Genomic DNA, 112375 nt, shown 5'->3' on the forward strand with positions numbered 1-112375 from the left:
TATGACAGAATGGTTATATGAGTTAGAGATATTCACTATCCGTCAATCACCGATTATTTCTAATTCCTCAGTTTCCTTCTGTTTATCTTCTCAGGCATCCATCCCGAATGAGTGACGGGAATTCCTCTTGAGAAGATGAACAACCTAATTTGAAAACATTGAACCGTGTCCCGTAACATTAAGTTGGCTGGATGCGGTTTTGTGCTTTCTGAAATCTAAGTAAACCAGACTAAGAGTAATTACTAATGAAAGATTTAGCCCATGCTGTAAAAATTGAATCACCCGTTGCAAGTATCAGCCACCTGTTACCTTGTGAGCAACGTACTCATATTGAAAAGTTGTATTTCCCGAAAGTACAGCAAGCCACTGACCGAATGAATAAAGCTGAATTTGAATATCAGGATGCTGTAGAATCTCGTTCAGTGTTGATTAATCAGAAGGTCGCTGAATATCTGGCTAATCCTTCAGAGCGTCACGGATTCATTGTTAAGCAGGTTTACCCGACCAACCAACAGCAGGTGATTCAGTCAATGGCTGAACAGGGCTACATGGTTCACCGTGTATCTGTTGGAATGGTTACCTTTATTCGTATGCCTAAGAACGCTAAAGATAACCCTCTTCAGGAAATTACTGATAAGGCTACAGCAGAGGCTGAATCAACCATTGATAAAATGATTGAACGTCTGAAGGTGAAAGCCTCTGAAGCTGTACACCAGCGAAATGTAATTGTTATTCAAGCCCGTAAAGCTCTGGATTCAATTAAATCATTTGAAAGCTATTTAAACGTGATTGTAACTGACTCTGAAGAGGTAACCGAATAATGAGTATTCCAATGAAAGGACTGTCAAAGCGTGGTAGTTATAATCATCTTACTGACTCAATGGAATACAAATATTTCAACGGTCAAGCAGAGATTAGCGAATCAACTTATAAGCTACTTGCTTCAGGTAATAAGCCTAAACCAAATGTGAAGCCAGCTAAAGCGGTCACCACGTATAAGGTGAAGCCTAAGCCATCGTTTAAACAGCGAAGAGATGCAGCCTTGAAAGAGGCTATTAAACAGATGGTAAGCGGGGGCTGATAAATGGAAGATACGATTAACGCCCCGATTAACTATTACGATTCTAACGGCTGTCTAATTGTTGGTCACAATCTGGTTGGGAAAATCCACCCTCAATTATTTGATAAGTTGGTTCGCCGTTCAAACGATGGTTCAACCCGTTCACAGCAAGCACGAATCACCAGCTACTTAGAAGGACTCTTAAATGGCTAATACTTTCACTAACTCTGATAAGCCGTGTATTCATTGCGGCTCACTTATCCGTTATGTCTCATCGGGTAGTTGTGTGGACTGTTCAAAGACACGCAAGCCACCTAAACCAAAGCCACAGATTGTACGGGTAACCGCTTCAGCAGCAAGAGCGCCATTCCACTCAGAAGGTGGGGATAACAGAAATAACATCATTGTGAAGCTGTCTGATAAGGCTCTTAACCGTCTGGATGAGATTGGTTACTCGTTGGTTAAGAAGTACCGTTTAGCAGGTTACACGCAAGAACGAATCCGAATGATTGCTCTGTCCCATCTGCTTGAAGCCGCTTGACATCAGTGTTTCAGGCTTGCATACTTATTGTGAACATTGGTCATGGTCAGGTTGACGATCGCCTGTTCGAGGTTGCTGACCTCGTAGGCGGCGCGCGCCGGATCGACCACCTGGATGAAGCACACCGCGTCGATGGCGACGTTGGCGTTATCGCGGGAAATCACCTCTTGGGAAGGGATATCCAGCACCTGCTCCATCATGTTGATTTTGCGGCCGATGCGGTCCATGAACGGCACCACCAGGTTCAGCCCCGGCATCAGCGTTTTGGTGTAGCGGCCGAAGCGTTCTACCGTCCATTGGAACCCCTGCGGCACAATTTTGACGCCGGCGAACACCACAATCAGCGCGACGACGATCACGATGGGAATAAAAGTAAGCATGCAAACCTCCTGTCAGACATATGTAAACAGATATTACGTCAGCGCCGGAAAAATGCCTACTGATACCGCGACTTAATCCAGGGCGCTGACGCAACCCGCGAGCGGTGGATCCCGCGTCTGGAACAGAGTGTTGTCACGACAAGTGTGGCACAGCTGAAAAATAAGTATGCCTAAATGGCATGATTTCAATAATTTTTATTCATTTCATGCTGTTGCTCGCCTTGGCTAGAGTAAAAACACCCCCTGTATTTACCGTCAAAAAGTTGTCATTTTTATTTGCGACTATGCTTTTTGAAATGACATTTCGGCCAAGGATTGTTATGGATTCGCTCAGTGTTGATGAACTCGCCCAGAAGAAGGATCGTTGGTATCGCATTGTGGAGGAGATGTTGGCGGAAGCCGGCGTCGCCATCAACGGCCCGCGCGCCTGGGATATCCGGGTGCATAACCCGGCGCTGTTCAAACGCATTTTGCAGGAAGGCTCGCTCGGCTTCGGCGAAAGCTATATGGACGGCTGGTGGGAGTGCGAACGGCTGGACATGCTGTTCACCCGCATTCTGCAGGCCGGCGTCGATGAGCGGCTGCCGAAAAGCCTGAGCGACATCGCGCGCATCGCCTATGCCCGGCTGTTCAATCGCCAATCGCGCAAGCGTGCCTGGCAGGTGGGCAAAGAGCACTACGACATCGGCAACGACCTGTTCCGGGCGATGCTCGATCCTTATATGCAATACTCCTGCGGCTACTGGAAAGAGGCGCAGACGCTGGAGCAGGCGCAGCAGGCCAAGCTCAGGATGATCTGCGAAAAACTGCAGTTGAAACCGGGCATGACGCTGCTGGATATCGGTTGCGGCTGGGGCGGATTGGCGCAGTTTGCGGCGCAAAACTACGGCGTCTCGGTGCACGGCGTGACCATTTCGGCCGAGCAGCAGAAGCTGGCGCAGGAACGCTGCGCCGGGCTGGACGTCGAGATCTTGCTGCAGGATTACCGCGATCTGGATCGTCAGTTTGATCGCATCGTGTCGGTCGGCATGTTCGAGCACGTCGGGCCGAAAAACTACGAGACCTACTTCAGCGTCGCGGCGCGCAACCTGAAGCCCGACGGTCTGTTCCTGTTGCACACTATCGGTTCCAATCAAACCGATCTCAACGTCGACACCTGGATAGACAAATACATCTTCCCCAACGGCTGCCTGCCTTCGGTGCGGCATATCGCCGAGGCCAGCGAAGGGCGTTTCGTGATGGAGGATTGGCACAACTTTGGCGCCGATTACGATCGCACGCTGATGGCCTGGCTGGAGAATTTCAAACGGGCGTGGCCGGATCTGATGGGCAGTTATTCCGAGCGCTTCGAACGCATGTTCACCTATTACCTGAACGCCTGCGCCGGCGCGTTCCGTTCGCGCAACATTCAGCTGTGGCAGGTGTTGTTCAGCCCGGCGGGCGTGGAGGGCGGGGTGCGGGTCTATCGCTAATCCCCGTCATATTTCAAGCTGGCTGCATGTTCGAGCCCTGGTCACTTAGTTATCTAAGTTCCCAGGGCTTCTCACGTTTGCCGCCTGGATGCAGCTTCAAGTGTGACGGATATCAGTACAGCAGAGAGTACAGCTGGCGGCGATATTTAGCGGCCAGCGCGTCGCCGGTGCCGAGCGCGGCCAGAATGTCCATCAGGGTTTTGCGCGCGCTGCCGTTGGCGGCGGCCAGATCTTTCTTCAGATGCCCCATCAGCAGTTCCAGCGCTTCTTCGTTACGCCCGACCTGATGCAGCTGCAGCGCCAGCTGCACCGCCAGTTCGACGTTGTCCGGCTGCTGCTGCACCTGTTGTTGCAGCTGCTGGATTTCCGGCGTGTCCGCCGCCTGCTTCAACAGTTCAATCTGCGCCACCAGGCCCTGATAGCGGGTATCGCGATCCTGCAGCGGGATGGTCGCCAGCACCGCTTCAGCGTCTTCGCTGCGGCTGAGGGCGATCTGGGTTTCGGCCAGCGTCAGGCCGATGTCGCTGCGCTGCTGGCTGCTCTGCCAGGCGTCTTTCAGCAGCGGCAGCGCTTCGGCGGCGTTGCCGGCGGCCAGCAATTCTTGCGCCTGCGCCAGTTTCAGATCTTCTTCCTTCGGCAGGAAACGCTGCAGCAAGTCGCGGATCGCTTCTTCCGGCTGCGGGCCCTGGAAGCCATCGACCGGCTGACCGTCTTTAAACAGGTAGACCGTCGGAATCGAACGCAACCCGAATTGGGAGGCGATCATCTGTTCGGCGTCGCAGTCCACCTTGGCCAGAATGAACTGACCGGCGTATTCCGCCGCCAGCTTGTCCAGCACCGGCGTGAGCTGCAGGCAGTGTTGGCTGCGCTCGGACCAGAAGTAGAACAGCACCGGAATGGACATCGACTGTTCCAGCGTCTGGTGCAGGTTAGTTTCGTTAATATCAACAACAGCTTGAGCTAGCATCTTTTTTCTCTCTGATCGTGCGGAGCCATGGGGTGTAGATGGGGGCGCGCCGCCATTCTTCAACCCCGGCGGGCGAATTAAGCGTTGCTGCGCAGCAGCCAATCCAGGCAGCGGCCCGGCAAAATGCGGCGCAGCACGCTCATGGCGTGCGCCAGCAGGGTCACCGGGTAGCGCAATTTGGCGCGCGGGCTTTCCAGCGCGTGGCGCAATTTGGGCAGAATGGCCTCCGGCGGCAGCGTCAGGCGCTTGGCGATGCCGGGATTGTGCACCGGCTTGTCGCTCTGCGCCTGGTTGACGTTCTGGCTAAAGTGGGTGGAGATCGGCCCCGGTTCGATCAGGCTGACCTGAATGCCGCTGCCGTGCAGCTCCATGCGCAGCGCGTCCGACCAGGCTTCCAGCGCGAACTTGCTGGCGGCGTAGGCGCCGCGCCCGGCGCTGGAAACCAGGCCCATCACCGAACTGGTCTGAATAATGCGCCCTTCGCCGTGCGGCAACATCGCGGGCAACAACAGTTGGGTCAGTTGGTGGGTGCCGAACAGATTGGTGGCGAACTGCCGCTCCAGCTGGCTGCGCGAAATGCGGCTGAGCGGGCCGTAAACGCCGAAACCGCCGTTATTGAACAGGCCGTACAGGCGGCCGTCGGTCAGCGCGATCACCTCGGCGGCGGCGCGCTCGACGCTGGCGCTGTCGTCCAGATCCAGCTCGATGCCTTCCAGCCCGAGCTGGCGCATGTTTTCCACGTCCTGCGGTTTGCGGCAGGCAGCCAGCACCCGGTAGCCGCGGTTGCGCAGATCCTGCGCCGCAATCAAGCCAATCCCGCTGGAACAGCCGGTTATCAATACCGCTTTTTGCATAACTTTACCTAGTGTACGACCCTAATTTAGTGAGACTCATGCTTTACTAGAGGCTCCAGGCGCTCCGCCATCCAGGTGGCGATAAACGGCTGGGCATCCCCATTGGGGTGCAATCCGTCATCCTGCATCCATTCCGGCTTCACCACCACCTGTTCCATATAGAACGGCAGCAGCGGAATGTTGAACTGTTTGGCCAGCGCCGGGTAGACGGCGCTGAACGCTTCAGTATAGCGGCGGCCGTAGTTCGGCGGGATGCGGATCTGCATCAGCAGCGGCTGCGCGCCGGCTTGCTGCACCAACGTGATGATTTGGCCGAGATCGCGCTGTACGTTCTGCGCCGGGAAGCCGCGCAGGCCGTCGTTGGCGCCCAGCTCGATCAGCACCCAGCGCGGCTGATGGTGTTTCAGCAGCGCGGGCAGACGCGCCAGCCCCTGTGCGGCGGTGTCGCCGCTGATGCTGGCGTTGACCAGCTGCGGCGCGCCCGACTTTTTCTGCCACTGTTCGGCCAACAGCGTCGGCCAGGCCCGCTCGATCGGCAGGCGGTAGCCGGCGCTTAAACTGTCGCCCAAAATCAACAAGGTATCGGCGGCGGCAGCGCGTAAACTGAATAATCCCAACAGCAAAAGGAAGGGAAGATGCCAGCGGAAAACGTTCTTGAAGTTCATCATCTTAGTAAACACGTTGGTCAGGGTGAGCATCAGCTCACCATCCTTACCGGAGTCGAGCTGCTTGTCAAACCCGCGCAGACGATCGCCCTGATTGGTGAATCCGGATCGGGGAAATCGACCCTGCTGGGCATTTTGGCCGGGCTGGATGACGGCAGCGAGGGCGAGGTGCGCCTGCTCGGCGAGTCGCTGACCGCACTTGACGAAGAAGGCCGCGCCGCGCTGCGCGCCAGGAACGTCGGCTTCGTGTTTCAGTCGTTCATGCTGGTGCCGACGTTGAACGCGCTGGAAAACGTGCAGCTGCCGGCGCTGTTGCGCGGCGAGAGCGACAGACAGAGCCGCGAGCAGGCGGTGCAACTGCTCGATCAGTTGGGGCTGGGGAAACGGCTCGATCACCTGCCGGCGCAGCTGTCCGGCGGCGAGCAGCAGCGCGTGGCGCTGGCGCGCGCCTTCAGCGGCCGACCGCGGGTGCTGTTCGCCGATGAACCGACCGGCAACCTCGATCGTCAGACCGGCGATCGCATCGCCGACCTGCTGTTTTCCCTCAACCGCGATTTTGACACTACCCTGATCCTGGTGACCCATGACGAAACCCTGGCGGCGCGCTGCCAGCGGCGGCTGCGGCTGCGTGAAGGCAAGCTGTGGGAGGAAGCATGATCTGGCGCTGGTTCTGGCGCGAATGGCGCTCGCCGTCGCTGCTGATCGTTTGGTTGGCGTTGACGCTCTCCGTGGCCTGCGTGCTGGCGCTGGGCAGCATCAGCGATCGCATGGACAAAGGGCTCAGCCAGCAGAGCCGTGACTTTATCGCCGGCGATCGGGTGTTGCGCAGCGCGCATCCGGTGCCGGAAGGCTGGCTGCTGGACGCGCAGCAACAGGGGCTGAAGGTGAGTCGTCAGCTGTCGTTCACCACCATGACCTATGCCGGCGATCGGCCGCAGCTGGCGGACGTGAAAGCCACCGATCTGGCCTATCCGCTGTACGGCAAGCTGGAAACGCGTCCGGCCAACATCCAGCCCGAACCGGGCAGCGTGCTGGTGGCGCCGCGTTTGCTGGCGCTGCTGAACGTGAAAGTGGGGGATTCGCTCGAGGTGGGCGACACCACGCTGCGCATCGCCGGTGAAATCATTCAGGAGCCGGACGCCGGCTTCAACCCGTTCCAGACCGCGCCGCGCATCATGATCAACCTGGCGGACGTCGATAAGACCGGCGCAGTGCAGCCGGGTAGCCGGCTGACCTACCGCTACATGTTCGCCGGTGCCGAGCCGGATATTCAGCGTTACGAAGCGCGGTTGACGCCGCAGTTGACGCCGGATCAGCGCTGGTTCGGGCTACAGGAGTCCGGCAGCGCGCTCGGCAAGTCGCTGCAGCGCTCCCAACAGTTCCTGCTGCTGTCGGCTCTGCTGACGCTGCTGTTGTCGATCGCCGCCGTGGCGGTGGCGATGAGCCACTATTGCCGCAGCCGCTACGATCTGATTGCGGTGCTGAAAACTCTTGGTGCCGGGCGCGGCGCGCTGCGTAAATTGATCGTCGGCCAGTGGCTGGCGGTGATGGCGCTGGCGGCGGTGTGCGGCGGGGCGATCGGGCTGGCGTTCGAAGCGCTGCTGATTCGCCTGCTGAAACCGGTGTTGCCGGCTGCATTGCCCGCCGCCGGCGCCTGGCCGTGGCTGTGGGCGCTCGGCGCGCTGGTGCTGATTTCGCTGCTGGTCGGGTTGCGGCCGTATCGCCAGCTGCTGGCTACCCAGCCGCTGCGGGTGCTGCGCCGCGATGTGGTGGCCAACGTCTGGCCGCTGCGCTACTTCCTGCCGGTGACGGTGGCGATCGTGGTGGCGCTGTTGGTGACGCTGATGGGGGCCAGCACGCTGCTGTGGGCGATCCTGGCGGGTATGGCGGTACTGGCGCTGCTGCTGGGCGGCATCGGCTGGGGCAGCCTGCTGCTGCTGCGCCGCATCACGCTCAAGAGCCTGGCGCTGCGGCTGGCGGTCAACCGCCTGCTGCATCAGCCGTGGGTGACCATCAGCCAGCTGGCGGCGTTCTCGCTGTCGTTCATGCTGCTGGCGCTGCTGTTGGTGCTGCGCGGCGATCTGCTCGAACGCTGGCAGCAACAGCTGCCGCCGGACAGCCCGAACTATTTCCTGCTCAACATGACCGAGGCGCAGGTGCCGCAGGTGAAAACCTTCCTGCAGCAGCACCAGATCAAACCGGAAACCTATTACCCGATCGTCCGGGTGCGCCTGACCGAGATAAACCAGCAGGTGGCGACCGAACGGGTGCATGAAGACGATCCGGGCGGCGAGGCGGTGAACCGTGAGCTGAACCTGACCTGGCTGGCCGAACTGCCGGATCACAATCCGTTGGTGGCGGGCAATTGGCCGCCGAAAAGCGGCGAAGTCTCGATGGATGAAGGTATCGCCGGGCGGCTGAAGATCACGCTGGGCGACACGCTGACCTTCAGCGGCGATACCCAGGCGTTCAGCGCCAAAGTCACCAGCCTGCGCCAGGTGGATTGGGAAAGCCTGAAGCCGAACTTTTACTTTATCTTCCCGCCGGGCGCGCTGGACGGCCAGCCGCAGACCTGGCTCACCAGCTTCCGCTACGACGGCGACGGCCAGATGCTGACCCAGCTCAACCGCCAGTTCCCAACGCTCAGCCTGCTGGACATCGGCGCGATCCTGAAACAGGTCGGCGGCGTGCTGCAACAGGTCAGCCGCGCGCTGGAGGTGATGGTGGTGCTGGTGGTGCTGTGCGGCGGCCTACTGCTGCTGGCACAGGTGCAGGTCGGCATGCGTCAGCGCCGCCAGGAGCTGGTGGTGTACCGCACGCTGGGGGCCGGCAAACGGCTGCTGCGCCGCACGCTGTGGTGCGAGTTCGCCCTGCTGGGGCTGGTGGCGGGCATCGCGGCGGCGGTAGGCGCCGAGGCGGCGCTGTGGCTGCTGCAGAGCCGGGTGTTTGACTTCCCGTGGACGCCGACGCCGGTGCTGTGGTGGGCGCTGCCGCTGGCCAGCGCGCTGCTGCTGTCGCTGTGCGGCGGCTGGCTGGGCGTGCGCCTGCTGCGCGGCCGGGCGCTGTTCCGCAGTTATGAGGGCTGATCTTGCTGTCGCAGGTCCGTTGCCGCCAAGCGTGGCCGGGCCTGCCGTTTTTCTTGGGCGCGTTACTGGTGCTATTCCTCTTCATGCCTACCTTGAGTGAAATCGATTACATTTATGTTGTGTCAATACGGCTACCTTTGATAATCGGTGCAACGGATATCAGGTCGGTTTCGCCTATTTTATGCATTAATTTATAGGGTTATGCATAAATTAAGCGACTTTATCCACCTTGAAAAACAGCATATCCATTTTTAATGGAATGTAACCGTTTTCACTAATGTGATCGCACTCACTTATCTTCGACGCATTGCCTCCTATCATGTCGCACACTGATGACCGTTTTCTCCTGGAGGCTGTATGAGCGATACCGTCAAAGTGACACCGGCGGAGAAAAGCCCGACTCATGTCGGTATGACTTTTTTCGTCTGTTTTTTAGCCGCCTTGGCCGGCCTGCTGTTCGGTCTTGATATCGGCGTGATCGCCGGCGCCCTGCCGTTTATTACCGAGACTTTTCAGATCACCAGCTCTCAGCAGGAGTGGGTGGTCAGCTCAATGATGTTTGGCGCCGCCGTCGGCGCTATCGGCAGCGGCTGGATGAACTTCCGGCTGGGGCGCAAATACAGTTTGATGATCGGCGCTATCCTCTTCGTGGCGGGATCGCTGTGTTCTGCGTTCGCCCCCAACGTGGAGGTGTTGATCGTTTCACGTATTCTGCTGGGATTGGCGGTGGGGATCGCTTCTTATACCGCGCCGATTTATCTTTCTGAAATCGCGCCGGAGAAAATCCGCGGCAGCATGATCTCGATGTATCAATTGATGATCACCATCGGTATTCTGGCCGCTTACCTGTCTGATACGGCATTCAGCTATACCGGTGCCTGGCGCTGGATGTTGGGCGTCATCACCATCCCGGCCGGGCTGTTGTTGGTCGGCGTGTTCTTTTTACCTGACAGCCCGCGGTGGTTGGCCTCGCGCAATCGTCATGAGCAGGCGCGTCAGGTGTTGGAGAAGCTGCGCGACAGCAGTGCCCAGGCGCAGTATGAACTGAATGAAATTCGTGAAAGCCTCAAACTGAAGCAAAGCGGTTGGGCGTTGTTCAAAGGCAATAAAAATTTCCGCCGCGCGGTTTTCCTTGGCATTCTTCTTCAGGTGATGCAGCAGTTCACCGGGATGAACGTCACCATGTATTACGCGCCGAAGATTTTCGGTCTGGCGGGCTTCGCCAGTACGGAACAGCAGATGTGGGGCACGGTGATCGTCGGTCTGGTCAACGTGCTGGCCACCTTTATCGCTATTGGGCTGGTAGACCGCTGGGGCCGCAAGCCCACTTTGATCCTTGGGTTTATCGTGATGGCCGTCGGCATGGGGGCGCTGGGAACCATGATGAACATCGGCATGAACTCGGCGGCGGAGCAATATTTCGCCATCGTCATGCTGCTGATGTTCATCGTCGGCTTTGCCATGAGCGCCGGCCCGCTGATTTGGGTGCTGTGCTCAGAGATCCAGCCATTGAAAGGCCGCGATTTCGGCATCACCTGTTCCACCGCCACTAACTGGATCGCCAATATGATCGTGGGGGCGACATTCCTGACCATGCTGAATTCGTTGGGTAGCGCTCACACCTTTTGGGTCTATGCGGGGCTTAACGTGCTGTTTGTTTTCATCACGCTGGCGCTGATCCCGGAAACGAAAAATATTTCTCTGGAACATATTGAACGCAATCTGATGGCCGGCAAACCGTTGCGCAACATCGGCTCGCGTTGATCTTTGCGGCAAAAAAAAGGTTCAGCCTGGGCTGAACCTTCTTCTTTTCGGCGGTATAAACCGTTAAGCCAGCTTCTGCTGTGCCCAGGCCAGCCCGCTTTGGTATTCACCCGGCAGCAGCGGTGCCAGCGCCTGCAGCGCCTGGCGCAGATCGGCGGCGCTCGGGTCGTTCAGATTGAGGTGGCCGATCTTGCGGCCCGGGCGCACCTCTTTCTCATACCAGTGCAGATGCACCAGCGGCAGCGACAGCCACTGTTCGTTGACGGCGGTGCCGATCAGGTTGACCATCACCGACGGCGTGCTCACCACCGGCTGCGGCAGCGGCAGGCCGAGAATCGCGCGCAGGTGCAGTTCGAACTGGCTGATGGACGCGCCGTTTTGCGTCCAGTGGCCGCTGTTGTGCACGCGCGGCGCCAGTTCGTTGATCAGCAGCCGATCGCCGACGATAAAGCACTCCATCGCCATCACGCCGACGTAGTTCAGCTCGTTCAGGATCGCCGCCAGCATCTGCTCGGCCTGTTGCTGCAGTGCCGGGTTGGGCTGCGGCAGCGCCACGCTGGTGCGCAGGATGCCGTCTTCATGCAGGTTGTGGGTCAGCGGGTAGAATACCGAACGGCCGTCGTGGCCGCGCGCGCCCACCAGCGACACTTCGCCGGAGAAATTGATGCCTTGCTCGACGATGCACTCGCCATAGGCGTCGGCCGGCAGTTCGGCTTCCTGGCCCGGGCGCAAGCGCCATTGGCCGCGGCCGTCATAGCCGCCGACCCGGCGTTTGACGATCGCCAGCTCGCCCAGCGCAGCGAACACCTGCGGCCATTCGGCGGCGCTCGCCAGCAGCTGCCACGGCGCGGTCGCCAGGCCGAGCTGGTCGAGCAGCTGTTTTTGCGTCAGGCGATCCGCCAGACGCGGGAAGATGTCACGGTTGACGAAGGCGCTGTGGGTCGCCAGCTCGCGCGTCAGCGCGGTTTCTGGCCAGCGTTCGATCTCGGCGGTAATGACGCTGTTCTGATACGGCACCGCTTCAGGTTCGGCATCGATGCCGACAGGGTAGACGGCGATGCCCAGCGGTTCGCCGGCCTGGCGCAGCATGCGCCCCAGTTGGCCGTTGCCCAGTACGCAAACCGGCTTCATGCGTCCTCCCGCGGATCGGGGTGGTTCAAGACGTCTTCGGTCTGCGCCTGACGCCAGTCCGCCAAACGCTGCGCCAGCGCGGCGTCGTGCAGCGCCAGGATCTGCATCGCCAGCAGCCCGGCGTTGGCGGCGCCGGCTTTGCCGATCGCCAGCGTGCCCACCGGAATGCCGCGCGGCATCTGTACGATGGAGTACAGGCTGTCTACGCCGCTCAGCGCGGCGCTTTGCACCGGCACACCCAGCACCGGCACCAGGGTTTTCGCCGCCAGCATGCCCGGCAGGTGCGCCGCACCGCCGGCGCCGGCGATGATCACGTCAAAGCCGTTGGTGGCAGCCTGCTCGGCGAAGCTGAACAGCTTGTCCGGCGTGCGGTGAGCGGAAACGACTTCGACATGGAAGGGGACATCGAGCTGGGTCAGGACTTCGGCGGCGAACTGCATGGTGGCCCAGTCACTTTTCGATCCCATTACAATTGCGATTTTAGCCCCGGTAGTGGCGGCTGAAGCGGCGTTGGCTCCCATGGGTGTAAGGCTCCTGTGATTTTTCTGGCGTCGGCTGAGGGCCGAATGAGGGCGTAGAGCATACCATGAGCGCACGGCGAGGAAAACGGTTGCGTCGCTGGTTTTCACCGTCGAAAGCGCGAATTTTTACTCGCGCGCCAGTGCGGAATTCAGAATGGGAATGAGATCAGCTCGACGGCGTCGGCGCTGACTTTGATCATCGATCCTTCGACGTGCCAGGCACCCAGCACCGCGCGATGGGCTTCGCCGTTGCTCAATGCCAGCCGGTGCACCGCCGGGCGATGGGTATGGCCGTGGATCATCCAGTGCACGTCGTGGCGCAGCATGGTTTGCTCGACCGCCTGCGGGTTGACGTCCATGATGGCGTCCGACTTGTACTGGTTGGATTGCTGGCTGCGGGCGCGCATCTTGGCGGCGATCTTCAGTCGCCAGCGCAGCGGCATCGCGAGGAACAGTTTTTGAATCAGCGGGTTGTGCACTTTACGGCGGAATTGCTGATAGGCTTGATCGTCAGTGCACAGGGTGTCGCCGTGCAGGATCAGGATCCTGCGGCCGTACAGCTCCAGCACTTTTTCTTCCGGCAGCAGCTGCATGCCGCTGGCGCGGGCGAAGCGTTTGCCGAGCAGAAAATCGCGGTTGCCGTGGATGAAATAGCAGGGCACGCCGGCCTGTTGCAACGTTTTCAGCGCCGCGGCGATCTCCGCATGCAGCGGCTCGGGATCGTCGTCGCCGATCCAGGCTTCAAACAGGTCGCCGAGGATGTACAGCGCGTCGGCGTGCACCGCTTCGCGCCGTAAAAAACGCAGAAAACCGGCAGTGATTGCCGGTTCCTGTGCGCACAAGTGCAGATCTGCGATGAACAGCGTACTCATGCAGCCGCGATTACTCGCTGACGGTCACGCTGTTGATCACGACGTCTTCTACCGGTACGTCCTGGTGCATGCCGCTGCGGCCGGTTTTCACGCCTTTGATCTTGTTGACCACGTCCATGCCTTCAACCACTTCTGCAAACACGCAGTAGCCCCAACCTTGCGCGTTTTCGCCGCGGAAGTTCAGGAAGTCGTTGTCAGCCACGTTGATGAAGAACTGTGCGGTGGCGGAGTGCGGATCGTTGGTACGTGCCATTGCCAGGGTGCCGATGGTGTTTTTCAGACCGTTGTTGGCTTCGTTCTTGATGGTCGCGTTGGTCGCTTTCTGGTTCATGCCCGGCTCGAAACCGCCGCCCTGGATCATGAAGCCGTTGATCACACGGTGGAAGATGGTGTTGTCGTAGAAACCGGCGCGGCAGTAGTTCAGGAAGTTTTCAACGGTAACCGGCGCTTTGTCAGCAAAGGTCTTGATAACGATATCGCCGTGATTGGTGTGGAAAGTAACCATAGTTTTAATCCTAACAAGGTGAAGTGAGACGTCACGTAAAGCGAGTGAACATTCAGACCGCCCTTATAACATATCCGCCCTAGCGAGTCAGCAGCGGCTCAACCGCGCACTGTCTGTGGTAATTGTGTTTATGTTATATTATAACAATTGCGCTGACCGCCGAATTTTGCGCGTTTTCTTCGCGTGAAGCCAGCAAAGCATGGCCTTAACCTTGCAATAGATCAGGCTTCAGGTTTCAATACGCTACCGGGCGGAAAACCTGAAGCCCGGTTATCTTTTTTGTTATCACGCACACCACGGAATCTCCCGATGCTAAAGATTTTTAATACCCTGAGTCGTCAAAAAGAGGAATTCAAACCCATTCATGCCGGGAAAGTGGGCATGTACGTGTGCGGGGTAACCATTTATGACCTGTGTCACATCGGCCACGGTCGTACCTTTGTCGCTTTCGACGTGGTGGCGCGTTACCTGCGCTATCTCGGCTATTCGCTGAACTACGTGCGCAACGTCACCGACGTAGACGACAAAATCATCCGCCGCGCGGCGGAAAATCATGAGACCTGCGACCAGCTGACCGAACGCATGCTGGCGGAAATGCACGCCGACTTCGACGCGCTGCTGATCGATCGTCCGGATCAAGAGCCGCGCGCGACCCAGCATATCGCCGAGATCATCGAGATCACGCAGCGCCTGATCGATCGCGATCACGCCTATGTGGCCAGCAACGGCGACGTGATGTTCTCCATCGACAGCGATCCGCAATACGGGCTGTTGTCGCGCCAGGATCTGGATCAGCTGCAGGCCGGCGCGCGCGTGGAAATCGACGACGTGAAGCGCAACCCGATGGACTTCGTGCTGTGGAAAATGTCCAAGCCGGGCGAGCCGAGCTGGCAGTCGCCGTGGGGGCCGGGCCGTCCGGGCTGGCATATCGAATGCTCCGCCATGAACTGCAAACAGCTGGGCACCCACTTCGACATCCACGGCGGCGGTTCCGATCTGATGTTCCCGCACCACGAGAACGAGATCGCGCAGTCGAGCTGCGCCCACGACGGCCCGTACGTCAATTACTGGATGCACTCCGGCATGGTGATGATCGACAAAGAGAAGATGTCCAAATCGCTGGATAACTTCTTCACCATCCGCGACGTGCTCGGCCATTACGATGCGGAAACGGTGCGTTACTTCCTGATGTCCGGCCACTATCGCAGCCAGCTGAACTACAGCGAAGAGAACCTCAAGCAGGCGCGCACCGCGCTGGAGCGCCTCTATACCGCGCTGCGCGGCACCGATGCCGACGCCGCACCGGCCGGCGGCGAAGCGTTCGAAGCCCGCTTCCGCGAAGCGATGGACGACGACTTCAATACCCCGGAAGCCTACTCGGCGCTGTTCGATCTGGCGCGCGAGGTTAACCGCCTCAAGGGTGAAGACATGGCGGCGGCCAACGGCATGGCGGCGGAACTGCGCAAGCTGGCGAAAGTGCTCGGCCTGCTGCAGCAGGAGCCGGAGCAGTTCCTGCAAGGGGGCGCTCAGGTTGACGACGGCGAAGTGGCGGAGATTGAAGCGCTGATCAAACAGCGTAACGAAGCGCGTGCCGCCAAAGACTGGGCGCTGGCGGATGCCGCTCGCGATCGGTTGAACGAGATGAACATCGTGCTGGAAGACGGCCCGCAGGGCACCACCTGGCGCCGTAAGTAATCCGGCCGCAGGGAAAAACAAAAAAGGCGCTGAATTCAGCGCCTTTTTCTATGGCAGCGGGTTAGGGTTTAACCATGACCTTGCCGCCGTTGAACTCCACCACCTGATCGGCGACGATCTTGCAGCGCTTGCGGGTTTCGACCTTGCCGTCGACTTTCACCTGCCCTTCAGCGATCACTTCTTTGGCGGCGCCGCCGCTTTCACACCAGCCCTGGAACTTCAGCAGATCGCACAGTTCGACGTGGGGATGATTGTCCAGATTGAAAATTTCCATACTGCCTTACTTATTTAGGTTGAACGTCGTGATATTCCTCGCAGGCCTGCAAGGTATTTTGGATCAGTGTAGCAACGGTCATCGGGCCAACGCCACCCGGCACCGGGGTGATGTAGGCGGCGCGCTCGCTGGCGGCGTCGAAATCAACGTCGCCCACCACTTTACCGCTTTCCAAGCGGTTGATGCCGACGTCCACCACGATGGCGCCCGGTTTGATCCAGTCGCCCGGAATGAAGCCCGGTTTGCCGACCGCCACCACCAGCAGATCGGCGTTTTCGACGTGATGACGCAGATTCTTGGTGAAGCGGTGGGTGACGGTGGTGGTGCAGCCGGCCAGCAGCAGCTCCATGCTCATCGGGCGGCCGACGATGTTGGACGCGCCGACCACCACGGCATTCAGGCCGTAGGTATCGATGTTATAACGCTCCAGCAGGGTAACGATGCCGCGCGGCGTGCACGGGCGCAGCTTAGGCGCGCGCTGGCACAGGCGGCCGACGTTGTACGGGTGGAAGCCGTCGACGTCTTTGTCCGGGTGGATGCGTTCCAGCACCTTGACGTTATCGATGCCGGCCGGCAGCGGCAGCTGCACCAGAATGCCGTCGATTTCTGCGTCGGCGTTCAGCTGGTCGATCAACGCCAGCAGCTCGGCTTCACTGGTGGCAGCGGGCAGGTCGTAGGAGCGGGAAAGGAAGCCGACTTCATCGCAGGCGCGGCGCTTGCTGGCGACGTAAATTTGCGAAGCCGGATTCTCGCCGACCAACACAACCGCCAGCCCTGGGGCGCGCTTGCCGGCCGCCAGACGTTGTTTCACTTGCTCAGCCACTTCGTTTCTAACCTGCTGCGCAATCGTTTTACCATCAATAATCTTTGCTGACATCAGTGTGGAAATCCATCAATTAAGAAAAGCGGGGATGCCGCTATTCTGGCAGAAGCTGAGCGCGCTGTCAGGCGCAGAATCACCCTCGCCGCCGTTGCCGACGGCGATTTACGCTTTTTTTATATCGGCCTCAGGATCCTCTACGCCATTTTTACCTGCATTTGCATACGCTGGGGCCATACACAGGGCGAAAGAGGGCAGGATCATGAGAGCGATAACCCGGCTTTATCCGTTGCATCATCAACCTGATCAGCAACCGGCGGAGCCTAAACACGTAGGGGAGACGGTGTTCGATTCTTCACGGCATCCGGCGGGCAGTGCGCAACTCACCGCGCTGCATCAGCTCGGCCAGCACCAGGCAGCGCCGTCGTGGCGGGCGCGCCTGAGCGCGCTGTGGCGGAAGCTGTGCGCATGAACGGCAGCGCATGGGGAGGTTGCGCGCTATTGCTGGCTTGGGCGCCGTGGAGCCAGGCATCCTTAAACAGCGCACGCCCTGACTCCGCATTGGGGGAAAGGGGGGAAGCGACCTGCAATATGCAGGTGGTTGAGCATGCCGATTGGGGGGATATTGCCGCAGTGGTACAGTCTACGCGCCTTTGTCTGCGGCGGGGCGGTGGGCGGCAAGAGGCTGAGCGCACACCAGGCGATACCGCGGTCGGCCTGGCGCACCGTAACATAGCGCGGGCGCTGGCGGAAAAAACGCCATAAAGCGCCGTCGCCGCCGTAACGTCATGAAAAGGCATTGACTCGCTAACCTCTGACCGTATAATCGCAACCCGCAACCACAGGTTGCCGCATCTCAATGCGCCCTTAGCTCAGTTGGATAGAGCAACGGCCTTCTAAGCCGTAGGTCATAGGTTCGAATCCTATAGGGCGTGCCATTACTTCCTTGATTTTCTTCCCCCCGACTTGTTCCCGCAAAAATTCGACTGCGTAATCCATACTCTCGTTGGCTCGCCATTGAGCGCCATGCTATGTTCGTTCGCTAACTTTTAGTCAGTGGCAGAGAGCAACATGCAAAGCTTATTCGTTTACGGCACCCTGGGGCCGGGCAGACCCAACGCGCACATTATGGAAGCCATCGGCGGCAGCTGGGAAGAAGGCAGCGTCGGCGGATCGCTGCTTAACGAAGGCTGGGGCGCCGAGATGGGCTACCCAGGCATCGTGTTGGATAACAGCGGCAATCGGGTGAACGGTTTTCTGTTCCGTTCAGCTAATCTCGTCAACCACTGGCCGACTCTCGATGCGTTCGAAGGTGAGGGGTATGAACGGGTGGCGGTCAGCGTCTCCACCGCCGGCGGCGAAACCGTCGATTCGTTTATCTACATGTTGAAGAAATGAGATGAAGCCGCCTCGCCGAGTGAGTGCGAGGCGCTTGACCCGCCGGCAATTGAACTTTCGTTTATTTTGCCGCGCTACAATAGGCGAAAATTTCCCCATGGAGCCTATCGTGCGCAAATCCAGATTCCTGCTCGTGACCTTGCTGTGCCTGTGCGCCGCCGCCGTGCTGTACGTCATGGCTTACCGGGCGTTGGGGCATTACCTCAGCGACGGGGAGAAAGCCTACCCGGATATCAGCGTTGAAATCCGCTGAGGGCCGTGCGGCGCCGCGGTGATTGCACCGACTTTTTCGCACTGATTTACCCGCCATTTACCCGCCGTCGGCAATGATGACGCTGCGTCTCCACACGGTGTGGTTCTCTTGGGCGGAATGCCGTTATGTCACTGCAGCAGGTATCGAATGTTTCTTTGAGCAACAACGGCTTAAAGGGCATCGGTTACAAACATTACGCGTTGGCGATCGTGGCGTTTTCGGCGATCGTGCGATTTATTTCCTTATCAGATCGGTATTTTTGGTGCGATGAAGCCTCCAGCGTGCTGACCAGCCGTTACGATGTGGGCGCTTTGCTGTACCACGCTTCCTTCGATGTTCACCCGCCGCTTTATTACCTGCTGCTGCATGGCTGGATGGCGCTGTTTGGCGACGGCATTCTGGCGGCCCGCTCGCTGAGCCTGGTGTTCGGCGTGGCGACGGTGGCGCTGGCGATGCGTTTTACCCGTTGGTTGACCAATGAGCGGGCGGCGCTGATAGCGGGGTGGCTGATGGCAATCATGCCGATGGCGGTGCGTTACAGCCAGGAGGCGCGCATGTACGCGCTGATGGGGATGCTGGCGATCGCCGCCGCCATGGCGTTGGCGAAGTGGCTGAAAACGCCGGATAACCACCGTTACCTGGCGCTGTATGCGTTATTGATGACGCTGAGCTTTTATACCCACTACTTCACGATTTTTACGCTGATCGCTCACTGGCTGGTGCTGCTGGCGCTGTCGTGCCGCCGCGAAGGCGTACGTTACATCAAGCAGCCGGCGTGGTGGCTGGCCAATGTGGCGATCGGGGTGGCCTACATTCCCTGGCTGCTGGTGCTGTTCAATCTGCTGGCGCATATCGCCGAGCTGCGGGTCGGCGGCGACGTCGGTTGGATCCCTCAGGTTTCCTGGGGCGATCTGCCGGCGATGTATTGGCGTTTTCTCACTGGGCATGATGGCAGCAATTATCCGACGGTCATTCTCTGGCTGCTGCCGGCGATGTTTATCGCCTTATGTTCATTGCTACTGTGGCGGCGGGAGACGCCGAGAACATTCTCGCTGCTGCTGCTCGGCGGCATTCTGATCCCGGTGACGTTGGTATTCGCCATTTCCTGGCGCTCGCCGCTGTTTGTCGATCGCTACCTCTATTCGGCCGCGCTGGGCATTCCGCTGGTGTTGGGCGTGCTGATCGCCGGCACGAAAAGCCGGGTGCGCGGGATTTCTTTGCTGCTGTTCTTCAGTTTGCTGTTCGGCTGCGGCGTGCGTAACGATTACCCGGTCGAGAAAGATGAGTTCAAAGTGATGGTGCACTACATCAACAGTCTCTATCAGCCTAACGATGCAGTGGTGGTCAGCAACATGTTCAACTACCTGAGCTATGTGTATTACAACAAGCAGGGCTATCGCGCCCTGTTGTATACCCCGGCCAGGCCCAACGGCATTTCGGGCAAGCCCAATGCCTATGGTTTCGGCACCTTTTTCCACGATCGGGCGGCGCAGACTTACGTCGATAATCTCAGCGCGTTAGCGAAAGGCCATCGCCGGGTCTGGCTGGTCAGCGGCGGCGATTTCAATCAGGACTTCGGCCGTTCGCCGCCCGGGTGGGTCAATACCGGCACCTTCAAGAGCGTCGGCTTTGAGTCGCGCCTGTTCGTGGTGCGTTGAGCAAAATGTCATATTTCCCATTCGGCGTTACATCTGGCCGAGCAAACTTACGCGGGGATGACAGTTCTATACATTGGGATTGGTACTGTAGCTCTACCCGATGATGTTGTGTGTTATCCATTCCCTGTAGTGTATTACCCCATCCCTGTTAAGTTTATCCCGCCTTGTGCGGGATTTTTTTTATCTGCGCATACCCGGCGGTGCGTAACGCGATTTTTTTGAATATCACCGTCAGTTTTATTCGGTATTCAGCCGCTGCGCGCTTGATTAGATTGAACGCGAGAGGGGGCGCCGTCGGTGCCTTTGTGCAATGAGTGGAGAATTTCTATGGCGAAGACAGTAGTGGTGTTTCATTCCGGCTACGGCCATACCGAGCGTTTGGCGAAAGTCGTGGCGGAAGGTGCGGGGGCGGAACTGATCGCCATCGATCAGAACGGTGACATCAGCGACGAAGCCTGGCAGACGTTGGATGAGGCGGACTCCATCATCTTTGGCTCGCCGACCTATATGGGCGGCCCATCCTGGCAGTTCAAGAAATTCGCCGACGCGAGCTCCAAAGCCTGGTTCGGCCGCAAGTGGCAGGACAAAGTGTTCGGCGGCTTTACCAACAGCGCCAGCCTGAACGGCGATAAGCAGGTCACGTTGATCGCACTGCAGACGCTGGCTTCGCAACATGGCGGCCTGTGGGTCAGTCTGGGGCTGCTGCCGGCCAACACCAAATCGGCGCAGCGTACCGACGTCAATAACCTGGGCGGTTCGGTGGGGCTGCTGGTGCAGACCCCGGCGGATGCCGGCGTGGATGAGATGTTGTCGGGCGATCTGGCGACCGCCAAGCTCTATGGCCAGCGCGTAGCGGGCTTTGCCGCCAAACTGGCGTAAGGCCTTACCGTGTAGATGGGGTGGCGGTGCGGTTGAACGGATGCCGCGTTCATTTTCTCTGCACAATTGGCGTGTAGGCTGCGAAATGTTATTAGCCTGCTTGGGCTAACACTGCATTTCGTACAAATATTCCCGGTTCCTAGGCCGGGTTTTTTGTTGCTAAGGTCTGCTTAAGCTTTCACCGCTATACTGCGTGGCAACACGGGCATGCAAGGCATGGCCGTGTTGTAACTGTCGATTTGCTGTTGTTCAAGCAAGCCCGCTTCATGCGGGCTTTTTTTGGGTTGTTATTGCACGGGCGGCCCAGTTGCAGGAAAATAATCGCGCAGTTATTCAAACATCATTCAACGACCAATAACCACAAGCTTATTAATGTAATTGACGCCGTCGGCGACCTATTACGCTATGCGCTATGCTGACAGCAGAGTAGCCATTATTTGCTGACGCTACGCGGGTGTGCCCGCCGCAGCCGAACGGGGCTAAGAAAAGTCTGTTAATTAAATGTTAACGTTTTTTATTATTGATTTGTCTGGCTTTTTTGGTTGAAATCCGGGTTGACTATCCCTCACTGGCCGGGCGAGAGAGTATGCACATTATTATTCTGGTTATTAGCAAAATATGGGCAAGGCGATGAACGCCAGAATAAACGCCAGGCATGGCCTGCCGCTAACGGTTCAGCTGATCAATCTTTTCATGCTGGCTTTTTTGCTTTCCCTGGTGGGTATTCTTAGCCGGCCGATTGGCTCGCTTTCCTTATTTTGGCCAGTGAATGCGATTCTGCTCGGTTTGCTGCTGCGCAAACCCATTTACGGCACGCCGCTCGGCTGGCTTACCACCTATCTGGGCATGGTCGCCGCCGATCTCAGCACCGGCGAAGGTTGGTCTCTGGCGCTGTGGCTGAACGCCTGCAACATGTCGCTGATCGCCGTCGGTTACGGCATCATGCTGATGCTGCCACAATCTCAACGGCGCATGGGCAAGCCCCAGGCGATACTCTATATGTTCAGCGCCAGTTTGGCCGGCGCGGCGGTGGCGTCGACGCTGTCGGTGCTGCGTAATGATAGCCTCTATAACAACACGGTGGTGATCGCCTGGCTGGCTTGGTTCAGTGAGCAATTCTCGACGACCTTGCTGCTGTTGCCGGTGCTGATGGCGGCGCCGCGGCTGAAGCAACTGCTGCGCATGCAGGTACGTTGGCGCCTGAAAGGCTGCCTGCCGTTGCTGGCGTTGCTGCTGTCGCTGGCGTTCAGCGTCTATATCGGCGGGCCGGGAGCCATCGCCTTCCCGATCCCGGCGCTGCTGTGGTGCGCGGTACGCTACCCGCTGTTCCCCGTGACGTTGCTGACGCTGTTGACCGGCATGACCGAGATCAGCAGCATTTCTGCCAACCTGGTGCTTTATGAAACGCCGAACAACCACAACGCCTTCCTCGATACCCTGATGTCCGCCCGATTGGGCATCGCCATGCTGGTGATGGGGCCGCTGATCCTCGCCAGCTCCATCGCCGCCAACCGCAAGCTGATGCGACGTCTGGAGCACAGTGCCAACCACGATTTTCTGACCGGGGTGCTGGCGCGCAGCGCGATGACCCGCAAAGCGGGCGAGTTGCTGGAGCATAAACACCGTTCCAAAGAGGCGGTGTCGCTGCTGCTGATCGACATTGATCATTTCAAGCAGATCAACGATACGCACGGTCACAGCGCCGGCGATCAGGTTTTGGCGTCGTTCGCGCACATCGTGCGGCGCGAGCTGCGTCACGATCAGCTGTTCGGCCGCTTGGGCGGGGAAGAGTTTGCTATCATGCTGCCGCGCGCGCTGGCGGCGCAGGGCGTGGCGCTGGGGGAACATTTGCGCCGGCTGGTGGAGCAGACGGAGCTGCAGGCGGAAGGCAAGCAGACGTTGAAAATCACCATCAGCGTCGGCGTCGCCAGCCTGGCGATGAATGAGGTGAAATCGTTGGAACAGCTGATGAATATGGCGGATATCGCGCTGTATCGCGCCAAATCGCAGGGGCGTAATCGGGTGGAGTCGTTCAACGTGATCAACGGCAACAGCGTCGAGCATATCCTGTTCCGTTAACCGTTTTCAGCCTTGCCTGGGCTCGAAGCGGGTTTCGCAATTAGGGCAAATCAGTATCACATCTTGCAGCATTGCTGCGCATTTTTGCCGGGTAACATAGCCGCATTTAGGGCAGACGATTTGGGGGGAGCGGTTGATAAAACCTTTGACGCTGCTGGAATCGGACATATCAATAGCCTGTGTCAGGTGAAAACTCACGCTAACACAGGCAACGACACATTTCGTTGGTTATTTTCCGTACGCAGATATTTACAGGCTTTTCAGCGCCTTGATGGTTTCATCCATATCGATCTCGTGCTCGGAGAAGGTATGGGTGGTGTTCTGGAAGGTGGTAATGGTCAGCATGCGCAGCGTTTGCATGGTCTGCGCCTGATCTTCGGACTGTGGGCGAATGCGGTTCATCAGCAGGCCAACCGACAGCACGGTGTTCTCTTTATCCACGTCGGCTTTGACCGGCACTTCCTTGGTGAAGGTATTAAAAGACTTGATGCTGGTGATCTTGATTCTTTCATTGGCGATGATGATGTATTTGCTGGGCGCCAACACTTTTACCGCATAAGCCGACGGGCCTTTGGTGTTGTTGGTTGGCTCGAAGGTGACCGCCGCGTTTTTCTTAATCAGCTCCGGGTTCTGCACTTTAATCACGTGAAAATAACGATTTTCTCCGTTCTCGTCGGTAATAAAGCCGAAGCCTTTGTCTTCAAAAAAAGTCGTTATCTTGCCGTTCATCGCTATTCTCACAAAAGGGTTCAATACAGCGCTTATGATAGCGCGGAATGCCTTGCAGCGACAGATTGCGCGGGCGGCATTTAGTCATGCGATAACGGCATTTAGCGGCTTCCTGGCCACATGCTATGTTCATGCTGACTTCATTCAATGCGAAAAAGGAATATCGATGGGCATCAAACGTCTCAATCACGCCGTGCTGTATGTCAGCGATGTGCGGCAGAGCGCCGACTTTTATCATCAGGTCTTGGGCTTCAAGCTGAAGCCGTCCGACAGCCCCGATCGCGCGGTATTTACCCAGGCCGCCGATTCGGAAAACGATCACGATTTGGCGCTGTTCAGCAAGAATCTGGGCCAGCAGCGCGCCGGGGTGTTTCGCGCCAACAACGAGCCGCCGGCGGAGCATGAGCCACCGGCCGGGCTGTACCATCTGGCCTGGGAAGTGGACAGTCTGGAAGAGCTGGAGCGCATTCGTCACCAGTTGGCCGAACGCGGTATTCTCGGGCTGGAAGAGGATCATGGCGTGCACAAAAGCATTTATGGTCACGATCCGGACGGGCTGCTGTTCGAGGTGACCTGGTTTATTCCGCCGGCGTTGCTGACCGACGAGGATAAAAACCAGCAGGGGATCCGCCCGCTGGATTTCGCCGCCGAGAAGCGGCGTTTCGCCGGCCTATAAGCGGCTCAGGTGCGGGGCGCCGCGGCGCCCCGACGATCACAGCACTTTGTTGAGGAAGTTAACGGTGCGCGGATGCTGCGGTTGGGACAGCACCTGCCTGGCGTCGCCCTGTTCGACGATCTGCCCGTCGACCATAAACACCACCCGATCCGCCGCTTCGCGCGCAAAGCCGATTTCATGCGTGACCACCACCAGCGTGACGCCCAGATCCGCCAACCCCTTAATCACGTCCAGCACTTCGCCGACCAGCTCGGGATCGAGCGCGGAGGTCGGTTCATCGAACAGGATCACCTTCGGGTTCAGCGCCAGCGCGCGCGCGATGGCGATGCGTTGTTGTTGGCCGCCGGAGAGGTGGCGCGGGTAGGCATCCGCCTTGTGGCGCAGCCCGACGGTATCCAGCAGCTCATAGGCGACCGCCTTCGCCCGCTCGCGGGAGTGAATTTTGTGCACCACCGGCGCTTCGATGATGTTTTCCAGCACCGTCAGGTGCGGGAACAGGTTGAAATTTTGGAACACATAGCCGACGTTGATGCGCTGCCGGAGGATGGCCTTTTCCTTCAGCTCGTACAGCCGGTTGCCCTTGCGGCGGTAGCCGACGTAGTCGCCGTCGATGCGGATAAAGCCCTCGTCGACGCGCTCCAGGTGGTTGATCGCCCGCAGCAGCGTCGATTTGCCGGAGCCGGAAGGGCCGAGGATCACGGTCACGGTGCCCGGCTGCAGCGTCAGGCTGACGTCGTCCAGCGCCTTGTGTTTGCCGAAGAACTTGCTGACGTTGCTGATTTCGATCAGGCCGCGTGCCGGCACCGGGGTGAGATTGCGTACCGGCTGCTCGGGCAAGGCGTAATAATCAATGGCTTCAGACATGTGGGTCTCCTAACGTTTTAGCCAGCCGGCCAGTTTCTGCCAGGGCGTCGGCGGCAATTCGCGCACCGCGCCCCGGGCGAAATAGCGCTCGATATAGTATTGGATCACCGACAGCGCGGTGGTGATGAACAGGTACCAGACGGTGGCGACCATCAGCAGCGGTATCACCTGCTGGGTGCGGTTATAGATAACCTGAATGGTGTAAAACAGCTCCGGCAGCGCCAGCACGTAAACGATAGAGGTGCCTTTCGCCAGGCTGATGATCTCGTTGAAGCCGGTCGGAATAATGGAGCGCAGTGCCTGCGGCAGAATGATACGGAAGGTGCGACGATAGCCCGGCAGGCCCAGCGCCGCCGCCGCCTCGTGCTGGCCGTAATCCACGCCCAGGATGCCGCCGCGGATGATCTCGGCGGTGTAGGCGGACTGCACCAGCGTCAGGCCCAGCACCGCCACGGCGAACTGGCCGAGAATGTCGATGGTGGGAAAGCTGGCGAACACCACGGAGGTGAAGGGAATGCCCAGCGAGATGGCGTCATACAGATAGGAGAAGTTGTACAGAATGATCAGCACCAGGATCAGCGGCAGAGAGCGAAACAGCCAGATATAGCCCCAGGCCAGCGACGCCAGCAGGTAGGAGCGCGACAGGCGCGCCAGCGCCAACAGGGTGCCGAACAGGATGCTGAACAGCGTACCGAGCAGCGTCAGCAGCAGGGTTTGCCCCAGCCCCGCCAGTACCGCCGGCGCGAAGAACCACTCGGCGAACACGCCCCATTCCCAGCGCGCGTTACCCGCCACCGATTGTACGATGGCGGCCAGAATAAACAGCGAAAACAGCGCGCCGATCAGCCGCAGCGGATAGCGGGCGGGCACCACTTTCAAGACTTCTTGTTTGGACATGTCATGTCTCCTGATACAGATAAAGGGGCCTTAGGCGATTTTCCTTTCCGACGCGCAACAACACGCATCCTCTGCAATCAGGCTTTTGCGGAACGGCAGGCGGCCATCGTAGGGCGGGCGGCTGTAAACCTCGCTGTCGACGGTGGGATCGAACTGCGGCTGATACCCGTTGTTCAGATACAGGCCCACCGCTTCGGGCTGGCGAAAGCCGGTGGTCAGATAGAGCCGGCGATATCCCTGCGCCAACGCCAGCGTTTCCAACTGCTGCAACACCCGCTGTGCCAGGCCCTGGCGGCGCAGATCGCCTCGCGTCCAGATGCGCTTCAGCTCGGCGGTCTGTGCGTCATAGCGTTTGAAGGCGCCCATGGCGATCGGCGCGCCGGCGCGCAGCAGCACGATGAAGGCCCCTTGCGGCGGCGCGTACAGGTCCAGCGCTTCCGGTTCCTGGTCACCAAAATAGTCGCCGTAACGCTGGCGATATTCGCCGAACAGCCCCTCGATCACCGGGGCGATCAGCGGGTCGGTCGGCAGCGTCTGAATGAAAGTGTCTTGCGTCATCGCGCGCTCCTAATCGCCCAGGCCGGGCGGGTTGATTTCCGACTGCGCAAGGCGTTCGACGCTCTCGCCCCAGCGGTTGAGCACCCGATCGTACTGCCCGCCGCGGATCGCGCCGTTCAGCGCTTCGTTCACCGCCTGCACCAGGCCGTTGCCTTTACGGGTGGTGACGGCGATGTGTGCCGCCTTGGGCCAACCGCCTTCCACCGTGCCCGCCAGCCGGGTGCGGCCGTTCAGCGCCGCTTTATAGGCGCCCAGCACGTTCGGCCCGAAGTAGGCGTCGGCGCGGCCGGACTGGATCGCCAGCGTGGCGGCCGCATCGTCGGTCACGTAGATCGGCTGGAAGGGTTTGAGCCCCTGCTGCCGGTTCTGTTTGTCCCACGCCAGCAAAATTGCTTCCTGATTGGTGCCGGAGCCAACGATGATCTTTAATCCGGCGATATCGGCAGGCTGTTTGATCGTCGCGATCTTGCCGCCGGTTTTGACGTAAAAGCCGAGCGAATCGATGCGGTAGGTGGCAAAGTCGAAGCGGGTTTTGCGCTCTTTGGTGACGGTGACGTTGGTGATGGCTGCGTCATATTTGCCGGAAACCACCCCCAGCGGCCAGTCTTCCCACGAGGTTTGCACCACGTTTAATTCAAGCCCCAGGCTGTCGGCCACCAGCTGCGCGATATCCACTTCGCTGCCGATCAGCCGCCGGTTATCGGCGGCGAACAGCGCCAGCGGCGGCGTGTTGAGCGCGGCGATTGCAACGGTGAATTGGCCCGGCTTCACGAAGTGGAAATCGGCCGGCAGTTTGGCGATCGCCTGCGGGTTTTTCGGCGCGTGGATCGGGGTTTCATTGGCCTGTAAATCGATGCCGGTGCCCGCCTGCGCGGCACCGGTCAGGCTCAGCAAGGCCGCCACGAGGGCGGCGGTAACGGTTTTCTGCATAGCGGATATCCCTGAAAACGATCTTATTATTGGGTGAATCTGTTCAACGGGCGCTTCAGGCCCAGGTGCTCGCGCAGCGTATCGCCGTGGTACGCCTGACGGAACAGGCCACGCTGTTGCAGGATGGGTACCACCCGATCGACGAAGTGGCCGAAGGCGCTGGGCGTACCGCCGCTGATGATGAAACCGTCGGCGGCTTCACCGTCGAACCAGCGTTGCAGACCGTCCGCCACCGCTTCCGGCGTGCCGCTGAACACCGGGCGCGGCGAGGCGGCTTCCTGCGCCACCTGGCGCAGCGTGAGGTTACGTTCGCGGGCGCTGCGCTTGATGGCGTCGGTAGTGCTGCGGAAGCTGTTTTGCCCCAGATCGCCGATGTCCGGGAAGGGGGCGTCCAGCGGATGGCGGGAAAAGTCGTAATGCTCGAAGTAGCGGCCAAGATAGTTGAGGGCGTTCTCAATGCTGACCAGGCGGGCGGTCTCCTGGTACTGGCGCTCGACGTCCGCGTCGTCGTCGCCGACGATCACGCTGACGCCCTGGAAGATGCGCAGGTCGTCCGGCTCGCGCCCCTGTTCCACCAGCTGCCGCTTCACGTCCTGATAAAAATTCTGCGCTTGTTCCAGCGTGTCGTGATGGGTGAAGATCGCATCGGCGTGTTGAGCCGCCAGCCGTTTGCCGTCTTCGGAGGCGCCGGCCTGGAACAGGATCGGGCGCCCCTGCGGCGTGCGGCCGATGTTCAGCGGCCCCTGCACCGAGAAGAACTCTCCCTGGTGATTGAGGGTGTGTAGCTTGCCGGTGCGGAAGAATTCGCCGCTAGCCTTGTTGCGCACAAAGGCATCGTCTTCCCAGGAATCCCACAGCCCTTTGGCGACGTCGAGAAATTCGCCGGCGATGCGGTAACGCAGGCTGTGTTCCGGGTGTTCGGCGCGCGAGAAGTTTTTGGCCGAGCCTTCCAGCGGCGACGTCACCACGTTCCAGCCGGCGCGGCCGTTGCTCAGGTGGTCGAGGCTGGCGAACTGGCGGGCGACGGTGAACGGATCGCTGTAAGAGGTGGAAAGGGTGCCTACCAGGCCGATTTTATCGGTGGCGGCGGCCAGCGCGGCCAGCAGGGTGAGCGGTTCGAAACGATTAAGAAAATGCGGAATGGATTTTTCGTTGATATATAACCCATCGGCGACAAACACGAAATCGAATTTCCCCTGTTCGGCTTTTTTCGCCGAGGCGATATTAAATTCGAGGTTAATGCTGGCGTCGGCGGTGGCATCCGGGTGGCGCCAGGCGGACATATTTCCCGATGCGCCGTGCAGAATGGCGCCCAGCCGTAGTTGCCGTTGATTATTCGCGTTGTCGCTCATCGTGATTATCCTGTCATGCGCCGCAGAGGCGCGCGGTGTCTGATGGGTTCACTATTGATGAGCGGTGGCGGGATGTAAAACAACAAAACAGCATATTCAAATGTTGAAAATTGCAAATATCACGGCGAGCGAAAATAATAATCCCCGGCGCGGTATCTGCGGCGTCGGGGAAATACTATTTCACGTTATTCAGGCGTTGCTGAGGGCTTTTTCTGGCGCGGTAGTGAGCTGTTGCAGCGTGCGTTCCGCCAGCAGCGTGAAATATTGCGCTGCGGGGAACAGGGCGCGTTCATCGGGATTGAAACGCGGATGATGCAGGCCGAACTCGCTGGCAGATCCGATGCTGACGAAGACGCCCGGCACATGATGCAGATACAGCGCGAAATCTTCGCCCCCCATCTGCAACTCCGCCTCTTCGACCCGGTAGCCGGCCTCGGCGGCGACGGTTTTGCTGAACGCCGCCCAATGCGGGTCATTGATCACCGCCGGCGGCCCCGGTTGCCAGCGCAGTTCGGCCTGCGCGCCCAGCGCGGCGGCAACGCCGTCGATCACTTGGCGAATCTTGTCCGGTACCTGGCGGCGCACCGCGTCGCTGTGGGTGCGCACCGTGCCTTCCAGCTCCACGGTTTGCGGCAGCACGTTCCAGGTATTGCCGCCTTCGATGCGCGTCACGCTGACCACCAGCGATTCCAGCGAGCTGAAGCTGCGGCTGGGCAGCGTCTGCAGTGCACCGACGATCTGACTGGCGGTGACGATGGTGTCGACGCCCTGTTCCGGTTTGGCAGCGTGGGCGCCCTTGCCGGTGATGAGGATCTGGAAACGATCGACGTTGGCGTAGAACGGCCCGGCGCGGGTGGCGAAGGTGCCGGTGGGCAGCTCCGGCGCATTATGCAGGCCAAACACCGCCGCGACGTTATCCAGCGCGCCGGCGTCGATCAGGTGCCGGGCGCCGTTGAAGGTCTCTTCCGCCGGCTGGAAGAAGATGCGCACCGTGCCGGGCAGGTCGGCCTCACGCGCTTTGAGCAGGTGTGCGGTGCCGAGCATCACCGAGGTATGAAAGTCGTGGCCGCAGGCGTGCATCACGCCGCTGTTTTGCGAACTGAAGGGCACGTCGGCGATTTCGTCGATCGGCAGAGCATCAATGTCGCCGCGCAGGGCGATAATCGGCCCCTTGCCGCTGCCGATCTCCGCTACGACGCCGGTTTTCAGCGCCAGCGGCAAAATACGAATGCCCGCCTCTTCCAGCCAGCGGGTCAGCCGGGCGGTGGTGGCGAATTCGTGATTGGAAAGTTCCGGGTTTTGGTGCAGCTCACGCCGATAGGCGATGATTTTGTCTGCCAATTGGCTGGTCATAGGCTTGGCTCACAGTGGGAAATAAACCCTAACCCTAGTGCAGGGACCGCCGAAGCAAAAAGACCATCTGGTTATATTTCATAGCGATTGCGTCTGCATGGGGGCGTCAACGCTGGGGGAAGCGGGCGAGTTTGGGCGTTCGCTCGTTGTTCGCCGGCGCAGGGAGAGGTTTGGCCTGGAACGGTAACGTATCGCAACCGGTGCAATCCATTTACACCGGACAACACGGATTTTTTCACTCTTTATCGGATTTCTGTGATCGCGGTGGTGGACAAAATCCTGCCTGCTTGCTGTACTGTAATCGACACAGGTTTTGTGTCTTTCATTCACGTTAAAGGTAAGTTTGATGTCTAAGATTAAAGGTAGCGTTAAGTGGTTTAATGAATCCAAAGGCTTCGGTTTCATTACTCCGGAAGATGGTAGCAAGGACGTTTTCGTCCACTTCTCTGCCATCGTTAGCAACGGTTTCAAAACGCTTGCTGAAGGCCAGCGTGTAGAATTTGAAATCACGAACGGTGCCAAGGGCCCATCTGCCGCTAACGTTACTGCTATCTAAGCTGCGTAGCTGAATTTCTTAAAACCCGCTCATTGAGCGGGTTTTTTATTGGGCGCGTTATGCGTCGTTGCGGCGGGCCAACAGGCCGAACAGCAGGATGGCGATGGCGTAACAGCCGACGATGGTCAGCGCCATCGACAGGCCCGAGGTACCGCCCAGCCCGGTGAGCGGCACGGCGCAGGCGCCGAGGGCGAACATGCACACGCCGATCAAGGCCGAGGCGCTGCCCGCTTTGTCTCCCTGGCTTTGCATCGCCAGCGAAGAGGCGGTCGGGCCGACGATGCCGATCACCGCTACCGAGAAGAACAGCGGCACCAGCAACACGACCAGCGGCGCATGCAGCGCGGCGGCCAACAGCAGCAACAGCGACGCGACGGCCGCCAGCGTTAACCCGCCCCTCAATACCCGGCGTTCCCCCCAACGCGAACTGAGACGGCTGGCCAGCTGTGCCGCAATGATCAAGCCGACGCCGTTAATGGCGAAGCATAGGCTGAACATCTGCGGGCTGAGGCCGTAGATCTGCTGCAAGACGAAAGGCGAGGCGCCGATATAGGCGAACATGCCGGCCATCACGAAGCCCTGTGTCAGGCACAGGCCCATGAAATAGCGCTGGGTCAGCAACCCGCCGAGCGACATCAGCATCGCCAGGATACCGCCCTGGCTGCGGCGCTCGACCGGCAGGGATTCGCGCAGCTTCAGCGCCGACAGGCTGAACAGCAGCACGGCGATGGCCGCCAGCACGCCGAAGATGCCGCGCCAGTTCATCACCTGCAGCATCACGCCGCCCAGCACCGGCGCGACGATCGGCGCCAGGCCGTTGACCAGCATCAGCAGGGCGAAGAAGCGGGTCAGCTCATGGCCGGCATACAGATCGCGGGCGATGGCGCGGGAGATCACCGCGCCACCGGCGCCGGCGATGCCCTGCAGCAGACGAGCGATCAGCAGTTGGTCGATGCTGGGCGCGAGGGCACACCACAGCGAAGCGCCCAGCAGCAGGATCAGCGACAGCAGCAGTGGGCGCATGCGGCCCAGTTTGTCGCTGTAAGGGCCGAAAATCAGCTGGCCGACGCCCAGGCCGAGCAGCCCGGTGGTCAGGCTGAGCTGCGCGGCGGCGGTAGAGGTATTCAGCTCACCCGCCATTTCCGGCAGGGCGGGCAGGTAGAGATCGGTGCACAGCGGCCCCAGCGCGGCCAGCAGGCCAAGCACGACGGCGTACACCAGACGTTGTCTGGCTAAGTGTTTGGTCATGGGAGATTAGAGTTTCCTGAACAGGTGAGAAATGGCCTGCTGATACAGATCGCGCAGCAGGGACGCATCGGCTTTTTGCGTGGTAAGGATACGGTAACCGGTGCCTTCGCTCATGACGGCGATAAATTCCACCCGCGCGGCGATCTCTTCCGTGCTGAAATGGGGAAACAGCTGCTGCAGGTTGTGGCACACGTGGCGAAACAGCCGCGCTTCCGCGTCGCTGAGCAGTTTGGCCACCACCGGATTGCGCGTGGCCTCGGCGGTCACTTCCAGCATCAGCATATGGTCGGTTTCGCTCTCGCCCGGCTGCTGGAACAGCGTGCGCTCCGCCAGCACGCCGGCGATCAGATTGATGTGATCGCCAAGGTTTTCCAGCCGCTGCATCTTGCTGGCGATGATGCGGTTGACGATCTCCTCGATAATCGCGTCTTTATTGGCGAAATAGCGATAGATTTGGCCGACGCTGAGCTGTGAGCCCTGGGCGATTTCCGCCATGCTGGCGGCGTGGAAGCCGTGGCGGCGGAAGCTGATTTTCGCCGCTTCGACGATCTGATCGCGGCGGGCCTGCACCTTAGCCTGTTTACTGTCGTTGGGGGAGAGCATCTGCCCGATCCTTTGCTACGCGTGAGCCGGGTTCACATTTTGGGTGTGAACGTTCATTCTCAATTGTAGTGTAATCGGCCGGAAAGGCGCAAGATGAATGCGTGCTGCGGGGAAAAAGGCGCTTATGCGAACAGGTAGGATTTGATAAAGGCGGCGACGATCAGCACGCACAGCGCAACGGCAATCGCTTCGGCGGCGGTTTTCGGCAGGCTAAACATAGCGGTTTCTCATCCAGTCAGGAGTACTGGATGAGATTATGCGCATGCAAGATTAAGGAAACATTAAGGGCTTAGCGCCCGTTGACCCACATCACCAGCATAAAGGCCAGCAGCGTCATCGCCAGCGAGCCGGCCAGGTTGAGCAGCATGTTGGCCAGCGCCCAACCGAAGCGGCCATCCTGCATCAGGTACACCACCTCCAGCGAAAAGGTGGAGAAGGTAGTCAGGCCGCCGCAGAATCCGGTGGTAATCAGTAATTTCCAGGTGGGATCCAGATGCGTCATGCGGGTGAAAATCGCCATCGCCAGACCGATGATAAAACCACCGATCAGATTGACCATCAGCGTACCGAGCGGAATGTGGGCATTCAGCGGATTCATTTTCATGCTTACCGCCCAGCGCAAAACGCTGCCGACGCCGCCGCCGATAAATACGGCCAGTAAAGAACTCAACATGGGGCAACTACCTTTCAATCAGAGAAATTCACGGGACTCGGAAAGGGACAGGCGTAACGCTACGCGCCTCTCTCCGAGAGGTTACGTAGACATCATCAGCCTGTGAAGGCGGTTAGGGAGGAATGTCATCTCCAGCGTGCCGCACGGCCTTTTTTGCCGTACCCGGTGGATGTTACACCTAACGCCATCTATTTTGTAGTATCGACACTCTGCGAGGTCACCCTATGCAAATCAGAACGGCGCGCCTGAGCGATCGCCATGCTATCGCCGAATTAATGACGGCGTTGGATTATCCCGGCACCGAGGCGTTTCTGACGCAGCGCATGCAGCAACTGTTGGCGCATCCGGATGAGGCGCTGCTGGTGGCGATGGACGGGGAGCAGGTGTTGGGCGTGTTGTCGCTGCATTTCCTGCCGCAGCTGGCGTTGGCCGGCGACATTGGCCGCATCAGCTATTTTTGCGTCGATGACCGAGCGCGCGGCGCGGGCGTAGGCCGGCGGCTGCTGGCGGAGGGCGAGGCGCTGGCGCACCGTCGCGGCTGCGATCGGTTAGAGGTCCATTGCCACAGTCGCCGCGAGCGGGCGCATGCGTTTTACCGGCGCGAAGGCTTTGTCGAAGCGCCGAAGTATTTTGCCAAGTTATTAAGTCAGTAAGTTACTCCCCTGGCGGCACTGCCGTTTCCAACCGGTTGCGGCCATTATGCTTCGCCCGATAGAGCGCACCGTCGGCCGCTTTCAGCCAGTCAAGATAGCCGCCCAGCGCGGGGTGGTAGTTAGCGATGCCTGCGCTGATCTGCAGCCGCAGCTGCGGCGCCTCCTTGAAACTGACCGCGTCCAGCCGCTGCTGGATGCGGTGCAGGACGATTTCCGCCTGTTCGGCGTTAGTGTTCGGCAGCACCGCGCCAAACTCGTCGCCGCCGTAGCGCCCGACGATATCCACGTTGCGCAAACCGATCAGCAGCTCTTCCGCCAATACCGCCAGGGCTTCATCCCCCAGCGCGTGGCCGAAGGTGTCGTTGATGGTTTTGAAGCGATCGATATCCATCAGGATCAGCGTGGCGTTGTCCTGGTAGCGGCGGCAGCTGTCGAACTGGCGATGCAGCAGGTGCTCCCAGTGGCGGCGATTATACAGGCCGGTTAGTCCATCGCGGGTGCTGATGCGCTGCAGCTCCTGTTTCTTTTCCGCCAGCCGCTTGGCGGTGCGGTAGGTCACCAGCCCGAGCAGCGTCGGATACAGGTAGATCATCGGCAGGCACAGATAGATTTGCAGCGGCGTGCTGTGCGGGTGGAACGGGAAGCCGAGCAGCGCGCCGGTGAGCATCGCCGTGGCCAACTGAATCGCCAAGCCTTTGACAAACAGTGCCTTACCGGCCGAAGCGATGTTGTTCATGCTCATCATCGACAGGATGACGATCGCCGGCAGCGCGTTGAATGCCATCATCGCCGCCCAGAAGCCGCCGAAGGCGGAGTCGATCAAGAGGTTGCGGATCTCGGCTTTGAACGGATCTTTGGCGCGGTAGGCCAGGCGATAGGCCAGATGCGGCCAGAGAAAGCCGTGAAAGGCCAGCAATAGCCAGACCGCCGCGGGCGGAGCCAAGGGATAGAGCGCGGCGCAAACGCAGATAAACCCGAGCCCCAGACCGGCGACGCGGGGCAGATAGGTGCGTTTGGCGAAGCTGAGGCCGGATTTTCGGGCATCGAAAATGGGTGGAGCAATATACATCCGGCATCTCCCTGATAAGTATCACGGCAGCGTATCATGCGGGTGATAAACTAAGAATAGTCTGGGATTCACGCCGTGAGGCCGCGTGGCATTCCTGCGACGGATCTCACTCTGTTACATGTTGCGGTTGTGCGAACTGGGGGAAAGTCGCTAAATATTCGCAGGCAAGGTCAGTTTTTCTCGCTGTTCACACAGCGCTCTATGATAAGAAGGTGAGTATGGAAGGTATCAGCATTACCAAACTTCTGGTGATTGCAGTGTTGGTGATTTTACTGTTCGGCACCAGCAAACTGCGTACGCTCGGCGCCGATCTTGGCGCGGCGCTGAAAGGCTTTAAAAAAGCCGTGGGCGACGACAGCACGCCGCCGGCCGCCGGCAACAGCACCGCCGAGAGCCAGTCCGCTCAGCAGAGCGTCGAAAAGAAAGACGTTTAATTCCGTCTGGTGACGCACAATAAAAAAACGGATGCCTTACGGACATCCGTTTTTTGGCGTTTCCGCCGTCTTTAGCGTAACAAACTATTACGCGTTATTTCACTTCCATCCCTTTGGCCTGCAGATCGGCGTGGTAAGACGAACGCACGAACGGGCCGCAGGCAGCGTGGGTGAAGCCCATCGCCATCGCTTCTTCTTTCATTTCGTCGAACTCGGCCGGGCTGACGTAGCGCTGCACCGGCAGGTGGTGACGGCTTGGCTGCAGGTATTGGCCCAGCGTCAGCATGGTCACGCCGTGGCGGCGCAGATCGCGCATCACTTCGACGATTTCCGCGTTGGTTTCGCCCAGGCCGACCATCAGGCCGGATTTGGTCGGGATATCCGGGTGAGCTTCTTTAAAGCGCTCCAGCAGCTTCAGCGACCACTCATAGTTGGCGCCCGGGCGCACCTGGCGGTAGACGCGCGGCACGTTTTCCAGGTTGTGGTTAAACACGTCCGGCGGCGTGGCGGTGAGGATCTCCAGCGCGCGATCCATACGGCCGCGGAAGTCCGGCACCAGCGTTTCAATTTTGATGTTCGGACTCTTGGCGCGGATGGCCGAGATGCAGTCGGCAAAGTGCTGAGCACCGCCGTCGCGCAGGTCGTCGCGGTCAACCGAGGTGATCACCACATAACGCAGCGCCATGTCGGCGATGGTTTGCGCCAGCTTTTCCGGCTCGTTAGCGTCTGGCGCGATCGGGCGGCCGTGGGCCACGTCGCAGAACGGGCAGCGGCGGGTGCAGATAGCGCCGAGGATCATAAAGGTGGCGGTACCGTGGTTGAAACACTCGGACAGGTTAGGGCACGAGGCTTCCTCACAGACGGAGTGCAGGCCGTTTTTACGCATCGCGGCTTTGATGCCCTGAATGCGCGTTGAGTCGGCAGGCAGTTTGATCTTCATCCACTCGGGTTTACGCAACAGCTCCTGCCGTTCGGTGACCACCGTTTTGACCGGGATCAGCGCCATTTTGTCAGCATCGCGGTATTTGACGCCGCGTTCCATCTGAATTGGTTTACTCATAATCGTGCAGGTTCCAGTTACGAAGCTCGACCGTCTGGTAGCCGAGTAAATGAACAAATTCCTGTACCAGGATTGGGTGTATGTCTTCAATGCCAACGCCGGGCGCCAGCGCGCTGACCTGCGTCATCTGCATGCCGGCGTAACCGCAAGGGTTGATGCGTTGGAAGGGGCTGAGATCCATCGCCACATTCAGGGCCAGGCCGTGGAATGAGCTGCCTTTGCGGATCCGCAAACCCAACGAACAGATTTTCTGCTCCCCCACATACACGCCAGGCGCATCCGGACGGGCGCGCGATGCGAGGCGAAAGTGGGCGAGGGTGTTGATAACCGTATCTTCTATCGCCGTGACCAATTGACGCACGCCGACCTTGTTGCGTTTCAGATCGACCATCACGTACATCACCTGCTGACCCGGGCCGTGGTAGGTCACCTGGCCGCCGCGATCGCTCTGGACCACCGGGATATCACCGGGCATCAGCACATGCTCGGCTTTGCCGGCCTGGCCTTGGGTGAACACCGGGTGATGCTGTACCAGCCACAGTTCGTCCGGCGTAGTCTCGGTACGACTGTCGGTGAAGTTATGCATGGCTTGGGATACAGGCGCGTAGGGCTGCAACCCCAGCTGACGCAAAATGATCTTGTCTGGTTGCAAAAGAGTCATCGTCAGGTTACAGAAGTGGTAAAGCCATTATACCGGGCGCTCCGGCTTGCGGCCAGCCTTTCGCTGACCAAAAATGCGCAACCCGGGAAGACGCTGCGCCATCCCGGGTTGATAAGCAGGGGTTTATGCTGGAATTACAGCACCATGCGAACAATTTCAATGTTGCCTAACTCTTCGTACAGGGTTTCGACCTGCTCGATGTGAGTGGCATTGATGGTGATGGAGACGGAGTGGTAGTTGCCTTTGCTGCTTGGCTTGACCTGCGGGTTGTAATCGCCCGGCGCATGGCGCTGCACCACTTCAACTACCTGGTCAACCAGCTCAGGCTGCGCCAGGCCCATCACCTTGTAGGTAAACGAGCAAGGGAATTCGAGCAGTTCGTTCAGTTTAGTTTTTTGCATGTGCGTGCGCTCCAGAGTGCTAGCTAATCTATAAATTATAACTCCCGCCGGGGCGGGAGTTAATGTTATTCAGTATATGGGGGCAATTTCGCCCGTTTCAACCATTAACCGAACCAGTGGTGGAACATCAGTTTGATGTAGTCCACGATGCGGCTGAAGAAACCGCCTTCTTTCACTTCGTTCATCACCACCAGCGGGCGCTGATCGATGGTTTTGCCGTCCAGCTGGAAGTTGATGCTGCCCACCACCTGGTTTTTCGCCAGCGGCGCGTGAATTTCCGGCGTGTTCAGCACGTAGCTGGCCTTCAGATCTTTCATGCGGCCGCGCGGAATGGTCAGGTAGACGTCTTTGTCCACGCCGAGCTCAACGCGGTCGGCATCGCCGAACCAGACAGGCTCGGAGGCGAACTCTTTACCGACTTTCAGCGGCGCCACGGTTTCGAAGAAGCGGAAGCCCCAGGTCAGCAGTTTCTTGCTTTCGGCTTCACGGCCTTTGTAGGTGCGGCCGCCCATCACGGCGGAGATCAGGCGCATTTGGCCTTCGGTCGCCGAAGCCACCAGGTTGTAACCCGCCGCGTCGGTATGGCCGGTTTTGATGCCGTCGACGTTCAGGCTGTTATCCCACAGCAGACCGTTGCGGTTCATCTGGCGGATATTGTTGAAGGTGAACTCTTTTTCTTTGTAGATCGCGTACTCTTCCGGCACGTCGCGGATCAGCGCCTGGCCGATCAGCGCCATGTCGCGCGCCGAACTGTACTGGCCCTGGGCATCCAGGCCGTGTACCGTCTGGAAGTGAGTGTTCTGCAGGCCCAGCTTGCTGACGTAGGTGTTCATCAGGTTAACGAACGCGTCCTGGCTGCCGGCGACGTAGTCGGCCATCGCCACGCAGGCGTCGTTACCGGACTGCAGGTTGATGCCGCGGGTCAGTTTGGAGACCGGCACGCGATCGCCCGGCTTCAGGAACATCAGCGAGGAGCCTTTGAACACCGGGTTGCCGGTCGCCCAGGCGTCCTGGCCGACGGTCACCAGATCGTCCTGGCCGATTTTACCCGCTTTCAGCGCCTGGCCGATGACGTAGCTGGTCATCATTTTGGTCAGGCTGGCCGGATCGCGACGCGCATCGGCGTTCATCTCGGCCAGCACCTTGCCGGAGTTGTAATCAATCAGGATGTACGCTTCCGCATCGATCTGCGGGACACCTGGGATCATGGTTTTGATGTTAACGTCATCGGCGTGCGCAACGGAGGCTGCGCTCATTGCGATAACGGTGCCGAGGGCGATGCTTTTGATTAAGCGAAAAGAAGTTACTTGTTTCATGATCGGGACTACAACATCCGTGAAAGTAAAGTTAAAAAACGAGCCACACTATAGCAGATGCGATCCCGGCAGGCATTACCCATTCATCTGACTAATTGCGGTTAGTGCCCTTTTAGCTGCAAGAAAATGTTTCAGCTAAATAACCGCTTATCGGCCGTGAATGCCCACCGGGCTTAATGCTCAGGGTGCAGCAGTAACGAAAGACTGTTGTTGCGCTTCGCTCGCCAGGCGTTGCTGCAGCTGGGCCGCCTGCTGACGGCTGCTGAACGGGCCGAGCTGGACGCGATAAACGTTGCCGTTGGCCGCCACTTTGCCCGGGACGCCAAACTGTTGGCTCAGGCTTTGCTGCCAGCTCTGGGCACGCTCGGCGCTGCTCAGCGCACCGACCTGCACCACGTAACCGCCGGAGGACGAAGCGGCAGCCATGCCGGCAGCTGCGGCGCTGGCCGCGACCGGTGCAGCCACCGCGGCGGCTTCAGGCTCCGAACCTTCCAGCACGCCGGCCGGCAATGCGCTTGGCGCGCCGAGGAAACCGCTGCGGCCGCTACCGGCGTTGCCGCCGGTTGCTGGGGTGTTGTCGTCGTCGGTGCGCAGGGTGCTGTTATCGATCGGGCGCACCGCCGCGCCGCTGGCGACCGGCACGTCCTGTTGGATGGGGGTGCCCATGCCGCTGGCGCCGAGATCCGGGCGCGACGGCAGGGCGTAGCTCTGCTTCGCCACGATGGTACCGATGGTGCCTGGGCCGCTCAGCGTGCCGTCCGGCGCCACATTGATGAAATCGACTTTGACCTTGGTGTTGTTGGACAGGTTGAGGCGATCGGCGGCGGCTTTCGACAGATCGATGATGCGGCCCTTGGTGTATGGCCCGCGATCGTTGACGCGCACCACCAGCTGACGGCCGTTGGCCAGGTTGGTGACGCGCACATAGCTTGGGATCGGTAAGGTCGGGTGCGCCGCAGTCAGACCGTTGGGGTCGAACTGCTCGCCCAGCGCCGTGGTGTTGCCGTTGGCTTCTTCGCCATACCAGGCCGCCAGGCCGGTCTGCGAGAAGTTCTGCGGATCTTTTACGATGCGGTAAGTATCGCCATTAACCTTATAATCCTGCATGTTGTTAGGGTTATAGGGTTCATATTGAGGCTCGACGCCACCGATCTCCACCACCGGGCCGTTGTACGGCTGCTGTGGTGCCTGCTGTTCCGTGGTCGGGGCGGTACAGGCGGAGAGCAACACCGCCGCGACGCCGATCCAAAGCCATTCCTTACGCATTACTCACCTCTTATAAACTTTTAGACAGCATTTTCCGATGCGTGTGGATCGACATGATGATGCCGAAACCGGCCATCAACACTATCAGCGCCGAACCCCCGTAACTGACCAGAGGCAAAGGTACGCCAACTACCGGCAAAATGCCACTGACCATACCGATGTTAACAAAGACATAAACGAACAAAATCAGCATCAAGCCGCCGACCATCACGCGGCCGAAGGTAGTTTGTGCCTTGGCCGCGATCATCAGCCCGCGAATGATCACCAGCAGGTAAAGCGCCAGCAGCACCAACACCCCGATCAGCCCCAGCTCTTCGGCCAACACGGCGAAGATAAAGTCGGTATGGCGTTCCGGCAGGAACTCCAGCTGCGACTGGGTGCCGTGCAGCCAGCCCTTGCCGGACAGGCCGCCGGAGCCGATGGCGATCTTGGATTGAATGATATGGTAGCCGGCGCCGAGCGGGTCGCTCTCCGGATCGAGCAGCATCATCACGCGGTCGCGTTGATAGCCATGCATCAGGAAGAACCACAGCACCGGGATAAAGGCCGCCAGCGCAACGGCGGCGACGGCGATCAGTTTCCAGCTCATGCCCGACAGGAACAGCACGAACAGGCCGGAGGCGGCGATCAGGATCGAGGTGCCCAGATCCGGCTGCGCGGCCACCAGCAGCGTTGGCAGGAAGATCAGCACCAGCGCGATGGCGGTGTTTTTCAGCGAAGGCGGGCAGACATCGCGGTTCATAAAGCGCGCCACCATCAGCGGCACGGCGATCTTGGCGATCTCCGACGGCTGGAAGCGCACCACGCCGAGATCCAGCCAGCGCTGCGCGCCTTTACTGATCTGCCCGAAGGCGTCCACCAGGATCAGCAAAATCACGCAGAAGATGTACAGATAGGGTGCCCAGCTTTCGTACACGCGCGGCGGGATTTGCGCCATGACGGCCATCACGATCAGCCCCATGACGATCTGCCCGATCTTGCGTTCCATCATGCCGATGTCCTGGCCGCTGGCGCTCCACATCACGAAGGCGCTGTAGACCAGCAGGGCCAGGATCAGCAGCAGGAACGTCGGGTCGATGTGGATTTTGGTCCAGATCGAGCCTTTTTGTTGGCTTTCAGTCATGTTCTACCTTAGTCACCTTCTACGCCAGGCGGCAGCGGCGCTTCGCTTGGCAATTGCGTATTGTTGTCGCCCAGCAGAATATGGTCGAGGATCTGGCGGGTGATGGTGCCCACCGCCGGACCGGCGCCGCCGTTTTCCAGAATGATGGCGACCGACACCGTCGGATTGTTGAACGGCGCGAAGGCGGTCATCAGTTTATGATCGCGCAGGTGCTCCGCCAGTTTGTGGGCGTTGTAGGTTTCGTAGCCGAATACCTGTGCGGTACCCGATTTCGCCGCGGCTTTATAAGGTGCGTCCGCAAAGTATTTGCGCGCCGTCCCGTTCGGACGGTTGGCCACACCGTACATGCCGTCTTTGGCGATTTCCCAGAAGCCGGAGTGAATATCGCCGATCTGCGTGTCTTCTTCCTGTTTAAACGGCACCAGCGCGCCGTTGACGCGGGTGCTCTGCAGCAGGTGCGGCGTTTTGACGTTGCCGTCGTTGATCAGGGTGTTCAGCGCTTTGGACATCTGGATCGGCGTGGCGGTCCAGTAACCCTGGCCGATGCCCACCGGAATGGTGTCGCCCTGATACCACGGCTTTTTATAGCGCTTCAGCTTCCACTCGCGCGTCGGCATCAGGCCGGAGCGCTCTTCGGACAGATCGATGCCGGTGTACTGGCCGTAACCGAATTTGGTCAGCCAGGTCGACAGCCGATCGATCCCCATGTCATAGGCGACCTGATAGAAATAGGTATCTGCGGACTCTTCCAGCGCCTTGGTGACGTTCAGGCGGCCGTGGCCCCATTTTTTCCAGTCGCGGAAGCGTTTTTCCGAGCCGGGCAGTTGCCACCAACCGGGATCGAATACCACGGTGTTTTTGGTGATCACTCCGGCGCTCAGCGCCGACACCGCGATGTAAGGCTTCACCGTTGATGCAGGCGGATAGACCCCCTGCGTGGCGCGGTTGATCAGCGGGCGATTCGGATCGTTCAGCAGCCCCTGATAGTCCTTGCTGGAAATACCGTCGACGAACAGGTTCGGATCGTAGCTCGGGTTGGACACCATCGCCAGGATGGCGCCGGTACGCGGATCGCTCACTACCACTGCGGCACGGCTGCCGACCAGCAGCTGCTCGATATAGCGCTGCAGGTCAAGATCGAGCGTCAGATAAACGTCCTGACCGGCGGAGGGCGGCTGCTCGTGCAATTGGCGGATCACCCGGCCGCGGTTGTTGACCTCGACCTCTTCATAGCCGGTTTTGCCGTGCAGCGTGTCTTCGTAATAGCGTTCGATGCCCAGCTTGCCGATATCGTGGGTGGCGGCGTAGTTGGCCAGCTTGCCGTCTTTATCCAGGCGTTCGACGTCGCGGTCGTTGATCTTCGACACATAGCCGGTGACGTGGGTGAGGGCGGAACCATAGGGGTAGTAGCGGCGCTGGTAGCCTTTTACTTCCACGCCGGGGAAGCGGAACTGATTGACCGCAAAGCGGGCGACCTGCACCTCGGTTAGCGCGGTTTTCACCGGAATGGAGACGAAACGACGCGAACGCTTGCGCTCTTTTTCGAAATTGGTGATGTCGTCGTCGGTCAGATCGACCACCGTGCGCAGCGCCTGCAGCGTGGCTTTGAGATCGTCAACCTTCTCCGGCATCAGCTCCAGCTGATAAATGGTGCGGTTGAGTGCCAGCGGGGTGCCGTTGCGATCGTAGATAATGCCGCGGCTGGGCGCGATGGGCACCAGCTTGATGCGGTTTTCGTTGGAGCGGGTGCGGTAATCCTCGACGCGGACCACTTGCAGATTATACAGGTTGGCGATCAGGATGCCGGACAGCACCAGGATGACCAGGAACGCCACCAGGGCGCGGCGTACAAACAGGGCGGATTCAGCCGTATAGTCGCGAAAAGGGTTACGTTCTATTTTCATCCCGCTGCTTTATTTCACTCTGTCACGGTCACCACCGGCTATTCCCGGTGGTAAGGATGATTTGTTGTAATACTCCAGGCGCGGTAGAGGCTTTCGGCCACCAGGACGCGCACCAAAGGATGCGGCAGCGTCAACGGAGAAAGCGACCAGCTCTGCTCGGCAGCGGCTTTGCAGGCGGGCGCCAGCCCTTCCGGGCCGCCGATCAGCAAGCTGACGTTGCGGCCATCCTGCTTCCAGCGCTCAAGCTGCTGCGCCAGCTGCGGCGTTTCCCACGGCGTGCCTGGGATATCCAGCGTAACGATGCGGTTGCCTTTGCCCACCGCCGCCAGCATCTGTTCGCCTTCCTTGTCCAGAATGCGTTTGATGTCGGCGTTTTTGCCGCGTTTGCCCGCCGGGATCTCGGTCAGCTCAAACGGCATATCTTTGGGAAAGCGGTGCAGGTAATCCATAAAGCCGGTTTGCACCCAGTCTGGCATTTTGGTGCCGACCGCCACCAATTGCAGTTTCACCGCTTAGCTCCAGAGTTTTTCCAGCTCGTACAGGCGACGGCTCTCTTCCTGCATCACGTGCACGATCACTTCGCCCAGATCGACCACGATCCAGTCGGAGGCTTCCTGGCCTTTCATGCCAAACAGCTCCATGCCCACGGCGCGGGATTCCTGTACCACGTGGTTGGCGATCGACATCACGTGGCGAGTCGACGTGCCGGTGCAGATGATCATGCAATCGGTGATGCTGGATTTGCCCTGTACGTCCAGAGCGATAATGTCTTGGCCTTTCAGGTCATCGATTTTATCGATGACGAAATCTTGGAGCGCTTTACCTTGCAAAGGTTCCCCCTCGGGTGTGTTCTGTTCAGTCGACTGCAGCGGGCAACATGCGCACGCTGCGGCGTAACCGGATAATGGTTTCGGCAGGCTGCCGCTGAAAGCCAGCTAACTGGTGACTGCCCGGCCAGCTAAGGTTTCCGGGGTTTTCAGCGGATACCTGAAAAATAGCGGCGCAGTATATCACGCACCTTTCGCTAGCGATATAAACCCTGCAACTCGATATAGCGCTGCACCGGGCGCGGCAGCAGGTCGTCGCAGTTGAGGCCCTGATGGCGGCGCTGGCGGATCTCGGTGGCGGAAATTTCCAGCTCCGGCGTATCGGCCAGATAGATATGGCCGTGCGGGCGGCGGCTGAGCAGCGCCGGATCGGCGGTGCGATGACGTTCCAGCCACTGCTGCAGTTCCGGTGTGTCCATGCGATCGTTATAGCCCGGGCGCGCCAGCACCAGCAGGTGGCAGACGTCCAACAGCGCCTGCCAGCGATGCCATTTATGCAATGTCAGCAGCGAGTCCTGGCCAATAATAAACGCCAGTGGCTGGGCGGCGCCACGCTCTTTACGAATCGTTTCCAACGTCTCGATGGTGTAGGAGGGGGTGGTGCGGTGCAGTTCGCGATCGTCGACCGCAAACAGCGGGTTGCCGGCGATCGCCAGCTCGACCATCTTCAGGCGTTGCTGCGCATTGGCCTCCGGCTGCGGGCGGTGCGGCGGCACGTGGTTAGGCAGCAGCGTGACGCGATTCAGGCCCACTTCGGCGGCCAACGCCTCCACCGGCCGCAGGTGGCCATAGTGGATCGGATCAAAGGTGCCGCCGAACAGCGCGTGCAAAACGGTGGGGTGTTCCGGATTAGTGGGCATCGGTAAAACTCGTGGCCAGGGGTTTGCCGCACAGCAGCATCGACAGGGTTTCCAGTTCCGGCCAGACCGACTGGCCATAGTCCTGCTTGAGGGTCAGCTCGATTTGCGTCAGCAGCTGTACCGCTTGCTGCAGCTGGGGACCGGACAGGCGTTGCAGCGCCTGGGTCACCAGCGGGCGGCGGTTCTGCCAAACCTTGTGCTGATCGAACAGCGTGCGCAGCGGCGCGGACGCCATGCGGCGCTGCAGCGTCAGCAACAGCAGCAGTTCGCGCTGTAAGGTGCGCAGCAGGATCACCGGCTCCACGTCCTCTTGCTGCAGCTGCTGCAAGATATGCCAGGCGCGCTTGCTTTTGCCGGCCAGCAGGGCATCCAGCCAGTGGAACGGCGTGAAGTGGGCGGCGTCGTTCACCGCCTGTTCGACGCGCGGCAGCGTGAGTTTGCCGTCCGGGTGCAGCAGCGACAGCCGCTCCAGCGCCTGCGACAGCGCCAGCAGGTTGCCTTCGTAGCAGTAGCACAACAGCTGATTGGCGACGTCGTCCAATTCCAGCTTCATCGCCTTGGCGCGCGTGGCGACCCAGCGCGGCAGCTGTGCCTGTTCCGGCGTCTGGCAACTGACGAGGGCGCCGTGCGGGCTGAGCGCCTTGAACCAGGCGCTGTTTTCCTGCGCTTTGGTGAGGCGCGGGCCGCGCAGGATCAGCAGAATATCCTCGTGCAGCAGCGTGGCAAGCTTGGTCAGCTGTTCGCCGATCGGCGCCGTCGGGCCGTTTTCCGGGAAGATCAGCAGCAGCGTCTGGCGGCTGGCGAACAGGCTCATTGCCTGGCAGATGCCGAAGATGGCGTCCCAGTCGGTATGGGCGTCGAGGGAAATGCTGTAGTGCTCGCTGAACTGCTGCTGTTGCGCAGCCTGCCGGAGCAGATCCTGGCTTTCCTGCAGCAGCAGCGGTTCATTGCCGCTCAATAAATAACAAGCGCGCAGCCCCTCTCGGAGCTGCGCGGCAAGTTGTTCCGGATAAATGCGGATCATTGTGCGGTTTGGCTTGCCGCTCGTTCGCCGACGGCAGCGGCTTTCTGCCGGTTTTCTTCTTCCGCCGCGTGCACGGTCAGCAGTTTGCGCACCAGCTGTTGCGCCGCCTGCTCACGCATTTCCTGGCGAATGATCTCCTGCTCGGAGTCTTTGGCCAGCGCGGTCAGCGGGTTGTCGAAGAACGAACGGAACACTTTCACCGACAGCGGATACAGGTCGTGGCCCGGGAGCAGCACCTGCGCCTGCACGGTCAGCACCAGCTGGTACTCGGCGGTTTTACCGTCCTGGAAGATCGAGGCGGTATCCTGGCTTTCTGTCGCGCCGAGGATGCGCAGGGAAGGCACGTCTTTACGCTTCGGATCGCTGACGATGGTCACGGCGTTCAGACGCAACTGCTCACGCACCGCGCGCGTCAACGGACCATAAGGGTCGGCGCTGTCCAGGATCAGCGTTTTCATTTCATTAGGCACCTGCGTGGTGCCACGCAGGTGAAAACCGCAGCCGGCGGTGACCAGCACCGCCAACCCCAGCAACAGCGTCAGAATACGTTGTCGCACAACTCCTCCTTGTGTTAACCCACAACCAGGTTAAGCAGTTTGCCCGGAACGTAGATCACTTTGCGAATCGTGACGCCGTCCAGATATTTAGCCACCAGATGCTCTTCGGCAGCGCGCGCGCGCACTTGCTCTTCGGTCGCATCGGCAGATACGGTGATTTTAGCGCGAACCTTGCCGTTCACCTGCACCACCACCAGCTTGGAGTCCTCGACCATCGCCTGTTCGTCGGCAACCGGCCATGGCGCGGTGTCCACGTCGCCTTCGCCGCCCAGCGACTGCCACAGGGTGAAGCACACGTGCGGGGTGAACGGATACAGCATGCGAACCACGGCCAGCAGCGCTTCCTGCAGCAGCGCGCGATCCTGCTCGCTCTCCTGCGGCGCGCGGGCCAGCTTGTTCATCAGCTCCATCACGGCGGCGATCGCGGTGTTGAAGGTCTGACGGCGGCCGACATCGTCGGTCACTTTGGCGATGGTTTTGTGCAGATCGCGGCGCAGCGCTTTCTGATCTTCGTTCAGCGCCGCCACGTCCAGCGGCTGTACCGCGCCTTTTGCCACGTGATCGTAGGCCAGTTTCCACACGCGTTTCAGGAAGCGGTTAGCCCCTTCCACGCCGGACTCCTGCCACTCCAGCGTCATTTCTGCCGGTGAAGCGAACATCATGAACAGACGCACGGTGTCCGCGCCGTATTTTTCCACCATTTCCTGTGGGTCGATGCCGTTGTTCTTCGACTTCGACATTTTGCTCATGCCAGCATAGACCAGTTCACGACCTTGCGGATCGGTGGCCTTGATGATGCGGCCCTTGTCGTCGCGCTCGACCGTGGCGTCAACCGGAGATACCCAGACGCGCTCGCCGCTGTTGCCGGTGTAGTAGAAGGCGTCGGCCAGCACCATGCCCTGACACAGCAGGCGCTTGGCCGGCTCGTCGGAATCCACCAGGCCCGCATCGCGCATCAGCTTGTGGAAGAAGCGGAAGTACATCAGGTGCATGATGGCGTGTTCGATACCGCCGATATATTGATCGACCGGCAGCCAGTAGTTGGCGGCGGCCGGATCCAGCATGCCCTGGTCGTACTGCGGGCAGGTATAGCGCGCGTAGTACCAGGAAGACTCCATAAAGGTGTCGAAGGTGTCGGTTTCACGCAGCGCCGGCTGGCCGTCAACGGTGGTCTTCGCCCACTCAGGGTCGGCCTTGATCGGGCTGGTGATGCCGTCCATGACCACGTCTTCCGGCAGGATCACCGGCAGCTGGTCTTCCGGCGTCGGCATCACGGTGCCGTCTTCCAGCGTCACCATCGGGATTGGCGCACCCCAGTAACGCTGACGGGAGACGCCCCAGTCGCGCAGACGGTAGTTGACCTTACGCTGGCCTACGCCCTTGGCGACCAGTTTGTCGGCGATGGCGTTGAAGCCCGCTTCATTGTCCAGACCGTCGAACTCGCCGGAGTTGAACAGCGCGCCTTTGTCGGTCATCGCTTCGGCGCTCACGTCAGGTTGGCTGCCGTCGAGGTTCAGGATCACCGGTTTGATCGGTAAATCGTATTTGGTGGCGAATTCCCAGTCGCGCTGGTCGTGCGCCGGTACCGCCATCACGGCGCCGGTGCCGTATTCCATCAACACGAAGTTGGCGACCCACACCGGCAGCTTCTCGCCGCTCAGCGGGTGGACAACGAACAGGCCGGTTGGCATGCCTTTCTTCTCCATCGTCGCCATTTCGGCTTCGGCCACTTTGGTGTTGCGGCATTCGTCGATGAAGTCGGTCAGCGCCGGGTTGTTGCGCGCGCCCTGTTGCGCCAGCGGGTGACCCGCGGCGACCGCCACGTAGGTGGCGCCCATGAAGGTGTCGGGACGGGTGGTATAAACCGTCAGCTTCTCTTCGCTGTCCGCCACGTCGAAGGTGATTTCCACGCCTTCGGAGCGGCCAATCCAGTTGCGCTGCATGGTTTTCACCTGCTCCGGCCAGCTTTCAAGCGTGTCCAGATCGTTCAGCAGCTGATCGGCGTAGGCGGTGATTTTGATGAACCACTGCGGGATCTCTTTACGCTCGACCTTGGTGTCGCAGCGCCAGCAGCAGCCGTCGATAACCTGTTCGTTGGCCAGCACGGTCAGATCGTGCGGGCACCAGTTCACCGCCGAGGTCTTCTTGTAGACCAGGCCTTTTTCATACAGCTTGGTGAAGAACCACTGTTCCCAGCGGTAGTATTCCGGCTGGCAGGTGGCGATTTCGCGATCCCAGTCGTAGCCGAAGCCCAGCAGTTTCAGCTGGTTCTTCATGTATTCGATGTTGTCGTAGGTCCACGGGGCCGGTGCGGTGTTGTTTTTCACCGCCGCACCTTCCGCCGGCAGGCCGAACGCATCCCAGCCGATCGGCTGCAGTACGTTTTTGCCCAGCATGCGCTGATAGCGCGAGATCACGTCGCCGATAGTGTAGTTACGAACGTGGCCCATGTGCAGTCGGCCGGACGGGTAAGGCAGCATGGATAGGCAGTAGTACTTTTCCTTGCTGTCGTCTTCGGTAACTTTGAAAGTCTGCTTCTCTTGCCAGTGAAGCTGTACGTTCGATTCTATGTCTTCTGGACGGTATTGCTCTTGCATGGCGGCCGGTGGTCCTGTAGGTGTAAACCGTTGCCTCGGTCAGAGGCAACGCAATGAACATTTAGTATTCGTAGATCCGCATAGCATAGCTGATAAGACCTCCCGGCAACAACTCCAAGCGCCTGACTCGGCGCATTTAAAAAAAACGCCGCCATGACGCGGCTCACAACCTGCGGATCCCGCGTCTTGCCAAGTGACATCAGTCATTTACGGCTAAAATAAGAACAAGTAGCTTAGGGGTATCCCTACAGCCAAGCCCGGCGCAGCGTTTATCGAGGAGAGTCTATGAACAAGGTTGCTCAGTATTACCGCGAATTGGTGGCATCACTGACCGAACGCCTGAAAAACGGTGAACGCGATATCGACGAACTGGTGGCCAGCGCGGAGCGGCGGTTGAACGAGGCCGAAGATCTGACCCGCGACGAGGTGCGGCAGGTGACGCAGGCGGTGCGGCGCGATCTGGAAGAGTTCGCCCGCAGCTATCAGGAAAGCCGGGACGAGTTTACCGACAGCGTGTTTATGCGGGTGATCAAAGAGAGCCTGTGGCAGGAACTGGCGGATATCACCGACAAAACCCAGCTGGAGTGGCGTGAAGTGTTCAAGGATGTCAGCCATCACGGCGTTTATCACAGCGGTGAAGTGGTGGGGTTGGGCAATCTGGTGTGCGAGCAGTGTCACTACCATCTGGCGTTTTACACGCCGGAGGTGCTGCCGCTTTGCCCGAAATGCGGTCACGACCAGTTCCAGCGTCGGCCGTTTGAGCCTTGATGACGTTCCCCGCCAGGGCGGGGAACACTAAGGCCGGCGTTTAACGGAACAGTTTCTTCAGCAAGTTGCTCAGGAAACCGCCGCTGACGGCTGCTGGGGCGGCTTGCGCCTGCGCCGGTGCGCTGGCCGGTACGGCGACGCCGGCCGGGATTTTCTGCGCGACCGCGACGCGGCTGTCCTGGGCGGCTTTCTCCGCCGCTTCCGGGCCGTAGGCGAAGCCCTCCGCCAGCACGAATTCAACGTCGGTGATGCCGATAAAGCCCAGGAACAGCTTCACGTACGGCGTGATCAGATCCGTCGGCGTGTCGGCGTGGATGCCGCCGCGGCTGGAGATGACGATCGCTTTCTTGCCCGTCACCAGCCCTTCGGCACCGGCGGAGGTGTAGCGGAACGTCTGACCGGCGCGGGCGATCAGATCGAAGTAGATTTTCAGCTGCGTCGGGATGTTGAAGTTGTACATCGGGGCGCTGATGATCAGCGTGTCGTGCGACTTCAGCTCGGCAATCAGCTCATCGGAAAGCGCCAGGGTGCTCTGCTGATGCGGCGTCAGCGGGTTGTCGCCGGCGGTAAAGCCAGCCATCACTTCGCCATCCAGCTCCGGCAGCGTTGGGTTAGCCAAGTCGCGCACGGTGAACGTGTCTTCTGGGTGAGCTTCACGCCATTGTTCAACAAAAAAATCGACTAATTTTCCAGACTGGGAATATTCACCCAGAATACTTGATTTCAGGACCAGTACGCGGCTCATTGGCTTATCTCCAGGCGAAGTTTAATCGGTGACGATGTCAGTCGGTGTAAACGCATGGTAGAGGCAAGCCATCAACAGTGATAGCGCAAAAATTCGCTGAGTTAAATCAAAAAAGTTGAAGGAGGGGCGCGAGCGCGCCCCGATGGGATCAATAACGCGCCAGGCGCTCGGCCAGCAGATCGATAAAACCCTCGCGGTTGATGCCGGTCAGCACTTCCACGTTGGCCGCGTTGCCGGTTTGCTGGAAATAGTCCACCACCGTCATGCCGACGGTGTATTCCCCTTTGGTCTCCACACCGACCCAGCGTTCTACGCCGGTGAACAGCTGCGGCGCCAGCAGCCAGGCGATGGTGCAGGGATCGTGCATCGCAGCGCCGGGCAGGCCGCGCGGATGGCTGAGGTACAGCGGCAGGTAAAAATCGAGCATCTCCGCGACCGCCTGCGCGACCGGATTGTCTATCTGGCGAATGCGCTCGATATCCTGCGGCAACACCAGCGCTTGATGGGTGACGTTCAGCCCGGCCATGGTCAGCGGCACCCCGGATTTCAGCACCATTTCGGCGGCTTCGGGATCGACGAAGATGTTGAACTCCGCGACAGGCGTAGTATTGCCGGCGTTCATACCGCCGCCCATGAATACGATGCGTTCGATATGGCTTTTCAGCTCGGCATGCTGGGCCAGCAGCAGGGCGATATTGGTCATCGGGCCGGTCACCACCAGGGTTATCGGCTGCGGGCTGGCGCGCAGCAAGTCGGCGATCAGCTCGACGGCGCCGCGGGGATCGGGTTTGATTGTCGGCGTCGGCAGGTGGGTGTTGCCCATGCCGGTTTTGCCGTGGACATAGTCGGCGATCACCAGTTCGCGCATCAGCGGGCCGCTGGCGCCGGCGGCGACCGGGATGTCCTCGCGCTGCATCAGGGTCAACAGGCCCAACGCGTTATGCAGGGTTTTTTCCGGCGTCTGGTTGCCGGCGGAGGTGGTGATGGCTTTGATGTCCAGTTCTGACGAACGCAGCGCCATAGCCAGCGCGATGGCGTCGTCGAGGCCAGGATCGCAATCGATGATAATAGGGCGGGGCATGTTCTTTCTCCTCTGTTTGTTATCCAGCGAGCATCGGATCAAAACCGGGGAGAAACAAGCGCTTTTAGTGCCGGGGGAAAAGATGCGCCCCTGGCGGGGCGCATAGGCAGAGCGTTTAGTGCAGGATCTTGGCCAGAAAATCCTTGGCGCGATCGGACTCGGGGTTGTTGAAGAAATCGTCTTTGTTGCGGTCTTCGACGATTTTGCCTTCGTCCATAAAGATCACTCGATTCGCCACCTTGCGGGCGAAGCCCATTTCGTGGGTTACCACCATCATGGTCATGCCTTCGTTCGCCAGTTCGACCATCACGTCCAGCACTTCGTTGATCATTTCCGGATCGAGCGCAGAGGTCGGCTCATCGAACAGCATGGCGATAGGATCCATGCACAGCGCACGGGCGATGGCGACGCGCTGCTGCTGGCCGCCGGACAGCTGACCGGGGAACTTGTTGGCATGGGCGGAGAGGCCGACGCGCTCCAGCAGCTTCAGACCCTTCTCGCGTGAGGCGGATTTGTCGCGCTTGAGCACTTTCACCTGCGCCAGCGTCAGGTTGTCGATGATAGACAGGTGCGGGAACAGCTCAAAGTGTTGGAACACCATGCCTACCTTGGCACGCAGCTGCGCCAGGTTGGTTTTCTTGTCGTTGACCGGCGTGCCGTTCACCAGGATATTGCCCTGCTGGATCGGCTCGAGGCCGTTGACGGTTTTGATCAGGGTGGACTTGCCGGAACCTGAAGGACCGCAGACGACGACCACTTCGCCTTTTTTCACTTCGGTGGTGCAATCGGTCAACACCTGAAAGTGACCGTACCACTTAGAAACATTTTTCAGGGATATCATCAAACAGTCCTTTTCTTCAAATAGCTTACCAGCGCCGAGGCGGCGAGGCTGATAACAAAATAGACAAAGCCGGCGAACAGGATCATTTCAACCTGGGTGCCGTCGCGTTCGCCGATGGTCGACGCGGTGCGGAAGAAGTCGGCCAGGCTCAGTACGTAAACCAGCGAGGTATCCTGGAACAGGACGATGCCCTGGGTCAGCAGCAGCGGCACCATGGCGCGGAACGCCTGCGGCAGGATCACCAGCCGCATGGATTGCCAATGGGTCATGCCCAGCGCCAGCGCGGCGGAGGATTGGCCGCGCGAGATGCTGATGATGCCGGCGCGGATGATTTCCGAGTAATAGGCCGCTTCAAACAGGGAAAAGGCTACCATAGCCGAGATCAGGCGAATATCGGTTTTCGGCGATAAGCCTAGAACCTGTTGTAATAAGCTTGGAACCACCAGGTAGAACCACAGCAGCACCATCACCAGCGGCACCGAGCGGAACAGGTTGACGTACAGGGTGGCGAACCAGCTGATCGGTTTGAACGGCGACAGGCGCATCACCGCCAGCACGGTACCCCACAGAATGCCGACCACGATGGCGGTCACGGTGATCTTCAGCGTGATTACCATGCCCTGCAGCAGAAACGGGAAGCTTGGGACGATCGACGCCCAGTCAAATTCGTACATTATTTACTCCCCAGGTTGCCAGGCAACTGCACTTTCTTTTCGACCAGACGCATAAACAGCATGATAACGGCGTTGATGCCGATATAAGCCAGCGTGATGGCGGTAAAGGATTCATAGGCGTGTGCGGAGTAATCCAACAGCTTGCCGGCCTGCGCGGCCATGTCCACCAGCCCGATGGTAGAGGCGATGGCGGAGTTTTTGACCAGGTTGAGCATCTCCGAGGTCATCGGCGGCACGATCACCCGGTAGGCGTTCGGCAGCAACACGTAGCGGTAGGTTTGCGGCAGCGTCAGGCCCATCGCCAGGCCGGCCGCTTTCTGGCCGCGCGGCAGGGACTGGATGGCGGCGCGCACCTGTTCGCAAACGCGGGCGGCGGTAAACAATCCCAGGCAAAGCATGGAAGAGACGAAGAACTGCACGTTGGGATCCAGCTCGCTTTTAAACCAGGTGCCGATATTGGCCGGCAGCAGCTCGGGGATCACCAGATACCAGGTAAAGAATTGCACGATCAGCGGCACGTTGCGGAACAGTTCGACGTAACAGGTGCCGAGGGCGGAAAGAAAGCGGTTGGGTACGGTACGCAAGATACCGAACAGCGAACCGACGAAGAAAGCGATAATCCATGCACAGACGGAGAGGGCCACCGTGACCTGAAAGCCGGACCAGATCCAGCCGAGGTAAGTGGTGTTCCCAAACGGGGCCTGCTGCAGGAAGATACCCCAGTTCCAATCTATTGACATAACAAACTCCGGTAAACGGGCGCAGAGCGCCGAAGATTGATGACTTGATGAGCGCCGATCGCCGCGCGGCCAGTCTGGCTGGCTTATTGTGTGCGGATGTCGGTGATGCGCGTTGGGGAAAATGAGGGAGGGGAACGGCCCCCCTCATACCTGTCTGTCCCAGTCATCAACTGGGCCGGTTTGGCCTGGCGGCCGCCCCGGCTGTCATTCTATTTAGTTCAATGCCTTGTCGTTAGGTTCTTTGAACAGCTGCTTCATGTCGTCCGACAGTTCGAAGTTCATGTTGAGGTTTTTCGGTGGAATCGGCTGCTTGAACCATTTATCAAACCACTTGGCCGCTTCGCCGGAGGTTTGCGCCTGGGCGATGGTGTCATCGACCAGTTTCTTGAACGCAGGATCGTCTTTACGCAGCATGCAGCCGTAGGCTTCTTTCGACTGCGGTGTGCCGATGATTTCCCACTGATCCGGCTTCTTGGCCTTGGCGCGCTCGCCCGCCAGCAGGGCGTCGTCCATCATAAAGGCCACCGCGCGGCCGCTTTCCAGAGTGCGGAAGGAGTCGCCGTGGTCTTTGGCGCTGATGATGCGCATGTTCATCTTGCCGCTGTCGTTCAGCTTGTTCAGCAGCACTTCAGAGGTGGTGCCGGAGGTGACCACCACCGGTTTGCCGGCCAGGTCTTTAAAGTCTTTGATGTCGGAGCCTTTTTTCACCAGCAAGCGGGTGCCGACCACGAAAATGGTGTCGGAGAAGGCGGCCTGTTTCTGGCGCTCGAGGTTATTGGTGGTGGAGCCGCACTCGAAATCATAGGTGCCGTTTTGCAGCAGCGGGATGCGGTTCTGCGAGGTAATCGGCAGCATTTTCACCTGCAGATTCGGTGCATTCAGCTTTTTCTTAACGGCTTCAACGATTTGGTTGGAGTAGTCCTGAGAGTAGCCCACAACTTTTTGTTGGTTGTCGTAGTAGGAGAACGGCACTGACGATTCGCGGTGGCCGACAACGATCACGCCATTGTCTTTGATTTTTTTCAGCGTACCGGTCAGGTCTTCCGCGTGCGCCACGCTACCTGCCGCACCGAGCAGCAGTAACGATAACGCCAATTTACGCATTTGCATGGTCCAACTCCTTTACTGTTGTTGTGGCTCTGACTAAAGAGCGTCAGGTTAAATCGACTGTTTATTGCTCAAGTTATAAAGATAGTCTTATGAACTGAACGCTGTTAAAAAATAACCGATTGTGAACACCTTGAAACTAAAATGTTTCATTTTTTGAGACGCCGCGCGCACCAAATCAATGCAACAAAACGTCGGCGCACCCGTGCGGTGCGTTCAATGCACCCAAAATGTGCGCAGGTGCGACAAAACGTCAGCAAAAGTAAACCGGCGCGCGATGTCGCCATAGATAAAAGCAAGGAGTGTGCCAGCCGCGTTGATTTAACGGCGTTTTCTGACTGAGGGAAGATTTGACGGGAAAGCGGGGCGCAGCGGGTGCGCCCCGACGAAGAGGGCTATTTGCGGCGCAGGCCCAACATCAGCGCCCAGCCGCCCAGCAACAGGGTCATCACCCACAGCGGCGTGGCGCCGAAGCGCGCATAAGGCGTGAGGCCGGTGGTCGGCGTGACTTTCACTTCGAGTACCTGACGGGTGAACTGCGGGATCTCGGCGATCACCTCGCCATTCGCGTCCACCGCGGCGGTGACGCCGTTATTGGTGCTGCGCAGCAGCGGTCGGCCGAGCTCCAGCGCCCGCATGCGTGCCATCTGGAAGTGCTGCCACGGGCCGATGGAGTGGCCGAACCAGGCATCGTTGGAGATGGTCAGCAGGAAGTTGGTGTCCGGGCGGAAGTTATCGCGCACCTGCTGGCCCAACACGATTTCGTAGCAGATGGCCGCCGTCAGGTTGTAGCCGCGTACGCTGAGCTGCGGTTGTACGTAGTCGCCGCGGCTGAAGGAGGACATCGGCAGGTCGAAGAACGGCGCCAGGGGCCGCAGCAGCGTCTCGAGCGGCACGAACTCGCCGAACGGTACCAGGTGGTGCTTGTTGTAGCGATCGTTGGCCGGGTAACTGTACGGCGTCGGTTCACCGAGCACGATGGCACTGTTGTAGATTTGCTGGCCCTGCGGCGTGGCACGCACGTCGACGATGCCGGTGATCAGGCTGCTGTTCTTCGCCCGCATCAGGTCGTCCATCATCGTCAGGAAGCCGTTCTGATTGGCTTCATAATCCGGAATGGCGGATTCCGGCCAGATGACGATCGGCGCCTTGCCCATGTAGGGACGGGTTTCGTCCAGATAGGTTTGCAGCGTGCTGACCAGCGCTTTCGGATCCCATTTCATCGATTGAGCGATGTTGCCTTGCACCATGGCGACGTTCACCGCTTTCTCCGGCTGCGGGGTAAACCACTGCAGCTGGCGCAGCGGCCACGGCAACAGCAGCAGCGCGGCGGCAATCACGGCTGCCGAGAGACGGCGCTGATTGACGGCGTACACCAGCAGGCCGGCGATGGCCATCAGCACAAAGGTGATGGCGTCGACGCCCAGCAGCGGCGCGATGCCCTTCAGCGGGCCGTTGATCTGGCTATAGCCGAACTGCAGCCACGGGAAGCCGGTCAGCACCCAGCCGCGCAGGAATTCGGTCACCTGCCACAGCACCGGCGCGGCGATGGCCAGCCGCCACCAGCGGGTGGCCGGCCACAGGCGCGTCAGCAGCCCGGCGAACAGCCCGGTATACAGCGACAGGTAAGCGGCGAGCAGCGCCACCAGGAAGATGTTGACGGCGAAGGGCATGCCGCCGAAATCGGCGATGCTGACATACACCCAGTTGATCCCGCTGCCGAACAACCCGAAGCCCCAGACAAAGCCGAGCAGGGCAGACTGTTTGGTGGTGCGATTGAGGGTAACGGCCAGCAGGCCGAACAGGGAGACGATGGCCGCGGGCCAGAAATCGTAGGGCGAGAACGCCAGCGTCCCGCCGGCACCTGACAACAGCGCCAGCAGGGCGCGAATCCACTGGCGTTCAAGTAATGAGGCTTTAGCCATGTTGGATTTAATCTTCCAGTTTCGGTGGTGGAGAGTCGTCCGGAATTTTTACATGAACCTGGATGATACGTCGACTGTCTGCCATGGCAACTTTAAATAGGTAACCTTCGATTTCAATGGTTTCCCCGCGCGCCGGCAGGTGGCCGAAGGCCTGCATCACCAGACCGCCGATGGTATCGACCTCGTCGTCGCTGAAATGGGTGCCGAAGGCGTCGTTGAAGTCTTCGATCGGCGCCAGCGCGCGCACGGTGTACATGTGGCGGCTGAGCTGGCGGATATCCAGATCGTCTTCGTCGTCGTATTCGTCTTCAATCTCGCCGACGATCAGCTCCAGGATATCTTCGATGGTGACCAGGCCGGACACGCCGCCGAATTCGTCAATGACAATCGCCATGTGATAGCGCTGGGAGCGAAACTCTTTCAGCATCCGGTCGACGCGCTTGCTTTCCGGCACCACCACCGCGGTGCGCAGCACTTTGTCGATGCTGAACGGCTCGGAGTCTGCGCGCATGAACGGCAGCAGATCCTTGGCCATCAGGATGCCTTCGATGTGATCTTTGTCTTCGCTGATCACCGGGAAGCGCGAGTGGGCGGAGTCGATAATCACGTCCAGGCACTCTTCCAGCGTCTGGTTGCGCTTGAGCGTCACCATCTGGGAGCGGGGGATCATGATGTCGCGCACGCGCTGTTCGGCGATATCCATCACGCCTTCCAGCATGTCGCGGGTATCGGGATCGATCAGGTCGTTTTGTTCGGAATCACGGATCAGCTCGACCAGATCGCCACGGTTTTTGGGCTCGCCGTGGAACAGCTGGTTAAGGATAAGAGTAAAGAACCCCTTCTTGGGACTGGGGCTGTCATTGCTTTGTGAATGGTCGTCGCTCATGGCGTTTTAGTTACTGTCACTCATGTCAGAGTTAAGGGGCGTCAGCGACAGCCCCGCATGGGGGCTGTGGGGTAAACGGCTGACGTCAGACGGGGTCTTTTTCCGCCAGGTACGGATCAGGATAACCCAGTCCGTGCATGATTTCGGTTTCCAAAGACTCCATTTCTTCGGCTTCATCGTCTTCGATGTGGTCATACCCTAGCAGATGAAGACTGCCGTGGACAACCATATGCGCCCAGTGGGCCTCCAGCGTTTTGCCTTGCTCAATCGCTTCCTGCTCAACCACCTGGCGGCAGATGATCAGATCGCCGAGCAGCGGCAGCTCGATGCCCGGCGGGGCTTCGAACGGGAAAGAGAGCACGTTGGTCGGCTTGTCTTTGCCGCGGTAGGTCAGGTTCAGCTCGTGGCTTTCCGCTTCGTCCACCAGACGCACGGTGACCTCGGCCTCTTCCTGAAATTGCGGCAGCACGCCTTCCAGCCAGCGCTGGAAGGTGGCCTCATCCGGCAGGCCGTCGCTGCTTTCACAGGCAATCTGCAGATCCAAAATCACCTGACTCATGGTGTCTCCTGCTCGGAGGCGGCGAGCGCCTCGCGCTTACGTTGCTCGGCAATCGCGTCTTTGCGTTTCTGTTCGGCGGCTTCCCAGGCCTCATAGGCGATGACCACGCGGGCCACCACCGGGTGGCGCACCACGTCTTCGCTGTGGAAGAAGTTGAAGCTCAGCTCCTCCACGTCCGACAGCACTTCCACCGCATGGCGCAGGCCGGATTTCTGGTTGCGCGGCAGGTCGATCTGGGTGACGTCGCCGGTGATGACCGCCTTCGAGTTGAAGCCGATGCGTGTCAGGAACATCTTCATCTGCTCGATGGTGGTGTTCTGGCTCTCATCCAGGATGATAAAGGCGTCGTTCAGCGTGCGGCCGCGCATATAGGCCAGCGGCGCGACTTCGATCACGTTGCGCTCGATGAGCTTCTCCACGCGCTCGAAGCCCAGCATCTCGAACAGGGCGTCGTACAGCGGGCGCAGATAAGGATCGACCTTCTGGCTCAGATCGCCGGGCAGGAAGCCCAGCTTTTCGCCGGCTTCGACCGCAGGACGGGTCAGCAGAATGCGGCGAATTTCCTGGCGTTCCAGCGCATCCACCGCAGCGGCGACCGCCAGGTAGGTTTTGCCGGTGCCCGCCGGGCCGATGCCGAAGGTGATGTCGTGATCGAGAATGTTGGCGATGTACTGCGCCTGGTTAGGCGTACGCGGTTTCACCATGCCGCGCTTGGTTTTGATGGTGACCGCCTTGCCGTAATCCGGCACGCTGTCGGCCACCTGTTCCAGCACCCGACTCTCTTTGATAGCCAGGTGGATTTGCTCCGGATCGATATCCGGGATCACGCCGCGAATCGGCGCGGTATCCACGTACAGATGGCGCAGGATATCGGCGGCGGCAACCACGCACAGGTTTTTGCCGACCAGCTTGAAACGGTTGTCGCGGCGATTGATTTCGATGCCCAATCGGCGCTCGAGTTGCTTGATGTTGTCATCAAACGGGCCGCACAGGCTGAGCAAACGCTTGTTGTCTGCGGGCTCTAACAAAATTTCTTGTGTTGCGACGTTCAAACTATTCCTCTAGGTCACATCGGGCCTGGTTGATGTCACATAGCGCGTCCGGGACGCGCGCGTTCAGGGCGAGCCTGAATACTCTCTTTCTTGAATTATTCATGGTGCGCCGCAACGGCGCAAGTTTACCGCTGATCTATCTGTGCGCCGTCGGCGGAATTCAAGGGAAGATAAGGAAAAAACGCGGCGGGGCGCAAAGCCCGCCGCGTCATCACAGAACAAGGCCGCTGGGAATCAGTTCTTTTTCACGAACTCGGATTTCAGCTTCATCGGGCCGAAACCGTCGATTTTGCAGTCGATGTTGTGATCGCCTTCCACCAGGCGAATGTTTTTCACCTTGGTGCCGATCTTCAGCATCGAGGAGCTGCCTTTGACCTTCAGATCCTTGATCACGGTGACCGCGTCGCCGTCCGCCAGCAGGTTGCCGTTGGCGTCTTTGACGATCAGCGCGTCCTGATCTTCCGCCGGGGCGCTGTCGCTCCACTCGTGGGCGCACTCAGGGCAGATGAACAGGGCATTGTCCTGGTAGGTGTATTCGGAGTTGCACTTCGGGCAGTGTGGGAGTTGCATGTTATGTCGCCTCTTCAACAATAAAAAAATAAAAAAAGAACATCACCGGGCGCGGACGCCCGGCGGAGAAACGGTAAGGAGTAGCGCGAACGGGCGGCGATAAGGCGGCCGCCGCGGCGTCAGGGCTGGTAAATGCCGACGCCCAGCGCGTTTTCTTTGCGGGTACGGGCGATCACCGACTGCGGGGATTCATGTACGCGCAGATCCATCTGCTGTTCGGTGCGCACCACTGCGCCACGCAGGGTGTTGGTCAGCACCTCGGTAATTTCCACGTCGACAAATTGGCCGATCATGTCGGGCGTGCCTTCGAAGTTTACCACACGGTTGCACTCCGTGCGCCCGGCCAGCTCCATCACGCTTTTACGCGAGGTGCCCTCCACCAGAATGCGCTGGACGGTGCCGAGCATGCGGCGGCTGAACTGCAGCGCCTGCTGGTTGATGCGATCCTGCAGAATGTACAGCCGCTGCTTTTTCTCTTCTTCGCTGACGTCGTCGACCATGTCCGCCGCCGGCGTACCGGGGCGCGACGAATAGATGAAGCTGAAGCTGACGTCGAAGTTGACGTCGGCGATCAGGTTCATGGTCTGTTCGAAGTCGGCCTGGCTTTCGCCCGGGAAACCGACGATGAAATCGGAGCTCAGCTGGATGGCCGGCCGCGCCTTGCGCAGCTTGCGGATAATCGCCTTATACTCCAGCGCGGTATGCGCGCGTTTCATCATGGTCAGGATGCGGTCCGAACCGCTCTGCACCGGCAGATGCAGGAAGCTGACCAGCTCCGGCGTGTCTTCGTACACCGCGATAATGTCGTCGGTGAACTCGATCGGGTGGCTGGTGGTGAAGCGAATGCGATCGATGCCGTCGATGGCCGCCACCAGGCGCAGCAGTTCGGCGAATGAGCAGATATCGCCGTCATGCGTCGCGCCGCGGTAAGCGTTGACGTTTTGGCCGAGCAGGTTGACCTCGCGCACGCCCTGCGCCGCCAGCTGGGCGATTTCGAACAGCACGTCGTCGCTCGGGCGGCTCACTTCCTCGCCGCGGGTGTAAGGCACCACGCAGAAAGTGCAGTATTTGTTGCAGCCTTCCATGATCGACACGAAGGCGGTCGGGCCTTCGGCGCGCGGCTCCGGCAGGCGGTCGAATTTTTCGATCTCCGGGAAGCTGATATCGACCACCGGGCTGCGGGTGCCCTGAACGTGATTGATCATTTCCGGCAGGCGGTGCAGGGTCTGCGGGCCGAATACCACGTCGACGCAAGGCGCGCGGCTGCGGATCAGTTCGCCTTCTTGCGAGGCCACGCAACCGCCGACGCCGATGATGACAGACGGATTCTTCTCTTTCAGCAAGCGCCAGCGCCCCAGCATGGCGAAAACTTTCTCCTGCGCTTTTTCACGGATCGAGCAGGTGTTCAGCAACAGCACGTCCGCTTCCTCGGCGTTGTCGGTCCACTCGAAGCCGTGCGTGCTGTTCAACAGGTCGGCCATTTTTGATGAATCGTACTCATTCATCTGGCAGCCCCAGGTTTTGATATGTAGTTTTTTCGTCATTGACTTGCCATTACTCAGTGCGGAGCGAAAGTTGCGTTACGCGACATGCAGGGCGCGTATTGTAATCATTTGCCGCCGTTGTGACCAGCGCGGGGGAAAATGGCACGCAACCTGAAGCCGAAGCGAAAATCCGGTACACTGCGCAAAACGCCATGTCGGGTGGGATGGCGAGCATTCACATAGAAAACATAGCCAATATGAAGACATCTCAAAATCGGTATGACGCGGTGGTGGTGGGTGGCGGCATGGTCGGCGCGGCGGCGGCCCTGGGGCTGGCGCAGGCGGGCTGGTCGGTGGCGTTGCTGGAACATCAGGCGCCGCAGGCGTTCGAGGCGCAAAGCCCGCCGGACCTGCGCATTTCCGCGATCGGCTGCACCTCGGTGGGGCTGCTGAAACAGCTCGGCACCTGGCAGGCCGTGACGGCGATGCGTACGGCGCCGTATCGCCGGCTGGAGACCTGGGAGTGGGCGTCGTCGCGCGTGGCGTTCGACGCGGTGTCCCTGGGGCTGCCCGAGCTGGGCTTTATGGTGGAAAACCGCATTCTGCAGCTGGGGCTGTGGCAACAGTTCGCGCAGTGCGCCAACCTGACGCTGCTGTGCCCCGCCAGGCTGCAATCGCTGCAGCGGGCGGACAATGCCTGGCAACTGACGCTGGACAGCGGCGAGACGCTGCAAGCGCGGCTGGTTGTCGGTGCCGACGGGGCCAACTCGCAGGTGCGCAAGCTGGCGGCGATCGGCACCAACGGCTGGCAATATCGTCAGGCGTGCATGTTGATCACCGTCGATACCGGCGCGCCGCAGCAGGATGTGACCTGGCAGCGCTTCTTCCCGTCCGGGCCGCGCGCCTTCCTGCCGCTGTACGACAGCTGGGCGTCGCTGGTGTGGTATGACAGCCCGCAGCGCATTCGCCAACTGCAGGCGATGCCGCCGGCGCAGCTGGAGCGCGAAATCGCTACCGCTTTCCCGGCACGACTGGGCCCGGTCAAGGTGCACGCTGCCGGATCGTTCCCGCTGACGCGGCGTCATGCGCAGCGCTACGTGCTGCCGGGGCTGGCGCTGGTGGGCGATGCGGCGCATACCATCAACCCGCTGGCCGGGCAGGGCGTCAATCTGGGGTATCGCGATGTGGATGCCTTGCTGAACGTGCTGAGCGAGGCGCGAGAGCAGGGAGAAGACTGGAGCGGCGAGGCGGTGCTGCTGCGCTATCAACGCCGCCGCCGTACCGACAATCTGTTGATGCAGAGCGGCATGGATCTGTTCTATACCGCCTTCAGCAATAACCTGGCGCCGCTGACCGTGGCGCGCAATCTGGCGCTGATGGCCGCGCAGCGGGCGGGCAAGCTGAAAGAGCATGCGTTGAAGTACGCCTTGGGATTGTAACCGACAGGGCTCAGCGGTGGCTGGGCCCGTTAGGATTGGCCGAACGCCAGACAGCAAAAAGCCCGCCTAAGCGGGCTTTTCTAAATATGGCTGGGGTGCCAGGATTCGAACCTGGGTATGCTGGTATCAGAAACCAGAGCCTTACCGCTTGGCGACACCCCAATTATGGTGGCTACGACGGGATTTGAACCTGTGACCCCATCATTATGAGTGATGTGCTCTAACCAGCTGAGCTACGTAGCCGATGTTACTTTTTACTTCTTTGATTTGCAAGCAGTTTGTTATGGCTGGGGTACCTGGATTCGAACCAGGGAATGCCGGTATCAAAAACCGGTGCCTTACCGCTTGGCGATACCCCACCTGCAAACAAATCTTATGTTGAAACCCCATTCCCGAAAGAATATGGCTGGGGTACCTGGATTCGAACCAGGGAATGCCGGTATCAAAAACCGGTGCCTTACCGCTTGGCGATACCCCATCAACATACTGCGCCGACGATGAAGAGAAATGGTGCGGGAGGCGAGACTTGAACTCGCACACCTTGCGGCGCCAGAACCTAAATCTGGTGCGTCTACCAATTTCGCCACTCCCGCAAATACAAAAAAGAGATGGTGGCTACGACGGGATTCGAACCTGTGACCCCATCATTATGAGTGATGTGCTCTAACCAGCTGAGCTACGTAGCCCTCTTTTTTTGCTTTGCCTTCATCGGCGTTGCGGGGCGCATTATGCGTATATGACCGATTTGCGTCAACAAGTTTTTTCCCGAAAAAGCCCCCGGAAGCGCCGTTTGTCTGGGTTGTGAACATTATGGCGATAAAATCGGCAATTCAGGCAGTTGGCGGGGGGAAAAGGCAACAAAAAGGCGGGCCAAAAGGCCCGCCCTGAGGGAAATGCCGCGCAATTATTTATAGGCGGCCTGGTGCACGCCGACGGCGCGGCCGGAAGGATCGTCCATCTTCTTGAACGATTCATCCCACTCGATGGCCTTGGCGGACGAGCAGGCGACGGACGGGCCGCCCGGTACGCATTCGGCGGCGCTCGGCAGCGGGAACAGCTCTTCGAAGATTTCGCGGTACAGGTAGCCTTCTTTCGACGTTGGCGTGTTGTACGGGAAGCGGAAACGCGCGGTTTCGAGCTGTTGATCGCTAATTTGCTGCGCAGCCACCTCTTTTAACGTGTCGATCCAGCTATAGCCGACGCCGTCGGAGAACTGCTCTTTCTGGCGCCAGGCCACGCTGGCGGGCAAATAGGACTCGAAACATTCGCGAACGATGTGTTTTTCCATTTTGCCGTTGCCGCACATTTTATCTTTCGGGTTGATGCGCATCGCCACGTCGAGGAATTTCTTGTCCAGGAACGGCACGCGGGCTTCGACGCCCCAGGCGGACATCGCCTTGTTGGCGCGCGCGCAGTCGAACATGTGCAGCGCCAGCAGTTTGCGCACGGTCTCTTCGTGGAATTCGCGGGCGTCCGGCGCCTTATGGAAGTACAGGTAGCCGCCGAACACTTCGTCCGCGCCTTCGCCGGAAAGCACCATCTTGATGCCCATCGCCTTGATTTTGCGCGACATCAGGTACATCGGCGTCGAGGCGCGAATGGTGGTGACGTCGTAGGTTTCGATGTGATAAATCACGTCGCGGATGGCGTCCAGCCCTTCCTGCACGGTGAAGTGGATCTCATGGTGCACGGTGCCCAGGTGGTTAGCCACCTCTTGCGCGGCGCGCAGATCCGGCGAGCCTTCCAGCCCGACGGCGAAGGAGTGCAGCTGCGGCCACCAGGCCTCGCTGCGTTCCTGATCTTCCACGCGGCGCGCAGCGTACTTCTTGGTGATCGCCGAGATGACCGAGGAATCCAGCCCGCCCGACAGCAGCACGCCGTAAGGCACGTCGGACATCAGGTGGCTTTTCACCGACTCTTCCAGCGCGGTGCGCAGGGCGGCGGCGTCGGTCACGTTGTCCTTGACGCTGTCGTAATCGAACCAGTCGCGGCGATAATATTCGCGGATCTCACCGTCCTGGCTCCACAGGTAGCTGCCGGCCGGGAATTCCTTGATGGTGCGGCACACCGGCACCAGCGCTTTCATTTCCGAGGCAACGTACAGGTTGCCGTGTTCGTCATGGCCCATGTACAGCGGGATGATGCCCAGGTGATCGCGGCCGATCAGGTAGGCGTCTTTTTCAGTGTCATACAGGGCAAAAGCGAACATGCCTTGCAGATCGTCGAGGAAGTCCGGTCCTTTCTCCTGATACAGCGCCAGGATTACTTCACAGTCGGAGCCGGTCTGGAACGCATAGCGGTCGCTCAGCTGTTGGCGCAGCGCCTGGTGGTTGTAAATTTCGCCGTTGACCGCCAAAACGTGGGTGTGCGCAGCGTTGTACAGCGGTTGAGCGCCGTTGTTGACGTCGACGATCGACAGGCGTTCGTGGGCCAAAATGGCTTTGTCGCTGGCGTAAACGCCGGACCAATCCGGGCCGCGGTGGCGCATCAGACGTGACAGCTCCAGCGCTTTCTTACGCAGTTCAACGGGATCGGACTTCAGATCGAGCACACCGAAAATAGAACACATACAACTCTCCTAACGGGCTTTTATGACTGTGATGTTGTTTTTTACTATTATGGGCAGCATTGCCGATTCATCAGCGATAACGCGGTTTTGCTGCGCTGTGGTTATGAAAATGCGCCTAAAGCTGCAGGAGATGCAAGCGTTTTAGCCATACGCTGAGAAATAGTTGTTTGCGTGGCTGCGATTTTTAACGGATTTTCAGTTATTGGCGGGAAAATTTAACGATTATGCAATTTTTAGCGTGATGACGGGATTGCCGGCCGATTTGACCGGCAATCGATTAGCGATTAGGCGATGAGCTGCCACAGGGTGAAGGCGGCGTCCGGCGTCCAGCCGGCATTGGAGGTGTGCGCCTGGATACAGGTGTATTTCTTGCCTTTATAACTCACCACGTCGCCGGCTTTGTAGCTGTGGTTGTTCTGCCACTCGGGCGCTCCCGGATCGGGCGGCGTGCCGTCGTTGGCGGTTTTAACCGCCAGCGCGCTGCTCGGCAGCGAGGTATTGCCCTGGCTGTCGGTTGCGGTAACGAAGTAGCTGTACTGGGTGGCCGGGGTCAGGCCGCTGTCGGCCAGCGACAGGCCGGCGGTCTGGCCGATCGGGTTGCCGTTGCGGTAGACGGTGTAGCTGGCGATCGGTAAGGCGCCGGTGGCGGCGGCCCAGCTCAGTTTCAGCGAGGTGGTACCCAGCTCGGAGACCGTCAGCGCCGTCGGCGCATTAGGCTTTCCCGGCGGCGGGGTGACGCCGCCTTGGATCAGTGGCGCATAGCGGGTTTTGAACTCCCAGTTGTAGGCCACGCCGGCTTTGCTCTTGCCGTTATCCCAGTTGATTGACCAGGTCATCAGGCCCTTGATCGACAGGTTTTTGGCGTCGAGACGCGAGAAAGCGTTATACACCGCCTGTTTGTTGACCACGTAGCCGGTGGCGGCGGCATCGTTGTTGCTCGGCAGGCCGATGACGAATTTCGCCGCCGGGATCTTCGCATAGCCGCGGGTGCCGGTAACCAGGCTTTCCGTCAGGTAGTAGAGGAAGTCCTCTTTCATGGCGTCGTTATTCTGCGTGATCCAGGCATTGAGTTCATCCACCCAAATACCGTCGCCGCCCTGGTTATAATATTGCGGCGCGATAAAGTCGTAATAGCCTTCGAGGGCGTTAATATAATCCAGGTAGGTGCCGTTGGTGCGCAAATACGGGAATTCCGGCGCCATGCTGATAATAAAGTTTTTCCCCTGGGCGGCGTAATGGTCTTTTACTTTTTTCAGCGCCGCAGGCAAGACGGTTTTATTATTGGCGGCACCGATCGCCGCCTGTTCCAGATCGATATCCAGGCCGTCGAAGCCATAGACTTCCACCAGGCGAATAATCTCGTCTTTCAGCTTGTCTTCGTCGCCGGTTTTCAGCTCGATATGCGCGTCTGCGCCGCCGAGGGAGATCAGCACCGCGCGGCCCTGGCTGTTCAGCACGCCCACCTGGCGGCGGAACTCGGCGTCGGACAGGTTGTAAGGCTTGAAGGTCGGGATGCCCTGGCCTTTCATAAAGGCGACGGCCACCACGTTGTACTCGGCGGGAATGTCGGTCAGGTTCATATTGGTGAACTGGCCCTGCTGATAGCCGTCACTGGCGCCGGCGGCCCAGTTGTGCCAGAAACCCATCAGGATCTTTTTATTAGCGATAGACGGCATAATGGCCGCGTCATCGGCGGCGACGGCATTAATAATGTTATTTGTGCTCATGGTAGCCTCATTAATTAGGGGTAAGGGTTTTCCGCTCGCCGGCAATATCAGCTATTGGCGGGGCGTAAAGTTATAATGAGGATTTTTAATGCAGGCAGGCTGAAACCTTTTGCTGCCATGAACGAATTAAATTCAAACTGACGCTGAGGGAGAAGGAAATAATGGCGGCCGGGCGGCCGCCATGGCCGCATCAGAAGATAGTGATATCGGCGACGGAAGGGTAGACATAGCTCGGGCGGAACGGCATGGTTTCGATGTCGCTCAGCGTGGAGACACCGGACAGCACCAGAACGGTTTCCAGGCCGGCCTGGAAACCCGCCAGGATGTCGGTACGCAGGTTGTCGCCGACGATCACCGTTTCTTCCGAGTGCGCCTGCATTTTGTTCAGTGCGGCGCGAATGATCCACGGGCTGGGCTTGCCGACGTAAAACGGCTTGCGGCCGGTGATCTTCTCGATGGGGGCACACAGTGCGCCGCAGGCCGGCGAGAAGCCGTGGCCGTGGCTATCCGGGTTGGTGGCGATAAAGCGCGCCCCATTGCTCACGAAATAGGCGGCTTTGTGCATCATGTCCCAGTTGTAAGAGCGGGTTTCACCGACGATCACGAAATCCGGGTTGATGTCGGTGATGGTGAAACCGGCTTTGTACAGCTCATGGATAAGGGCGCCTTCACCGACCACGTAGGCCTTTTTGCCTTCCTGGCGGCGCAGGAAATCGGCGGTGGCCATCGCCGAGGTATAGAACGCGCTCTCCGGCACTTCCAGCCCGGCGGCGGCGAAGCGGTTCGCCAGATCCTGCGCGGTCTGTGACGGGTAGTTGGTCAGCACCACCAGCGGCATGCCTTGTTCCTGGATGCGCGCCAGGAACAGATCGGCGCCGGGCACCGGCGTATTGTCATGCAGCAGCACGCCGTCGATATCGCATATAACGTTTTTGATTTTCATTTGTCGCTGTTTCTCATGATTACGGCAGGCAAGAGGTGACGATAACACACCTGCCAGAAGCGGCGGATCAGCTTTCCAGCAATCGCTGCAAGAGCACGCCGTTGAGCATCGCGCGTTTGGCCAGGGCGAAAGCGCCGATCGCCGAGCGATGATTGAGTTCGGAGGTCACCACCGGCAGATTTTTGCGGAAGTCCTTCAGTACCTGGGTATTGATGCAGCTCTGGATCGCCGGCAGCAGCACCTTGTCCGCTTCGGTGATCTCACCGGCGATTACCACCTTCTGCGGATTGAACAGGTTGATGGCGATGGCCACCGCTTTGCCCAGATAGCGGCCGACGTGTTCGATCACTTCGCTGGCCAGCAGATCGCCGCGGTTGGCGGCCTTGCAGATGGCGTTGATACCGCAGTCTTCCAGCGTCAGTTTGCTCGGGTAGCCCTGGCTCAGCAGCTGGCGCACGCGCTGTTCGATCGCGGCGTTGGCGGCCACGGTTTCCAGGCAGCCGAAGTTGCCGCAGTGGCAGCGTTCCCCCAACGGATCGATCTGGATATGGCCGATCTCGCCGACGTTGCCGTTGTTGCCGAGAAAAATCTGCCCGTTGACGATGATGCCGGCGCCGGTGCCGCGGTGCAGGCGCACCAGAATCGAGTCTTCGCAGTCGCGGGTGGCGCCGAAGTAGTGCTCCGCCAGGGCCAGGCTGCGGATGTCGTGGCCGACGAAGCTGGTGACGTTGAAGCGCTGCTGCAGGTTGTCCACCAGCGCCCAATTGCTGACGCTGATGTGTGGCATGTAGCGCACCACGCCCAGCGCCGGATCCACCAGGCCGGGCAGGATCACCGCGATGGCGATCAGCTCGCGCAGGCGGCGCTGGTTCGCTTCGATGAATTGGGCGATGGCGGCGAACAGCGCATTCTCCAGCGTTTCCTGGGTGCGTTCCGGCAGCGGATAGTGTTCTTCGCTGAGCGACTTGCCGCTCATGTCATACAGGGTGATGGTGGCGTCGTGGCGGCCGAGACGCACCGCGACGGTATGGAAATGACGGGTTTCCGACACGATGGAGATCGCGCGGCGGCCGCCGGTGGAGGCCTGCTGATCGACTTCTTTGATCAGCCCGCGCTCCAGCAGCTGGCGAGTAATTTTGGTGACGCTGGCGGGGGCGAGCTGGCTGAGTTCGGCAATCTGAATGCGCGAGATCGGGCCCTGCTGGTCGATCAGGCGGTAAACTGCCGCGCCGTTAAGTTGTTTGACTAAGTCAACGTTCCCTATTTGTGCTTGTCCGCCAGTGCTCATCAATAATTTTACTCGCTGTTCATTGAATTAAACCTCGTTACCGTTAACGAGCGTTTTGGTGATCTTGAAATCACGGGTGAAGGCGGTCAGGTTAGCCACCTTGCCGGCTTCGAGGGTGCCCAGACGGTGATCGACGCCGATGGCGCGCGCCGGATACAGCGTCGCCATGCGCAGCGCTTCGTCCAGCGCTATGCCGATATGCTCGACGCTGTTTCGCACCGCTTCGATCATGGTCAGCGCGGAACCGCTCAGGGTGCCGTTCTCATCCACGCACAGTCCATCCCGATAGTATATTGTTTTACCGGCGAAAATAAATTGGTCAATATCTGCACCCGCCGGTGCGGTCGCGTCGGTGACCAAGACCAATTTATCACCTTTCAGGCGTTTGGCGTTACGGATACTCGCCCAGGCTACGTGATGGCCGTCGGCGATGATGCCGGTATAGACCTCTGGCGTATCGAAGATCGCCCCCATCAGCCCCGGTTCGCGGCCGGTGATATACGGCATGGCGTTGTACAGGTGGGTGGCGAAGCTGATGCCGGCGGCGAAGCCGGTGCGCGCCTGATCGTAGGTGGCATTCGAGTGGCCGGCGGAGACCACGATGCCGGCCTCGGTCAGCTGTTTAATAACGTGCGGCTCAACCATTTCCGGTGCCAGCGTCACCTTGGTGATCACGTCGGCGTTGGCGCACAGGTAATCGATCATGTCCTGCGTTGGCTTGCGAATGAACGCCGGGTTGTGAGTGCCTTTTTTTACCGGGCTGAGGTACGGCCCCTCCAGGTGCAGGCCCAACGCCTGGTTTTGGTGCTTTTTCAGATAAGCGCGCATCACGTCGACGCTGTGCTTCATGAATTCGTCGCTGCTGGTGATCAGCGTCGGCAGATAGCTGGTGCAGCCGGATTTCTCGTTGGCGCGCTGCATGATCTCCAGCGTTTCTTCCGAGATTGCTTCCAGCGAATCGTTGAACTGGACGCCGCCGCAGCCGTTCAGCTGCACGTCAATAAGCCCGGGGGCCAGGATGGCGCCACCCAGGTCGCGCGTTTCGATGCCGGCGGGCAATTCAGCCACCGGGCAGACTCTCTCGATCAGCCCATCAGCGATAATGACTGCATGGTCATCAAGTACGTCGTGGCCGGTATAGATTCGGCCGTGGGTTAAAGCGAACATCGTAGCCCCCTGCAAAGATTAAAGACTTTTCACGCTTTCCGCTTCTAACTCGCGGAAATATTTGACGGTTTTGACTTTCAGTTCCATGGTGGCCGGTTCGTCGCACACCACCACCGCTTTGGCGTGCAGCTGCAGGCAGCTGATGGTCCACATGTGGTTGATATTGCCTTCCACAGCGGCTTCCAGCGCCTGCGCCTTGGCGTGGCCGGTCACCAGGATCATCACTTCTTCGGCATCCAGCAGCGTGCCCACGCCGACGGTCAACGCATATTTCGGCACCAGGCTGACGTCGCCGCCGAAGAAGCGCGAGTTGGCGATGCGGGTGTCTTCGGTCAGCGTTTTGATGCGGGTGCGCGAAGCCAGGGACGAAGCCGGCTCGTTGAACGCGATATGGCCGTCGATACCCACGCCGCCCATGAACAGGTTAATTTTGCCGTAAGACTTGATCTTCTCTTCGTACTGGCGGCACTCGGCGTCGACATCCGCGGCGTTGCCGTTCAGCAGGTTGATATTTTCACGAGGGATATCAACGTGGTCAAAGAAGTTGCGGTACATGAAGGTGTGGTAGCTTTCCGGGTGTTCCTGCGGCAGGCCAACGTACTCGTCCATGTTGAAAGTCACAACATGCTTAAAGCTTACTTCACCTGCTTTGTGCATCGCAATCAGATGTTTGTAGGCTTCCAGCGGCGTGCCGCCGGTAGGCAGGCCGAGGACAAACGGGCGCTCTGCGGTTGGCTTGAATGCGTTGATGCGTTGAACGATATGACGCGCGGCCCATTTGCCGACTTGTGCGGTATCTTTCAGTGGGATAAGTCTCATCTAACACCTCTTGGGATAAGTAAACTAAAGCTATACTGTACGGGCCTGCGGGAGTCCTAAGCGTAACCCAGCTTTATGATTCTCGCGTGAATCGTCCGTCCGGTTGATTTTTTGAATGATAAAATAAGTTTTGTGTGATGGCCAGCAATCTGGGAGGGAAAGACTACTTTTTGGTGATATTTATCACAAAAAAGGAGGTTTTAATTTGCGATACAAAATAAATTTTTTACACTCGGCATGAGTGATACGTGCCAAGCATTGTTTCTAAAAAGGTAGTGAGAGCTCCAAATAAACTACTAATAGGGTCCGTCCGCGGACAACATAGGGGGAAAAGGTGAACATTCTTAGTTATTTGCAAAAGGTGGGACGGGCGCTGATGGTGCCGGTCGCCACGCTGCCCGCCGCCGCCATCTTGATGGGCGTCGGGTACTGGATTGACCCTGTTGGTTGGGGCGGCGACAACGCTTTCGCTGCCTTATTGATTAAGTCTGGCTCTGCGATTATCGATCATATGGCGGTGTTGTTCGCCGTTGGTGTCGCCTACGGCATGTCCAAAGATAAGGACGGCTCTGCCGCACTGACCGGTTTCGTCGGTTTCCTGGTGCTGACGACCCTCTGTTCACCGGCCGCTGTGTCGATGATTCAGAAGATCCCGCTCGATCAGGTGCCTGCCGCGTTCGGCAAGATTGAGAACCAGTTCGTTGGTATTCTGGTGGGTATCATCTCCGCCGAAGTGTACAACCGCTTCAGCGGTGTCGAGTTGCCTAAGGCGCTGTCGTTCTTCAGCGGCCGCCGTTTGGTGCCGATCCTCATTTCCTTCCTGATGATCCTGGTCGCTTACATCCTGATGTTCGTCTGGCCGGTCGTGTTCGGCGCTCTGGTGAGCTTCGGCGAACACATCCAAAAATTGGGCTCCGTCGGCGCGGGTATCTATGCCTTCTTCAACCGCCTGCTGATCCCGGTCGGCTTGCACCACGCGCTGAACTCGGTGTTCTGGTTCGACGTGGCCGGCATCAACGATATCCCTAACTTCCTCGGCGGCCAGCAGTCGATTGACGCGGGTAAAGCGGTTGTTGGCATCACCGGCCGTTATCAGGCGGGCTTCTTCCCGATCATGATGTTCGGTCTGCCGGGCGCGGCGCTGGCCATCTATCACTGCGCGCGTCCTGAGAATAAGGCGAAGGTGCTGGGGATCATGATGGCAGGGGCATTCGCTGCCTTCTTTACCGGCATCACCGAACCGCTGGAGTTCTCCTTCATGTTCGTGGCACCGGTGCTGTACGTGATCCACGCCGTACTGACCGGTATCTCGGTGTTCATCGCCGCTAACATGCATTGGATTTCAGGCTTCGGTTTCAGCGCCGGCCTGGTGGATATGATGCTGTGGGTGCGTAACCCGCTGGCGACCCACTGGTACATGCTGATCCCGCAGGGCCTGGTGTTCTTCGTTATCTACTATGTGGTGTTCCGCTTCACCATCAACAAGTTCAACCTGATGACCCCGGGCCGCGAGCTGGCGGTTGCCGGTGACGAAACCGACGGTTATGACGTCAACGTCAACAGCAGCGCCGGTAAAGACGAGAACGAAACCACCACGCTGGCCCGTCGCTACGTCGGCGCGATCGGCGGCTCCGACAACCTGACCGGCATCGACGCCTGCATCACCCGCCTGCGTTTGAACGTGAAGGACTCTGCGCTGGTGAACGACGCATTGGCGAAACGCCTTGGTGCGTCGGGCGTTATTCGTCTGAACAAGCAGAGCGTACAAGTGATCGTCGGCACCCGTGCCGAGCTGATTGCCAGCGCAATGCGCAACGTAATTGCGGCCGGCCCGGTAGCGGCTGCGGTGACTCCGGCGGCGGCCCCTGCCGCGGAAGTCAAACCGCAGGCGGTGCCGAACGCACCGAAAGTCGCGTTTGAAACGCTGGTGGCGCCGGTGACGGGTGAAGTCGTGGCGCTCGATCAGGTGCCGGACGAAGCTTTCGCCAGCAAGGCGGTCGGTGACGGCCTGGCGATTCGCCCGACCGACAAGATCGTGGTGGCGCCGGCGGATGGCACCGTGGTGAAAATCTTCAATACCAACCACGCGTTCTGCCTGGAAACCGACAAGGGCGCTGAGGTCGTGGTACACATGGGGATCGACACCGTCGCGCTGGAAGGCCAGGGCTTCAAACGCCTGGTGGAAGAGGGCGCGGAAGTGAAAGCCGGTCAACCGATTCTGGAACTGGATCTGGATTACCTGAACGCTAACGCGCGCTCGATGATAAGCCCGGTGGTGGTCAGCAACGCTGACGACTACGCCGGCCTGGCGGCGCTGGCCAGCGGCTCGGTGGTCGCCGGTCAGACCAAGCTGTACGAGATCCAAAAGTAAGGCCGTTTTTACCTGAGTAGTATCCGGGGCCGGTCACGCATCATGGCGGAGTTTGCCCCGACTTGGCGGGAAGAGAGCGATCTCTTCCCGCTTTTTTTATTCCGTTTCGCCCCATGGCGGTGCGCTGCGCGCCGATGGTGCAACGCGCCGCATTTTTCGTGAAACAAACGGTTGTTTCCAGACGTGGCTTGTTGGATCATAGGCGGTTATGTGTAGCGCTTTGCATTGAGGAACAGTGAAATGAGTGAGGCTGAAGCCCGCCCAACCAATTTTATCCGTCAGATCGTCGATGAAGATCTGGCGTCGGGGAAACACACGTCGGTACATACCCGCTTCCCGCCGGAGCCTAACGGCTATCTGCATATCGGCCACGCCAAGTCCATCTGCCTGAACTTCGGCATCGCCAAGGACTATCAGGGCCAGTGCAACCTGCGTTTCGATGACACCAACCCGGTGAAAGAAGACATCGAGTTCGTGGAGTCAATCAAGCACGATGTGGAGTGGCTGGGCTTTGAGTGGAGCGGCAACGTTCGTTACTCCTCAGACTATTTCGATCAGCTGCATCAGTATGCGGTTGAGCTGATCTCCAAGGGCCTGGCCTACGTCGATGAGCTGTCGCCGGAGCAGATCCGTGAATATCGCGGCACGCTGACCGCGCCGGGCAAAGACAGCCCGTACCGCGATCGCAGCGTGGAAGAGAACCTGGCGCTGTTCGAGAAGATGCGCAACGGCGAGTTTGCCGAAGGCGCCGCCTGCCTGCGCGCCAAGATCGATATGGCTTCGCCGTTTATCGTGATGCGCGATCCGGTGCTGTACCGCATCAAGTTCGCCGAACACCACCAGACCGGCAATAAATGGTGCATCTATCCGATGTACGATTTCACCCACTGCATTTCCGATGCGCTGGAAGGGATCACCCACTCGCTGTGTACTCTGGAATTCCAGGATAACCGCCGTCTGTATGACTGGGTGCTGGATAACATCACCATTCCTTGCCACCCGCGTCAGTACGAGTTTTCGCGCCTCAACCTCGAATACGCCATCATGTCGAAGCGCAAGCTGCACCAGTTGGTGGCCGAGAAGATCGTTGAGGGCTGGGACGATCCGCGTATGCCGACCGTTTCCGGTCTGCGCCGTCGCGGTTATACCGCCGCCTCTATCCGCGAGTTTTGCCTGCGCATCGGCGTGACCAAGCAAGACAACAACGTCGAGATGGTGGCGCTGGAATCCTGCATCCGTGACGATCTGAACGAGAACGCCCCGCGCGCCATGGCGGTGCTGGATCCGGTGAAAATCGTCATCGAGAACATGGGCGATGCGGTGGAAATGGTCACCATGCCTAACCACCCGAACAAACCGGAAATGGGCAGCCGCGATGTGCCGTTTAGCCGCGAAATCTATATCGATCGCGCCGACTTCCGCGAGGAAGCCAACAAGCAGTACAAGCGTCTGGTGCTGGGCAAAGAAGTGCGTCTGCGCAATGCGTACGTGATCAAGGCCGAGCGCGTCGAGAAGGACGAAGCGGGCGAGATCACCACCATCTTCTGCAGCTACGATGCGGAAACGCTGAGCAAAGATCCTGCCGACGGCCGCAAGGTGAAGGGCGTGATCCACTGGGTGTCTGCGGCGCACGCGCTGCCGGCGGAAATTCGCCTGTACGATCGCCTGTTCAGCGTGCCTAACCCGGGCGCGGCGGAGGACTTCCTCTCCACCATCAACCCGGAATCGCTGGTGATCAAGCACGGCTTCGTTGAGCCGAGCCTGGCGGCCGCACAGCCGGAGAAAGCCTACCAGTTCGAGCGTGAAGGCTACTTCTGCGCCGACAACCGTTACTCGTCGGCCGAGCATCTGGTATTTAACCGCACCGTCGGCCTGCGTGACACCTGGGCGAAAATCGAAGGCTAATCTTATTCGCCTCGAAAATTAATGAATCAGCGCGGCTTAGGCCGCGCTTTTTTATACCTGCGATTTAGCGAATAATCTATTCCTCTCACATTTATCTGGGCTGCGTTTAATTAATCGCAGCGCGTGAGGCCATAAGTTTTCTGATATTGGCCTTACTAATCTTAATTTTCACTTATATATTCGTGATGCGAATTAATTTCATTTAGAGAGCGCTCTCAATTTTTATCGTCTGCCTGACGAATTTAGTCAGGCTGAAACCATTAATCGTCTCTGGTTGACCTTGTATCTCAATTTATTCTGATTTAATTGAATTTTTTATTCGACACCTTCCATGATCGCCGGCGTAACAAAATATCACTGATATGTGCTCCTTGTCATACTTTGACAAATCTTCCGCATTTTTCATTTGATAATTCGCGTCGCGAAAAATAGTCTGTCTGTAGCAATTAGTGCTGTGGGAATAACATCTCGTCGGCAATATTTTTTACCCGTTCGGGTTTTTTATTGGCAGTCGTGCAGGGCAGTGGTGAACACAGGCGGCTGCAACTTTTAAGTTAAGTCAAAGAGGAATTTCACTATGGGTACGCACGGTGCTCAGCGTAAAACGCTGGCGCTCGCAGTCGCGGGCGCGCTGTTGGGAACAGGGTTTGCCATGGCGCCTGAGGCGAAAGCCGCAGGGTTTATCGATGATTCCACGCTGACCGGCGGCATTTATTACTGGCAACGTGAGCGCGACCGTAAAGATCTCAATCCGGACAGCAAGGATTACAACCAATACACCACCAACCTGTCGCACTCCACCGCCAACCTGAGCCTGGATTTCGCGTCGGGCTACGCCTGGGACATGTTCGGTCTGGACGTCGGCGCCTTTACCGCCATCGAGCTGGCGGAATCCAGCGCCAGCGGCCACCCGAACGAGATCGCATTCTCCTCTAAAAACCGTACCTACGACGAAGACTATTCCGGTGACAAAGGTGGCGTCAGCCTGTACAAAGCCGCCGCTAAATTCAAATACGGCCCGGTCTGGGCGCGTGCCGGTTACATTCAGCCGAGCGGCCAAACCCTGCTGGCGCCGCACTGGAGCTTTATGCCGGGCACCTATCAGGGGGCTGAAGCCGGCGCCAAGTTCGATTACGGCGATGCCGGCGCGTTGAGCTTCTCCTACATGTGGGCCGACAAATACAAGGCGCCGTGGCATATCGAGGTGGATGACTTCCGCCAGAACGATAAGAAAACCCGCGTCTCCTACCTGCACTCGCTGGGCGCCAAGTACGATTTCAAAAACGATTTGGTGCTGGAAGCTGCCTTCGGCCAGGCACAGGGGTATGTGAATCAATACTTCACCAAGGCGTCTTACAAATTCGATCTGCTGGGCAACCCGCTGACCACCAGTTATCAGTTCTACGGTGCGGAAGACCGCATCAGCGACAAGAACGATCCGAACAGCATCTACGACGGTCTGGCCTGGCTGCAGGCGCTGACCTTCGGTTACACCACCGGGCAGTTCAACTGGCGTTTGGAAGGCACCATGGTCAAGGCGGAAGGCAACCAGGGCTTCTTCCTGCAGCGCATGACCCCGACCTACGCTTCGTCCAACGGTCGTTTGGACGTGTGGTGGGATAACCGCTCCGACTTTAACGCCAACGGCGAGAAAGCGGTGTACGCCGGCGTGATGTATGACCTCAGCAACTGGAACCTGCCGGGCATGGCGGTCGGCGGCTCCTACGTTTACGCCTGGGACGCCAAGCCGAGCACCAACCCGATCTACGATCAGAGCCAGCGCCTGAAAGAGAGCGCCTGGAGCCTGGACGCGATGTATACCATCCAGGAAGGGCGCGCCAAGGGCACCCTGATCAAACTGCACTACACCCAGTATGACAACCACACCAACATCCCGAGCTGGGGCGGCGGTTACGGCAACATCTTCCAGGACGAGAAAGACGTCAAGTTCATGGTCATCGCGCCATTCACCATCTTCTGATGCGTTCCCCGGCCTCGCCGCCGGGGCAGTTAAGGGAATTCAACGATGAAAAAAATCATGCTGATGTTGGCGGCCGCTGCGGCCCTGAGCGCCTGCGCGCAACCCACCGCGCCGCCGGAAGACGCCAAGTTGAAGCAGGCTTACAGCGCCTGCATCAACACTGCCGAAGGCTCGCCGGAGCGTCTGCAGCCCTGTAAGGCGGTGCTGAACGTGCTGAAACAAGAGAAGCAGCACCAGCAGTTCGCCGCGCAGGAAACGGTGCGGGTGATGGATTATCAGAACTGCATTATGGCGGTGCACAGCGGTAACGGTCAGGCTTACGACGCCAAGTGCGTCAAGCTGTGGCAAGAAATTCGCGATAACAATAATTAAGAAGGATAAGAAGATGAACGCATTCAAACTGAGCGCGCTTGCCGCCTTGACGGCAACGATGGGATTCCTGGGCTGCATGGGGAGCGCCATGGCCGATCAACAGCTGGTGGATCAGCTTAGCCAGCTGAAGCTGAACGTGAAAATGCTGGATAACCGCGCCGGCGAAAACGGCGTGGATTGCGCGGCGCTGGGCGCTGACTGGGCCTCTTGCAACCGGGTGTTGTTCACCCTCAGCAACGACGGCCAGGCGATCGACGGCAAAGACTGGGTCATCTATTTCCACAGCCCGCGCCAGACCCTGCGGGTAGACAACGACCAGTTCAAGATCGCTCACCTCACCGGCGATCTGTACAAGCTGGAGCCGACCGCCAAATTCAGCGGCTTCCCGGCCGGTAAGGCGGTGGAAATCCCGGTGGTCGCCGAATATTGGCAGCTGTTCAGAAACGACTTCCTGCCGCGCTGGTATGCCACCTCCGGCGACGCTAAGCCGAAAATGCTGGCGAATACCGACACCGAAAACCTGGATCAGTTTGTGGCGCCGTTCACCGGCGACCAGTGGAAGCGCACCAAGGACGACAAAAACATTCTGATGACGCCGGCTTCGCGCTTTGTCAGCAATGCCGATCTGCAGACGCTGCCTGCCGGTGCGCTGCGCGGCCAGATCGTGCCGACGCCGATGCAGGTGAAAGTGCACGCGCAGGACGCCGATCTGCGCAAAGGGGTATCGCCGGATCTGAGCACGCTGGTCAAGCCGGCGGCGGACGTCGTCAACCAGCGCTTCGCGCTGTTGGGCGTGCCGGTTCAGGCCAACGGTTACCCGATCAAGACCGACATCCAGCCGGGCAAATTTAAAGGCGCGATGGCGGTGCCGGGCGCCTATGAGCTGAAAATTGGCAAGAAAGAGGCGCGGGTGATCGGTTTCGATCAGGCCGGGGTGTTCTACGGGCTGCAGTCGATCCTGTCGTTAGTGCCGAGCGACGGCAGCGGCAAGATCGCCACGCTGGACGCCAGCGACGCGCCGCGCTTCCAGTATCGCGGCATTTTCCTCGACGTGGCGCGCAACTTCCATAAGAAGGATGCGGTGCTGCGCCTGCTGGATCAGATGGCGGCCTACAAGCTCAACAAATTCCACTTCCACCTGAGCGATGACGAAGGCTGGCGCATCGAGATCCCCGGTTTGCCGGAGCTGACGGAAGTCGGCGGCCAGCGCTGCCACGATCTGAGCGAAACCACCTGCCTGTTGCCGCAGTACGGCCAGGGGCCGGACGTCTACGGCGGCTTCTTCAGCCGTCAGGACTATATCGACATCATCAAATATGCCCAGGCGCGCCAGATTGAGGTGATCCCGGAGATCGACATGCCGGCACACGCCCGCGCGGCGGTGGTCTCGATGGAAGCGCGCTACAAGAAACTGCATGCCGCCGGCAAAGAGCAGGAGGCCAACGAGTTCCGCCTGGTGGATCCGACCGATACCTCCAACACCACCTCCGTGCAATTCTTTAACCGCCAGAGCTACCTGAACCCGTGTCTGGATTCTTCCCAGCGCTTTGTCGACAAGGTGATTGGCGAGATTGCCCAGATGCATAAAGAAGCCGGCCAGCCGATCAAGACCTGGCACTTCGGTGGCGACGAAGCGAAAAACATTCGCCTGGGCGCCGGCTATACCGACAAGGCGAAACCGGAGCCGGGCAAAGGCATCATCGACCAGAGCAACGAAGACAAGCCGTGGGCCAAGTCGCAGGTTTGCCAGACGATGATCAAAGAGGGCAAGGTGGCCGACATGGAGCACCTGCCGAGCTACTTTGGCCAAGAGGTCAGCAAGTTGGTGAAAGCGCACGGCATCGACAGAATGCAGGCCTGGCAAGACGGCCTGAAAGACGCCGAGAGCGCGAAGGCGTTCGCCACCTCGCGCGTGGGCGTCAACTTCTGGGACACGTTGTACTGGGGCGGTTTCGATAGCGTCAACGACTGGGCCAACAAAGGGTATGAAGTGGTGGTCTCCAACCCGGACTACGTCTATATGGACTTCCCTTACGAGGTGAACCCGGACGAGCGCGGTTACTACTGGGGCACCCGCTTCAGCGACGAGCGCAAGGTGTTCAGCTTCGCGCCGGACAACATGCCGCAGAACGCGGAAACCTCGGTTGACCGAGACGGCAACCACTTCAACGCCAAGAGCGACAAGCCGTGGCCGGGCGCCTACGGGCTGTCCGCTCAGCTGTGGAGCGAAACCCAGCGCACCGACCCGCAGATGGAATACATGATCTTCCCACGCGCGCTCTCGGTGGCAGAACGTGCCTGGCACCGCGCCGGTTGGGAGCAGGACTATCGCGCCGGCCGCGAATACAAAGGCGGGGAAACCCACTTTGTCGATACCAAGACGCTGGAGAAAGACTGGCTGCGCTTTGCCAATATCCTGGGCCAGCGTGAACTGGCCAAGCTGGACAAGGGCGGCGTCGCTTACCGTCTGCCGGTGCCGGGCGCACGCGTAGCGGGCGGCAAGCTGGAGGCGAATATCGCGCTGCCGGGGTTGGGCATCGAGTACTCCACCGACGGTGGCAAGCAGTGGCAGCGCTATGATGCCAAGGCCAAGCCGGCGATCTCCGGTGACGTGCAGGTGCGTTCGGTCAGCCCGGACGGCAAACGCTACAGCCGCGCCGAGAAGGTCTAAGCCCGGTGCAACGGCCCGCTGCCCTGGCGGCGGCCGTATAACGAAGGGGGAATGCGTTCGCCCACGCGTGTCGGCGTAGGGCGGACGTTGTAGTGAGAGTAGTACGTGGAGTCGCTGTGCCGCTGCAATTGTGATATTTCATGACATGATTTTCCCCCGGCTTGTCCGGGGATTTTTTTGTCTGCTGTACGGCGGGCATAAAAAAACCGCCTCGGTGTGAGGCGGTTTTTCAAAGCCGGTCAGGGCTTACTTCTTGTCGTGCAGCGTTTCGTCTTCGCGGCAGTCACCGGTTTCACAGTGGCCGTACAGGTACAGGCTGTGGTTGGTGAGCTTGATACCGTGCTGCTTGGCGATATCACGCTGGCGCACTTCGATGGATTCGTCGCTGAATTCGATCACTTTGCCGCAGTCCAGGCAAATCAGGTGATCGTGGTGATGCTGTTGGGTCAGCTCGAACACGGACTTGCCGCCTTCGAAATTGTGACGTGTCACAATGCCCGCATCGTCAAACTGGTTCAGTACGCGATAAACCGTTGCCAGCCCGATCTCTTCGCCCATATCAATCAGTTTTTTGTACAAATCTTCCGCACTGACGTGATGGCATTCCGGATTTTGCAGTACTTCCAGGATTTTGAGTCGCGGAAGCGTGACTTTTAAGCCGGCCTTCTTCAATGCGATGTTGTTGTCGGTCATGCGAATTCAGTCCTGTTACTATGCTAATCAAGTTGAGGCGTACTCGCCTGTGGCATCGGTCGGCACAAAGAGTTAATGCGTCTCATTATAGAACCGGTTGTACTAAATGGAAACCGCCGGTTGTTAACAAAGATATAATTGCACTATTGCATGTTTTGCATGCAACGCCTTGATGGATGGGATAAACCGATATCTCAGTCTACCGTGACGGGGTGGGAAGTTACAAATCTGTAGCTTCTATCGCAGCAATCCCTGTTGCCGATGACGGCCCTGTCGGCACACTATGCACTTTACAGGGCCTTTGTTCAACCTTTCGCCAGTGCCGGGGTTTAGCCGACGATATCGGCCAGGCTCAGCTCTTCGACAATCTGTTTGACCCAAGCGTCCACGCGCTCGTTGGTCAGCTCCGGCTGACGGTCTTCGTCGATCGCCAGACCGATGAAGTGATCGTCGTCCGCCAGGCCTTTGGAGGCCTCGAAGTGGTAGCCTTTGGTCGGCCAGTGGCCCACGATGGCTGCGCCGCGCGGTTCGATGATGTCGCGGATGGTGCCCATCGCGTCACAGAAGTATTCCGCGTAGTCTTCCTGGTCGCCGCAGCCGAACAGCGCCACCAGTTTGCCGTTGAAGTCGACTTCTTCCAGCGTCGGGAAGAAATCATCCCAGTCACACTGCGCTTCACCGTAGTACCAGGTCGGGATACCCAGCAGCAGGATATCGAACCCTTCCAGGTCTTCTTTGCTGCTTTTAGCGATGTCATGCACTTCAGAGACGTCGTCGCCAAACTGTTTCTGGAGAATTTTCTGGATCATTTTGGCAATGTTTTCGGTATTGCCAGTGTCGCTGCCAAAGAAAATGCCTACAGTAGCCATATCGCGTATAACCTTTAAATTCAAGTAATTGCATTACTCGATGCCAGCACTGCCGCCGCTGACGCCGATTAAAATGATGCCATGGCAAGAGCCTTTCGCCTCCGGGGCGGGCGCCGACAGGCGCAGTCTCTTACCGGTAAATGCGTATCATGCCAGAAAGTGGCGCCGGGGTTTTATCGCATTTATGCGATGCCGGAGAATGAAGAAAAGCGGGGTCGATCCGGCGTTGTCCTTAACGCCGCGCCGCGCGTGCGGCCGAAGAGATCAATGTTCCGGCTGTTCTTCCGCCAGTTGCGCCAACAGCATCTGCTCGATGAGTTCGCTGCGGCTGATGTTGCGCTGTTCCGCCAGTTTGTTCAGGGCATCCACCGCGTCCGCGTTGATTTTCAGCTCTACGCGTCGCAATCCACGCACTTTATCGCGCCGTAACTGATTGCGCTTATTGATTCTAAGCTGTTCATCGCGGGAAAGCGGGTTGGTTTTCGGGCGCCCCGGACGGCGTTCATCTGCGAACAGATCCAGCGTCGTGCGATCCGTTTGTTCTTTTGCCATAGGTAGCGGTACTGCAAGGGAGTTTGCATCAAAAAGCGCTCGCACGCTTCCGGAGGCATCGGTTAACACACTTCGGGCCAATAAACCCTAACCCAAATTCACCTCCGAACCGGCGTTCGCGAACGCGCTGGCGCGGCGGCAAAATTATAGCGCGCCATATTACCCCAGCAGATGGAGCGGCGACAATGCCTAACTGCGGGCTAAACGCGCTAAGCCGTTATCTTTAGCGCGTTTTTTCGCCAGGTGAGTGCGTTTTTCAGGCTTCGCCGAGGAAACGGTGGATGGCGCGCAGCACCGCTTCCGGTTTTTCGGCGTGCACCCAATGGCCGGTGCCGGCGACGACGTGTGCGCGGGCCTGCGGGAACTGGCGGGCGATATCCGCACGGTAGCTGTCCTGCACGTACGGCGACAGGCCGCCGCGAATGAACAGAGTCGGATGCGGCCAGGCCGGGACTTCCTGCCAGCCGGTAATGTCTGCGTAGCGTTCGATCAGTACCGGCAGGTTGAAGCGCCATTCACCGTTGTGGAAGGACTTCAGCAGGAACTGGATCACGCCTTCTTCCTGCAGGTAGTCGCGCATCAGTTGGGCAGCCGCCTGGCGCTGGGTAATGCCGGCGGCGCTGACGGCCTTCAGCGCGGCGAAGATCTCGTCGTGGCGGCGGGTTTGGGCGACGTCGATGACGATCAGCCTGGCGATGCGCTCGGGCGCGATGGCGGTCAGTGCCATCGCCGCTTTGCCGCCCATCGAATGGCCGATGACGATCGCTTTTTCCAGCTGCAGTTCGTCGAGCAGCGCCAGCAGATCCTGCGCCATGGCGGGGTAGTTCATGTCGTCGGCGCGCGGGGAGAGGCCGTGGTTGCGCAGATCGACCTTGATCACCGTGTGCTGTTTATGCAGATCGCGCGCCAGCACGCCCAGGTTGTCCAGATTGCCGAACAGCCCGTGGATCAGCAGCACCGGCAGCGCGTCTGACTCGGCGGCCAGCAGTTGATAATGTAATTTCATGGCGAAGTTCATACTGAGAGAGATTCAGATTAGGGTATCATGATTGAATCGCACGATGAATCATGCGGAATTTTCGCGGCGCGGGCTTGGCAGTGCCGGCTATAGGTATTAGTCTGCATTTGCCGTCCGGAGGCACATTGTTGTGTTCGCCCCAGCGCTTTTAACCTTATAATCCCATGGCTTGAATGCAGGATCTGGCTTCAGGTTCTAAGTAGAAAAAACAGTATTGGATAAAGATGAAAACTATTGAAGTCGACGAAGAGCTTTACCGTTATATTGCCAGCCACACGCAACACATCGGTGAAAGCGCGTCCGATATTTTACGCCGCATGTTGAAATTCACCGCCGGGCAACCGGTGCGCGCGTTGCCTGCCGCCAGTGCGTCACAGTCCGTCGAGCTGGAAAAAGCGGTGCCGGCTCAGCGTCCGCGCGATCGCGTACGCGCCGTGCGTGAACTGCTGCTGTCGGATGAATACGCCGAGCAGAACAAAGCGGTCAACCGTTTCATGCTGGTGCTGTCCACGCTGTACACCCTCGATGCCGCCGGTTTCGCCGCCGCTACCGAGGCGTTGACCGGCCGTACCCGCACCTATTTCGCCGGCGATCAGCAGACCCTGCTGGCCAACGGCACGCACACCAAGCCGAAGCATGTACCGGGCACCCCTTACTGGGTGATCACCAATACCAATACCGGCCGCAAGCGCAGCATGATCGAACACATCATGCAGGCGATGCAGTTCCCGGCGGAACTGATCGAGAAAGTTTGCGGTACCGTCTAATTTAGCGAACAGCCCGTCATGATGGCCGTGCGCGACGTATTTGCCCGGTCACCGACAGGGATGAGGGAGATATGTCGATGGCGAATAATCCACGTGCCGGGCAGCCCGCCCGCCAAAGCGATCTGATCAACGTAGCCCAGCTGACGTCGCAGTACTATGTGCTGCAACCGGAAGCCGGCAATGCCGCACATGCGGTGAAGTTTGGTACCTCCGGCCACCGCGGCAGCGCGCAGCGCCACAGCTTCAACGAAGCGCACATCCTCGCCATCGCTCAGGCGATCGCCGAAGTTCGTCATCAGCAAGGCACTACCGGCCCGTGCTACGTGGGCAAAGACACCCATGCACTGTCCGAGCCGGCCTTCATTTCCGTGCTGGAAGTGCTGACCGCCAACGGCGTCGATGTGATCGTGCAGGAAAACAACGGCTTCACGCCAACGCCGGCGGTATCGCACGCCATTCTGTGCCACAACCGCCGCGGCGGCGCTCAGGCCGACGGCATCGTCATTACGCCGTCCCATAACCCGCCGGAAGACGGCGGCATCAAATACAATCCGCCGAACGGCGGCCCGGCTGACACCAACCTGACGTCGGTGATCGAGAAGCGCGCCAACGAACTGCTGGCGCAGCAGTTGAAAGGCGTTCAGCGTCAGTCGCTGGATAAGGCCTGGAACAGCGGCCACCTGCATGCCAAAGATCTGGTGCAGCCTTATGTCGAAGGCCTGGTTGACGTGGTCGACATGCCGGCCATTCAACGCGCCGGCCTGAAGCTGGGCGTGGATCCGCTCGGCGGCTCCGGCATCGCCTATTGGCAGCGGGTGGCGGAACACTACAAGCTGGATCTGACGCTGGTGAACGACTCCATCGATCAGACCTTCCGCTTTATGCACCTGGACCATGACGGCATCATCCGCATGGACTGCTCGTCCGAGTCGGCGATGGCCGGCCTGCTGGCGCTGCGCGACAAATTCGATCTGGCGTTCGCCAACGATCCGGATTACGACCGTCACGGCATCGTCACGCCGAAGGGCCTAATGAACCCGAACCACTATCTGGCGGTAGCCATCAACTACCTGTTCCAACATCGCCCGCAGTGGGGCGCCGATGTGGCGGTAGGTAAAACGCTGGTATCCAGCGCGATGATCGACCGCGTGGTGGCTGACCTGGGGCGCAAGCTGGTGGAAGTGCCGGTCGGCTTCAAGTGGTTCGTGGACGGCCTGTTCGACGGCAGCCTGGGCTTCGGCGGCGAAGAAAGCGCCGGGGCCTCGTTCCTGCGCTTCAACGGCCAGCCGTGGTCGACCGACAAAGACGGTATCATCATGTGCCTGCTGGCGGCTGAAATCACCGCGGTAACCGGTGAGAACCCGCAGCATCATTATGACGATCTGGCCAAGCGCTTCGGCGCGCCGAGCTACAACCGCATCCAGGCGCCGGCAACCCATGCGCAGAAAGCGGCGCTGTCCAAACTGTCGCCGGAGATGGTCAAGGCCAGTACGCTGGGCGGGGATCCGATCACCGCACGTCTGACCGCGGCGCCGGGCAACGGCGCGTCGATCGGCGGCTTGAAAGTGATGACTGACAATGGCTGGTTCGCGGCCCGTCCTTCCGGTACTGAAGAGGCTTACAAGATCTACTGCGAGAGCTTCCTCGGGGCGGAACACCGCGAGAAGATTGAGCACGAAGCGGTCGAGATCGTCAGCGAAGTGCTGGCTTCCGCCAAGTAATCGCTTTTCTTGATGGATAAAAAGCGCTGTTTTTACAGCGCTTTTTTTATGCCTGTAATTTAGATATATCTTTTTTACGGTACGTGCTTGCGCATTTAGATATATCGATCTAGATTAGCGCTATCGACGCTGTTTAGATATATCTAAACAACCTCGTATTGATGTTCACTGTTAAAGCGAGGTATCACCCTATGTTTCATCGATTAGGTTTACACCGGCATCACCACCACCATCATGAGTGCGAAGAGGGCCGCCGTCATCGCGGCGGACGCCATCACTTCGGCGGCGAAGGCGAAGAGCACGGCCGAGGTGGGCGCGGTGGCCGGGGCGGGCGTCATCGTCTGTTCGAACACGGCGATCTGCGCCTGGTGTTGCTGGCGCTGGTGGCGCGCAAGCCCAGCCACGGGTACGAATTGATCAAGGCGATCGAGGAAGCGTCATCCGGCCTGTACGTGCCGAGCCCGGGGGTGATTTACCCCACGCTGACGCTGCTGGAAGAACAGGATTTCCTTGAGCCGCTCACCACCGGCAACGGCCGCAAAAGCTACCGTATCACCGTGGCGGGCGAGCGCGAGCTGCAAAAGCATCAACAGGTGGTTGACGTCATTCTGGCGCGCCTGGCGGGCGCCGGCCGCGAGCATCATCGGCACGGCAACCTGGCGGAAGGCATCTACGACGCCATGAACCGTCTGCGCAGCCTGCTGCGCGGCAACGTGATGCGCGCCGATCTCACGCCGCAGCAGGTGGAGCGCATCAACGCCGCGTTGCTGACCGCCGTGGCGGCGATCGAAAGCGAAATGCATATTCAACCCACGCAGCAGGAGAAGAACTGATGCCCGGCCACCGTTTTAACATTACCGTTGAAGCCCTGAGCGATCGCCAGGGCAACCCCGTCGAGAAAGCACCGCTGAGTTTTGAGGTGACCAACCACGACGATATTCTCGAGATCGTCGAGCGCATTCGGGCGCGTGACGATCTGAACTTCGGCCCCGAGCAGAGCGCGGCCTTCGCCGTAGGATTGAAGCTGTTCTCCGAAGTGATGATCGAAAACCGCAAACACCCGGTGTTCGCTCCGCTGCGCGAGGCGTTTAAGGAATTTATGGTCGGATTGAAGAAGGGCCCGGCGGCGTAAAGGCGCGGCAAACCGCGCCCACCGGGGTTAAGGCATGAAGCGATAGCCGACGCCGGTTTCGGTCAGCAGGTGTTTGGGCCGGGCCGGATCGGCTTCGAGCTTCTGCCGCAAATGGCCCATGTAGATGCGCAGATAGTGGCTGTGCTCCACGTAGTTCGGCCCCCAGACGTGGCTCAACAGCTGGCGTTGGGTGATCACCTTGCCGGCGTTGGCCAGCAGCTCCGCCAGCAGGCGAAACTCGATCGGCGTCAGATGCAGATCTTCGTCGTTGCGCAGCACCCGGCGATTCACCAGATCGACGGTAATCGCCGAAAAGCTCACCAGCGGGCTTTCCTGTTGGTTAGCTGAGTGGCGGCGCAGTGCGACCCGCACCCGCGCCAGCAGCTCGCCGATGCCGAACGGTTTGCTGAGGTAGTCGTCGGCGCCGGCATCCAGCGCGGCGATCTTGTCCTCTTCGGCGTTGCGCGCCGACAGCACGATCACTGGAATGGCGCTCCACTGCCGCAGATCGCGGATGTAGCTCAGCCCGTCACCGTCCGGCAAGCCCAAATCCAGGATGATCAGATCCGGTTTGCGCGTGCCGGCTTCAATCAACCCGCGCTGCAGCGTTTCACTTTCAAATACCCGCAGGCCTTCGCTCTCCAGCGCGGTGCGCACGAAGCGGCGGATCTCTTTTTCATCTTCAACAATCAGAATGTTGGTTGGCGTTATGCTCACGTTTCCTCTGCGTTGATTACAGATCGAAGGCGTCGCCGTCGATCTCGGGCGGTTTTTCCAGCGGCAGCACGAAGCGGAAGCTGGCGCCGCCGTTGGCGCCGTTTTCCGCCCAGATGCGGCCGTCATGCACTTCAATAATGGCACGACAAATCGCTAACCCCAAGCCGACGCCGGGGATCGCCGACTCTTTATTGCCGCGTGAAAACTTGTCGAAAATTAGCTGCAGCTGATCGGCGGGGATGCCGGGGCCGTTATCCCAGACCTCGACTTCCAGCCACTCGGGCAGCGTGCGGGCGCGAATGCCGATGGTGGCCTCGGCGCCGGCGTATTTATTGGCGTTTTCCAACAGGTTGGTGAACACCCGTTCCAGCAGGCTACCGTCGCAGTTGACCAGGATCTGTTCCGGCGGCAGCTCGACCTCGATCGGATGCTGGCTGAGCAGCGGCTCCAGCATGTGCAGCGAAGCGCCGACGATCTCTTCCAGCGACTGCCACTCTTTGCGCAGGCTGAAACCGCCGGACTGGATGCGCGCCATATCCAGCAGGTTGTTCACCAGCCGGGTGGTGCTCAGCACCTGCTGGCGGATCTGGCTGGCCTGGGTGGCGTGATTGGAGCCTTCGGCCGCCAGGTCCAGCGTGAGGATTTCCGCCTGGCCGAACAGCACCGTCAGCGGCGTGCGCAGATCGTGCGACAGCGCCGCCAGCAGCGAGTTGCGCAGCTGTTCGCGTTCGGCGTCCAGCTTGGCTTCTTCGGCGCTGCGCGCCAGGTGCAGCCGTTCCAGCGCGCTGGCGATCAGCACTGCGAAGGTTTGCAGCAACCGCTGCTGTTCCGGCACCATCAGCTGGCGCAGGTTATTGGGCTCGATCGCCAACAGGCCGAAGGTCTGCTTGGGGGTATTGAGCGGTAGAAGTTGGTAAGGCACGCCGGGCAGGGTGTCGGTGCCGGCGCCGGCCGGCAAGCCTTTATCGAAACTCCAGCGCGCGATGGCTTCGTCTACCGACAGCAGCCCGCCTTCCTCGCCGACCATTTGCTGCAGCCGGCCGCCTTCCTGCGGCAGCAGCAGCACGGTTTTCGCCTGGAAGCTGCTGGAGAGGAAATGACGGCTGGTGTTGGCGATGTCGGCCACGGTCAGCGCGCGGCTCAGCCCGCGTGACATTTCGTACAGATGGCGCGCCCGCTGCTCGCGGTAGCGCGCCACCCGGGCCTGATAACGCACCCCGGCGGTCAGGTTGCCGATGATGATGCCGACGGCGAGCATCACGCCGAAGGTCAGCAGATACTGCATATCGCTGACGGCGAACGACCATTCGGGCTGAACGAAGAACAGATCGAAACTGGCGACGTTGATCACCGCCGCCAGCACCGATGGCCAGCGGCCGAAGAACAGTGCGACGATCGCCACGCCGAGCAGGTAGACCATCACCAGGTTGGCCTGATCGAAGCCCGGCAGCAGCCACTGCGAGAGCAGGGTGATCAGCGCGCACAGCGCCACCGCCACCGCGCAGCCGCGCAGCTGCATGCGCCATTTCTCATTGAAGCTGCGGCCGTCGTGCTCCTTGCCCGGCGGCGGCTGTGCGGCGTCGCTCTCCAGCGCGACGATCACCAGATCGAGATCCGGGCCCAGCCGGCCGAGGCGATCGGCGAAGCTGCCGCGCAGCTTCCAGCGCTGCTCGCTGCGGCGGCCGATGATGATTTTGCCGAGGTTATGTTCGCGGGCGTAGCGCAGCACCGCACGCTCTTCGGACGGATCGGCTAGGGTAGCGGTTTCGGCACCCAGTTCCTGCGCCAGCCGCAGCGCGCGCAGAATGGCGCGGCGCTGGTTTTCCGGCAGCCGGTGCAGCTTGGGGGTTTCCACGTAGACCGCATGCCAGTGGCAGCCAAGCCGCGCCGCCAGCCGGGCGGCGATGCGCACCAGCTTTTCGTTGCCGCTATTGTGGCCGACGCACAGCAGAATGCTGTCGCGGGTGTGCCACACTTTCTCGCGCCCCTGAGTGTCACGAAATTCGCGCATCTGGTCATCGACCCGATCGGCGGTGCGGCGCAGCGCCAGCTCGCGCAGGGCGATCAGGTTACCTTTGCGGAAGAAGTGCTCGATGGCGCGCTCGGCTTGGCCGGGAATATACACTTTGCCTTCGTGCAGCCGTCGGCGCAGATCGTCCGGCGGCAGATCGACCAGCACCACTTCGCTGGCCTCGTCAAACACGTGGTCGGGCACCGTTTCGCGCACCCGCACGCCGGTCACGCCGCCCACCACGTCGTTCAGACTTTCCAAATGTTGCACGTTGACGGTCGTCAGCACGTCGATGCCGGCGTCCAGCAGCTCTTCCACATCCTGCCAGCGTTTGGGGTGGCGCGAACCGTGGGCGTTGCTGTGCGCCAGTTCGTCCATCAAGATCAGCGCTGGGTGGCGCGCCAACGCGGCGTCGAGGTCGAATTCCTGCACCAGTCGCCCACGATGCTGGATGCGCTTTTGCGGCAGCAGCGCCAGGCCGTCGAGCAGGGCGGCGGTCTCGCTGCGGCCGTGGGTTTCCACCACGCCGACCAACACGTCCAGCCCCTGAGCGCGCAAGCGCTGGGCCTCCTGCAGCATGGCGTAGGTCTTGCCGACGCCGGCGCAGGCGCCGAAGAATACCTTCAACCGGCCGCGCGGTTTTTCATTGGCCAGCGCCAGCAGGCTGTCGGGATCGGGACGCTGCTGTTCTTCTTCGACCATGACAATTCCTTGTGTTACCAAGCAAAAAGGGGTTCGGCATGCCGAACCCTATCACTATGCTGAATACGGCGCGTTACTTCAACGCATCCAGCGCCAGGTTCAGCTTCAACACGTTCACCACCGATTCGCCCATGAAGTTGGGCGTGGCCCGATCGGTGTTGTCTTCGATCAGTTTGGCGACCTGTTTCGGCGGCAAATGACGCGCCGCCGCGACCCGCGCCAGCTGATACCGCGCCGCGGCGATCGAGATCTGCGGATCCAACCCACTGCCGGAGGCGGTCAGCAGATCGACCGGGATCGGGCCGCTCATCGCAGGGTTGGCCTGGCGCAGCAGCGCTGCGCGCTCGGCGGTAGCCTTATCCAACGCCGGGTTGGTGGCCGCCAGGTTGCTGCCGGCAGAGGCCAGTGGATTATAGGCCGAATCACCGGTGGCCGATGGGCGGCCCCAGAAATAGTCGGCGCGCGTGAAGTTCTGGCCGATCAGTGCGGAGCCGACCGCCTTGTCGCCCTGGTACAGCAGCGAACCGTTGGCCGCGCCCGAAAACAGCAGCTGCGCCAGCCCGGTGGTCAGCAGCGGATAGGCGATGCCGGTGATCAGAGTCAGCAGGATCAGCATCACCAGCGCAGGTCGTAAATACGTCATGTTCATTTCCCTCAATGGTTAACCGGCGACGTGCAGCGCGACCAGGATCAGGTCGATCAGTTTGATGCCGACGAACGGCACCAGCAGACCGCCGACCCCGTACAGCCACAGGTTGCGGCGCAGCAGGGCCGCGGCGCTCATCGGTTTGTAACTCACCCCTTTCAACGCCAGCGGGATCAGGAACACGATCACCAGGGCGTTGAAGATCACCGCCGACATGATGGCGGAGGCAGGGGAGTGCAGGTGCATCACGTTCAGCGCGTTCAGCTGCGGATAGGTGGCCGCGAACGCCGCCGGAATAATGGCGAAGTATTTGGCCACGTCGTTGGCGATGCTGAAGGTGGTCAGCGAGCCGCGCGTCATCAGCATCTGTTTGCCGATGTGTACCACTTCGATCAGCTTGGTCGGGTTGGAATCCAGATCGACCATGTTGCCCGCCTCTTTGGCGGCCTGGGTGCCGGAGTTCATCGCCACCGCCACATCGGCCTGCGCCAGCGCCGGGGCGTCGTTGGTGCCGTCGCCGGTCATCGCCACCAGACGGCCTTCCGCCTGATACTGGCGGATCAGCGCCAGCTTGGCTTCCGGCGTGGCTTCCGACAGGAAGTCGTCCACTCCGGCTTCGGCGGCGATCGCCGCCGCGGTCAGCGGGTTATCGCCGGTGATCATCACCGTTTTGATGCCCATCTTGCGCAGCTCATTGAAGCGTTCCTTGATGCCGCCCTTGACGATATCCTTCAGCGCCACCACGCCCAGCACTCGGGCGCCTTCCGCCACCACCAGCGGCGTGCCGCCGGTGCGCGCCACGCTTTCCACCAGATCGTCCACCGCCCGCGGGAAGTGCCCCTGATTGGTTTCGACGTGACGGCGAATGGCATCCACTGCGCCTTTACGGATCATGCGCTCCTGCACGTTGACGCCGCTCATGCGGGTCTGGGCGGAGAAGGGCACGAAGGTGGCGTTCAGCGCCTGCAGATCGCGTTCGCGCAGGTTGAAGCGCTGTTTGGCCAACACCACGATGCTGCGGCCTTCCGGCGTTTCGTCCGCCAGCGAGGCCAGCTGCGCGGCGTCCGCCAGCTCTTGCTCTTTCACGCCCGGCGCCGGCAGGAACTCTGAAGCCTGGCGGTTGCCCAGCGTGATGGTGCCGGTTTTATCCAGCAGAAGCACGTCCACGTCGCCGGCGGCTTCCACCGCGCGGCCGCTGGTGGCGATCACGTTGGCGCCGAGCATGCGGCTCATCCCGGCCACGCCGATGGCGGACAGCAGGCCACCGATGGTGGTGGGGATCAGGCAAACCAGCAAGGCGACCAGCACGGTGATGGTGACTACGCTGCCGCTGCCGGCTGCTTCCACGCTGTATTGCGAGAACGGGAACAGGGTGGCGGTGGCCAGGACGAACACGATGGTCAGCGCCACCAGCAGGATGGTCAGCGCGATCTCGTTCGGCGTTTTGCGGCGCTTGGCGCCTTCCACCATGGCGATCATGCGATCGAGGAAGGTTTCCCCCGGGTTGACGCTGCACTGTACCACCAGCCAGTCGGACAGCACGCGGGTGCCGCCGGTGACCGAGGAGAAGTCCCCGCCGGATTCGCGGATCACCGGGGCGGATTCGCCGGTGATGGCGCTTTCATCTACCGAGGCGCCGCCTTCCAGCACTTCGCCGTCGCACGGGACGGTATCGCCGGCTTCCACCAGTACGATATCGCCTTTGCGCAGGCTTTCGGCGGCCACTTTCTCCGTGGCGCCGTCGCGGCGCGGGCCGGCCAGCTTTTTTGCCCAGCTGGTTTTCTTGGTGCCTTTCAGGCTTTCCGCCTGGGCCTTGCTGCGGCCTTCGGCCAGCGCCTCGGCGAAGTTGGCGAACAGCACGGTGAACCACAACCACAGGGCGACGCTGCCGGTAAAGGCGGCGGCACCGTCGGTTTGGCCGGCGAGGATCGCCAGCCAGATGGCGGTGGTCAGCAGGCTGCCGATATACACCACGAACATCACCGGGTTGCGCCATTGAACGCGAGGATCCAGTTTTTTCACCGCATCGATCAGCGCGGTGCGCACCAGAGCCGGTTCAAACAGCGCGCGTTGTTTGCGAGTCATCTCTTATTCTCTCTCTGTGACGTCGGTTAGTTTGCCAACCAAAGCTGCAAATGCTCGGCCACCGGGCCTAGCGCCAGCGCCGGCACGAAGGTCAGTGCACCCACCAGCAATACGGTGCCGATCAGCAGGCCGATAAACAGCGGCCCATAGGTCGGCAGGGTGCCGTTGCCCGCCGGCTGGCGTTGTTTGGCGCTCAGCGAACCGGCGATCGCCAGCACCGGCAGGATCACCCCGAAGCGGCCGACGAACATGGCGAAGGCCAGCAGCAGGTTGTAAAACGGCGTATTGACGCTCAACCCGGCGAAGGCGCTGCCGTTGTTGTTGGCGGCGGAGGACAGGGCGTACAGCACTTCGCTGAAGCCGTGAGCGCCCGGGTTGAGGATGCCGGCGCGGCCCGCGTCGGTGCCGATGGCCAGCGCGCTGCCCAGCAACACCAGCGTCGGCGTGACCAGGATCGCCAGCGCGGTCATCTTCATGTCGTAAACGTCGATTTTCTTGCCCAGATATTCCGGGGTGCGGCCGATCATCAGGCCGGCGATAAATACCGTCAGCAGTACGAACAGCAGCATGCCGTACAGGCCGGAGCCTACGCCGCCGAACACCACTTCACCGATCTGCATCAGCCACATCGGTACCATGCCGCCCAGCGCGGTGAAGGAGTCGTGCATGGCGTTGACCGCCCCGCAGGACGCGGCGGTGGTCACCACCGAGAACAGGCTGGTGGCGAGAATGCCAAAGCGCGACTCTTTGCCTTCCATATTGATGTTGCTGTCGGCGCCCAGCGCGCTCAGGTGCGGGTTGCCCGCCAGCTCGGCGACCATCACCACCACCACCGCCACCACGAAGATCAGCGCCATCGCCCAGATCAGCGCGTGGCCCTGACGGTTTTCACCGGCCAACTGGCCGAAGGAGAAGCACAGCGCGCAGGGGATCAGGAAGATGGCCAGCATCTGCACGAAGTTGGTCAGCACGGTTGGGTTCTCGAACGGGTGCGCCGAGTTGGCGCCGAAGAAGCCGCCGCCGTTGGTGCCGAGCATCTTGATCGCTTCCTGCGAGGCCACTGGCCCCATCGGCAGCGTCTGCTGCGCACCTTCGAGCGTGGTGACGTGCAGGTAAGGCAGGAAGTTTTGCAGCGTGCCCTGGCTGACGAAGAACAGAGCGATCAGCAGCGCGATCGGCAGCAGCACATACAGCGTGATGCGGAATAGATCGGCCCAGGCGTTGCCGACGGTCTTGCCGGCGCGGCGGGTAAAGGCGCGGATCAGCGCAAAGGCCACGGCGATGCCGGTGGAGGCGGAGACGAAGTTCTGCACCGCCAGCCCGGCCATCTGGCTGAAATAGCTGAGAGTGCTTTCACCGCTGTAGGCCTGCCAGTTGGTGTTGGTGACGAAGCTGACGGCGGTGTTGAGCGCCAGATCCCAGGAGAGGCCCGGGAAGCCTTGCGGGTTGAGCGGCAGCGAGCCCTGCGTCATCAGCAGGGCGAACAGCAACGCCAGGCCGAGCAGGTTGAACGCCAGGATCGCCAGCGCGTACTGCCACCAGTTCATCTCGGTGGCGCGGATGCCGCAGGCGCGCCAGACGCCGGCTTCCACCCCGCGCAGCGTAGGCAGCGGCTCACCTTCGATCAGGCGCGCCATAAAACCGCCCAGCGGCCGGGCCAGCAGCAGAAGCACCAGCAGGAAACTGGCGATCAGTAAAAAGGCTGAAGCCGCCATCAGAAATCCTCCGCGTTAAACAGGGCGTAGACCAGATAGGCCAACAGCAGCAGGACCAACAGCGCACCACCAATAACGCTGAAACTCACGGGACACCTCCAGAGGTGTTGTTTTTGATAGAGGCAGTGTAGGGAGCGGGGTAGAAAGAAGATGAAAAAATCGCGCGGGCGGGTGTAAAAAAAGTATAAAAATGGCTGAAATTTCAGCGGAAATTGAGCATTTCAAGCAGCAGGTTGGCGGCGAGATTGCGCCTGATGAGTGAATAAGCAAGGGCAGAGGCGTGGAAGCAGGAACCGGATAATAACCACAATGTAACCCATGATAAGTTAAAAATTAACCTGGTTGTAACAAAATTACGAATCGTTGCGGCGATTAGCGATTTTTTGTGCGATTTAGTGGTCGGATGAGTAGTAAACTTTCATCAAGTGCGCTAAAATTTTGCTCAGTTACCAAATTACCGATTGTTCATTTGATACGCCGACGCCGTTTTCCCTGACAAATCAACGGCAGGCGTTTTTAAGGAGGTTCGCATGTCTACTACCTATCACGCTTATTCATTGCATCGGATTCTCCTGCGCCGCAGCGCAGTGGTTATCGCGGGCATTTTGGCCCTGCCGGTGATGCTGTTCCGCAGCGATCGCGGGCGTTTTTACAGCTACCTGCACCGCGTCTGGTCAAAAACCAGCGATAAGCCGGTCTGGCTGCAGCAGGCGGAACTGGCGTCCTGCGATTTCTACTGAGTCGCTGCCGATTCACGAAAAAACCCTCGCCCTGCGGCGGGGGTTTTTTTATGCCTCTGGCCGCCCCTATCAAGCGCAAGGTCGTATTCGGCAAGCCATTCTTCTACACTTTCCTCATCGGCCAACAACATGGGAGAGCGGTATGAGCGACAAGATCCCTATCGGCATCAGCGCCTGTTTACTGGGCGAGACGGTGCGTTTCGACGGCGGCCACAAGCGGCTGGCCTTTGCGGTGGAACAGTTGGCGCCCTATGTGCGCTTTGAGCCCGTTTGCCCGGAAATGGCGATCGGGCTGCCTACGCCGCGCCCGGCGCTGCGCCTGGTGAAACAGGCGCAGCCGTGGCCGGCGATGCGCTATAGCAACGACGCCGGCGTGGATCTGACCGAGGAGATGCGCGGCTTCTCCGCGCAGCGCGTGGCGGCGTTGCAGCACCTGTGCGGCTATATCGTCTGCGCCAAGTCGCCGAGCTGCGGCCTGGAACGGGTGCGGGTCTACAGCGAGAACGGCAAGGACTCGCGTAAAAACGGCGTTGGGCTGTTTACCGCCGAGCTGCTGCGTCAGATGCCGTGGCTGCCGGTGGAAGAAGATGGACGATTGCAGGATGCGGCGCTGCGGGAAAACTTTATCGAGCGAGTGTACGCGCTGTATGAGTTGAACATGCTGTGGCGTCAGGGGCTGACCCGCGGCGGGCTGATCGCGTTTCACAGCCGCTACAAGCTGTCGCTGCTGGCGCATTCGCAGCCGGCGTACCGCGAGCTGGGGCGCTTCGTCGCCGATATTCACCGCTGGGACTCGCTGGAGGCCTTCGCCGTGGAATACCGCAGCCGCCTGATGGCGCTGTTGGCGCACAAAGCGACGCGGCGCAACCACACCAACGTGTTAATGCACGTGCAGGGCTACTTCCGTCGTCAGCTTAGCGCGGCGCAGCGCCAGGAGCTGGCGCACCTGATCGATCGCTACCGGCAGGGCATGCAGCCGCTGCTGGCGCCGATCGCGCTGCTCAAGCATTACATGGCGGAATACCCCGATCGCTATCTGGCGGAACAACGCTATTTCGAACCTTACCCGGAGGCGCTGCGTTTGCGTTACGGCCATTGATTGACAAGGAGTTTTATGACCACGCATCTGGTCTGGTTGCGTAACGATCTGCGTATCACCGACAACAAAGCCCTGCACGCCGCCTGCAGCGATCCGAAAGCCCGGGTGCTGGCGGTGTTTATCGCCACACCGGAGCAGTGGCGGCAACATGAGATGGCGCCGCGGCAGGCGGCGCTGATCCACGCCAGCCTGCAGGCGGTGCAACAGGCGCTGGCGCAAAAGGGCATTGCGCTGCATTGCCATGCCTGTGCGGACTTTGCCGCGTCGATCGACTGGCTGGCGGACTATTGCGAGCGAGAGCAGGTAGATGCGCTGTTTTACAACCGCCAGTATGAACTGAATGAACGGCGACGCGATGTGCGGCTGGAGCAGCAGTTGAATGGACGGGTAACGTGCCACGGTTTTGATGACAGCCTGCTGTTGCCGCCGGGCAGCGTGCTCACCGGCGGCGGCGAGATGTACAAGGTTTATACGCCGTTTCGCAACGCCTTTATTCAGCGCCTGACCGAGTCCGACGTGAGCTGCCTGCCGGCGCCGAAGATCCGTGCCGATGGCGCGTTGCCTGCGCCTGAGGCGCCGGCGGCGTTCGATTATCCCGCGGCGGAAATTGGGGATGACTATCCCGCCGGCGAGGAGGCCGCGCTGCAGCGGCTGCGCGCCTTTTGTCGTGAGCAGGTGCAGGATTACCTTCGGCAGCGCGATCTGCCCGCCATCGCCGGCACCAGCAGCCTGTCGCCCTATCTGGCGATCGGTGCGCTGTCGCCGCGCCAGTGCTTCAACCGCCTGCGCGCCGAATGCCCGCAGCTGCTGGAAGATCGCGAGAGCGGCGCTTTCGCCTGGCTGAACGAGCTGATTTGGCGCGAGTTCTACCGCCATCTGCTGGTGGCCTATCCCGAGCTGTGTCGCCATCGGCCGTTTATCGCCTGGACGGACAAGGTGCGCTGGTGCGATGACGCGGCGAAGCTGCAGGCCTGGCAGCGGGGCGAAACCGGTTATCCGATCGTCGATGCCGCCATGCGCCAACTGAATGCCACCGGCTGGATGCACAACCGGCTGCGCATGATCAGCGCCAGTTTTCTGGTGAAAGATCTGCTGATCGACTGGCGCGCCGGGGAGCGCTATTTCATGTCGCAACTGCTGGACGGGGATCTGGCGGCCAACAACGGCGGCTGGCAGTGGGCGGCCTCCACCGGCACCGACGCCGCGCCGTATTTCCGCATCTTCAACCCGACCACCCAGGGTGAACGTTTTGATCCACAAGGCACTTTTATCCGTAAATGGTTGCCGGAACTGGCGGATGTGCCCGACAATGACATCCATCATCCCCATCGCTGGGCGGAAAAGCAGCGATGCACGCTGAACTACCCGCTGCCGATCGTCGATCACAAACAAGCCCGCATGGAGACGTTGGCGGCGTTCGAGGCGGCGAAACGGGGAGAGTCTTGAGGCAACTGCAAGGAGCGACGCAATGATGAAAAAAGTGCTGGCCCTGTGCCTGAGCGGCTATTCGGCGCTGGCGATAGCCGGCTTTGACGTGGTGGCGCTGGGCGTCGACGGCGGCGTTAGCGACGGCAACCTGACCTCTTATCTGATCCGCAGCGATAATCAGCCGCAGTATGTGGCGCTGGACGCCGGCTCGCTGCTACCGGGCATCGCCAAAGGGTTGGAGAAGGGCAGTTTCCCGCAGGTGACCCCCGAGCTGGCCGCGCCTTACACGCCGCAGGGCTATGTGTTCCGGCAGTTGATCGGCAGTTACTTTATCAGCCACGGCCATCTGGACCACGTGGCGGGGCTGATCGTCGGCTCGCCCGAGGACAATAAAAAAACCGTTTACGCCCAGGCGGACACCGTGCTGACCCTGCGTAATCACTACTTCAACTGGAAGGCCTGGCCGAACTTTACCGACGCCGGCAACGGTTCGCGGCTGGGCACTTACCGGCTGCAAACGGTGCGGCCGCAGCAGCGCTTTACCCTCGGCCTGACCGGGTTGACCGGCGTGATGTACCCGCTTAGCCACGATCGCTACCCGTCGTCGATGCTGCTGATTTCCAACGGCAGCGAGTTCTTCGCCTACTTCGGCGATACCGGGCCGGATAAGGTGGAGCAATCACGCGATCTCGATACCGTCTGGCGCACGCTGGGGCCGCTTGTCGAGCAGAAAAAGCTCAAAGGCATGATTATCGAAACCTCGTACCCCAATGGGATGGAGGATAAACATCTGTACGGCCATTTGACGCCGGCCTGGCTGCTGAAGGAGTTGAAGAACCTGACGCAGTACAGCGGCGGTGAAGGTTCGCTGAACGGTCTGCCGGTGGTGATCAGCCACATCAAGCCCAGCCTGAAGCAGGGCGAAGACACGCGCGCCGCCATTGCGCAGCAGCTGGCGCAGGGCAACGATCTGGGCGTGAAATTCATCCTGATGGCGCAGGGCGACCGGCAGACATTTTGACTATGAAGAGAGAAGAGAATGCGTAACCTCGATCTGGAACAACTGATCAATACGGAACTGAACGCCGCGGCGTTTCAGGACTACGCCCCTAACGGATTGCAGGTAGAAGGCCGCCCGCACGTGCAGCGCATCGTGACCGGCGTCACCGCCTGTCAGGCGCTGCTGGATGCCGCGGTGGCGCATCAGGCCGACGCGATTATCGTGCACCACGGCTATTTCTGGAAAAATGAGGCGCCGGCGGTGCGCGGCATGAAGCGCAATCGTCTGAAAACGCTGTTGACTCACGATATTAACCTGTACGGTTACCACCTGCCGCTGGACGCGCATCCGGTGCTGGGTAACAACGCGCAGCTTGCGCAGGCGCTGGGCATTCGGGTGATTGGCGACGTCGAGCCGCTGGTGCCACACGGCGAATTTGAACAGCCGCTGACCGGCGAGGCGCTGCAGCAGCGTATCGAAAGCCGGCTGGGGCGCGCGGTGCTGCACTGCGGCGATAACGCGCCTGAGCACATTCGCCGGGTGGCCTGGTGCACCGGCGGTGGCCAGGGCTTTATCGACAGCGCAGCGCGCTTCGGCGTCGATGCGTTCATCAGCGGTGAAGTGTCTGAGCAGACCATTCATAGCGCGCGCGAAATGGGCGTGCATTTCTTCGCCGCCGGTCACCATGCGACCGAGCGCGGTGGCGTGAAAGCGTTGGGGGACTGGCTGGCCCAGCACCACGGCTTTGATGTGACCTTTATCGATATCCCGAATCCCGCCTGATTTTTTTCTTCCCCGGATCCAGCCCGGCCTGTGCGCCGGCTGAATCCTTTTATCGCGCTATTTCCTTATTTTCCTTATGGTTGCGTTCTATTGACAGCCGGGGCCGCGTCACGCATAACTGGTGTGTTTTTCATCGCGATAATAATAAGGAGAATAAGGGTGCAACAAGCACGTTATTACCTGTTGGGTGAAAGAGCGGTAGTGCTTGAACTGTCGCCGCCGGTGACGTTACCGAGCCAGCAGCGCATCTGGGCGCTGGCGGAAAAGCTGAATCACCACCCCGACGTGCGGGAAGTGGTGCCGGGGATGAACAACCTGACGCTGTTGCTGCATACGCCGCAGGCCGACGCCGAAGCGATGCTTGCGTTGCTGCAGCAGGGCTGGGAAAGCAAAGAGCGCCTGACGCCGGAGTCGCGCCAGGTGGATATTCCGGTGGTCTACGGCGGGGAGCAAGGCCCCGATCTGGATGACGTGGCGCGCCATACCGGCATGACGCCGCGGCAGGTGGTGGAATGCCACGCGGCGGCGGCCTATGTGGTCTATTTCCTCGGCTTTCAGCCGGGCTTCTCCTATTTGGGCGGCATGCCGGAAAAATTGGCGACGCCGCGCCGCGCCGAACCGCGTCTGGCGGTGGCGGCCGGCTCCGTCGGCATCGGCGGCGGCCAGACCGGCATCTATCCGCTGGTGACGCCCGGCGGCTGGCAACTGATTGGCCGCACGCCGCTGGCGCTGTTCAATCCGCATGAAATGCCGCCGACGCTGCTGCGCCCGGGCGATAGCGTGCGCTTCGTGCCGCAGAAGGAGGGCGTATGCTGATTATTCTGCGTGCCGGCATCTATACCACGGTGCAGGATTTGGGCCGCGAGGGATTCCGCCGCCTGGGCATCAGCACCGGCGGGGCGTTGGATCAACCGGCGCTGAAGATCGCCAACCTGCTGGTGGGCAACGCGCCGGAGGCCGCCGGGCTGGAGATCACGCTCGGCCAGTTCAGCGCCGAGTTTACCCGCTCTGGCTGGATTGCCCTGACCGGCGCCGGCTGCGACGCGCAGCTGGACGGCAAGCCGCTGTGGACCGGCTGGCGCTACCCGGTGAAAAAGGGGCAGCGGCTGGCGCTGGGCACGCCGAAACGCGGCATGCGCAGCTACCTGGCGATCTCGGGCGGTATCGCCGTGCCGGAAATGCTGGGCTCGTGCAGCACCGACATGAAAGCCGCCTTTGGCGGCCACGAAGGCCGTAACCTGAAGGACGGCGATCGGCTGCCGCTGGGCAAATCAGCCGCTCAACCGCAACATCGCTGCGGCGTGAAACAGCTGCTGTTCACCAACCGCATCCGCGCGCTGCCGGGGCCGGAGTACGCCGAATTCAGCGAAGAGGCGCAGGATACGTTTTGGCGCACCGCCTGGCAGCTCAGCCCGCAGAGCAACCGCATGGGCTACCGCCTGCACGGCGGTACGCCGCTGGAGCGCACCACCGACCGCGAGATGCTGTCGCATGGCCTGATGCCCGGCGTGGTGCAGGTGCCGCATAACGGCCAGCCGATCGTGCTGATGGCCGATGCGCAAACCACCGGCGGTTACCCGCGTATCGCCTGCGTGATCGAAGCCGATCTCTACCACTTGGCGCAGATCCGCCTCGGCGAACCGATCCACTTCGTTCTCTGCTCACTGACGGAGGCGCAGCGCGCCAAAGCCGAGCAGGATCTCTTCCTTCGACAGATTGCCTGGGGGTTACATGATCGTTGATTTGAACGCCGATCTTGGCGAAGGCTGCGCCAACGATCAGGCGCTGTTGCAATTGGTGAGCTCGGCCAACATCGCCTGCGGCTTCCACGCCGGCGATGCGCAGACCATGCGTCAATCGGTGCGCTGGGCATTGCAGTACGGCGTGGCGATCGGCGCCCATCCGAGTTTTCCCGATCGGGAGAACTTCGGCCGCACCCGCATGCAGCTGCCGGCGGAAACGGTGTACGCGCAGGTGGTGTATCAGCTCGGGGCGCTGGCGGCGATCGCCCGCGCTGAGGGGGGAGTGATGGTACATGTTAAGCCGCATGGCATGCTGTATAACCAGGCGGCGGTTGAACCGGCGCTGGCGGAAGCGATCGCCCGGGCGGTGCAGGCGGTCGATCCGGCGCTGCGGCTGGTGGGGCTGGCCGGCAGCGAGCTGATCCGCGCCGGGCAACGGCTCGGTCTGACCACCCGGCAGGAGGTGTTCGCCGATCGCGGTTATCAGGCCGACGGCACGCTGGTGCCGCGCGGTTTGCCGGGGGCATTGATCGAGGATGACGAACAGGCGCTGGCGCAAACGCTGGAGATGGTGCGCCATCACCGGGTGCGCAGCGTGGATGGCGTCTGGGCCGCCGTTCAGGCGGAAACTGTCTGCCTGCACGGGGACGGCGAGCATGCGCTGGCGTATGCGCGCAAGCTGCGGGACAGTTTTGTTCAACAGGGTATTCGCGTCAGCGCGGAGCAATAAAGCCGTAAAGCAAGACACAACATCACAAGCAAAAAACTATTAGAAAATATCGAGGGAAGACTATGGAACAGGCTGTGAATCTCTGGCCACTGATCGGCATCGCCGCCATCGTGGTCGGGTTTGTATTGCGTTTCAACCCGGTGCTGGTGGTGATCGCCGCCGGTATCATCACCGGTTTGGCGGCGCTGATGCCGCTGGACGTCATTCTGGAAAAGCTCGGCGAGGGCTTTCTCAACACCCGCAACCTGCCGCTGATCCTGCTGCTGCCGCTGGCGGTGATCGGCCTGCTGGAGCGCCACGGGCTGAAAGAGCGGGCGCAGGCGTGGATCGCCAAGATCAAAAGCGCCACCGCCGGCCGTTTGCTGATCGTGTACCTGTTCGTGCGCGAGATCACCGCGGCGATGGGGCTGACCAGCCTGGGCGGGCACCCGCAAATGGTGCGGCCGCTGCTGGCGCCGATGGCGGAAGGGGCAACGGAAAACCGCTATGGCGAACTGCCGGAGCGTACGCGCCACCGCCTGCGCGCCATGTCGGCCGCGACCGACAACGTCGGGCTGTTTTTCGGTGAGGATATCTTCGTGGCCTTCGGCGCGATCATCTTCATGCACAACTTTATGCTGGAGTCCGGCGGCATCCAGACCGAGCCGCTGCATATCGCGCTGTGGGGCATTCCGACCGCCATTTTCGCTTTCCTGATCCACGCATTCCGGCTGTATCGAATGGATAAACAGCTGAGCGCCGAGCTGGCGCAGCTGAATCAGTCGGCGCTGCAGGCGAAGGGGGAGGCACGATGAATTTCCAGCAACAATATCTCTACTGGCTGGCCGGCGCGGTGCTGCTGATTGTGGCGGTGATGTCCTTCCGCGATCGCGCCAACCCGCGCCGCATCACCACCGGGCTGTTTTGGGGGTTGTACGGCCTGGTATTTCTGGTCGGCGACTGGACTTACCGCCTGCTGGGCGACGTGCTCGGCGAAGGCAGCAACGAGAAACGCATGCTGCACATCATCGTTGGCGGGGTGGTGGTGGTGATGGCCCTGATCGCCGGCTTCGGCGGCGTGCGCCTCGGCAGCTATCATCAGCGAACGCCGCAGGAGCGCGAGACCAGCGCCAAGCGTTTGGGCAACAAGCTGTTTATCCCCGCACTGGCGATCCCGGTGGTGACGGTGATCGGTGTGCTGCTGTTCAACAACGTGCCGGCGTTGCAAAGCGCGGTGTTCGGCAGCGGTAACCACGCGACGCTGATCACCCTGTTCTCGATGACCGTCGGCTGCCTGATCGGTCTGGCGATCGCGGTGAAAATGACCCATGAGAAGGCCCTGCAGCCGGTGCAGGAAGCGCGGCGCCTGCTGGATTCGATCGGCTGGGCGTTCATTCTGCCGCAGATCCTCGCCACGCTGGGGCTGCTGTTTACCGTCGCTGGCGTTGGTACTGCGATCTCGCATTTGACCCAGGAGTATCTGGCGGTCGATAACCGCTTTATCGCCGTGGCGGTCTACGCTATCGGTATGGCGGTGCTGACCATGGTGATGGGCAACGCCTTCGCCGCTTTCCCGATCGTTACCGCCGGCATAGGCATTCCGATCCTGGTATTGCAGCATGGCGGCAACCCGGCGGTGATGGCGGCGATCGGTATGTTCTCCGGCTATTGCGGCACCCTGATGACGCCGATGGCGGCGAACTTCAACATCGTGCCGGCGGCGCTGCTGGAGTTGCCGGACAAGAATGCGGTGATCAAGGCGCAGGTGCCGACCGGCGTGCTGTTGCTGTTGGTTAACGTGTTCCTGCTGTATTTCCTGATGTTCCTGTAGGAGTAAGGATGCAAAAAGTATTGATTACCGGCTTTGAGCCGTTTGGCGGAGAACGCCTTAACCCCTCCTGGGAAGTGGTGAAGCAGCTCAATGATATGGAGCTGGTCGGCACGCGCATCGTGGCGCGCCAGCTGCCGTGCGTGTTCGGCGCGGCGCTGGAGGCGCTCAACGCGGCGATCGATGAGGTGCAGCCGGTGATGGTGCTGGCTATCGGCCAGGCCGGCGGCCGCACCGATATCACGATTGAACGGGTGGCGATCAACGTCGACGATGCGCGCATTCCCGACAATCAGGGGCAGCAGCCGGTGGACGAGCCGATCGTCGCCGGCGGTCCGGCGGCCTATTTCAGCACCTTGCCGATCAAAGCGATGGTCAGTTCGATGCGCGAAGCTGGCATTCCGGCCGCCGTTTCGCAGACTGCCGGCACCTACGTGTGCAACCATGTGATGTATGGGCTGCTGCACCGTTTGAGCGGCCAGCGTGAGGTGAAGGGCGGCTTTATCCATATTCCGTACCTGCCGGAACAGGCGGCGGCCCACCCCGGTGCGCCGAGCATGGCGGCTTCGACGGTGCTGTTTGCGCTGGAGCTGGCCGTTTCCATTGCTTTGCAGGTGGAACACGATCTGAAAGTGGTGGGCGGCGCGACGCATTAATCAAGAGAATCCCCGGCGCATCGGGCTGCGCCGGGTCTACGCAAGGAGTGGTCTATGCCGGAAGGACCGGAGATTCGCCGGGCGGCGGACAAACTGGCGGCGGCGGTGATCGATCAGCCGTTGACCGCCGTCGATTTCGCTTTTCCTCAGTTGAAACACTATCGCCAGCGTCTGATCGGCGAGCGTATCGTCGCCATCGAGCCGCGCGGCAAGGCGCTGCTGACCCATTTCTCCAATGGGCTGACGATGTACAGCCATAACCAGCTGTATGGCGTGTGGAAAGTGGCGGCGGCAGGAGAGACGCCGGAGACCAAACGCGATCTGCGGGTGCGACTGGAAACCGCCCGCAGCGCGATATTGCTCTACAGCGCTTCCGACATTACCGTCGGGCCGCGCGAGGAAATAGAACAGCACCCGTTTTTGCAACGCATCGGCCCTGACGTGTTGGACATGTCGCTGACGGTAGACGCCGTGGCGGAGCGGTTGCTGACGCCGCGTTTTCGCCGCAGGCAGCTGAGCGGCATGCTGCTCGACCAGGCATTTCTTGCCGGATTGGGCAATTATCTGCGTGCCGAAATCCTGTGGCAGGCCGAACTGGCGCCGCAGCATAAACCGCAGGATTTGACGCCAGAGGCGCTGCGCCGTCTGGCGGAGGCGTTGCTGGCAGTGCCGCGCCTTTCCTACCAGACGCGCGGGCAGGCGGATGACAACCGGCATCACGGCGCGCTGTTTCGCTTCAAGGTATTTCATCGCAGCGGTGAGCCTTGCGAACGCTGCGGCGCGATGATTGTGCGCACCGAGCTGTCATCGCGGCCGTTTTATTGGTGCCCGGGTTGCCAGAAATAACCAAAAAAAACGCCGCCCGAAGGGGCGGCGCTGTGCGGTTTCAGCCAGGAAAGCGGCTTACTTGTTTTTCAGCTGGGATTTGAAATCACGCTCGGCATAGCCGGTGTACAGCTGACGCGGACGGGCAATTTTGATGCCTTCGTCGTGCATTTCGTTCCAGTGGGCGATCCAGCCGATGGTGCGTGCGATGGCGAAGATCACGGTGAACATGGAAGAAGGAATGCCCATCGCCTTCAGGATGATGCCTGAGTAGAAGTCGACGTTCGGGTACAGTTTCTTCTCGATGAAGTACGGGTCGTTCAGCGCGATGTGTTCCAGCTCCATCGCGACCTGCAGCAGGTTGTCGTCCTTCTTGTTCAGCTCTTTCAGCACTTCGTGACAGGTTTCGCGCATCACGGTGGCGCGCGGATCGTAGTTCTTGTACACGCGGTGGCCGAAGCCCATCAGGCGGAAGGAGTCGTTCTTGTCCTTGGCGCGCTTGATGAACTCTGGAATGTGCTCGACGGTCTTGATCTCTTCCAGCATTTTCAGCGCCGCTTCGTTGGCGCCGCCGTGTGCCGGCCCCCACAGGGAGGCGATACCGGCCGCGATGCAGGCGAACGGGTTGGCGCCGGAAGAGCCGGCGGTGCGCACGGTCGAGGTAGAGGCGTTCTGCTCATGGTCGGCGTGTAGGATCAGGATGCGGTCCATGGCGCGTTCCAGCACCGGGTTCACCACGTACTCTTCGCACGGGGTGGCGAACATCATGTGCAGGAAGTTGCCGGCATAGGACAGATCGTTGCGCGGGTAAACGAACGGCTGGCCCAGGGAGTATTTGTAGCACATCGCGGCCACGGTCGGCATTTTGGACAGCAGACGGAACGCGGTGATTTCGCGGTGACGTTCGTTGTTGACGTCCAGCGCATCGTGGTAGAACGCCGCCAGCGCACCGGTCACGCCGCACAGCACCGCCATCGGGTGCGAGTCGCGACGGAAGCCACGGAACAGATGGGTGATCTGGTCGTGGATCATGGTGTGACGGGTTACGGTCGTCTTGAAGGTTTCGAACTCTTCCGGCGTTGGGGTCTCGCCGTACAGCAGGATGTAGCACACTTCCAGGTAGGAAGATTCTTTCGCCAGCTGCTCGATAGGGAAGCCGCGGTGCAGCAGCACGCCTTTGTCGCCGTCGATGAAGGTAATCTTGGATTCGCAAGAAGCGGTGGAGGTAAAGCCGGGATCAAATGTGAAATAACCTTTGGAACCCAGAGCGCGGACATCGAGGACATCAGGGCCCAGTGTCGGTGTCAATACGCCCAGTTCGATCGGAGCTTCGCTGTCGTTAATGGTTAGCGTCGCTTTCTTATCAGTCATTTACTGTCTCCTTAGCGCCTTATTTTAAAAAACCACTAACAACTGAAATACCTTAAATCTCTGCAGGTTGCCCGCAAAAAATGGTGCGGACGCTAACTCTGTGAGCGACTGCGCAACTGTGCGCGGGTAGGGTACAGAGTGCTGACCAGGCGAACGAGACGGGTGACCAGTTGTTAACGATTCAGAGTAATTCGTTATAGTCTGTTAATCTTACCTATGAGCTGTTCGAAGAGATGTGAACCTATCCCAATAATCTGTTTTTATGTGCTTTATTTGCTTTTGACGCCGGCAAACTCGAGCGGGAAACAACGTCTATTGGGATAGGTTCGCCAAATACACTGTTGCATAACTCGAACCCGGGAGGAAGTGTATCTGCTGACCCATAGCGCATCATAGGACCGTTTGTGCCCCTATATGTAATGGAAATGTTGATCTCTTGTCAAATCAGATAATTAATTTTGCACTAATTGTGAAATCCGTGATCTGAATCACTGTTCGGGGGAAATGTTATCAAAGCGGTTGTATGAGAATTGTAATCAGAATGTGATCCTCCTATACTGCCGCCAGGTCTCCGGATTACCCTGAAGTAGGAGCACCCAGCGTTATAAATGCGCGCCGTTTGAGCACAGAGGATGTTGATGTTTGAGCGCGTGACGTGTAAGGGTTTTAGGCTCTTAACGCTGTCTGATCCCCGCCCAGGCCCGGAGGAAGGAAAATAATAAGAGCTGTGTGGGCAAATACGTGAAAAAACAACGACCTGTCAACTTGGATCTGCAAACGATCCGGTTCCCCGTAACTGCGATAGCGTCTATCTTACACCGAGTCTCTGGCGTAATTACCTTCGTTGCCGTGGGTATCCTCCTCTGGCTGCTGGGCCTGTCACTCTCTTCCCAAGAGGGGTTCCTGCAGGCGGCCGCCATCATGAATAGCTTCATCGTCAAATTCATATTCTGGGGCATCCTCACGGCGCTGGCCTATCACATTTGCGGTGGCATCCGTCACTTGTTAATGGATTTTGGCTACATCGAAGAGAGTTTGGCCGCCGGTACCCGTTCCGCCCAGGTGGCGATCGGTCTGACCGTCGTGCTGTCAGTTCTGGCTGGAGTCCTCGTATGGTAAACAACGTTTCTGCATTAGGGCGCAACGGCGTGCACGATTGGCTGCTGCTGCGTGCTTCCGCGATCATCATCACCCTGTACGTCCTGTATATCCTGGGCTTTTTCGTCACGGCTCCGGAACTCACTTATGACATTTGGCGCGGTTTCTTCGCCACTTCCATTACGAAAGTGTTCACTCTGCTGACCTTGCTGTCGATTCTGGTGCACGCCTGGATCGGGCTGTGGCAGGTGCTGACGGACTACGTCAAGCCGCTGGCTGTTCGCCTGGTGTTGCAGCTGGCTGTCGTGGTCGCGTTGCTGGTCTATTTACTGTACGGAACAATCGTAGTGTGGGGTGCTTAAATGAAACTGCCAGTCAGAGAGTTTGATGCCGTCGTAATCGGCGCCGGCGGTGCGGGCATGCGTGCCGCGCTGCAAATTTCCCAAGCGGGCTCGACCTGTGCCCTGCTGTCCAAAGTTTTCCCGACCCGTTCCCATACCGTGTCTGCACAGGGCGGCATTACCGTCGCGCTGGGCAACAGCCACGAGGACAACTGGGAATGGCATATGTACGACACGGTGAAAGGGTCCGACTATATCGGTGACCAGGACGCCATCGAATATATGTGTAAAACCGGCCCGGAAGCAATTCTGGAACTGGAACACATGGGCCTGCCGTTCTCTCGTCTGGACGACGGCCGCATTTATCAGCGCCCGTTCGGCGGTCAGTCGCTGAACTTCGGCGGCGAGCAGGCGGCGCGTACCGCAGCCGCAGCCGACCGTACCGGTCACGCGCTGTTGCACACCCTGTACCAACAGAACCTGAAAAACCACACCACCATCTTCTCCGAGTGGTATGCGCTCGATCTGGTGAAAAACCAGGATGGCGCGGTGGTCGGCACCACGGCTATCTGCATCGAAACCGGTGAAGTGGTTTACTTCAAAGCCAAGGCCACCGTGCTGGCGACCGGCGGCGCAGGCCGTATTTATCAGTCCACCACCAACGCCCACATCAACACCGGCGACGGTGTCGGCATGGCGCTGCGCGCTGGCGTGCCGGTGCAGGACATGGAAATGTGGCAGTTCCACCCGACCGGCATCGCTGGCGCGGGCGTACTGGTGACTGAAGGCTGCCGCGGCGAAGGCGGTTACCTGCTGAACAAACACGGCGAGCGCTTCATGGAGCGTTATGCGCCGAATGCCAAAGATCTGGCGGGCCGCGACGTGGTTGCCCGTTCGATCATGATCGAAATCCGCGAAGGCCGCGGTTGCGACGGTCCTTGGGGCCCGCACGCCAAGCTGAAGCTGGATCACCTGGGCAAAGAGGTACTGGAATCCCGTCTGCCGGGCATTCTGGAGCTGTCCCGCACCTTCGCGCACGTCGATCCGGTGAAAGAGCCGATCCCGGTTATCCCAACCTGTCACTATATGATGGGCGGCATTCCGACCAAGGTGACCGGCCAGGCGCTGACCGTGAACGAGAAGGGTGAAGACGTGGTGATCCCGGGGCTGTTCGCCGTGGGCGAAATCGCCTGCGTATCGGTGCACGGCGCCAATCGCCTGGGCGGCAACTCGCTGCTCGACCTGGTGGTGTTCGGCCGTTCCGCCGGCATGCACCTGCAGGAATCGCTGGAAGAGCAGGGCGTGAGCCGTGACGCCAGCGACTCCGACGTGGAAGCCTCGTTGGACCGTCTGAACCGTTGGAACAACACCCGTTCCGGTGAAGACCCGGTCGAAATTCGCAAAGCGCTGCAGTCTTGCATGCAGCACAACTTCTCGGTATTCCGTGAAGGCGATGCGATGGCCAAGGGCCTGGAAGAACTGAAAGTGATCCGTGAACGTCTGAAGAACGCACGCCTGGACGATACCTCCAGCGAGTTCAACACCCAGCGCATCGAGTGCCTGGAGTTGGATAACCTGATGGAGACCGCGTATTCCACCGCTGTGTCGGCCAACTTCCGTACCGAGAGCCGTGGCGCACACAGCCGCTTCGACTACCCGGAACGCGATGACGCCAACTGGCTGTGCCATTCGCTGTATCTGCCGCAATCGGAAAGCATGACGCGTCGTGAAGTGAACATGCAACCGAAGCTGCGCCCGGCATTCCCGCCGAAAGTGCGTTCTTACTAATTGCGGAGATCGACAGATGAAACTCGAATTTTCCATTTATCGCTACAACCCGGATGTCGATGACGCGCCGCACATGCAGGATTACACCCTGGAAGCGGAAGAAGGTCGCGACATGATGCTGCTGGATGCGTTGATCCAGTTGAAAGAAAAAGACCCGACCCTGTCGTTCCGTCGCTCATGCCGTGAAGGCGTATGCGGTTCCGATGGCCTGAACATGAACGGTAAAAACGGCCTGGCGTGCATCACCCCGATTTCGTCGCTGCGCAAAGGCAACGGCAAGATCGTGATCCGTCCGCTGCCGGGCCTGCCGGTGGTGCGCGATCTGGTGGTGGATATGGGCCAGTTCTATACCCAGTATGAAAAGATCAAGCCATACCTGCTGAACGACGGCAAGAACCCGCCGGCGCGCGAGCACCTGCAGTCGCCGGACCAACGCGCCAAGCTGGACGGTCTGTACGAGTGCATCCTGTGCGCCTGCTGCTCGACCTCTTGCCCATCGTTCTGGTGGAACCCGGACAAGTTCATTGGCCCAGCCGGTCTGTTGGCGGCGTATCGCTTCCTGATCGACAGCCGTGACACGGAAACGCAAGAACGTTTAGATGATCTGGACGACGCTTTTAGTGTTTTCCGCTGCCATAGCATTATGAATTGTGTCAGTGTATGTCCTAAAGGCTTGAACCCGACGCGTGCGATCGGGCATATCAAGTCCATGCTGCTGCAACGCGGCGCATAAACGGAATGAGATGCTGCGCCGGGCTCTTTTCCGGCGCACATCCCATAGGGGAGGGAACCTCTAAAAACTGACCCGCGGCTGCGGCGCTATGCAGCCTGGTTCTTCCGCCGGTTTTTAGAGGTTCCTTGTAAGGGACCGCAAGGTCCATAACAGAACGTATCGGGCCGTCATGGCCGCAAGTACGTCGAGTGAACCGTTTTACGGCAAACCGTATTCATCACGGTAATTATGTTAACCACGGCGAAAACTAAAGCTTCAAAGCTTAAGGGATCATGATGCAGAACGGCGCAATGAAGGCCTGGCTGGATTCCTCCTATCTGGCGGGCGCGAACCAGTCTTACATAGAACAGCTCTATGAAGACTTCTTAACCGATCCGGGTTCCGTTGAAGATAGCTGGCGTTCCATTTTTCAACAGCTACCAACCGCGGGTGTCAAACCCGATCAGCTTCACTCTCAAACGCGCGATTACTTCCGCCGCCTGGCGAAAGACTCCGCGCGCTACAATACCACCATCACCGATCCGGAAACCGACGCCAAACAGGTCAAGGTACTGCAGCTTATCAACGCCTTCCGCTTCCGCGGGCATCAGCATGCCAACCTCGATCCGCTCGGCCTGTGGCAGCGCGAGCAAGTTCCTGACCTTGATCCCGCTTACCACAACCTGACCGAAGCCGATTTCCAGGAAACCTTCAACGTGGGCTCTTTCGCCATCGGCAAAGAAACCATGAAACTGGGCGATCTGTACGCCGCGCTGAAGCAGACCTATTGCGGGTCGATCGGTGCTGAGTACATGCATATCACCAACACCGAAGAGAAACGCTGGATCCAGCAGCGCATCGAATCGGTGGTGGGGCGC

General features: G+C 59.8%; 111 protein-coding genes, 7 tRNA genes, 1 pseudogene and 1 riboswitch (1 of these 120 cut by a window edge). Of the genes and pseudogenes, 49 read left to right on the forward strand and 70 right to left on the reverse strand.

The genetic code is table 11. The features are described from left to right. Window positions 1-245 precede the first annotated feature (245 nt). The 4 genes from ACJ8IL_RS04080 to ACJ8IL_RS04095 are packed head-to-tail and all read left to right on the forward strand — an operon-like array spanning window position 246 to window position 1601. On the forward strand, window positions 246-821 hold the full coding sequence (locus ACJ8IL_RS04080) for a hypothetical protein (RefSeq protein ID WP_442516353.1): 576 nt from the start codon (window positions 246-248) through the stop codon (window positions 819-821). Then, a complete protein-coding gene (locus ACJ8IL_RS04085) occupies window positions 821-1081 on the forward strand; it encodes a hypothetical protein (protein WP_442516354.1) in 261 nt (86 codons plus the stop codon). The genes ACJ8IL_RS04080 and ACJ8IL_RS04085 overlap by 1 nt, the downstream gene beginning before the upstream one ends. 3 nt (window positions 1082-1084) lie before the next feature. Further along, on the forward strand, window positions 1085-1273 hold the full coding sequence (locus ACJ8IL_RS04090) for a hypothetical protein (RefSeq protein ID WP_442516355.1): 189 nt from the start codon (window positions 1085-1087) through the stop codon (window positions 1271-1273). Beyond that, window positions 1266-1601, forward strand: a complete 336-nt coding sequence (locus ACJ8IL_RS04095) for a hypothetical protein (RefSeq protein WP_442516356.1) — start codon at window positions 1266-1268, stop codon at window positions 1599-1601. The genes ACJ8IL_RS04090 and ACJ8IL_RS04095 overlap by 8 nt, the downstream gene beginning before the upstream one ends. Window positions 1602-1609: 8 nt before the next feature. Here the strand turns inward: ACJ8IL_RS04095 and ACJ8IL_RS04100 are convergent. Beyond that, window positions 1610-1981 (reverse strand): annotated as a pseudogene (locus tag ACJ8IL_RS04100) (SPFH domain-containing protein); the annotation flags it as partial. 320 nt (window positions 1982-2301) lie between these two features. Between ACJ8IL_RS04100 and cfa the strand changes: the two are divergent. Beyond that, window positions 2302-3453, forward strand: coding sequence for a cyclopropane fatty acyl phospholipid synthase (cfa, locus tag ACJ8IL_RS04105; RefSeq protein ID WP_197811109.1), 1152 nt, complete (start codon window positions 2302-2304; stop codon window positions 3451-3453). Between the two features lie 112 nt (window positions 3454-3565). On the opposite strand, the gene ACJ8IL_RS04110 is transcribed toward cfa, so the two are convergent. The 3 genes from ACJ8IL_RS04110 to tesA form a co-directional block, all read right to left on the reverse strand. Beyond that, window positions 3566-4420: a co-chaperone YbbN gene (locus tag ACJ8IL_RS04110; RefSeq protein WP_025301810.1), complete on the reverse strand. Its 855-nt coding sequence runs from the start codon at window positions 4418-4420 to the stop codon at window positions 3566-3568. Between the two features lie 77 nt (window positions 4421-4497). After that, on the reverse strand, window positions 4498-5274 hold the full coding sequence (locus ACJ8IL_RS04115) for an SDR family oxidoreductase (RefSeq protein ID WP_004940195.1): 777 nt from the start codon (window positions 5272-5274) through the stop codon (window positions 4498-4500). Window positions 5275-5300: 26 nt separating this feature from the next. After that, window positions 5301-5939, reverse strand: a complete 639-nt coding sequence (gene tesA / locus ACJ8IL_RS04120; protein ID WP_170311436.1) for a multifunctional acyl-CoA thioesterase I/protease I/lysophospholipase L1 — start codon at window positions 5937-5939, stop codon at window positions 5301-5303. On the opposite strand from tesA, the gene ybbA reads away from it, so the two are divergent. From ybbA to ACJ8IL_RS04135, 3 genes are all read left to right on the forward strand, one after another. Beyond that, on the forward strand, window positions 5910-6596 hold the full coding sequence (ybbA, locus tag ACJ8IL_RS04125; protein ID WP_025301812.1) for a putative ABC transporter ATP-binding protein YbbA: 687 nt from the start codon (window positions 5910-5912) through the stop codon (window positions 6594-6596). The two genes, tesA and ybbA, sit on opposite strands and share 30 nt — an antisense overlap. Next, complete coding sequence (gene ybbP, locus ACJ8IL_RS04130; protein WP_025301813.1) at window positions 6593-9025, forward strand: putative ABC transporter permease subunit YbbP; 2433 nt, start codon at window positions 6593-6595, stop codon at window positions 9023-9025. Before ybbA ends, ybbP begins: the two co-directional genes overlap by 4 nt. A 357-nt stretch (window positions 9026-9382) precedes the next feature. Next, the gene (locus tag ACJ8IL_RS04135) at window positions 9383-10789 is read left to right on the forward strand and encodes a sugar porter family MFS transporter (protein WP_043135713.1); all 1407 of its coding nucleotides are present in this window, start codon (window positions 9383-9385) and stop codon (window positions 10787-10789) included. A 63-nt stretch (window positions 10790-10852) separates the two neighbouring features. Here the strand turns inward: ACJ8IL_RS04135 and purK are convergent, their stop codons facing one another. The 4 genes from purK to ppiB all read right to left on the reverse strand — a co-directional run bounded on the left by purK (window position 10853) and on the right by ppiB (window position 13818). Next, window positions 10853-11920, reverse strand: coding sequence for a 5-(carboxyamino)imidazole ribonucleotide synthase (gene purK / locus ACJ8IL_RS04140; protein WP_442516357.1), 1068 nt, complete (start codon window positions 11918-11920; stop codon window positions 10853-10855). Then, window positions 11917-12441 (reverse strand): 5-(carboxyamino)imidazole ribonucleotide mutase, encoded by a 525-nt coding sequence (gene purE, locus ACJ8IL_RS04145; protein ID WP_197770457.1) that lies wholly within the window; start codon window positions 12439-12441, stop codon window positions 11917-11919. The genes purK and purE overlap by 4 nt, the downstream gene beginning before the upstream one ends. A gap of 149 nt (window positions 12442-12590) precedes the next feature. After that, entirely contained in the window at window positions 12591-13313 is a 723-nt protein-coding gene (locus tag ACJ8IL_RS04150) for a UDP-2,3-diacylglucosamine diphosphatase (protein WP_043135719.1), read from the reverse strand. Between the two features lie 10 nt (window positions 13314-13323). Beyond that, entirely contained in the window at window positions 13324-13818 is a 495-nt protein-coding gene (gene ppiB / locus ACJ8IL_RS04155; RefSeq protein ID WP_025301816.1) for a peptidylprolyl isomerase B, read from the reverse strand. A gap of 309 nt (window positions 13819-14127) precedes the next feature. Here ppiB and cysS point away from each other — a divergent pair, with 309 nt between their 5' ends. Next, on the forward strand, window positions 14128-15513 hold the full coding sequence (cysS, locus tag ACJ8IL_RS04160) for a cysteine--tRNA ligase (RefSeq protein WP_033637393.1): 1386 nt from the start codon (window positions 14128-14130) through the stop codon (window positions 15511-15513). Between the two features lie 61 nt (window positions 15514-15574). On the opposite strand, the gene ybcJ is transcribed toward cysS, so the two are convergent. Next, window positions 15575-15787: a ribosome-associated protein YbcJ gene (ybcJ, locus tag ACJ8IL_RS04165; RefSeq protein WP_033637394.1), complete on the reverse strand. Its 213-nt coding sequence runs from the start codon at window positions 15785-15787 to the stop codon at window positions 15575-15577. Window positions 15788-15797: 10 nt separating this feature from the next. Beyond that, the gene (gene folD, locus ACJ8IL_RS04170; protein WP_016928798.1) at window positions 15798-16664 is read right to left on the reverse strand and encodes a bifunctional methylenetetrahydrofolate dehydrogenase/methenyltetrahydrofolate cyclohydrolase FolD; all 867 of its coding nucleotides are present in this window, start codon (window positions 16662-16664) and stop codon (window positions 15798-15800) included. Window positions 16665-16869: 205 nt separating this feature from the next. Here folD and ACJ8IL_RS04175 point away from each other — a divergent pair, with 205 nt between their 5' ends. From ACJ8IL_RS04175 to ACJ8IL_RS04210, 8 genes are all read left to right on the forward strand, one after another. Continuing rightward, on the forward strand, window positions 16870-17079 hold the full coding sequence (locus ACJ8IL_RS04175; RefSeq protein WP_025301819.1) for a hypothetical protein: 210 nt from the start codon (window positions 16870-16872) through the stop codon (window positions 17077-17079). Then, window positions 17076-17372 (forward strand): hypothetical protein, encoded by a 297-nt coding sequence (locus ACJ8IL_RS04180; protein ID WP_043135724.1) that lies wholly within the window; start codon window positions 17076-17078, stop codon window positions 17370-17372. The genes ACJ8IL_RS04175 and ACJ8IL_RS04180 overlap by 4 nt, the downstream gene beginning before the upstream one ends. A 96-nt stretch (window positions 17373-17468) precedes the next feature. Continuing rightward, a tRNA-Arg gene (locus ACJ8IL_RS04185) sits at window positions 17469-17545 on the forward strand. 133 nt (window positions 17546-17678) lie between these two features. Continuing rightward, complete coding sequence (locus ACJ8IL_RS04190; RefSeq protein ID WP_049206185.1) at window positions 17679-18005, forward strand: gamma-glutamylcyclotransferase family protein; 327 nt, start codon at window positions 17679-17681, stop codon at window positions 18003-18005. Window positions 18006-18114: 109 nt separating this feature from the next. Then, the gene (locus tag ACJ8IL_RS04195) at window positions 18115-18258 is read left to right on the forward strand and encodes a hypothetical protein (protein ID WP_016928795.1); all 144 of its coding nucleotides are present in this window, start codon (window positions 18115-18117) and stop codon (window positions 18256-18258) included. Between the two features lie 125 nt (window positions 18259-18383). Further along, the gene (locus tag ACJ8IL_RS04200) at window positions 18384-19916 is read left to right on the forward strand and encodes a glycosyltransferase family 39 protein (RefSeq protein ID WP_442516358.1); all 1533 of its coding nucleotides are present in this window, start codon (window positions 18384-18386) and stop codon (window positions 19914-19916) included. A gap of 327 nt (window positions 19917-20243) precedes the next feature. Beyond that, window positions 20244-20795, forward strand: coding sequence for a flavodoxin family protein (locus ACJ8IL_RS04205; protein WP_442516359.1), 552 nt, complete (start codon window positions 20244-20246; stop codon window positions 20793-20795). Between the two features lie 630 nt (window positions 20796-21425). Further along, a complete protein-coding gene (locus tag ACJ8IL_RS04210; RefSeq protein ID WP_038628979.1) occupies window positions 21426-22874 on the forward strand; it encodes a GGDEF domain-containing protein in 1449 nt (482 codons plus the stop codon). Between the two features lie 6 nt (window positions 22875-22880). Here ACJ8IL_RS04210 and ACJ8IL_RS04215 read toward each other — a convergent pair whose 3' ends face one another. Then, window positions 22881-23042 carry a YnfU family zinc-binding protein gene (locus ACJ8IL_RS04215; protein ID WP_243756525.1) on the reverse strand — a complete coding sequence of 54 codons (162 nt, stop codon included), beginning with the start codon at window positions 23040-23042 and terminating at the stop codon, window positions 22881-22883. 81 nt (window positions 23043-23123) lie between these two features. Beyond that, the gene (locus ACJ8IL_RS04220) at window positions 23124-23603 is read right to left on the reverse strand and encodes a cold-shock protein (protein ID WP_025301823.1); all 480 of its coding nucleotides are present in this window, start codon (window positions 23601-23603) and stop codon (window positions 23124-23126) included. A gap of 166 nt (window positions 23604-23769) precedes the next feature. Between ACJ8IL_RS04220 and ACJ8IL_RS04225 the strand changes: the two genes are divergently transcribed. Then, a complete protein-coding gene (locus ACJ8IL_RS04225) occupies window positions 23770-24279 on the forward strand; it encodes a VOC family protein (RefSeq protein WP_043135732.1) in 510 nt (169 codons plus the stop codon). Between the two features lie 36 nt (window positions 24280-24315). Here ACJ8IL_RS04225 and ACJ8IL_RS04230 read toward each other — a convergent pair whose 3' ends face one another. The 6 genes from ACJ8IL_RS04230 to ACJ8IL_RS04255 all read right to left on the reverse strand — a co-directional run bounded on the left by ACJ8IL_RS04230 (window position 24316) and on the right by ACJ8IL_RS04255 (window position 30233). Beyond that, on the reverse strand, window positions 24316-25143 hold the full coding sequence (locus tag ACJ8IL_RS04230) for an amino acid ABC transporter ATP-binding protein (protein WP_025301825.1): 828 nt from the start codon (window positions 25141-25143) through the stop codon (window positions 24316-24318). 9 nt (window positions 25144-25152) lie between these two features. Beyond that, window positions 25153-26040 carry an amino acid ABC transporter permease gene (locus ACJ8IL_RS04235; RefSeq protein WP_019454099.1) on the reverse strand — a complete coding sequence of 296 codons (888 nt, stop codon included), beginning with the start codon at window positions 26038-26040 and terminating at the stop codon, window positions 25153-25155. A 30-nt stretch (window positions 26041-26070) separates the two neighbouring features. Continuing rightward, window positions 26071-26598: a GNAT family N-acetyltransferase gene (locus ACJ8IL_RS04240; protein WP_043135734.1), complete on the reverse strand. Its 528-nt coding sequence runs from the start codon at window positions 26596-26598 to the stop codon at window positions 26071-26073. A 9-nt stretch (window positions 26599-26607) separates the two neighbouring features. Further along, the gene (locus ACJ8IL_RS04245; RefSeq protein WP_043135736.1) at window positions 26608-27528 is read right to left on the reverse strand and encodes an ABC transporter substrate-binding protein; all 921 of its coding nucleotides are present in this window, start codon (window positions 27526-27528) and stop codon (window positions 26608-26610) included. A 26-nt stretch (window positions 27529-27554) separates the two neighbouring features. Beyond that, on the reverse strand, window positions 27555-28880 hold the full coding sequence (locus tag ACJ8IL_RS04250) for an LLM class flavin-dependent oxidoreductase (RefSeq protein ID WP_442516360.1): 1326 nt from the start codon (window positions 28878-28880) through the stop codon (window positions 27555-27557). A gap of 189 nt (window positions 28881-29069) precedes the next feature. Then, window positions 29070-30233, reverse strand: a complete 1164-nt coding sequence (locus tag ACJ8IL_RS04255) for a M20 peptidase aminoacylase family protein (RefSeq protein WP_442516361.1) — start codon at window positions 30231-30233, stop codon at window positions 29070-29072. Between the two features lie 346 nt (window positions 30234-30579). On the opposite strand from ACJ8IL_RS04255, the gene cspE reads away from it, so the two are divergent. Beyond that, a complete protein-coding gene (gene cspE, locus ACJ8IL_RS04260; protein WP_004940030.1) occupies window positions 30580-30789 on the forward strand; it encodes a transcription antiterminator/RNA stability regulator CspE in 210 nt (69 codons plus the stop codon). Between the two features lie 57 nt (window positions 30790-30846). Here cspE and ACJ8IL_RS04265 read toward each other — a convergent pair whose 3' ends face one another. The 3 genes from ACJ8IL_RS04265 to crcB form a co-directional block, all read right to left on the reverse strand. Beyond that, complete coding sequence (locus ACJ8IL_RS04265) at window positions 30847-32037, reverse strand: multidrug effflux MFS transporter (RefSeq protein WP_141997451.1); 1191 nt, start codon at window positions 32035-32037, stop codon at window positions 30847-30849. A gap of 6 nt (window positions 32038-32043) precedes the next feature. Continuing rightward, window positions 32044-32640 (reverse strand): TetR/AcrR family transcriptional regulator, encoded by a 597-nt coding sequence (locus tag ACJ8IL_RS04270; protein ID WP_442516362.1) that lies wholly within the window; start codon window positions 32638-32640, stop codon window positions 32044-32046. 289 nt (window positions 32641-32929) lie between these two features. After that, a complete protein-coding gene (gene crcB, locus ACJ8IL_RS04275) occupies window positions 32930-33313 on the reverse strand; it encodes a fluoride efflux transporter CrcB (protein WP_004940022.1) in 384 nt (127 codons plus the stop codon). A 79-nt stretch (window positions 33314-33392) separates the two neighbouring features. Further along, window positions 33393-33455, reverse strand: a riboswitch (Fluoride riboswitch). A gap of 82 nt (window positions 33456-33537) precedes the next feature. Here crcB and ACJ8IL_RS04280 point away from each other — a divergent pair. After that, on the forward strand, window positions 33538-33966 hold the full coding sequence (locus ACJ8IL_RS04280) for a GNAT family N-acetyltransferase (protein WP_442516363.1): 429 nt from the start codon (window positions 33538-33540) through the stop codon (window positions 33964-33966). 1 nt (window position 33967) lies between these two features. Here the strand turns inward: ACJ8IL_RS04280 and ACJ8IL_RS04285 are convergent, their stop codons facing one another. After that, window positions 33968-35035, reverse strand: coding sequence for a diguanylate cyclase (locus ACJ8IL_RS04285; protein ID WP_442516364.1), 1068 nt, complete (start codon window positions 35033-35035; stop codon window positions 33968-33970). Window positions 35036-35253: 218 nt separating this feature from the next. On the opposite strand from ACJ8IL_RS04285, the gene tatA reads away from it, so the two are divergent. Continuing rightward, the gene (gene tatA, locus ACJ8IL_RS04290) at window positions 35254-35469 is read left to right on the forward strand and encodes a Sec-independent protein translocase subunit TatA (protein ID WP_025301834.1); all 216 of its coding nucleotides are present in this window, start codon (window positions 35254-35256) and stop codon (window positions 35467-35469) included. Window positions 35470-35563: 94 nt separating this feature from the next. Here the strand turns inward: tatA and lipA are convergent, their stop codons facing one another. The 13 genes from lipA to leuS all read right to left on the reverse strand — a co-directional run bounded on the left by lipA (window position 35564) and on the right by leuS (window position 49065). After that, window positions 35564-36529, reverse strand: coding sequence for a lipoyl synthase (gene lipA, locus ACJ8IL_RS04295; RefSeq protein WP_025301835.1), 966 nt, complete (start codon window positions 36527-36529; stop codon window positions 35564-35566). Then, window positions 36522-37190: a lipoyl(octanoyl) transferase LipB gene (lipB, locus tag ACJ8IL_RS04300; RefSeq protein WP_015376934.1), complete on the reverse strand. Its 669-nt coding sequence runs from the start codon at window positions 37188-37190 to the stop codon at window positions 36522-36524. Before lipB ends, lipA begins: the two co-directional genes overlap by 8 nt. A 134-nt stretch (window positions 37191-37324) precedes the next feature. Next, on the reverse strand, window positions 37325-37591 hold the full coding sequence (gene ybeD / locus ACJ8IL_RS04305; RefSeq protein WP_004940012.1) for a DUF493 family protein YbeD: 267 nt from the start codon (window positions 37589-37591) through the stop codon (window positions 37325-37327). A 104-nt stretch (window positions 37592-37695) separates the two neighbouring features. Further along, window positions 37696-38907, reverse strand: a complete 1212-nt coding sequence (gene dacA / locus ACJ8IL_RS04310; RefSeq protein ID WP_004940010.1) for a D-alanyl-D-alanine carboxypeptidase DacA — start codon at window positions 38905-38907, stop codon at window positions 37696-37698. A 180-nt stretch (window positions 38908-39087) separates the two neighbouring features. After that, window positions 39088-40173, reverse strand: coding sequence for an endolytic peptidoglycan transglycosylase RlpA (rlpA, locus tag ACJ8IL_RS04315; protein ID WP_197835336.1), 1086 nt, complete (start codon window positions 40171-40173; stop codon window positions 39088-39090). 10 nt (window positions 40174-40183) lie between these two features. After that, window positions 40184-41296 (reverse strand): peptidoglycan glycosyltransferase MrdB, encoded by a 1113-nt coding sequence (gene mrdB, locus ACJ8IL_RS04320; RefSeq protein ID WP_004940006.1) that lies wholly within the window; start codon window positions 41294-41296, stop codon window positions 40184-40186. A gap of 8 nt (window positions 41297-41304) precedes the next feature. Then, window positions 41305-43200 carry a peptidoglycan DD-transpeptidase MrdA gene (gene mrdA / locus ACJ8IL_RS04325; protein ID WP_141970421.1) on the reverse strand — a complete coding sequence of 632 codons (1896 nt, stop codon included), beginning with the start codon at window positions 43198-43200 and terminating at the stop codon, window positions 41305-41307. 38 nt (window positions 43201-43238) lie between these two features. Beyond that, window positions 43239-43709 (reverse strand): 23S rRNA (pseudouridine(1915)-N(3))-methyltransferase RlmH, encoded by a 471-nt coding sequence (gene rlmH / locus ACJ8IL_RS04330; RefSeq protein WP_004940002.1) that lies wholly within the window; start codon window positions 43707-43709, stop codon window positions 43239-43241. Window positions 43710-43712: 3 nt separating this feature from the next. Then, window positions 43713-44030: a ribosome silencing factor gene (gene rsfS, locus ACJ8IL_RS04335; RefSeq protein WP_025301839.1), complete on the reverse strand. Its 318-nt coding sequence runs from the start codon at window positions 44028-44030 to the stop codon at window positions 43713-43715. 194 nt (window positions 44031-44224) lie between these two features. Then, window positions 44225-44887, reverse strand: coding sequence for a nicotinate-nucleotide adenylyltransferase (gene nadD, locus ACJ8IL_RS04340; protein WP_015376938.1), 663 nt, complete (start codon window positions 44885-44887; stop codon window positions 44225-44227). Then, complete coding sequence (gene holA, locus ACJ8IL_RS04345; RefSeq protein ID WP_049206178.1) at window positions 44877-45911, reverse strand: DNA polymerase III subunit delta; 1035 nt, start codon at window positions 45909-45911, stop codon at window positions 44877-44879. The genes nadD and holA overlap by 11 nt, the downstream gene beginning before the upstream one ends. Next, window positions 45908-46468 (reverse strand): LPS assembly lipoprotein LptE, encoded by a 561-nt coding sequence (lptE, locus tag ACJ8IL_RS04350; protein ID WP_025301842.1) that lies wholly within the window; start codon window positions 46466-46468, stop codon window positions 45908-45910. The genes holA and lptE overlap by 4 nt, the downstream gene beginning before the upstream one ends. 14 nt (window positions 46469-46482) lie before the next feature. Continuing rightward, window positions 46483-49065 carry a leucine--tRNA ligase gene (gene leuS, locus ACJ8IL_RS04355; RefSeq protein ID WP_043135757.1) on the reverse strand — a complete coding sequence of 861 codons (2583 nt, stop codon included), beginning with the start codon at window positions 49063-49065 and terminating at the stop codon, window positions 46483-46485. 285 nt (window positions 49066-49350) lie between these two features. Here leuS and ACJ8IL_RS04360 point away from each other — a divergent pair, with 285 nt between their 5' ends. Continuing rightward, entirely contained in the window at window positions 49351-49833 is a 483-nt protein-coding gene (locus tag ACJ8IL_RS04360) for a zinc ribbon-containing protein (RefSeq protein ID WP_025301844.1), read from the forward strand. Between the two features lie 40 nt (window positions 49834-49873). Here ACJ8IL_RS04360 and ACJ8IL_RS04365 read toward each other — a convergent pair whose 3' ends face one another. From ACJ8IL_RS04365 to miaB, 12 genes are all read right to left on the reverse strand, one after another. Continuing rightward, window positions 49874-50578 carry an FMN-dependent NADH-azoreductase gene (locus ACJ8IL_RS04365; RefSeq protein ID WP_049206176.1) on the reverse strand — a complete coding sequence of 235 codons (705 nt, stop codon included), beginning with the start codon at window positions 50576-50578 and terminating at the stop codon, window positions 49874-49876. 148 nt (window positions 50579-50726) lie between these two features. Next, window positions 50727-51659, reverse strand: coding sequence for a pyrimidine-specific ribonucleoside hydrolase RihA (gene rihA / locus ACJ8IL_RS04370; RefSeq protein WP_025301846.1), 933 nt, complete (start codon window positions 51657-51659; stop codon window positions 50727-50729). Window positions 51660-51774: 115 nt separating this feature from the next. Then, a complete protein-coding gene (locus tag ACJ8IL_RS04375) occupies window positions 51775-52500 on the reverse strand; it encodes an amino acid ABC transporter ATP-binding protein (RefSeq protein WP_025301847.1) in 726 nt (241 codons plus the stop codon). After that, window positions 52500-53174 carry a glutamate/aspartate ABC transporter permease GltK gene (gene gltK, locus ACJ8IL_RS04380; RefSeq protein ID WP_025301848.1) on the reverse strand — a complete coding sequence of 225 codons (675 nt, stop codon included), beginning with the start codon at window positions 53172-53174 and terminating at the stop codon, window positions 52500-52502. Before gltK ends, ACJ8IL_RS04375 begins: the two co-directional genes overlap by 1 nt. Beyond that, on the reverse strand, window positions 53174-53914 hold the full coding sequence (locus ACJ8IL_RS04385) for an amino acid ABC transporter permease (protein WP_019454074.1): 741 nt from the start codon (window positions 53912-53914) through the stop codon (window positions 53174-53176). Before ACJ8IL_RS04385 ends, gltK begins: the two co-directional genes overlap by 1 nt. Window positions 53915-54127: 213 nt before the next feature. Then, entirely contained in the window at window positions 54128-55024 is an 897-nt protein-coding gene (locus ACJ8IL_RS04390; protein ID WP_025301849.1) for an amino acid ABC transporter substrate-binding protein, read from the reverse strand. Window positions 55025-55416: 392 nt separating this feature from the next. Then, window positions 55417-56946 carry an apolipoprotein N-acyltransferase gene (gene lnt, locus ACJ8IL_RS04395; RefSeq protein ID WP_442516365.1) on the reverse strand — a complete coding sequence of 510 codons (1530 nt, stop codon included), beginning with the start codon at window positions 56944-56946 and terminating at the stop codon, window positions 55417-55419. A gap of 7 nt (window positions 56947-56953) precedes the next feature. Further along, window positions 56954-57832 (reverse strand): CNNM family magnesium/cobalt transport protein CorC, encoded by an 879-nt coding sequence (corC, locus tag ACJ8IL_RS04400; RefSeq protein WP_025301851.1) that lies wholly within the window; start codon window positions 57830-57832, stop codon window positions 56954-56956. Window positions 57833-57917: 85 nt separating this feature from the next. Then, complete coding sequence (gene ybeY / locus ACJ8IL_RS04405) at window positions 57918-58391, reverse strand: rRNA maturation RNase YbeY (RefSeq protein ID WP_016928766.1); 474 nt, start codon at window positions 58389-58391, stop codon at window positions 57918-57920. Next, on the reverse strand, window positions 58388-59443 hold the full coding sequence (locus ACJ8IL_RS04410) for a PhoH family protein (RefSeq protein ID WP_025301852.1): 1056 nt from the start codon (window positions 59441-59443) through the stop codon (window positions 58388-58390). The genes ybeY and ACJ8IL_RS04410 overlap by 4 nt, the downstream gene beginning before the upstream one ends. A 234-nt stretch (window positions 59444-59677) precedes the next feature. After that, complete coding sequence (locus tag ACJ8IL_RS04415) at window positions 59678-60013, reverse strand: zinc ribbon domain-containing protein YjdM (RefSeq protein WP_004939967.1); 336 nt, start codon at window positions 60011-60013, stop codon at window positions 59678-59680. A gap of 119 nt (window positions 60014-60132) precedes the next feature. Then, window positions 60133-61557 carry a tRNA (N6-isopentenyl adenosine(37)-C2)-methylthiotransferase MiaB gene (gene miaB / locus ACJ8IL_RS04420; RefSeq protein ID WP_025301853.1) on the reverse strand — a complete coding sequence of 475 codons (1425 nt, stop codon included), beginning with the start codon at window positions 61555-61557 and terminating at the stop codon, window positions 60133-60135. 197 nt (window positions 61558-61754) lie between these two features. Between miaB and ubiF the strand changes: the two genes are divergently transcribed. Beyond that, window positions 61755-62936 carry a 3-demethoxyubiquinol 3-hydroxylase gene (gene ubiF / locus ACJ8IL_RS04425; RefSeq protein ID WP_147823475.1) on the forward strand — a complete coding sequence of 394 codons (1182 nt, stop codon included), beginning with the start codon at window positions 61755-61757 and terminating at the stop codon, window positions 62934-62936. 87 nt (window positions 62937-63023) lie between these two features. On the opposite strand, the gene ACJ8IL_RS04430 is transcribed toward ubiF, so the two are convergent. From ACJ8IL_RS04430 to nagB, 12 genes are all read right to left on the reverse strand, one after another. Next, window positions 63024-63098 (reverse strand) — tRNA-Gln (locus ACJ8IL_RS04430). Between the two features lie 4 nt (window positions 63099-63102). Next, window positions 63103-63179, reverse strand: a tRNA-Met gene (locus ACJ8IL_RS04435). Window positions 63180-63220: 41 nt separating this feature from the next. Further along, a tRNA-Gln gene (locus ACJ8IL_RS04440) sits at window positions 63221-63295 on the reverse strand. A gap of 44 nt (window positions 63296-63339) precedes the next feature. Then, window positions 63340-63414 (reverse strand) — tRNA-Gln (locus ACJ8IL_RS04445). Window positions 63415-63444: 30 nt separating this feature from the next. Beyond that, window positions 63445-63529 (reverse strand) — tRNA-Leu (locus tag ACJ8IL_RS04450). A 16-nt stretch (window positions 63530-63545) separates the two neighbouring features. Then, window positions 63546-63622, reverse strand: a tRNA-Met gene (locus tag ACJ8IL_RS04455). Window positions 63623-63840: 218 nt separating this feature from the next. Next, complete coding sequence (asnB, locus tag ACJ8IL_RS04460; protein WP_004939961.1) at window positions 63841-65505, reverse strand: asparagine synthase B; 1665 nt, start codon at window positions 65503-65505, stop codon at window positions 63841-63843. Window positions 65506-65789: 284 nt separating this feature from the next. Next, the gene (locus ACJ8IL_RS04465; protein ID WP_442516366.1) at window positions 65790-67232 is read right to left on the reverse strand and encodes a carbohydrate-binding protein; all 1443 of its coding nucleotides are present in this window, start codon (window positions 67230-67232) and stop codon (window positions 65790-65792) included. A 190-nt stretch (window positions 67233-67422) separates the two neighbouring features. Then, window positions 67423-68175 carry an HAD-IIA family hydrolase gene (locus ACJ8IL_RS04470; RefSeq protein ID WP_004939957.1) on the reverse strand — a complete coding sequence of 251 codons (753 nt, stop codon included), beginning with the start codon at window positions 68173-68175 and terminating at the stop codon, window positions 67423-67425. A gap of 67 nt (window positions 68176-68242) precedes the next feature. Further along, complete coding sequence (gene nagC, locus ACJ8IL_RS04475) at window positions 68243-69463, reverse strand: DNA-binding transcriptional regulator NagC (RefSeq protein WP_004939956.1); 1221 nt, start codon at window positions 69461-69463, stop codon at window positions 68243-68245. A 27-nt stretch (window positions 69464-69490) separates the two neighbouring features. Continuing rightward, a complete protein-coding gene (nagA, locus tag ACJ8IL_RS04480; protein ID WP_049205765.1) occupies window positions 69491-70630 on the reverse strand; it encodes an N-acetylglucosamine-6-phosphate deacetylase in 1140 nt (379 codons plus the stop codon). Between the two features lie 18 nt (window positions 70631-70648). Then, window positions 70649-71449: a glucosamine-6-phosphate deaminase gene (gene nagB / locus ACJ8IL_RS04485; protein WP_004939952.1), complete on the reverse strand. Its 801-nt coding sequence runs from the start codon at window positions 71447-71449 to the stop codon at window positions 70649-70651. A 334-nt stretch (window positions 71450-71783) separates the two neighbouring features. On the opposite strand from nagB, the gene nagE reads away from it, so the two are divergent. The 5 genes from nagE (at window position 71784) to ACJ8IL_RS04510 (ending at window position 80749) form a co-directional block, all read left to right on the forward strand. Further along, window positions 71784-73820, forward strand: a complete 2037-nt coding sequence (nagE, locus tag ACJ8IL_RS04490; protein ID WP_060432592.1) for an N-acetylglucosamine-specific PTS transporter subunit IIBC — start codon at window positions 71784-71786, stop codon at window positions 73818-73820. 240 nt (window positions 73821-74060) lie between these two features. Further along, window positions 74061-75725, forward strand: coding sequence for a glutamine--tRNA ligase (gene glnS, locus ACJ8IL_RS04495; protein ID WP_025301858.1), 1665 nt, complete (start codon window positions 74061-74063; stop codon window positions 75723-75725). Between the two features lie 577 nt (window positions 75726-76302). Then, window positions 76303-77706, forward strand: a complete 1404-nt coding sequence (chiP, locus tag ACJ8IL_RS04500; protein ID WP_025301859.1) for a chitoporin ChiP — start codon at window positions 76303-76305, stop codon at window positions 77704-77706. A gap of 45 nt (window positions 77707-77751) precedes the next feature. Next, the gene (chiQ, locus tag ACJ8IL_RS04505) at window positions 77752-78078 is read left to right on the forward strand and encodes a ChiQ/YbfN family lipoprotein (RefSeq protein WP_442516367.1); all 327 of its coding nucleotides are present in this window, start codon (window positions 77752-77754) and stop codon (window positions 78076-78078) included. Window positions 78079-78091: 13 nt separating this feature from the next. Next, window positions 78092-80749, forward strand: coding sequence for a beta-N-acetylhexosaminidase (locus ACJ8IL_RS04510; protein ID WP_442516368.1), 2658 nt, complete (start codon window positions 78092-78094; stop codon window positions 80747-80749). A gap of 246 nt (window positions 80750-80995) precedes the next feature. Here the strand turns inward: ACJ8IL_RS04510 and fur are convergent, their stop codons facing one another. The 4 genes from fur to ybfF form a co-directional block, all read right to left on the reverse strand. Further along, window positions 80996-81442 carry a ferric iron uptake transcriptional regulator gene (gene fur, locus ACJ8IL_RS04515; RefSeq protein ID WP_019454058.1) on the reverse strand — a complete coding sequence of 149 codons (447 nt, stop codon included), beginning with the start codon at window positions 81440-81442 and terminating at the stop codon, window positions 80996-80998. 329 nt (window positions 81443-81771) lie between these two features. Further along, window positions 81772-82311, reverse strand: coding sequence for a flavodoxin FldA (fldA, locus tag ACJ8IL_RS04520; RefSeq protein ID WP_025301862.1), 540 nt, complete (start codon window positions 82309-82311; stop codon window positions 81772-81774). 264 nt (window positions 82312-82575) lie between these two features. Then, on the reverse strand, window positions 82576-82863 hold the full coding sequence (ybfE, locus tag ACJ8IL_RS04525; protein ID WP_004939936.1) for a LexA regulated protein: 288 nt from the start codon (window positions 82861-82863) through the stop codon (window positions 82576-82578). Window positions 82864-83119: 256 nt separating this feature from the next. Then, entirely contained in the window at window positions 83120-83881 is a 762-nt protein-coding gene (gene ybfF / locus ACJ8IL_RS04530) for an esterase (RefSeq protein WP_442516369.1), read from the reverse strand. A gap of 224 nt (window positions 83882-84105) precedes the next feature. On the opposite strand from ybfF, the gene seqA reads away from it, so the two are divergent. From seqA to ACJ8IL_RS04550, 4 genes are all read left to right on the forward strand, one after another. Continuing rightward, on the forward strand, window positions 84106-84648 hold the full coding sequence (gene seqA / locus ACJ8IL_RS04535) for a replication initiation negative regulator SeqA (protein ID WP_025301864.1): 543 nt from the start codon (window positions 84106-84108) through the stop codon (window positions 84646-84648). 77 nt (window positions 84649-84725) lie between these two features. After that, the gene (gene pgm, locus ACJ8IL_RS04540; protein WP_016928750.1) at window positions 84726-86369 is read left to right on the forward strand and encodes a phosphoglucomutase (alpha-D-glucose-1,6-bisphosphate-dependent); all 1644 of its coding nucleotides are present in this window, start codon (window positions 84726-84728) and stop codon (window positions 86367-86369) included. Between the two features lie 191 nt (window positions 86370-86560). Beyond that, the gene (locus tag ACJ8IL_RS04545) at window positions 86561-87202 is read left to right on the forward strand and encodes a PadR family transcriptional regulator (RefSeq protein ID WP_197835344.1); all 642 of its coding nucleotides are present in this window, start codon (window positions 86561-86563) and stop codon (window positions 87200-87202) included. Further along, on the forward strand, window positions 87202-87501 hold the full coding sequence (locus tag ACJ8IL_RS04550) for a DUF3861 domain-containing protein (RefSeq protein WP_004939927.1): 300 nt from the start codon (window positions 87202-87204) through the stop codon (window positions 87499-87501). The genes ACJ8IL_RS04545 and ACJ8IL_RS04550 overlap by 1 nt, the downstream gene beginning before the upstream one ends. A 27-nt stretch (window positions 87502-87528) precedes the next feature. Here ACJ8IL_RS04550 and kdpE read toward each other — a convergent pair whose 3' ends face one another. The 6 genes from kdpE to ACJ8IL_RS04580 form a co-directional block, all read right to left on the reverse strand. Further along, entirely contained in the window at window positions 87529-88218 is a 690-nt protein-coding gene (kdpE, locus tag ACJ8IL_RS04555; RefSeq protein ID WP_016928747.1) for a two-component system response regulator KdpE, read from the reverse strand. A gap of 16 nt (window positions 88219-88234) precedes the next feature. Next, complete coding sequence (gene kdpD, locus ACJ8IL_RS04560; RefSeq protein WP_049208642.1) at window positions 88235-90931, reverse strand: two-component system sensor histidine kinase KdpD; 2697 nt, start codon at window positions 90929-90931, stop codon at window positions 88235-88237. A 73-nt stretch (window positions 90932-91004) separates the two neighbouring features. Further along, complete coding sequence (kdpC, locus tag ACJ8IL_RS04565) at window positions 91005-91574, reverse strand: potassium-transporting ATPase subunit KdpC (protein ID WP_261128086.1); 570 nt, start codon at window positions 91572-91574, stop codon at window positions 91005-91007. Window positions 91575-91592: 18 nt separating this feature from the next. Beyond that, entirely contained in the window at window positions 91593-93662 is a 2070-nt protein-coding gene (gene kdpB / locus ACJ8IL_RS04570; protein WP_025301868.1) for a potassium-transporting ATPase subunit KdpB, read from the reverse strand. A gap of 26 nt (window positions 93663-93688) precedes the next feature. Continuing rightward, complete coding sequence (gene kdpA / locus ACJ8IL_RS04575) at window positions 93689-95377, reverse strand: potassium-transporting ATPase subunit KdpA (protein ID WP_167324901.1); 1689 nt, start codon at window positions 95375-95377, stop codon at window positions 93689-93691. Continuing rightward, the gene (locus tag ACJ8IL_RS04580; protein ID WP_016928742.1) at window positions 95377-95466 is read right to left on the reverse strand and encodes a K(+)-transporting ATPase subunit F; all 90 of its coding nucleotides are present in this window, start codon (window positions 95464-95466) and stop codon (window positions 95377-95379) included. Before ACJ8IL_RS04580 ends, kdpA begins: the two co-directional genes overlap by 1 nt. A 441-nt stretch (window positions 95467-95907) precedes the next feature. On the opposite strand from ACJ8IL_RS04580, the gene ACJ8IL_RS04585 reads away from it, so the two are divergent. The 12 genes from ACJ8IL_RS04585 to nei all read left to right on the forward strand — a co-directional run bounded on the left by ACJ8IL_RS04585 (window position 95908) and on the right by nei (window position 106208). Next, on the forward strand, window positions 95908-96117 hold the full coding sequence (locus tag ACJ8IL_RS04585; protein ID WP_004939916.1) for a YbfA family protein: 210 nt from the start codon (window positions 95908-95910) through the stop codon (window positions 96115-96117). A gap of 142 nt (window positions 96118-96259) precedes the next feature. Further along, the gene (locus ACJ8IL_RS04590) at window positions 96260-97216 is read left to right on the forward strand and encodes a YbgA family protein (protein WP_406903587.1); all 957 of its coding nucleotides are present in this window, start codon (window positions 96260-96262) and stop codon (window positions 97214-97216) included. A 15-nt stretch (window positions 97217-97231) separates the two neighbouring features. Continuing rightward, window positions 97232-98662: a deoxyribodipyrimidine photo-lyase gene (phrB, locus tag ACJ8IL_RS04595; RefSeq protein ID WP_060432598.1), complete on the forward strand. Its 1431-nt coding sequence runs from the start codon at window positions 97232-97234 to the stop codon at window positions 98660-98662. A gap of 22 nt (window positions 98663-98684) precedes the next feature. After that, window positions 98685-99665, forward strand: a complete 981-nt coding sequence (locus tag ACJ8IL_RS04600; protein ID WP_025301872.1) for an MBL fold metallo-hydrolase — start codon at window positions 98685-98687, stop codon at window positions 99663-99665. An 18-nt stretch (window positions 99666-99683) separates the two neighbouring features. Beyond that, window positions 99684-100427: a type 2 GTP cyclohydrolase I gene (locus ACJ8IL_RS04605; RefSeq protein WP_025301873.1), complete on the forward strand. Its 744-nt coding sequence runs from the start codon at window positions 99684-99686 to the stop codon at window positions 100425-100427. A gap of 159 nt (window positions 100428-100586) precedes the next feature. Beyond that, window positions 100587-101243 (forward strand): 5-oxoprolinase subunit PxpB, encoded by a 657-nt coding sequence (gene pxpB / locus ACJ8IL_RS04610; protein WP_025301874.1) that lies wholly within the window; start codon window positions 100587-100589, stop codon window positions 101241-101243. Continuing rightward, entirely contained in the window at window positions 101237-102169 is a 933-nt protein-coding gene (pxpC, locus tag ACJ8IL_RS04615) for a 5-oxoprolinase subunit PxpC (protein ID WP_025301875.1), read from the forward strand. The genes pxpB and pxpC overlap by 7 nt, the downstream gene beginning before the upstream one ends. Beyond that, a complete protein-coding gene (pxpA, locus tag ACJ8IL_RS04620; protein ID WP_173889367.1) occupies window positions 102159-102899 on the forward strand; it encodes a 5-oxoprolinase subunit PxpA in 741 nt (246 codons plus the stop codon). The genes pxpC and pxpA overlap by 11 nt, the downstream gene beginning before the upstream one ends. Before the next feature lie 62 nt (window positions 102900-102961). Next, a complete protein-coding gene (locus ACJ8IL_RS04625) occupies window positions 102962-103693 on the forward strand; it encodes a DUF969 domain-containing protein (RefSeq protein ID WP_127146245.1) in 732 nt (243 codons plus the stop codon). Next, entirely contained in the window at window positions 103690-104709 is a 1020-nt protein-coding gene (locus ACJ8IL_RS04630; RefSeq protein ID WP_025301878.1) for a DUF979 domain-containing protein, read from the forward strand. The genes ACJ8IL_RS04625 and ACJ8IL_RS04630 overlap by 4 nt, the downstream gene beginning before the upstream one ends. Before the next feature lie 8 nt (window positions 104710-104717). Beyond that, on the forward strand, window positions 104718-105362 hold the full coding sequence (gene pcp / locus ACJ8IL_RS04635; protein WP_016928732.1) for a pyroglutamyl-peptidase I: 645 nt from the start codon (window positions 104718-104720) through the stop codon (window positions 105360-105362). Between the two features lie 54 nt (window positions 105363-105416). Then, the gene (nei, locus tag ACJ8IL_RS04640) at window positions 105417-106208 is read left to right on the forward strand and encodes an endonuclease VIII (RefSeq protein ID WP_025301879.1); all 792 of its coding nucleotides are present in this window, start codon (window positions 105417-105419) and stop codon (window positions 106206-106208) included. Window positions 106209-106265: 57 nt separating this feature from the next. On the opposite strand, the gene ACJ8IL_RS04645 is transcribed toward nei, so the two are convergent. Next, window positions 106266-107558: a citrate synthase gene (locus ACJ8IL_RS04645; protein WP_016928730.1), complete on the reverse strand. Its 1293-nt coding sequence runs from the start codon at window positions 107556-107558 to the stop codon at window positions 106266-106268. 729 nt (window positions 107559-108287) lie between these two features. Between ACJ8IL_RS04645 and sdhC the strand changes: the two genes are divergently transcribed. From sdhC to sucA, 5 genes are all read left to right on the forward strand, one after another. Beyond that, window positions 108288-108677, forward strand: a complete 390-nt coding sequence (gene sdhC / locus ACJ8IL_RS04650; protein WP_004939893.1) for a succinate dehydrogenase cytochrome b556 subunit — start codon at window positions 108288-108290, stop codon at window positions 108675-108677. Further along, window positions 108671-109018, forward strand: a complete 348-nt coding sequence (gene sdhD / locus ACJ8IL_RS04655; RefSeq protein ID WP_004939891.1) for a succinate dehydrogenase membrane anchor subunit — start codon at window positions 108671-108673, stop codon at window positions 109016-109018. The genes sdhC and sdhD overlap by 7 nt, the downstream gene beginning before the upstream one ends. After that, complete coding sequence (gene sdhA / locus ACJ8IL_RS04660; RefSeq protein ID WP_015376974.1) at window positions 109019-110785, forward strand: succinate dehydrogenase flavoprotein subunit; 1767 nt, start codon at window positions 109019-109021, stop codon at window positions 110783-110785. Window positions 110786-110801: 16 nt separating this feature from the next. Further along, entirely contained in the window at window positions 110802-111518 is a 717-nt protein-coding gene (locus tag ACJ8IL_RS04665) for a succinate dehydrogenase iron-sulfur subunit (RefSeq protein WP_025301880.1), read from the forward strand. 275 nt (window positions 111519-111793) lie between these two features. Further along, window positions 111794-112375: the 5' end (the start) of a 2-oxoglutarate dehydrogenase E1 component gene (gene sucA, locus ACJ8IL_RS04670; protein WP_025301881.1), read on the forward strand. Its footprint extends 2226 nt past the window's final position; 582 of the gene's 2808 nt are visible here — the first part of the coding sequence; it begins with the start codon at window positions 111794-111796; the stop codon falls past the right edge of the window.

Origin of the sequence: Serratia sp. CY47444 (assembly GCF_052168635.1) — a bacterium.
Taxonomy (GTDB): domain Bacteria; phylum Pseudomonadota; class Gammaproteobacteria; order Enterobacterales; family Enterobacteriaceae; genus Serratia; species Serratia bockelmannii.

Bases quoted from the DNA above. Each gene is read 5' to 3' on its own strand.
- kdpC (WP_261128086.1), bottom strand. From the start codon at position 91,574: ATGACGTATTTACGACCTGCGCTGGTGATGCTGATCCTGCTGACTCTG.
- pgm (WP_016928750.1), top strand. From the start codon at position 84,726: ATGGCGAATAATCCACGTGCCGGGCAGCCCGCCCGCCAAAGCGATCTG.
- ACJ8IL_RS04090 (WP_442516355.1), top strand. From the start codon at position 1,085: ATGGAAGATACGATTAACGCCCCGATTAACTATTACGATTCTAACGGC.
- cspE (WP_004940030.1), top strand. From the start codon at position 30,580: ATGTCTAAGATTAAAGGTAGCGTTAAGTGGTTTAATGAATCCAAAGGC.
- chiP (WP_025301859.1), top strand. From the start codon at position 76,303: ATGGGTACGCACGGTGCTCAGCGTAAAACGCTGGCGCTCGCAGTCGCG.
- ACJ8IL_RS04590 (WP_406903587.1), top strand. From the start codon at position 96,260: ATGAGCGACAAGATCCCTATCGGCATCAGCGCCTGTTTACTGGGCGAG.
- ACJ8IL_RS04110 (WP_025301810.1), bottom strand. From the start codon at position 4,420: ATGCTAGCTCAAGCTGTTGTTGATATTAACGAAACTAACCTGCACCAG.
- ACJ8IL_RS04625 (WP_127146245.1), top strand. From the start codon at position 102,962: ATGGAACAGGCTGTGAATCTCTGGCCACTGATCGGCATCGCCGCCATC.
- lipA (WP_025301835.1), bottom strand. From the start codon at position 36,529: ATGAGTAAACCAATTCAGATGGAACGCGGCGTCAAATACCGCGATGCT.
- corC (WP_025301851.1), bottom strand. From the start codon at position 57,832: ATGAGCGACGACCATTCACAAAGCAATGACAGCCCCAGTCCCAAGAAG.
- folD (WP_016928798.1), bottom strand. From the start codon at position 16,664: ATGTCAGCAAAGATTATTGATGGTAAAACGATTGCGCAGCAGGTTAGA.
- ACJ8IL_RS04175 (WP_025301819.1), top strand. From the start codon at position 16,870: ATGAGAGCGATAACCCGGCTTTATCCGTTGCATCATCAACCTGATCAG.
- sdhD (WP_004939891.1), top strand. From the start codon at position 108,671: ATGGTAAACAACGTTTCTGCATTAGGGCGCAACGGCGTGCACGATTGG.
- ACJ8IL_RS04085 (WP_442516354.1), top strand. From the start codon at position 821: ATGAGTATTCCAATGAAAGGACTGTCAAAGCGTGGTAGTTATAATCAT.
- tesA (WP_170311436.1), bottom strand. From the start codon at position 5,939: ATGAACTTCAAGAACGTTTTCCGCTGGCATCTTCCCTTCCTTTTGCTG.
- ACJ8IL_RS04210 (WP_038628979.1), top strand. From the start codon at position 21,426: ATGAACGCCAGAATAAACGCCAGGCATGGCCTGCCGCTAACGGTTCAG.
- gltK (WP_025301848.1), bottom strand. From the start codon at position 53,174: ATGTACGAATTTGACTGGGCGTCGATCGTCCCAAGCTTCCCGTTTCTG.
- ACJ8IL_RS04240 (WP_043135734.1), bottom strand. From the start codon at position 26,598: ATGACGCAAGACACTTTCATTCAGACGCTGCCGACCGACCCGCTGATC.
- holA (WP_049206178.1), bottom strand. From the start codon at position 45,911: ATGATCCGCATTTATCCGGAACAACTTGCCGCGCAGCTCCGAGAGGGG.
- ACJ8IL_RS04250 (WP_442516360.1), bottom strand. From the start codon at position 28,880: ATGAGCGACAACGCGAATAATCAACGGCAACTACGGCTGGGCGCCATT.
- rlpA (WP_197835336.1), bottom strand. From the start codon at position 40,173: ATGCGTAAGGAATGGCTTTGGATCGGCGTCGCGGCGGTGTTGCTCTCC.
- ACJ8IL_RS04215 (WP_243756525.1), bottom strand. From the start codon at position 23,042: ATGTCCGATTCCAGCAGCGTCAAAGGTTTTATCAACCGCTCCCCCCAA.
- pxpC (WP_025301875.1), top strand. From the start codon at position 101,237: ATGCTGATTATTCTGCGTGCCGGCATCTATACCACGGTGCAGGATTTG.
- ybeD (WP_004940012.1), bottom strand. From the start codon at position 37,591: ATGCAAAAAACTAAACTGAACGAACTGCTCGAATTCCCTTGCTCGTTT.
- purE (WP_197770457.1), bottom strand. From the start codon at position 12,441: ATGGGAGCCAACGCCGCTTCAGCCGCCACTACCGGGGCTAAAATCGCA.
- ACJ8IL_RS04545 (WP_197835344.1), top strand. From the start codon at position 86,561: ATGTTTCATCGATTAGGTTTACACCGGCATCACCACCACCATCATGAG.
- crcB (WP_004940022.1), bottom strand. From the start codon at position 33,313: ATGTTGAGTTCTTTACTGGCCGTATTTATCGGCGGCGGCGTCGGCAGC.
- ACJ8IL_RS04270 (WP_442516362.1), bottom strand. From the start codon at position 32,640: ATGCTCTCCCCCAACGACAGTAAACAGGCTAAGGTGCAGGCCCGCCGC.
- miaB (WP_025301853.1), bottom strand. From the start codon at position 61,557: ATGACGAAAAAACTACATATCAAAACCTGGGGCTGCCAGATGAATGAG.
- ACJ8IL_RS04150 (WP_043135719.1), bottom strand. From the start codon at position 13,313: ATGAGTACGCTGTTCATCGCAGATCTGCACTTGTGCGCACAGGAACCG.
- ACJ8IL_RS04585 (WP_004939916.1), top strand. From the start codon at position 95,908: ATGTCTACTACCTATCACGCTTATTCATTGCATCGGATTCTCCTGCGC.
- ybfE (WP_004939936.1), bottom strand. From the start codon at position 82,863: ATGGCAAAAGAACAAACGGATCGCACGACGCTGGATCTGTTCGCAGAT.
- dacA (WP_004940010.1), bottom strand. From the start codon at position 38,907: ATGAAACAAGTAACTTCTTTTCGCTTAATCAAAAGCATCGCCCTCGGC.
- ACJ8IL_RS04630 (WP_025301878.1), top strand. From the start codon at position 103,690: ATGAATTTCCAGCAACAATATCTCTACTGGCTGGCCGGCGCGGTGCTG.
- lnt (WP_442516365.1), bottom strand. From the start codon at position 56,946: ATGGCTAAAGCCTCATTACTTGAACGCCAGTGGATTCGCGCCCTGCTG.
- ACJ8IL_RS04190 (WP_049206185.1), top strand. From the start codon at position 17,679: ATGCAAAGCTTATTCGTTTACGGCACCCTGGGGCCGGGCAGACCCAAC.
- ACJ8IL_RS04115 (WP_004940195.1), bottom strand. From the start codon at position 5,274: ATGCAAAAAGCGGTATTGATAACCGGCTGTTCCAGCGGGATTGGCTTG.
- ppiB (WP_025301816.1), bottom strand. From the start codon at position 13,818: ATGGTTACTTTCCACACCAATCACGGCGATATCGTTATCAAGACCTTT.
- sdhA (WP_015376974.1), top strand. From the start codon at position 109,019: ATGAAACTGCCAGTCAGAGAGTTTGATGCCGTCGTAATCGGCGCCGGC.
- chiQ (WP_442516367.1), top strand. From the start codon at position 77,752: ATGAAAAAAATCATGCTGATGTTGGCGGCCGCTGCGGCCCTGAGCGCC.
- ACJ8IL_RS04220 (WP_025301823.1), bottom strand. From the start codon at position 23,603: ATGAACGGCAAGATAACGACTTTTTTTGAAGACAAAGGCTTCGGCTTT.
- ybcJ (WP_033637394.1), bottom strand. From the start codon at position 15,787: ATGGAAATTTTCAATCTGGACAATCATCCCCACGTCGAACTGTGCGAT.
- ACJ8IL_RS04465 (WP_442516366.1), bottom strand. From the start codon at position 67,232: ATGAGCACAAATAACATTATTAATGCCGTCGCCGCCGATGACGCGGCC.
- ACJ8IL_RS04205 (WP_442516359.1), top strand. From the start codon at position 20,244: ATGGCGAAGACAGTAGTGGTGTTTCATTCCGGCTACGGCCATACCGAG.
- ybfF (WP_442516369.1), bottom strand. From the start codon at position 83,881: ATGAACTTCGCCATGAAATTACATTATCAACTGCTGGCCGCCGAGTCA.
- glnS (WP_025301858.1), top strand. From the start codon at position 74,061: ATGAGTGAGGCTGAAGCCCGCCCAACCAATTTTATCCGTCAGATCGTC.
- pxpA (WP_173889367.1), top strand. From the start codon at position 102,159: ATGATCGTTGATTTGAACGCCGATCTTGGCGAAGGCTGCGCCAACGAT.
- ACJ8IL_RS04080 (WP_442516353.1), top strand. From the start codon at position 246: ATGAAAGATTTAGCCCATGCTGTAAAAATTGAATCACCCGTTGCAAGT.
- ybeY (WP_016928766.1), bottom strand. From the start codon at position 58,391: ATGAGTCAGGTGATTTTGGATCTGCAGATTGCCTGTGAAAGCAGCGAC.
- tatA (WP_025301834.1), top strand. From the start codon at position 35,254: ATGGAAGGTATCAGCATTACCAAACTTCTGGTGATTGCAGTGTTGGTG.
- ACJ8IL_RS04645 (WP_016928730.1), bottom strand. From the start codon at position 107,558: ATGACTGATAAGAAAGCGACGCTAACCATTAACGACAGCGAAGCTCCG.
- asnB (WP_004939961.1), bottom strand. From the start codon at position 65,505: ATGTGTTCTATTTTCGGTGTGCTCGATCTGAAGTCCGATCCCGTTGAA.
- nadD (WP_015376938.1), bottom strand. From the start codon at position 44,887: ATGCCCACTAATCCGGAACACCCCACCGTTTTGCACGCGCTGTTCGGC.
- fldA (WP_025301862.1), bottom strand. From the start codon at position 82,311: ATGGCTACTGTAGGCATTTTCTTTGGCAGCGACACTGGCAATACCGAA.
- ACJ8IL_RS04665 (WP_025301880.1), top strand. From the start codon at position 110,802: ATGAAACTCGAATTTTCCATTTATCGCTACAACCCGGATGTCGATGAC.
- ACJ8IL_RS04375 (WP_025301847.1), bottom strand. From the start codon at position 52,500: ATGATATCCCTGAAAAATGTTTCTAAGTGGTACGGTCACTTTCAGGTG.
- ybbP (WP_025301813.1), top strand. From the start codon at position 6,593: ATGATCTGGCGCTGGTTCTGGCGCGAATGGCGCTCGCCGTCGCTGCTG.
- seqA (WP_025301864.1), top strand. From the start codon at position 84,106: ATGAAAACTATTGAAGTCGACGAAGAGCTTTACCGTTATATTGCCAGC.
- phrB (WP_060432598.1), top strand. From the start codon at position 97,232: ATGACCACGCATCTGGTCTGGTTGCGTAACGATCTGCGTATCACCGAC.
- cfa (WP_197811109.1), top strand. From the start codon at position 2,302: ATGGATTCGCTCAGTGTTGATGAACTCGCCCAGAAGAAGGATCGTTGG.
- purK (WP_442516357.1), bottom strand. From the start codon at position 11,920: ATGAAGCCGGTTTGCGTACTGGGCAACGGCCAACTGGGGCGCATGCTG.
- cysS (WP_033637393.1), top strand. From the start codon at position 14,128: ATGCTAAAGATTTTTAATACCCTGAGTCGTCAAAAAGAGGAATTCAAA.
- rihA (WP_025301846.1), bottom strand. From the start codon at position 51,659: ATGCCCCGCCCTATTATCATCGATTGCGATCCTGGCCTCGACGACGCC.
- ubiF (WP_147823475.1), top strand. From the start codon at position 61,755: ATGAAGACATCTCAAAATCGGTATGACGCGGTGGTGGTGGGTGGCGGC.
- kdpA (WP_167324901.1), bottom strand. From the start codon at position 95,377: ATGGCGGCTTCAGCCTTTTTACTGATCGCCAGTTTCCTGCTGGTGCTT.
- ACJ8IL_RS04230 (WP_025301825.1), bottom strand. From the start codon at position 25,143: ATGTCTGAAGCCATTGATTATTACGCCTTGCCCGAGCAGCCGGTACGC.
- ACJ8IL_RS04470 (WP_004939957.1), bottom strand. From the start codon at position 68,175: ATGAAAATCAAAAACGTTATATGCGATATCGACGGCGTGCTGCTGCAT.
- ACJ8IL_RS04200 (WP_442516358.1), top strand. From the start codon at position 18,384: ATGTCACTGCAGCAGGTATCGAATGTTTCTTTGAGCAACAACGGCTTA.
- ACJ8IL_RS04280 (WP_442516363.1), top strand. From the start codon at position 33,538: ATGCAAATCAGAACGGCGCGCCTGAGCGATCGCCATGCTATCGCCGAA.
- nagA (WP_049205765.1), bottom strand. From the start codon at position 70,630: ATGTTCGCTTTAACCCACGGCCGAATCTATACCGGCCACGACGTACTT.
- nagC (WP_004939956.1), bottom strand. From the start codon at position 69,463: ATGAGCACTGGCGGACAAGCACAAATAGGGAACGTTGACTTAGTCAAA.
- mrdB (WP_004940006.1), bottom strand. From the start codon at position 41,296: ATGACTGAAAGCCAACAAAAAGGCTCGATCTGGACCAAAATCCACATC.
- nagB (WP_004939952.1), bottom strand. From the start codon at position 71,449: ATGAGACTTATCCCACTGAAAGATACCGCACAAGTCGGCAAATGGGCC.
- ACJ8IL_RS04285 (WP_442516364.1), bottom strand. From the start codon at position 35,035: ATGTATATTGCTCCACCCATTTTCGATGCCCGAAAATCCGGCCTCAGC.
- ACJ8IL_RS04415 (WP_004939967.1), bottom strand. From the start codon at position 60,013: ATGCAACTCCCACACTGCCCGAAGTGCAACTCCGAATACACCTACCAG.
- ACJ8IL_RS04255 (WP_442516361.1), bottom strand. From the start codon at position 30,233: ATGACCAGCCAATTGGCAGACAAAATCATCGCCTATCGGCGTGAGCTG.
- ACJ8IL_RS04550 (WP_004939927.1), top strand. From the start codon at position 87,202: ATGCCCGGCCACCGTTTTAACATTACCGTTGAAGCCCTGAGCGATCGC.
- ACJ8IL_RS04095 (WP_442516356.1), top strand. From the start codon at position 1,266: ATGGCTAATACTTTCACTAACTCTGATAAGCCGTGTATTCATTGCGGC.
- mrdA (WP_141970421.1), bottom strand. From the start codon at position 43,200: ATGAAAATAGAACGTAACCCTTTTCGCGACTATACGGCTGAATCCGCC.
- kdpD (WP_049208642.1), bottom strand. From the start codon at position 90,931: ATGGTCGAAGAAGAACAGCAGCGTCCCGATCCCGACAGCCTGCTGGCG.
- ACJ8IL_RS04225 (WP_043135732.1), top strand. From the start codon at position 23,770: ATGGGCATCAAACGTCTCAATCACGCCGTGCTGTATGTCAGCGATGTG.
- ACJ8IL_RS04605 (WP_025301873.1), top strand. From the start codon at position 99,684: ATGCGTAACCTCGATCTGGAACAACTGATCAATACGGAACTGAACGCC.
- ACJ8IL_RS04265 (WP_141997451.1), bottom strand. From the start codon at position 32,037: ATGACCAAACACTTAGCCAGACAACGTCTGGTGTACGCCGTCGTGCTT.
- ACJ8IL_RS04180 (WP_043135724.1), top strand. From the start codon at position 17,076: ATGAACGGCAGCGCATGGGGAGGTTGCGCGCTATTGCTGGCTTGGGCG.
- nei (WP_025301879.1), top strand. From the start codon at position 105,417: ATGCCGGAAGGACCGGAGATTCGCCGGGCGGCGGACAAACTGGCGGCG.
- ACJ8IL_RS04365 (WP_049206176.1), bottom strand. From the start codon at position 50,578: ATGAGCCGCGTACTGGTCCTGAAATCAAGTATTCTGGGTGAATATTCC.
- fur (WP_019454058.1), bottom strand. From the start codon at position 81,442: ATGACCGACAACAACATCGCATTGAAGAAGGCCGGCTTAAAAGTCACG.
- ACJ8IL_RS04135 (WP_043135713.1), top strand. From the start codon at position 9,383: ATGAGCGATACCGTCAAAGTGACACCGGCGGAGAAAAGCCCGACTCAT.
- leuS (WP_043135757.1), bottom strand. From the start codon at position 49,065: ATGCAAGAGCAATACCGTCCAGAAGACATAGAATCGAACGTACAGCTT.
- ACJ8IL_RS04235 (WP_019454099.1), bottom strand. From the start codon at position 26,040: ATGTCCAAACAAGAAGTCTTGAAAGTGGTGCCCGCCCGCTATCCGCTG.
- ACJ8IL_RS04510 (WP_442516368.1), top strand. From the start codon at position 78,092: ATGAACGCATTCAAACTGAGCGCGCTTGCCGCCTTGACGGCAACGATG.
- ACJ8IL_RS04390 (WP_025301849.1), bottom strand. From the start codon at position 55,024: ATGCAAATGCGTAAATTGGCGTTATCGTTACTGCTGCTCGGTGCGGCA.
- kdpB (WP_025301868.1), bottom strand. From the start codon at position 93,662: ATGACTCGCAAACAACGCGCGCTGTTTGAACCGGCTCTGGTGCGCACC.
- ACJ8IL_RS04360 (WP_025301844.1), top strand. From the start codon at position 49,351: ATGAACAAGGTTGCTCAGTATTACCGCGAATTGGTGGCATCACTGACC.
- ACJ8IL_RS04600 (WP_025301872.1), top strand. From the start codon at position 98,685: ATGATGAAAAAAGTGCTGGCCCTGTGCCTGAGCGGCTATTCGGCGCTG.
- ybbA (WP_025301812.1), top strand. From the start codon at position 5,910: ATGCCAGCGGAAAACGTTCTTGAAGTTCATCATCTTAGTAAACACGTT.
- lipB (WP_015376934.1), bottom strand. From the start codon at position 37,190: ATGACTCTTTTGCAACCAGACAAGATCATTTTGCGTCAGCTGGGGTTG.
- ACJ8IL_RS04245 (WP_043135736.1), bottom strand. From the start codon at position 27,528: ATGCAGAAAACCGTTACCGCCGCCCTCGTGGCGGCCTTGCTGAGCCTG.
- ACJ8IL_RS04385 (WP_019454074.1), bottom strand. From the start codon at position 53,914: ATGTCAATAGATTGGAACTGGGGTATCTTCCTGCAGCAGGCCCCGTTT.
- pcp (WP_016928732.1), top strand. From the start codon at position 104,718: ATGCAAAAAGTATTGATTACCGGCTTTGAGCCGTTTGGCGGAGAACGC.